This window comes from Roseateles sp. GW835-FHT13E02, from assembly GCF_058794035.1.
In genome coordinates, this window is record NZ_JBXAGJ010000016.1 from 55314 (window position 1) to 142724 (window position 87411).

An 87411-nucleotide genomic window follows, 5' to 3' on the forward strand; every position below is an offset into this window, starting at 1 on the left:
CAGCCAGCCAGACACTGGCATGCTGGCCTTGCACGAAGAAGGGCCGTTGCTCGTTCAGCCACAGCAGGCTCAGGCTGCGGCCCAGCAGCATCAAGGCCATCAGCAGATAGGGAAAGACGATGAAGGCCCGTACCCAGGGCAGCAAGGTGGCGCGTCCGCCGGTCAGCACATCGCGTGCGGCCAACAAGGTCAGTGCGCCCATGCCGGCCGAGTTCAGGGCCAGGGCAGCCGCTGCGTGCCCGCTGAAGCTGAGGGCCAGCATGGCCGCAGCGGCCAGCCCGGCGACACCGGCGATGTCCAGCCAGCGCATGCGCAGCCGCATCATGCGGCGAATGCCGAGGGTCATGAGCGCGAAGCCCAGCAGGCTCAGCAGTTTCTGAACCCAGCCCTGCAGCGCGGCCGGCCACCAGGCCTGGCAGTCGAGGCAGAGCAGGGCCGGGATGATGCACAGATAGGCCGTGGCCAGCAGCAGGGCGGCGCGCGGCGCGATGCGAAAGACCTGGGCCATGATCAGCCATACCAGGGCCGTGAAGCCGTGGAACACGGCGTTCACCTGCAGCAGGGTGTTGGCATCGAGGGACTGCGTCATCAACGGCTCGGTAGGGGCGCGACCCGCGCGAGGCGGGGCCGGCCCTCATGATCGCCGAGCCCCCGGGGCGACACAATGGCCCGCCGGCCCGAACAGGTGGCAATTTGCCCTGTTGTTCCCGCGTCAGCGGCGCTCCACCACCACCGCATTCATGGCCAGGGCGCCGCGCACCTTGTCGGCCGCTTGGCGGGCATCCTCGCGTGAGGCGTAGGGCCCGGCCTGCAGGCGGTGCAGGCCGCTGTCCTTGAACACGGCCAGCAAGGGCGCCAGCCAGTCCAGTTCGGCCAGCAATTGGCGGCGCATGGCCTCGGCGCCGTCCATGCGCGAAAAAGCGCCCAGCTGCACCCAGAAGCCGCGGCTGGCGGCGCGTGGCGCGGCCGGCAGGGGTGGCTCGGCCGCCGGGCGCGCGGCCTCGGCCAGGGCGAGCTGCTGGGTGCTTTCCAGCTCGGCCGCACCGGCGGCACCGGCCGCGGCATAGACCGGCGGGTTGCTGTCGGGCAGGGGCGGGCTGCCCGGCGCGGGCTTGTTGTCCTTGCGCTGCCAGGCGCCGGTGCGTATGTCCTCGAACGTGATGCGCTCCACCTCGACCGGCGTCACGCCCTTGAGGATGCCGAGCTTGAGCGCCGCCGTGTAGCTGAGATCGATGATGCGGCCGCGGTGGAAAGGGCCGCGGTCGTTGATGCGCACCAGCACCTCGCGGCCATTGGCCGGGTTGCGCACGCGGGCGTAGCCGGGGATGGGGATGGTGGCATGGGCGCCGGTCATGGCGTACATGTTGTAGATCTCGCCGCTGGAGGTGGGCTTGCCATGGAACTTCTTGCCATACCAGGAGGCCAGGCCGCGCTCGACCAAGGGCAGGTCCTCGGTCATGGGCTCGTAGCGCTGGCCGAAGACTTCGTAAGGCTTGTTGGGGCCGCCCTTGCGGATGGGCTCCAGCTTGGGCGTGGCGTCGGGCACCTGATCCAGCCCGGGCGGGATGACGGCCTCGGGTCCGTCGCGGTCGGAACTGGCGGGCGAGGGCCGGGGCTTGCCGGCACTGCCGGCCGGGGATGGGTTGGGGCTGCTGGCGCAGCCCACCAGGGCGGCGAGGCAGCAGGCACTCAGGGCATGGGTCCAGTGGAGCCGCGGGGGCATGGATCGTGGGGGCAGGGCAGTGCGGCACTTTGACATGGCCGCCACCCTACACAGGGCGCCCGCACTTGCCAAGTGCAGCCGCGAATCGGGCCGCGCGGTCGTATGCTTGGCAACCTCACACCGGCACTGCAGGACCGATTGGCCATGAGCTTGAACTACATCTTCCCCCCCGCCGAGCAGCCCAGCGTGGCCGTGAGCGGCAGCCAGGCGCGCTACGCCGTCAGCCGCATCTTCTGCGTCGGCCGCAACTACGCCGCCCATGCGCGTGAAATGGGCTCCGATCCCGATCGCGAGCCGCCCTTCTACTTCAGCAAGCCGGCCAGCGCCTTGGTGCCCTCGGGCTCTACCGTGCCCTATCCGCCCGGCACGCAGAACTACCACTACGAGATGGAGCTGGTGATCGCCATCGGCGCGCCGGTCTTCAAGGTCACGCCCGAGGCGGCGCGCGCGGCGGTCTGGGCCTATGCCGCCGGCCTGGACATGACGCGCCGAGACCTGCAGGCCGAGGCCAAGGCCAACGGCCGACCCTGGGACACGGCCAAGGGTTTCGAGCAATCGGCCGTCATCACCGAGCTGGTGCGTGTCAGTGACACCGGTGTGCTGCGCGCGGGCACGATCAGCCTGGCCGTCAACGGCGTACAGAAGCAGCGCGGCGATATCGCCGACATGATCTGGAGCGTGCCCGAGATCGTGGCCAATCTCTCGCAGTACTACCACCTGCAGCCGGGCGACCTGATCTACACCGGCACGCCCGACGGTGTCGGCGCCGTGCGGCCCGGCGACGAGATCAGCGGCCACATCGACGGCTTGCCGCCGCTCAGCCTGCGCATTGGCGAGCCGGACTAGACTGTCGCCCTTTCTTTGCTCCTGACCGAGACCGCCCGCCATGTTTGACCACAACGAAACCCTGGACCAAGCCCGCCAGCGCAATGTGCGCGACGCCCTGTTCGAGGATGTCGGCGTGTGCGACTGGACGGCCCAGCTGGTGCCGGCCGGCCGGCGCGTCAAAGCCCATGTGCGGGTGCGTGAGGACGCGGTGCTGTGCGGTCGCGACTGGTTCGAGGCGGTGTTTGCCGCCCTCGACCCGAGCAGCCGCATCGAGTGGCTGTACGCCGAAGGCGCGCGCATGGCCGCCGACACCCTGGTGTGCCAGATTGAGGCAGACGGCCGCCTGCTGCTGACGGCCGAGCGCCCGGCGCTGAACTTTCTGCAACTGCTCTCGGCCACTGCGACGCTGACCCGGGCCCATGTCGACGCGATTGCCGGCGCCAGCAGCAACCCGCGCGGCTGCGTGGTGCTGGACACCCGCAAGACCCTGCCCGGGCTGCGCCTGGCGCAAAAGTACGCGGTGCGCGTGGGCGGCGGCGCCAACCAGCGCCTGGCGCTGTACCACGGCATCCTGATCAAGGAAAACCACATCGCCGCAGCCGGCGGTGTGTCCGAGGCCTTGCGCGCCGCCCAGGCGCTGAACGCGGGCGTGGACATCCAGATCGAGGTCGAATCCCTGGCCGAGCTGCAGGAGGCCCTGGCCGCCGGCGCCGTCAGCGTGCTGCTGGACAACTTCAGCGAGGCCGAGATGATCGAGGCGGTGCGCCTCAACGCCGGCCGCGCCCTGCTGGAGGTCTCCGGCGGCGTGGCCCTGGATCAGCTGCGCTGGATCGCCGCCACCGGCGTGGATCGCATCTCCATCGGCCGCCTGACCAAGGACATCAAGGCGGTGGACTTCTCGATGCGGGTGGACGGCCCGGTCTGAGCCTGGACCACGCGCAGGATGGGGCGGGGCTCCGCAGTGGCTGGCCCCGGTGTTTTCCCATCCCCCCTGTTTTTGCGGATCCCAGGTTTTTGCCGCTGCGCTATTCTTTGACCACACAGCGGCTGTTTTGCCGCAGCGATGGTTTTGTGGGATCGTTCGGTCCGCAGATCGTCACACAGAGAAAGAAGGGCTCCGGCATGAAATTCTCGACTTTGGCATTGGCCGCCACCTTGGCGCTGGGCGCTGGCGCGGCACAGGCGGCCACTTACAACCTCGGCGACATCACGGCCACGGGCGCCTTGCAGAACTCAGCGCCTCTCGGCAATGGGGTCAGCTTCAGCGACACCTGGAATTTCACGCTGAGCAGCTTCAGCGATGCGTCGGTGCTGATCAGCGCCAACTTCTCGCGCCCTGAATTCGCCTTCAGCAATTTCCAGGCAACCATCAGTGGAGGCGCTTTCCCCGGCCCCGAGGCTCTGAATTTGACGACAGGCAATTCCTTCCAAATCCTGGAAGGCGCCGGTCAAGCCATTGCCGGCAACTACACCATCACGGTCAGCGGCATCTCCAACCGCAACAACAGCTTCTACACCTTCGGCATCGACGTGACGCCGGTGCCCGAGCCCAGCAGCTATGCCTTGCTGATGGCCGGTCTCGGTGTGGTGGGTTTCATGGCGCGGCGCAGCCGCAAGCGCTGAGTCGGCTCGGACACCGAAAAGAAAGCGGGCTCGGCCCGCTTTTTTCATGCCCGGCCGGGCCGCATCAGGCGAAGCGGAACACCGCCACCGCCTGCGCCAGCTTCTCGGCGTGGAACTTGAGGCTCTCCGCCGCCGCCGCGGTTTGCTCGACCAGGGCGGCGTTCTGCTGCGTGCCGGCATCGATGCTGGACACCGAGGCATTGATTTGCGAGATGTCCCGGCTCTGGGTTTCTGCTGCCCGGGTGACCTGGGCGATGCGGGCGGAAACCTGGCGCACTTCGTCGACGATGCGTTCCATCGATGCCCCGGCCTCATGGACCAGGCGGTTGCCTCGCTCGACCCGCTCGACCGAGTTCGTGATCATCGACTTGATCTCGCGCGCGGCCTGGGTGCTGCGCTGGGCCAGCTGTCGCACCTCGCTGGCCACCACGGCAAAGCCGCGCCCCTGCTCGCCGGCACGGGCGGCTTCCACCGCGGCATTGAGCGCCAGGATGTTGGTCTGAAAGGCGATGCCATCGATCACGCCGATGATCTCGGCGATCTTGTGGCTGGCACCGGCGATCTCGTTCATGGTGTGCACGACCTGCTGCACATGCTGGCCGCCCTGCTCGGCCACGCTGCGGGCCGAATCGGCCATCTCGGTGGCCGAGCGGGAATGGTCCGCGGCCTCGCGAATCGAGCCGGTCATCTGCTCCATGGCCGCCGCGGTTTGCTGCAAGGAGGAAGACTGCTGCTCGGTGCGGCCGCTGAGGCTGTGGTTGCCGGCGCTGATTTCCTGCGCCGCCAGGCTCATGCTTTGTACCGCTTGCGCAATGCCCCCAGCCAGCTGCGCCAGCGATTGGCGGGTGTGTTCCAGCTTGTCCATCACGCTGCCCGGCCGGCCCTGCAGCGGCACGCTGAAATCGCCCGTGGCCAGGGCCTGGCAGACCCGCATCAAGGCCTGTGGTTCGGCCCCCAGCTGGCGGCTGATGCGCCGGGACACCCAGAGGCTGATGCCGATGGAGGCGCTGGCCAACAGAACCAGGCCGAGGACGATACCGGTGCGTGAGCGCTCGGCGGCGTGGATGGCGGCCTCGGCCTTGGCGCGCACCTGCTGGGCCTCCTGATTGACCAGCTGGCGCTGCTGCGCGCTCACCTGGTTCAGCGCTAGCTGGGCCGGCCGCACCTTGTCGGCCACCAGGGCTTTGACCTCATCAAACCGGCCCTCATCGATCATGCCGGGCAGGGGGCTGGTGAGGGTCGCCATGGTCTGCGTGCCGGCCTTGAGGCGAGCCCATTGCGCGGCTTGCTCGGCGGTCCACGGCGTCTGGTCCAGCTCGGCGTTCAGCGCGCTCAGCGCCTCGGCCTGGGTCTTCAGCTCGGCCTGCAGCTGTGCCTGAACCTTGATGTCCTCGTTGAGGGCGAGGTCGCGCACGGTGATGGCGCGGCTCAGGTTGACGGCTTCGAGGCTGGCCACCGAGGCCAGCTTGGCCACCAGATTCTGCGTGGCCGACTGCAGCTGTGCGCTGAGGGTGTGAATCTGCCACAGGGCCAGGCCCGCCAAGGCCGAGAGGCTGAGGATGACCGCAGCAAAGGCCGTCAGCAGCGTGTGTTGGATCGTGATCTCTTTGTTGGTCATGTTGAACTCCCTGGATCCCAACCGGCTGAGGCTGTGTTGCTATTGCAGGAACTGCTTCTTGGCCTCCGTGCTTTGCAGGTAGTCCAACACTTTGCGCACCTCGGGCGAGGGCTCGCCGACGGTCACCAGGCCCAGGGGGCGAGAGAGGGTGGGTGCTTTGATTTCCTTGATCTTGCCCTTGGCCGATTCGGCAGTGCCCGAGCCGACGTAGCCGATGGCCCCTTTCTCGCGCGCCACTTCGGACAACTCGGCGGCGCTGGTGCGCAGCTCCTTGGCCGTGCTGGCAAAGGCCTGGCCAGCCAGCAGTTGCTTTTCGATCACGCCGCGCGTGCCCGAGCCGGGGGCACCGGTCACCACCAGCACCGCCAGGTCGGGCCCGCCCACCTCTTTCCAGTTCTGCAGCTTGCCGCTGAGCAGTCCGCGCAGTTGCTCGCGGCTCAGTTCCTTGACCGGGTTGTCGTTGTGCACGATGGGCACGAGCTGATCGGTCAGCAAGGTGTGCAGCTTGAGCCCGGCCGGAGTTGCGCTCGCGCCGGCCTTCTTGGCATCGTCCACGGCCTCGTCCAGCGAGGCAGACACGGCCGCCACCTTGACCTTGCCGTCAAACAGCATCTGCATGCCCTTGCCCGTGCCCACCGACAGCATCTTCAGCTCGATGCCGGTGGCCTCGCGCAGCTTGGCTTGGCTGGGTTCGACGATGGATTTGGCCACGGTCGATGACCCCGCCACTTCCACGACCTGCGCTTGGGCGGTCGAGAGCGCGAGGAAGAGCGCGGCAGGCAGGGCGGATGCCAGGCGCTTGCCCAGCTTGAGTTGGAGTGCAGACAGCATGCAAAGTCCTCAGAGTGGGGCAAACAAAGGGCGAGGGTCGGAGCATCGGGGTGTGCGCTATGGCACCCTCGTCACGACCTGCGGACCATTCTTTGGACGCTCTGTGACACAACCGTGACAGCGACCGGCGCTGGCCGGTGTTTCTGCGGGTTTGGCAACGCCGGGCGCCGCCGCGCCTCAGGCCAGGCCCTGGTACAGCTCGACAAACTCCAGCGTCAGCTTGTGGCGCGGGTCGAGGTGGATCATGGGCCGTGAGAGCTCGTGGGACTCCTTGACCTTGACGCTGGCGCTCAAGTAAGGCGCCAGCACCGGCAGGCCCTCGTCGATCAAGGCCTGCACGGTGCGCTGGGGCAGGGCGGCCCGGGCCTGAAACTGGTTGACGACGATGCCTTCGACCTGCAACTCGCGGTTGTGGTCGGCCTGGATTTCCTTGACGTTGTCCAGCAGCTCGTAGAGCGCGCGGCGTGAGAACTCGTCGCAGTCGAAGGGGATCAGGCAGCGCTGCGCGGCGATCAGGGCCGAGCGGGTGTAGAAGTTCAGCGAGGGTGGGGTGTCGATCCAGATCTCGTCGTAGTCCTCGCCGAGCTCGGCCAGGGCGTCACGTAGCTTGTAGATCTTGTAGCGGCTCTCCAGCTTGCTGTGCAGCTCGTCGAGCAGGGGGCTGGCGGGCATCAGGTGGAGCTGTTCCCAGGGCGTCTCGACGATGAAGTCGCTGGTCTTGGGCTTGCGAACGCTGAAACCCAGCGTCGTCTCGAAGAACTCGGCCGCACCGGCTGGCGCCTCATCGGCGCCCTCGCCGAGCAGGTAGCGGCTGGAGTTGCCCTGCCGGTCCAGGTCCACCAGCAAGGTGCGTCGGCCCTGGGCCGCGGCAATGGCGGCGAGGTTGGCGGTGATGGTCGATTTGCCGACCCCGCCCTTCTGATTGAACACAACACGGCGCATCCCTGACCCCTGGCTTGTTGCAGACGGGTCTATTGTGCACTGCAGCATTGCGCGCCGCATGCCCCCTGTTTCATGCCGGTTGCAACGCCCAGCCCCCCGTGTTCAGGTGGTCTGCCCACATCGGCCTGTCATACGGTCTGCAGACACTGGCGTGCGGCTTTCTCCTCCACCCTCGCAACGACTCGACAAGGCAGACCTCCATGAACGCAGCGCGCTTCTTCTCTTTCCGCTTCTCCCCTCTGGCGGCTCCTTTGGTGGCTCCTGTGGCAGCCCTGCTGGCGCTGGCAAGCACGCCGGCCCTGGCCCAGCTGAGGATCACCGAGGTCTCGGCCTGGTCCAGCGGCAACTCCGCCTATGGTGCGGACTGGTTCGAGCTGAGCAATCTGGGCACCACCGCCATCAGCCTGAGTGGCTGGACCATGGACGACAACTCCAACGGCACGGCCAAGGTGGCCCTGACCGGCATCGCCAGCATCGCCGCGGGCGAGACGGTGATCTTCACCGAGAAGGACGTCACGGCCAGCTTCCTGAGCACCTGGTTCGGCGCCCAGGCGCCGGTGGGCTTGCAGATCGGCTTGTACAAGGGGGCCGGTGTCGGCCTGAGCACCGGCGGTGATGCAGTCAATATCTTCAACGCCAGCGGCGTGCTGCAGGCCCGTGTGGAGTTCGGTGTGTCCAGCACCACAGCGCCCCTGCAGACCTTTGACAACGCAGCCGGCCTGAACAACGCCCTGATCAGCCAGCTCAGCGTGGTCGGCGTCAACGGCGCCTTCCGGTCGGCCGATGGCCAGGAAATCGGCTCGCCCGGCCTGATCGCTGCCGCACCGGTGCCGGAGCCCGAAAGCTATGCCCTGCTCCTGGCCGGCCTGGGCCTGCTGGCCGCTGTGGCGCGCAAGCGCCCGCGCTGAGCTGTCGCTGCACGCGCCCGATCTGAAACCTATTCCTTGAAGCTGAACATGAAACTCAAATCCCTTGCTCTCGCCTTGCTGACCGCCGCCAGCGGCCTGGCCCAGGCCGGTGATCGCCTCGATCTCGGCAACTACCAGGTCAAGGCCAGCTATGCCCTGGATCTGCTGGGCGGCAGCAGCGCCAACCAGGTCTCGGGCCTGGAGGCCTCGGCCGTCAGCTACGCCCGCGACCGCGGCACCTTGTTCTATGTCGGTGATGAAGGCACCGGCGTGGTCGAAATCTCGCTGACCGGCCAGACCCTGGGCAAGATGGCCTTCAACTGGAGCGGCACCGGCAGCACCAAGCACGACACGGAAGGCCTGGCCTACCTGGGCGGCGGCATGCTGGCCGTCAGCGAAGAGCGCTTGCAAGATGTCTACCGCTTCAGCTTCGTCAATGGTGGCAGCGCCGTCCTGAAGAGCAACTTCGTCTCGATCGCCAACAATTCGGTCGGCAACAACGGCATCGAAGGCCTGGCCTACGACACCCGCAACGGCGGCAGCTTCATCGCCGTCAAGCAGCAGTCGCCGCAAAACGTCTTGTCCGGCAGCCTGAGCTTTGCGGCGGCCACCGGCAACCCGCCATCCAGCTCGGGCGACGGCTCGACCCCGCCCGGCGGAGGCGTGGCGGCGATGAGTGCCTTGTTCAATCCAGCCTCGCTGGGTCTGAGCAGCTTGTCCGATGTGGCCACGCTCTCGGGCGTGGATCACCTGGCCGGCAGCTCGGCGGCCGACAACCTGCTGCTGCTGAGCCTGGGTTCGCGCAAGCTGGTCGAGGTGAACCGCCAGGGTCAGGTCTTGAGCAGCCTGGATCTCAGCCAAGTGTTGCCGAACAACGGCATCGAAGGCGTCACCATCGACGAAAAAGGCACCATCTATCTGGTGGCCGAACAAGACCAGACCGGCTCAGCCCTGCCGGGCGCGCAGTCCCAGCTGATCGTGCTGTCAGCGACGGCCCCGGTGCCGGAGCCGTCCAGCTATGCGCTGATGGCGCTCGGCCTGGCGGGTCTGCTGGCTGTCGCCAAGCGCCGTCGCAAGGTCTGAAGATGTGAGGCGCTGAGGGCGCCGAAGTGACAGCAAAAGGGGCTGCGTGAGCAGCCCCTTGTCCATTCCAGGTGGCGTTTGTGCCCCGGCTTCAGATGCGGTAGCCGATCCAGGCCAGGGCAGTGCTGCCGGCGCCGACGAACAGGGCGGCGGCGACCCACAGCGATCTCAGCACGCGGCGGGGCCGGCGTTCCGACTCGCTCCACACGGGCAAGTCAGGCAGGTCTTCGGCAAATGCCTCGCTGCGGTAGAGAAAACTGGGGGCGGCGGGACCGCTGGTGTTCATGGCTGGCTCCTGGGTTCAGCTGGGGTGAGATGACATGGTTGCCAATATCGCCGCTGGCGCACGCCATGCCATTCCTCATGCGGGTTTGATTTGTTTCAAAACTTGTCAAACTGCACGCCGAACTCGGATTTGCAAGGCCGCCCCGAGGCAAGACCTGCCCCCCGAAGGTGCGCTGCATGCACCACAACGGCCCGTGGCGCGCATTTTTCGATACCGCCGGGAGCGGCTTGCGCGTCCGCGACAATCAAGGCCTTCGCGGCCGCGTCGATGCGGCTGATCAACAACAGATTCATCCAGCCAACAAGGACACAGCCGCATGGGCGCACAGTGGAAAGCCAAACACAAAGACCTGGCGGCCAATGCCAAGGGTCGCATCTTCGGCAAGCTGTCCAAGGAGATCCAGCTGGCCGCCCGCAGCGGCGCCGACACCGACCTGAACCCACGCCTGCGAATGGTGGTGGAGCAGGCGCGCAAGGCCTCGATGCCGCGTGAAACCCTGGAGCGCGCCATCAAGAAGGGCGCCGGCCTGCTCGGTGATGCGGTGCACTACGAGCGTGTCACCTACGAAGGCTTTGCCCCGCACCGAGTGCCGGTGATCGTCGAATGCCTGACCGACAACATCAACCGCACGGTGTCCGAGATCCGCGTGCTGTTCCGTAAGGGCCAGCTGGGCGCGGCGGGTTCGGTGTCCTGGGACTTCAGCTATCTGGGCCTGATCGAGGCCACGCCGGCGCAGCCTGGGGCCGATGCCGAACTCGCCGCCATCGAAGCCGGCGCGCAGGACTTCGAGCTCGGCGAGGCGGATGAGGACGGCGAAGTGGCCCCCACCGTCTTCCTCAGCGATGCCGCCGATCTGGACCTGGTCTGCCGTGCCCTGCCACAGCATGGCTTTAATGTCGTCTCGGCCAAGCTGGGCTACCGGCCCAAGAACACCGTCAGCCTCAGCGGCGCCGAGCTGGAAGAGGTCGAAGCCTTTCTCGCCGCCATCGACGAGCATGACGATGTGCAAGAGGTCTACGTCGGCCTGGCGGGCTGACGCCGGTTGAGCCGCCCGGCTCTCAGGCGAACCAGTCTTCGTCCGGGAGCTTGGCGAACACGCGCTTCAGCCCTTCGCCCCAGCCGCGGCGCAGCTTGTTGAAGTAGGGGTCATCGGCGGTGACGCGGTGGGGTGCGGCCGGGGCAAAGCTGTTGGCGCGGTAGAGCAGCATGTCGATCGGCAGGCCGACCGAGAGGTTGCTGCGTATGGTCGAGTCGAACGAGATCAGCGTGCACTTGGCCGCTTCCTTGAGCGAGGTGCCGGTGTTGATGACGCGGTCGATGATGGGCTTGCCGTACTTGGATTCGCCAATCTGGAAGTAGGGCGTGTCCTCGCAGGCTTCGATGAAGTTGCCCTGTGCGTAGACATGGAAAAGCCGCGGCTCCTCGCCGCGGATCTGGCCGCCGACGATGAAATTGCCGCCGAAATCCACGCCCTGGCCCAGGCTTTGTGAATTGGCATCGCGGGCGACGATTTCCTTGACCGTTCGCCCGACCAGTTCGGCCACGTCGTACATGGAGCGGCGGTTGAGCAGGTGCTCGCCCTCATGCTCCAGGCGCTGACGCAGCAGGCTGATCACGCTTTGCGTGGTGGCCAGGTTGCCGGCGCTCAGCAGCACGATCAGGCGTTCACCAGGCGCCTCGAAGACATTCATCTTGCGGAAGGTGGCGATGTGGTCGACGCCCGCATTGGTGCGCGAGTCCGAGGCGAACAAGAGGCCGGCGTCGAGACGCATGGCAACGCAGTAGGTCATGGTGCAGCCCGGGGAGTGGGTCAGAGCAGGGGCGGGGCGATTATCGCCGTGGGCTCACTGCTGTTCGGCCGGCGCGGGTGTGGGTGCCACGCGCACGGCGGCGCGCAGCGCCTCCTGCCCGCCGCCCAGGCGCATGCCGCGCACCGGGCAAGCGTCAAGGTAGTCGGCGCCCATGGCGAGCTGCACATAGCGGCCGTCGGCCAGACATTGGTTGCTGACATCAAAGCCCAGCCAGCCACCGCCTTCTTCCGCCGAGCCCGGCAGCCGGGCCTCGGCCCAGGCATGGCTGGCCACATGCTCGGTGTCGGCGGCGAGGTAGCCGCTGACATAGCGCGTGGGGATGCCGAGCAGGCGCGCGCAGGTGGCAAAGACCTGGGCATGGTCCTGGCAGACGCCCAGGCGCGCGGCAAAGGCCTCGGCCGCCGGCGTGGCCGCGTCGGTGGAGCCCGGGGTGTAGGGCATGTGCAGGGCCAGGGCCTGCAGCATGGCCATCAGACCTTCGCGGGCATCGGCCGACACGGCGGCGGCATGGGCGGCGGCAAAGTCACGCAGGGCCGCATCGGCCTGGGTCAGGGGCGAGTCGCGCAGAAAGACCTCGGGCGGGAAGCGGCCGTCACGCGGGTCGGGCGTGGGCGGGCCGTCGTCGGTTTCGACCACGCCGCAGGCATGGAGGTGGATCTCGCTGTGCGGCCGGTCCAGGGTCAGCACATGCATGGTGTTGCCGTAGGCATCGAGCCCGCGGCTGGCCGTGGCCGGCAGGTTCAGCTCCCAGCGCAGCACGCGCTGGCGGCTGCCATCGGTCGGGGTCAGGCGCAGAACCTGGGTGCTGCGCTGCACCGGGTGCTGGTAGCGGTAAACCGTTTCGTGGTGGATGGCGAGGTGCATGGTGGGGGGCAGGTGAACGGGTGAACAGGTGAATGGGTGAATGGGTGAATGGGTGAATGGTGAGAGGGTGCTGTCGCAGGTGCTCGCTTGGTATTCACAAGTTCACTGGTTCACCTGTTCACTCGTTCACCCCACGACTCAGTTCGCCTCCAGATAGGCCAGGCGGATCGCGTCGCTGAGCTGGGCCGATTCCTCCAGAAAGCCGGTCAACCAGCGGTGCACGCCGGTGGCCAGGATCTCGCCCACCTCGCCATAGGCCAGGCGCAGGGCCAGGCGGCCGGCCAGCAGCTTGACCTGACGACCGGCATCGAGCGCGCCGCTGCGCGCCTCGATCAGGGGCAGGATCTCACGGATCTCGTCGCAGCAGGCGCGCAGCGAACGCGGCACATCGGGGCGCAGGATCAGCAGCTCGGTCACACGCCGGCTGTCCAGCGCGTCGCGGTAGACCGCGTGATAGGCCTCAAAGGCCGAGAGCGAGCGCAGCAGCGCGCTCCAGGCGTAGAAATCGGGCGCGCTCTCGGTGGGCATGTCCAGCGGCATCAGGCTGTCCACGGCCGGCTCGATCAGCTGCGACTTCACATCGAGCAGGCGGGCGGTGTTGTCGGCCCGCTCGATGAAGGTGCCCAGGCGGATGAAGCAGTAAGCGTCGTTGCGCTGCAAGGTGCCGTAGGTGGCGCCGCGGAACAGGTGCGAGCGCTCCTTCACCCAGTCGAAAAAGCTGGAGACGCTGGCGATGCCGCGCTTGGGGAACTCGCGCCCCTCCAGCCAGGTGCTGTTGATGGCCTCCCACATCTCGGCGGTGATCTGGCCGCGCACCGCATGGGCGTTCTCGCGCGCCTGGCGCAGGCAGCTCAGCACCGAGGCCGGGTTGCTCAGGTCCAGGGCCATGAAGTTGAACAGGCGCTCGGCCTCCAGCGGTTGCTGGCTGGCGGTGAAGGCTTCCAGCGTGCCGGTGACGGCCAGCGGTGCCGCCAACTCGGTCATGGCGCCGCGCGACTGCGGCAGCAGCGAGAGGGAATGGGTGACGTCCAGCATGCGCACGAGGTTCTCGGCGCGCTCGACATAGCGGCTCATCCAGTAGAGCTGGGCGGCGGTCCTAGACAACATGGAAGCACTCCGTGGTTGGATGGGGGCGCGGCTGGCACAAGAGTGGCCGAGCCCAGCGGAGCCCGGGGCTCCGGCTTGGCCGGGCCCACGGGCTTGCCCCCTTGCAGGGGGAGCGCGAAGCGCTACGGGGGTGGGCCTTCATGCTTCCAGGATCCAGGTGTCTTTGGTGCCGCCGCCTTGGGACGAATTGACCACCAGGGAGCCTTGCTTCAAGGCCACGCGGGTCAGGCCGCCGGCCACCATATTCACTTCACGGCCGGTCAGCACGAAGGGGCGCAGGTCGATGTGGCGCGGCGCGATGCCGGCCTCGACAAAGGTTGGGCAGCTGGACAGGCAGAGCGTGGGCTGGGCGATGTAGTTGGCGGGGTTGGCCTTGACCCGTTCCTTGAAATCGGCCACCTCGGCCGCCGTCGAGGCCGGGCCGACCAGCATGCCGTAGCCGCCCGCGCCATGCACTTCCTTCACCACCAGCTCGGCCATGTGGGTGAGCACATGGTCCAGATCGGCCGGCTTGCGGCATTGCCAGGTCGGCACGTTGTGCAGGATGGGCTCTTCGCCGAGGTAGAAGCGGATCATGTCCGGCACATAGGGGTAGATGGACTTGTCGTCCGCCACGCCGGTGCCGATGGCATTGGCCAGGATCAGGTGACCCTGCTTGTAGACGGACAAGAGGCCCGGCACGCCTAACATCGAATCGGCGCGGAAAGCGAGCGGGTCGAGGAAGGCATCGTCGATGCGGCGGTAGATCACGTCCACCCGCTTGGGGCCGACCGTGGTGCGCATATAGAGAAACTCGTCCTTGACGAACAGGTCCTGGCCTTCGACCAGCTCCACACCCATCTGCTGGGCCAGGAAGGCATGCTCGAAGTAGGCGCTGTTGAAGGGGCCCGGGGTCAGCACCACCACCGTCGGGTCGTCATCAGCCCCCGCTCCCGCGGGTACGCGCTCGGCCCCCCGAGGGGGCAGGGACTCCATTCTTGGGGACGGCCCGGCGAATGGAGTCCGATCGGCCACCGAGGCGTGGCGCAAGGTGTTGAGCAGCAGGGTGGGGTAGTGGGCCACCGGCGCCACCGGGTATTTGGCGAACAGCTCGGGGAAGAGCCGCATCATCATCTTGCGGTTTTCCAGCATGTAGCTGACACCGCTGGGCACGCGCAAATTGTCTTCCAGCACGTAGTAGCCGCCGTCGGCGTGGCGAATCAGGTCGACGCCGGTGATGTGGGCGTAGATGCCGTGCGGCAGGTCCAGGCCCTGCATGGCCGGCTGGTACTGGGCGTTGGCGAAGACTTGCTCGGCCGGCACCAGGCCGGCTTTGACGATCTCATGGTCGTGGTAGATGTCCCAAAGGAAGCGGTTCAGTGCATTGACGCGCTGGCGAAGGCCGGTTTCCAGCATGCGCCACTCCTCGGCCGGCACGATGCGGGGCACGGTGTCGAAGGGGATCAGGCGCTCGGCGCCGGCCTCGTCGCCGTAAACGGCGAAGGTGATGCCGACCTTGTGGAAGAGCAGGTCGGCCTCGGCCCGCTTCTTGGCCAGGGCTTCGGGGGTCTGGGCATGCAACCAGTGCGCGAAGGACTGGTAATGCGGGCGCAGGGCGCCGCTGGGCAGCAGCATCTCGTCGTAATGGCCCGGTGCGGGCAGGGTGAGGGCGTGCATGGCGTGGTCGTCTCCGTGGCCTTTGCGGGGGGCTGAATGCAAGCCCTGTGCCCGTTCGGGATCGCTGCTGGCCGAGGCGGCTGGCGCTGGCTTGCGCACGGTCTCGCCCGATCATGCGCCGCTTTGGTGCGCGGCGCGGGCCTGCCTGGGCGTGGTGCATGGGGCTTGCCGCAGATTGGTGCGCGCAGCGCTGCGGCTATGCTTGCAAGGCCATGTGAACGAGGGAGAAGCCGAGTTGATGCACGTGTTCCGTTTCGGGGGCTGCCGTCTGCGGCCCTGGCATGTTCTCGCGTCGCTCTTGCTCTGGTTGACGGGCGCGGTCGCCTCGGCCCAGGTGGTGGCACCGGCGCCAGCCGCATCCGCAGTGAGCGCGGCGCCCAGCGCCCCGGTGCAGATCCTGAACCGCCGCATTGCCGAGTACCGCGCGCCCTTTCTGGGCGTCAGCCCTGCCGAGCGGGCGCGCCGCACCCATCTCTACATGAACGAGGTGCTGGCCCGCTCAGGAGCTGGCGAGGTGACGGTGCGCAAGGAAGCCCAGGGCCAGATGCTGATGCTGGACGGCGAGATGGCCTTGATCCTGACGCCCGAGGATGTCGATGTGGCCAGCGGTGCCACCCTCGACAGCACCGTGGCCGAGGCCAAGCGCCAGCTGGAGCAACTGATCGCCGAGACGCGCGAGAGCCGCGACCAGCGCCGGCTGTGGCATGCGGCGCTCTACAGCCTGGCGGCCAGCCTGGTCTTTGTCGGCCTGCTCTGGGCCGTGCGGCGCGGCCAGCGGGCGCTTGATGCCGGCCTGGCGGCCCGCATGGCCTCACGCAGCGGCGCCTTGCACCTGGCCGGCACACCGCTGCTGCAGCGCGACAAGCTCTTGAGCTTCAGCCACTGGCTGGTGCTGGGCCTGGGCTGGGGCTTGATGGCCTTGATCAGCTACCAGTGGCTGAGCCTGGTGCTGAGCCAGTTCCCCTACACCCGGCCTTGGGGCGAACAGCTGAGCGCCTACCTGCTGGCGGTGCTGCTCAAGATCGGCAGCGGCGTGCTGCATGCCTTGCCCGATCTTTTCATCGCGCTGGTGATCTTTGCCATGGCGCGCGCGGCCACCGGCCTGCTCAAGCCGGTGTTCGACCGCATCGAGGCCGGCCAGGCCAGCCTGGGCTGGATGGACCGCGACACCGTGCGCCCCTCGCGCCGCATCATCAACACCGGCATCTGGTTGTTTGCCCTGGTGATGGCCTATCCCTACCTGCCGGGTTCGGGCAGCGAGGCCTTCAAGGGCATGTCGGTGCTGCTGGGCCTGATGATTTCCCTCGGCGCCTCCAGCATCGTCGGCCAGGGCGCCAGTGGCTTGATCCTGATGTTCTCGCGCACCATCCGCGTGGGTGAGTATGTGCGGGTGCAGGAGCATGAGGGCACCATCACCGAGCTGGGCATGTTCACCACCCGCATCCGCACCGGCCTGGGCGAGGAGCTGACCCTGCCCAATTCCCTGGTCATGGGCTCGGTCACCAAGAACTATTCGCGCGCCGTGCAGGGCGTAGGTTATGTCGTCGACACCACGGTGACGATCGGCTACGACACGCCCTGGCGTCAGGTCGAGGCCATGCTGCTGGAAGCGGCCCGGCGCACGCCGGGTGTGCTCGATGCGCCGCCGGCCCGGGTGTTCCAGACCGCCTTGTCGGACTTCTACCCCGAGTACCGCCTGGTCTGCCAGGCCGCGCCCAGCCAGCCGCGCCCGCGCGCCGAGGTGTTGAGCCAGCTGCACGCGAACATCCAGGATGTGTTCAACGAGTACGGCGTGCAGATCATGTCGCCGCATTACCTGGGCGACCCGGCCAGCCCGAAGTTTGTGCCGCGCAGCGCCTGGTTCAGCGCGCCGGCCCGGCCCGAAGGGGCGCAGCCAGCCCGGTGAGGGCAGGCTGCCTCAGGCTGCTGGCATGCCCCGGGGCTCGTCCTGGAGCACGCTGTAGATGGTGTCGTCGTCGCTGATGAGCAACTGGCGCGCCAGACGCTGCCGCATCAGACCCAGGGCAATGGCAATCGCCAGGGCCAGGCTGGCGGCATAGAGCCCCATGAAACCGGGGTAGTGCAGCACGATGGCCAGGGGCTTGGCCACACCCAGGAAGGCCGCAAACAGCCAGGACGCGCTGCTCACACCACCCAGCAGGGCCGGCAGGCCGGCGGCCTTGTGCGGCGCATCCTGAGGCGATGCCAGGCGTGGAAATGCCCAGCGGTGCAAGGCCCAGCCATTGAGGGTGAGGATGGATACGACGCTGAGCTTGGCCAGCAGCTTGGGCTTGTCCAGGATGACGGCCAGATCGAATCCGGTGTCGATTCCGATCAGCACCAGGCCCGAGACCCACAGCGCCAGCAGAGACAGGAAGACCAGGCGCGAGGCCTTGCGCAGCAGCACCCGATCCACCCGTTTGGGCATGAAGATGGCCACATCACCCAGAACCACACTGGCCGCCGCCGCAAAACAGGCCAATACATGGGTGTACAGGGCCAGCATGCGCAACAAGGCCGAGGTATCGAGCAGTTCCACGAGCAGGTCCCTTCCCTGGGGTGTTGAAAAACCGCGTTGCGTTGACAAGCATCCCTTGTCTTGAGGATGTGACTTTGTTCACGCTTCGGGCCGCGAGTCTAAGAGGGCTCTGTGACACCCGCATATCAGGGCTTGCCAGGGGTGTCAGATGTTGCTATGGCGCGACTGGAGGCCCTGTTGTTGCGACTTGTTGCAGATCGAGCCTGCCCGCCCTGCTTGACGAATTCGATTACATCGGTAAACATATGCTTCGTTTACGAAAGTAATCGATCAATCAGTAACTCGACATCCCGACTGAGCCCGCTTGCCATGGCCAAGAAAGACGCAGCACCGCCGCCACCGATCAGCATCTCGGACGCCGAATCCCAGGTCATGGAGGTGCTCTGGCAGCGGCATCCGCAAGGCGCCGACGAGATCGCCGAGGCCCTGGCCGAACGCCAGGACTGGCAGCTCGCCACCGTCAAGACCCTGGTCAACCGCCTGTTCACCAAAGGCGCCATCAGCGCCGAGAAAGACGGCCGGCGCTACCTCTACAGCCCCCTGTTGCGCCGCGAAGACTGGCTGAGCAGCCAGAGCCTGGGTTTGATCGACCGACTGTTCCAGGGCCGCCTCACCCCACTGGTGGCGCATTTCTCGGCCCAGCGCAAGCTCAGTGCGGCCGAGCTGAAGGCGCTCAAGCAACTGATTCAGGACTATGAGAATGACTGAGTACTTGAACGGAGCCGCCCTGGCGGCGCAGCTGCTGCCCAGCCTGGGCTTGCAAACCCTGGTGCTCAGCGGCGCTCTGCTCTTGCTGTGGCTGCTGCGGCCGGCTTTGCTGCGCCTGCTGGGCGCAGGCGCCACCTACGCGGCCTGGCTGGCCCTGCCGCTGCTCCTGCTCGGCATGGCCTGGCCGCGCTCCGACGCCTTCGTGCCCGCGGTGGTGCTGCGGCTACAAGCCCAGGCCCTGGGATCCTGGAGCCCGGACTCCTTGCTCGACTGGTCGGCCTTGCCCGAGGCGGCGGGCGCCAGCGCCGGCTTCGCTTGGCCTGTCTTGCTCGTCCTGATCTGGGCGCTTGGGGTGCTGCTGTGCCTGGGCCTGCTGGCCGCGCGTCATGCCCGCTTGATGGCGGGCTTGCGTTTCGATGTCGAGAGTGGCTGCTGGCGTTCACCGGCCGGCACCGGCCCGGCCCTGGTCGGCCTGCTGCGCCCGCGCCTGTGCCTGGCCGAGGACTTCGAGGCCAGCTTCAGCCCGGCCGAGCAGCGCTTGATCCTGGCGCACGAGGCCGTGCACCAGCAGCGCCGCGACAACCTCAGCCATTTGCTGGCCCATCTGATCTGCGCCCTGCACTGGTTCAACCCGCTGGCCTGGTGGGGGCTGCGCCGCCTGCGCGCCGACCAGGAGCTGGCCTGCGATGCCCGTGTGCTGCAAGCGCAGCCGCGCGCCGCCCTGGCCGCCTACGCCAGCGCCTTGCTCAAGGCCCAGGACCTGCAGTCCCTGACGCCCCATTTCCGTGGCAGTACCTTGGCCTGCAGCTGGCAGGCCCAACACCCTTTGCTGGAGAGAGTTCAGATGTTGAAAGCCCACCACCGCCTGCCGCAATGGCGCCGCCGCCTGGCCCTGGCCCTGACTCTGGGGCTCAGCCTCGGCAGCGCCGGCCTGGTTCATGCCCTGAAGCCCGCGCCGGCCACGGCCGCCAAAAAGCCGGCCGTGCCGCCGGTGCAGGCGGGCTATCACCTGGTGGAGACCGACATCGACATCCGCATCAATGGCGAGTTGAAGCGTGCCCTGCGCGGCACCACCTGGCAGTCCAAACCCAATTTCTTTTTCACCGACAAGCCGGGTGAATCGCGTCAGGACTCGTCGTGGTTGATCCGCATGGAACCCACAACGCTGGCCGATGACAGATTCCGTCTCGACTTGGTCATCCTGCGCGGAGACGCCAGCGTGCCCTACGCCTCGGGTGAGGATTGGCACGGCAATCTGCGCGTGGTTGCGAAGCCGGCGCTGATCGTCAAGGCCGGAGAGCCGGCCCGCATCGAAGTCAGCGACGACAAAGACGGCCAGGTGCTGCGCCTGGATCTGAACACCCACTGGGTGATCGCCGAAAGCCTGACCGTCCTCAAGCCAGTGGTGGACCGACCTCAACCCTGAGGCACTGCCGGCCCACCCATCACGAGCTGATGAAGGCCGCTCCCAGTGAAGCGCGCGGCCGGGCCGACGGTGGCTTGCCGGCCTGGATCCAGGCCTGCAGGCTGGCGCCCAGGCTGTCCAGCGGGTGGCCGCTGGGCAGGGTGGCGGGGCGGCGTGTGAGGGCTCGGTCCAGGCTGGCCTGAGCGGCTTGGGTCTCGCCCTGAAGCAGCTGGGTGTAGGCCAGGTCCAGATGGGCCGACCAGCTGAAGGCGGTGGCCGGGTCGGTGCTGGCTTCCAGCGCCGCCACGCGCTTGTCCTGCAGGCTGCGGCTGCGGGCCAGATCGCCCTGGCCGCGCGCGAGCTGGGCCTCCACCATCAGCAAGCGTGATTTGCCATGCGCTTCGCGGCGGTTGCTGGCGTCGATGGACTGCATGCAGAGCTCGGCCAGCGCGGCCTCGTCGAAGGCCAGGGCCACCTCGGCCAGGTCCAGGGCAATGCCGCTGCGCTGCCTTTGCGTGAGGCTGCTGTTCTGGCGCAGTCGATCGAGCAGCTGCATCAGCTCCTGCCGCACGCGGCCTGGCATGGCTGGCACCTCGCTGCGGGCCTGCGGCGGCTTGTTGCTGCCGCCGGCGGTCTGCAGTTGGTGGCGGGTCTGGGCGATCAAGGCCATGCTGAGCAGGCGCAGCTGCGCGCTCTCGGGCCAGGTCTTGTCGCGCGCTGCCGTGTCGATCAGGCTCTGCACCTCTCGCTGCGCCTCGCCGTATTGGCCGCGTGCGAGGAAGTATTCGGGGATGAAGCCGCGGTGCTCCAGGAAGCTCAGGTCATTGCCCGGGCCCAGCACACGGTTCATGTCATCGATCAGCTTGCGGTGGGTTTGCAGCGCGCCCTCGAACTGGTTCAGTCGCAGCAGATCGGTCAGGTGGTTCTGGCGGATCACCAGCATCTGCATGGCCAGCTTGGGATCGCGCGTGTCCCACAGGTCACGCGTGGCTTCCAGCGCGGCCAGGGCCTCGCGTGGCCGGCCCTGCTCGTTGCGCAGCACGCGCAGATTGTTGAGGTAGTCGGCCCGCTCGAGCGCGCCGCCCGGGTGCAGGCGCTGCTGCAGGGCGCCGCTTTGGGTCAGGATGCGTTCGGCGTCGTCCAGCCGCCCCAGGTGCATGGCATTGGCGGCCAGCACCTGCAGGGTCAGGCTGTGCGGTTCGGAGATCTCGCCGAAGGTCTTGACGATGGCGCCGCGCAAGGGCTCGAGCAAGGCCATGGATTCCACATGGTGGCCGCTGATCTGCCACAACCAGGCCTGGCCCAGCTGGGCTTGCAGAGCCTGCGGGCTGCCGGCGCCGTGGCGCTCCAGAGCCAGCTGAGTCCATTGCTCGGCCAGGGGGAAGGCGGCGTCGAAATGGTTGAGGGCGCCAAAGGTGTTGCTCAGCACCTCGAGCAGGCGCAGCCGGGTGTCGGGGTCGTTGGCGAACTTCTGCGGCAGCTCGTCGCGGCTTTCCATCAGCAACTGCAGCACGGTGGGCCACTGGCCGCCATGGGCCTCGGGCGTGGCGGTGGCCAGCAGGTCGGTCAGGTAGCGCGTCACCTGGTCGGACTGGCGCGCCGCGGCATCGGCCCGCTGCCACTGCCAGGTGGCCACGCCCAGGCCGGCGCCCAGGCTCAGCAGCACCAGGCTGCCCGCGCCTACCGCCAAGGCATTGCGGCGCAGCAGCAGGCGGGTGCGATGGCGCCAGTCTTCGCGGCGCACGCTCACCGGGCGGTGCTCCAGCCAGCGCTGCAGATCGTTGATCAGCTCGCGCACGCTGCCGTAGCGATCGGCCGGCTTCTTGCGCAAGGCCTTGGCAACGATGGCCTCCAGATCCCCCTGGGCCAGCTGGGCATCGGCCGGCAGGCCCGGGCTGGCCGGGTCGTAGTGCGCGCCCGTGTGCTCCGCGGCAACGGCCAGGCGCAGCGGTTCATCATGCAGCAGCGCGCGCTCGGTGGCGGTGCGCTTGCTGCCGCGCGGCGCGAAGGGCAGGCTGCCGCTGAGCAGCTCGAACAGCATCACGCCGAGGGCGAAGACATCAGCCCGGGTGTCGATCAGGTCGCCCAGCAGCTGCTCGGGGGCGGCGTAGTTGAGCGTCAGGCTCAGGCCGGCCTGGCGGGTCAGGTCGTGGTTGGCGTCTCCCGGCTCGTCTTCCAGCAGGGCGGCGATGCCGAAGTCCAGCAACTTGGGCTGGCCATCGGCCTGCACCAGCACATTGGTGGGCTTGAGGTCGCGGTGCACGATCAGCTGGGCATGGGCGTGGTCCACCGCCTCGGCCACGCGGATCAGCAGCTGCACGCGCTCGGTCAGGCGCGGGCATTGGTGCAGCACATGGTCGTTGAGCGCGCGGCCCTCGACATGCTCCAGCACCAGATAGGCCTGGCCCTGGGCGCCGATGCCGGCGTCCAGCAGGCGGGCAATGCCGGGGTGGTTGAGCCGGCCCAGCACCGCGCGTTCGCGCGCAAAGCGGGCGCCCAGCTGGCGGGCATCGAGGTCGCTGCGCAGCAGCTTGATGGCAGCACGGGCCTGATAGAGCCCATCGGCCCGCTCGGCCAGCCAGACCTCGCCCATGCCGCCCTGGCCGATGCGCGAGAGCAGAGACCAGGCGCCCAGACGCTGGGCCGGTGCTTGCGGGGCGGGCAGGGGCGTGGTGGGCGTGGCTTCGTGCGCGCCCGGCTCGCGATCGACCGATACGGCGGCAGCCGGCCTCGGTGCCGGCTCGCGCGGGCTGGTGGTAGGGGCTGCAGTCACCCGTGGCCCGACGCTGGGCAAGGTGGCTTCATTGGCCAGCAGATCGGCCACCTGCCGGGCCAGCTCTGCATCTTCCTGGTGCAGCCGGGTCAGCCAGGCCTGCCGCGCGCCGGCGCTGAGATCCAGCGCTTCATTGAGCAGGGCGGACAGGCGTTGCCATTGGGCACGATCGGCAGACATGGGTGGGTAGAGGGGCGCAAAGCCGGATCAGCAGGAACATCAGGGGAAGGGCTGGGCGACTGTACGCCAAGCTTGTGACGGCCGAACCCCCCACTTGCCCCTAGCCATGAGCCCCGCTCCGCACCGGCCCGACCGTGGCCGGTGTCAGCGCCAGAGCTGCAGCAGCAAGGCCTTCAAGGCCGCTGGCTGCAGCATCAGCTGGCCGCCCAGCTGCTCAGCCAGAAAGGCCAGCTGCAGCCACAGCAGCCAGACCACCGCCACGCTCTTGAGCGAGCTGGCCACCGAGGCCACATTGAGCTGTGGCGCAAAGCGGTTGATCAAGCCCATGGCCATGTCCATCACCCAGCTCAGCAGCAGGGCGGGCGCAGCGATCAAGAGGCTCAAGGCCATCAGGCGGCCGAAGCCGGTCTCGAACAGGCGCGCGCCGCCGGGCCAGAGGGTCAGGTCTTGCCCATGCAGGGGCAGCAGGGCATAGCTGTCCAGTAAGCTGCCCACCATCAGCATGAAGCCGCCGCTGCTCATGAACACCCAGCCCGCCAGGCGCGAGAGCAGGGCGCCGTTCAGCGAGGTCTGGTGCCCGCCCAGCGGATCGACGATCTGCGCCGTGGTGGCGCCGATCTTGGTGTCGATGATCTGCCCCGCCGCCTCGAAAGCCCAGAGCAGCAGGGCCCAGAAGAAGCCCAGCGCCGCACCGATGAAGACCTCGCGCCCCAGGCACAGCAGCAGGCCCCAGGCATCACCCCAGGGCAGTTTCGCCTGCAGCAGGGCCGGCCCTTGCAAGGCCATGGCCAGGCCGGCCAGGCTCATGAAGATGGCATTGCGCACCAGGCTGGGCACGACATCCTGGCTGAACAGGGGCAGCAGCAGGAAGGCCGTGGCGATGCGCGCGGCGCACAGGCCCCAGAGCAGCAGGGCCTGGCCCAGGTCCAGGGTGGCGAGAAAGTCCATGCGGCGCGCCCGCGCTCAGCGCCGCACCAGGCTGGCGAAGTCGCTGAACACCCGGTCGCTGAACTGGTACAGCCCGCCGCCCAGCAGCGAGGCGGTGACAAAGAGCGTCAGCACGATGGCCAGGAACTTGAGCAGAAAGGGCAGGGTCTGCTCCTGCAGCTGCGTGGCCGCCTGCACAAACGCCACCAGCAAGCCCACCACGGCCGCCACCAGGATCGGCGGTGCCGACAGCAGCAGCACAAACCACAGCGCCTGCTGCGTCAGCTGGATCACTTCGTTGTTCATGGGTCTGGGCCTCAGTGGTAGGTCAGGATCAGGCCGTGCACCAGCTTCACCCAGCCGTCGATCAGCACGAACAGCAGCAGCTTGAAGGGCAGGGACACGGTGGTGGGCGAAAGCATCTGCATGCCCATGGCCATCAGGATGTTGGCCACCACCAGATCGACCACCAGAAAGGGCAGGAAGATCAGGAAGCCGATCTCGAAGGCCACCGACAGCTCGCTCACGGTGAAGGCCGGCACCACGACGATGAAGTCGCGCTCGCTCAGGGCTTCTGCCGCATCGGGGGGCAGGGAGCGTTGCGCCGTCTTCAGAAAAAAGGCGCGCTCCAGCGGCCGGGTGTGGCGGATCAGGAACTCGCGCAGCGGTTCCTTGGCCTGGTCGGCCGCGGCCAGCATGGCCTGGGCATTGCTGCCCAGGGGCTTGTCACCGATGCGCTGCTGCATCTGCACCCCGACCGGGTACATCACATACACGCTCAGCACCAGGGCCAGGCCATTGAGCACGATATTGGGCGGGGTCTGCTGCAAGGCCAGGGCATTGCGCAGCAGGCCGAACACCACCACCAGCTTGGTGAAGGAGGTCACCATCACCGCGACGAAAGGCGCCAGCGACAGCAGCACCACCGTCAGCAGGGCCGAGGCGGGCGAGAACTGATTCAGATCCATGCACGCTCCGCCTGCAGCTGGGCGCAGCGCTCGGGCGCGCACAGCTCGGTCACCCGCAAGGCCTGACCCCGGCCCCAGCCCAGGCGCTCGCCGCGCGCCAGCTCGCAGTCGGGCTGCTGGCCGCTGCGGTCCACCCACCACAGGCTGATGGGCGTGGCGGGCAGCAAGGCCGTGGCCAGCGGCGCCCAGCCGAACAGGCGCTCGGCCGGCAGGGGCTCGGCCAGGGCCTGGCGGAACTCCAGCACGCCGCTGCCCGGCGCGCGCGCGGCCAGGCCGCTGGGGCGGTCGAACCAGCTGGCTTCGCTGCCGGCGCACAGGCTGCGCCCCCAGGTCGGGGCCATGGCGGTGCAGGCGGCGGGCAGGCGCAGCCAGGCCTGCCAATCGCTGCAGAAGCTGGCCTCGATCAGCAGCACGCTGCCCAGGGTCAGGCCGGCCAGGTCTTCGGGGGGCAGGTCTTGCCGGCCCAGCAGCAGCTCGGCCGCCAGGGCCGGCCATTGCAGGCCCAGCAGGGGCGGCGGCGCCGGGCGCTGGAACAGGGGCGCGGCCTCCAGCTCCAGGCCTTGCGGGCCGCCGAACTCGTCGGTCCGGTGGCCCCAGGCGATGGCGGCGCGCAGCCGGCCCGGTGCGGCACCGGGGCCCGCCGCCTCGGCCGGTGCCCAGTGCAGCAGCTCGCCCGGGGCCAGCCAGTCCTCCAGGGCATCGAGCCAGGTGGCTGCGCGGTGCAGCAGCAGGGCGGCCTGGGCGGGGCTGTGCAGCTCAGGGGGCAGCAGCAGCTGCACCGGGCCGCTCGGGCTGTCGGCGGCCAGGCTGAGCCGGGTCGCATGGCCCTCCGCCGCAGGCTCGTGCAGGCGTTCGCCCCGCGCTGCGGGTGCTTGCGGGGCCGGGCTCAGCATGCGCCCTCCACCTGGCGGCTGACCATCATGCGCGTCAGCTCGGCCACCGAGCGTGCGCCCATCTTGCCCATGCCGCGGGCGCGGTAGAGCTCGATGGTCTTGACCGAGAGCTGCATGCGGTCGGCGATGTTCTTGTTGTAGATGCCCTGGATCACCCAGCCCAGCACCTCGCGCTCGCGCGGCGCCAGCGTGGCCTCGCGGCGGCGGAACTCCTGCGCGCCGGGGCTGTCGCCGGCCTCGGCCTTGCTGTGCGGGCCGGCCTCGTCCTCCGGCGCGATCTGCTTGGCCTGCTGCTGCTGCTGTCGCGCCTCCATGCGGGCAAAGGCGGCTTGCAGCGCGCGCTCCAGGGCCTCCTCGTCGAGCGGTTTCTCCAGAAAGCTGACCGCGCCTTTTTGCATGGCGCGCACCGCCAGGGCCACATCGGCATGGCCGCTCATATAGACCACGGGCAGGTCCAGGCCGCGCTCGTTCATGCGGTCATGCAGATCCAGGCCCGAAATCTCGGGCATGCGCACATCCATCAGCACGCAGCCGCGCTCGGCGCTCGGGTGCCGGCCCAGGGCTTGCAGCGCCTGCTCCGGGTCGCCGAGGGCCTGCACCTGGTAGCCGGCGGCATCGAGCCAGAACTCGGCCGAGGCGCGGAAATCGGCGTTGTCGTCGATCAGGTAGATGGTGGGTGAGGGCTGGGACATCGGGCTTCACTCCAGGCGGACGGGTTGGGGAGAGGGCGCGGCCAAGCGATCCGCCGCGCTGGCGGGGGCGCCGCTGTCGAGCGGCAGGTCGATGTGGAAGCTGCAGCCGCGCTCGGGATTGCGGCTGAACCAGAGCCGGCCCTGGTGCAGCTCGATGAAGGAGCGGCAGATGGCCAGGCCCACACCCATGCCCGAGGGCTTGGTCGAGGCGAAGGGCACGAACAGGTTTTTTTCCGCCGCCTCGCTCAGGCCGCAGCCGTTGTCCTGCACCTGCAGCAGGGCCTGGCCCTGCTCGCTGCGCAGGCGCAGACCCAGGCGCGGTGTCGTCTGGGCGGGAGGCTGGCGCATGGCGTCCAGGGCGTTGCGCATCAGATTGACCAGCACCTGCTGCAGCATCACCGCGTCGCCGCGCACCAGCAGGGGTTGGCTGGGCAGGTCCAGGCTCAGCTGCACCTCGCTGCGCTGCAGGTCCCAGTCCAGCAGGCCCAGCGATTCACGCAGCAGGGCCGCCAGGTCCAGGCGCTGCAGGCGCGGCTGGCGCGAATGGGTGAACTCGCGGATGCGCGTGATCACCCGGGCCGCAAAACTCAGCTGTTCCAGCGCCCGTTCGAGCGCGCCGCTTTCCTCGCTGCTGAGCGCGGCGGCGGGCTTCTCGGCCGCGCGCCGCGCCAGACGCATGCGCAGGCCGCGCAGCAGATTGCTGGCCGCGCCGATGGGCTGGTTCAGCTCATGGGCCAGGGTGGTGGCCATCTCGCCGACCGAGATCACGCGCGAGGTGAAGAGCAGTTGCTCGCGGTCGTCCAGCTGGCGCTGCAGCACGCGGGCGCGCTCGCGCCGGTCCTTCAGGCGCAGCAGGCAGCGGCCCGGGGCCAGCGGCAGGGCGCTGGCCTCCCACTGCGCGGCGGGGCTCAGGCTCAGCGGCTGCAAGAGGCCGCTCGGCGCCAGCGCCTGCAAGGCCAAGAGCAGGCCGGGCAGGGCTGCGTCCAGCGCTGCCAGGCTGCTGCCTTCCGGCAGGCTGGGCCAGGCGGCCTGCCAGGTGCGCGAGGCCCAGACCAGGCAGCCATGCTCCAGCAGGGCGGCGGTTTCGCCCAGGCGGCTGAGCAGGCTCAGGCTGTCCGCCGAGAGGCGCTCGCTCCCGGCTTCGGCGTCGGCGTGGGTGTGGGTGTGGGTGTCACAAACAGCAGCGTTCATCGTCATCCTCGTTCAATTCCAGTCCGTCGAGCCGCACATCCAGGGTTCCGGGCTGGCCAGCAGCCACACGCTCCACTGCGGGCCCAGGGCGCTGCGAAAGGCGCGCGCCGCATCCAGGCGCAGGCCCAGGTCCTGCCAGCGCTGCCCGGCCTCGCACAGCGGGCCCAGCTGCAAGGCGATGCGGGCGCGCGCCTGGCCGGGCTCGGGGCTGGGGCGCAGCTGCCAGGCCAGGCCGGGCGAGGGGGCTTCTTTCACCGCATGGGCCATCAGGCAGGTGGCCGGGCCCGCGTCAGGGCGGCCCGCCGCTGCGGCATGGCGCCACTGCATCTGCACGCGCCAGCGCGGGCCGTTCAGGCTCAAGCCCGTGGGCCCAGCCTGCCCATGCAGCAGGGCCGCCCAGCCGGCCAGGGCACCGAGCTCAGAGCCTTGCGTGGCCAGGGACTCGGCCGGGCAGGCCAGCAGCACACGCCGGCCCTGCGCCCATTGCTCGCGCGCACGCTGCAGGATCAGCCGCGCCTCGGGCAGGCTTGATTGCTGCCAGCGCCGCAGCAGCAGGGGGCGCCAGTCGGCGGGCTCGGCCTCTTCGGCCGCGCCGGGGCGGGCCGGGCTTCTGTGTTCTTCCGCCGCGCGGTGTTCCTGCTCCTCCTCTTCCTCCTCAAGCTCGGCCTGCACCGGTGTCGGGCGCGTGCGCGCCAGCTGGGTCGGGTCGGCCAGCAGGCTGCTCAATCGCAGGGGCTGGCTGGGCGCCACGGCCTGGGCCGCGGCGGCTTCGGGCGGCAGCTGGGCCTGTTCGGCCGGCTCGGCGCTCTTGCCGTCCGCGCCGCCGACCGTGCTGGTGATCGGGCTGCTGGCGCCCAGACTCTCCTGCGCGCTGCGCCAGAGCGCGCTCATGCGCAGGCTCTGGTCGAGAGGGCTCAGGCCGCCCACCGCAGCGAGTCCTTCAATGCCACTCATGCCCGCCCCTCGCGATGGGCGCGCAGGCCGCGGGCACGGCGCGCACGTGGCGACAGGGCGAGGCTGTCCTGCCAGGCACTGCGCTCCAGTTGGGCGTAGACGGCTGTCTGGCCTTCGTACGCGTCCAGCCCCTGCTCGGCAAAGCCCAGGGCAGCCAGGCAGGCCCGGGCCGAACGGTTGTCCGGGTGGCAGGTGGCCCAGACGCGCGCCAGGCCCAGGCCCTCGAAGGCATGGCGCAGCAGCAGCTCGCCGCCTTCCAGCGCCAGGGCACCGCCCCAGGCGCTGGGCAGCAGGCGGCTGCCCAGCTCCACCGCCTCCGGCCCACGGGCGGGCAGGGGCATGAGGTTGAACCAGCCGATGAAACGCGGCGTCAGCCCCGGCTCGGCCTGCGGCGTCGAGGCATGCCAGATGCCCAGGCCCTCGTGCTGGCGGTACACGGCCTGGATGTTGTGCAGAAAGCGCCAGGCCACCAGGCCCTGGTCCAGGGCGGCATCGTCGAGCAGCCAGGCGCGCAGGCGCGGCTCCCGGTGCATGGCCACCAGGTCCATCAAGTCCTCGCCCCAGAACTCGCGCAGGGCCAGGCGTGGGCCGCGCAGCCAGGGTTCGGGCCTTTGGTTGGGCAAGGGGCTGGGCAACAGGAGCGGCGTGAGCATGGGGCGGGCGTCGGCCTCAATCGTGTCCATGCGCGTCCTCCTCGGCGCTGTTGTCTTCATCGGCCCGGCTCGGGGCGCGGCCCTGCAGGCTCAGGCCTTCCAGTTGCAGTCCTTTGCGACGCAGGCGCTCGCTGAGCGCCTGGCCTTGCTGTTGCAGCAGCAGGCGCTGCTCCTGCCCGGCCGTGTGGGCCAGCGCGGGCGCGGCCAGCTGCAGGGTCCAGGCACTGCCGCCGCCCGCGGCCAGGGCCTGGCGCTCGGCCTGCAGCAGCCAGCCGCTGTGCAGGGGCTGCGGATTCAGCTCCAGCTGCCACTGCTTCGCTTCCGCGGAGCTGGGCGCGTCGGGCAGCAGCGGCCGCGCCGGCTCGGGCAGAGGCGCGGCGCTGGGGCCAGGTCTTGCCGGCTCGGCGGGCGCCGGCGGGCGCAGCGGCGCCGGGCCCTCGCTGGCGGCGGGCGGGGCTTCTGTTGGGAGGGGGCGTTGCATGGCCGCTGGCGACCAAGCCGGCAGTGCCAGCTGGGCCAGGGCCTCGGCGGGCAGGCGGGCTGCTTCTTCCTCGCTTGCCGCGCGCTTGTGGCTGCGAGGTGCCGGGGCCGCAGACTCGCGCTGCGGCGTTCGCGGCGGCTGCTGGCGCTGGCGCTGACGCAGGCTGCGCTCAAAGCGCAGGGCCAGGCTGTCGAGCGCGGTCACGGGCTCGGTGCCAGGCGAACGCTCCGGGCTGCCGGTGTCCTTCGGCGCCTCGGACGGGGCAGGGCTCAGGCGCATGGTCGGCGTTCCTCCAGCGCCAGTTCGCGGCGCTTCTCCTGAGCGGCCAGGCGCTGCTGGCGCTGGGCCTGCAACAGACCCTGGGCCAGGTCCTCGCGCTCCTGCAGCCGGGCCAGCTCTTGCTGGCGCGCGCGCAGCGTGTCCTGCGCCCGCTCCAGCGCGTGCTCGTCGTCCAGCAAGGCGTATTCCTCACGTTCCAGCCATTCATCGAGCTGGGCCTGGCGGGCGCCGGCTTGAGCGCTCCAGCGCGGCAGCTGCGGCGCCAGGGGGCCGCCCAGGTCATCTTGCAGCTGCTGGCGTTCGCGGCGCCGCTGCTCGATCCGCCGCTGGCGCTGCTGCACGGCCTCCTGCGCCTCGGCCAGGGCCTGCGCGGCCTGGGCCCAGGCGCTTTCGGCGCGGCGCCGCCGCAGCTGGCGCAGTTGCAGCAGCTGCTGGGCAGACGCGGGCTCCAGCTGCAGATGGCGCAGCTCGCGCAACTGACCGTGCGGGGAGGCGCTCGGGTTCATGCCAGGGCCTCGCGCAAGGCGGCCTGGGTCTGGGCCCAGGGGCTGGCTTCCAGCGGCGGCTGGCGCAGCAGGGCCTGCAGCTGCGGCAGGCGGGCGATGGCCTCGTCGGCCAGTGGGTCGCCGCCGGCCCGGTACTCGCCCACGCGCAGCAGGAACTCCACCTCGGCATGGCGGGCCAGCAGGCGCCGCAGATGGGCGGCCTGCGCCTGCTGCTCGGGCGTGGTGACGCGCTGGAACACGCGGCTGACGCTGGCCAGCACATCGATGGCCGGGTAATGCTGCTGCTGCGCCAGCTTGCGCGAGAGCAGCACATGGCCGTCGAGGATGGAGCGCACCTCCTCGGCGATCGGGTCCTCGCCGTCCTCGTCCTCGGCCAGCACGGTGTAGAAGGCGGTGATAGAGCCTTGATCGTCATTGCCGGCGCGCTCGAAGAGCTGGGGCAGCTCTGCAAACACCGAGGGCGGGTAGCCGCGCCGCACCGGCGGCTCGCCGGCCGAGAGGCCCAGCTCGCGCAAGGCGCGGGCGTGGCGGGTGACCGAGTCCATCATCAGCAGCACCCGCTGGCCCTGGGCCCGGAAACCCTCGGCCAGGGCGGTGGCGGCCAGGGCGGCGCGGGCGCGCTCCAGGGCCGGGCGCTCCGAGGTGGAGACCACCAGCACCGAGCGGGCCAGGCCCTCGGGGCCCAGCGCGTCCTCGATGAACTCGCGCACCTCGCGGCCGCGCTCGCCGATCAGGGCGATCACATTGACATCGGCGCGCGCATGCCGGGCCAGCATGCCCAGCAGGGTGGACTTGCCGCCGCCGGCCATGGCGAACACGCCGACGCGCTGGCCCTCGCCCACGGTCAGCAGGGCGTCGATGGCGCGCACGCCGGTGCAGAAGGGCTGGGCCACCATGCGCCGGGTCAGCGGGTGGGGCGCCGGGCGCATCAGGGGCACGCGCGCCAGCCCGGGCGGCAGGGGGCGGCCGTCCATGGGCTCGCCCAAGCTGTCCAGCACGCGGCCCAGCAGGCCGGCACCGCAGGGCAGGCTGGCCTGCTCGGCCGTCACCTGCACCAGGGCGCCCACCGGCAGGCCTTGCAGCGAGCCAAAAGGCGCCAGCAACAGTTCACCGTCCAGGTAAGCGACCACCTCGGCGCACAGCGCTGGATGCTCGGGCCGTGCCGGGTCAAAGACGCGGCAGCTCTGGCCGATGCGGGCGCGCAGGCCGCGCACGCGCAGCAAGGTGCCCAGCGCTTGCACCACCCGGCCCTGCTCGGCCACGGCCTGGGCATGCTGAAGCTGGTGCAGCAGCTGCGCGGTGGGGCGGGCCCCGGCTGCGGGCAGGGTGGCTGTGTCCATCAGGGCTGTACCTCGATGTCCACCGCCACGCCCAGGCCCCAGCTGGCGGCGATGCGGGCCAGCTGGGTGGCCAGGGCGGCATCGGCTTCGCCCAGGGTCGAGCTCAGGCGGCAGGCCTCCTGCGGCAGGGCGGCGTCGGCCAGCAGCTGCATCTGGCCAGACGCCAGGCTGGGCGCCAGCAGCTCGCGCAAGCCCTGTTCATGCGCGGGGTGCACGCGCAGCAGCACCGGCGCCGCCTCGGGCAGCAGGCTGCGTGCGGCTTCCTGCGCCAGGCGGGCCAGTTGTTCCGCCTCGGGCAGCTGGCCGATCAGCTTGCGCGCCACCTGCAGGGCCAGCAGGGCCACGTCCTCGCGGCGGCTGTGCAGGGCCTGTTGCTGGCTGCGCTCCCAGGCTTGCAGGGCAGCGGCCCATTCCTGCTGCACGGCGGCCAGGGCGGCCTGGCGGCCCTGTTGCAGGCCTTGGGCCAGGCCCAGGGCCTGGGCATCGGCACAGGCCTGCTGGCAGCGCAGCTCTTGTTCGCGGGCCAGCTCCAGCAGGCGCTCGCGCAGGGCTTGCAGGCTTTCGAACTCGGGCAGCTCATGGGCCGCGAACAGGCGGCGTGGGCTGGCCAGCGAGGGGGCGTGCTCATGCCACAGCAGATAGCTCATCGCGTGTCTCCTGGGCCGGCCGGAATCGAGAGGGTCAGGCCTTGCGCCAGCGCCTGCGCGCGCTGCAGCAGGGCCTGGGCATGGGCGGCCGGCATCATCAGCTCGGCCAGCGGCGCCAGGGCCTGGCTGGCGGCATGGCGCAGGGCGCCGTGCGGCAGGGTGCCGATCAGCACGGCGGCGCCACAGCTGCGCAGCAGCTCGGCCACGGCGGCCGGGTCCTGGGGGCTGGGCTCGCTCAGCGGCCAGTCGGGCAGCTCGGCCGGCAAGCTGGCATCGCGCGCCCGGTCGGGCTCTTGCAGCAGGGCTTGCACAAAGCTCGGGCCCAGGGCTTGCAGCAGGGCCTGCACGCGGGTGCGGCAGATCCAGCGCCGCAGAGCCGGGGCGCAGAACACCGCGCCCACCTGCATCTGCAGCTGGCGCAGCTCGGGCTCGGGGCGGGCCAGCCATTCCGGGGCGGTCTCCAGCGCCTGCCAGCTGAGCTGGGGCGTGGCGCGCGGGGCGCTGCGCATCAGGCGCAGGGCCAGGCGGGCCAGGGCGGCCTGGTGCTCGCGCAGCCGGCGGCGGTCCTGCAGATGGGGGTGGTGATCACGCATGGGGCGTGCCTCCGGGGGCGCTGGTGGGCAGGGCCAGTTCGGCGCCGGGCTCCTGGCGGGTGGCCGCACTGCGACGCTGGCGCAGCAGCCAGGCACCACCGACCAGGCTCAGGCCGGCCAGGCCCAGGCTCAGGGGCCAGAGGGCCGAGGCCTGTGTGGCCACCGGCGCCTCGGCGGCCGGGCCCCGCTGGGCCGGGCTGGCCGGGCTCGCCGGAAAGAGGGCCACCGTCACCTTCTCGGCCGGCAGGCCTTCGACGCTGTTCACCACCAGGGCGCGGATCTTGGGCGCCAGCAGGGCCAGGTCGGCATCGGGCCGGTGCTTGATGAAGATGGAGGCGGCCGAGGGTTGGGGCTTGTCGATCAGCGGATGCTTCTCGGGCACGACCAGGTGCACGCGCGCCGCCACCACGCCGTCGATGCTGGCCACCGTGTGCGAGAGCTCTTGCGAGAGGGCATAGAGCAGGCGCGCGCGTTCCTCCAGCGGCGTGGAGACAAAGCCCTCGCGCTTGAAGACCTGGCCCAGGTTGTCGAAGCTCTCGCGCGGCAGGCCTTGGGCGCGTAGCAGGCGCACGGCGGGCGGAAAGTCCGCCGCCTGCACCTGCACGGCGTAGGCTTTTTCTTCGCGCAGCTTCTGCGCCTCGATGCCGGCCTCGCGCAGGGCGGCCACCACCTCGTTGGCCTGGCGTTCGCTCAGGTCGGCGTACAGGGTCTGCTCCTGGCAGCCGGCCAGGGGCAGCAGGGCGGGCAGGCAGATCAGCAAAGCGCTCAGAGGGCGTCGCATATCGGGCTCCTAGCCTTGTTGGCGGAACAGCTGCTGCAGCCCGTCCGAACTGCGGTTGGCAATGTTCGAGGTCAGCTGGCAATGGAACATGAACTCCTGGCAGCGCAGGGTCAGCTGCACCACCTCGCCCGGGCTCAGGTCGGCGCCGGCCTGGCGTGCGGCTTCGGCCATCTGGGCCAGGCTGCTGGCTTCGCTGTTGATGTGGTCGAAGGGCTTGAAGACCTGGGCCACGGCCGTGGACGGGGCCGTCACCGGCTCTGGGCCCAGGGCCGAGCCCTGGCTCTTGAGCTGGGCGCGCTGCAGCGCCTGCTCGAAGCCGCCCAGGTCGGCCAGCGACAAGCCATAGCCGGCGGACAGGCCCGCAGACTGGCCCGGGTTGGGTGCGCCCAGCCCCAGGGTGGGGCCGGCGCCCAGCGGCGCTGCCAGTGCCGCGGACGAGGAGGCGATGGCCAGGCTGCTCATTGCTTGCGCGCCATGGTTTCCAGCGCCGAGCCCACGGCCGCCAGGGCGGTGTGAGAGGCATTGCTGAGGTAGCCCATCTCCATGGACATGGCGGTCAGCTGGGTCACATCGGCCGGCTTGTCCTGGCCCTGGTCCATGGCGGCGGACTTGGTGCTGATGGCGTCGGCCTTGGCGTCCAGCACCTTGCCCCAGGCGTCGGCCATGGCTTCGAACCAACTGCCGTTGCCGCTGCTGCTGCCGCCGGCGATGGAAGAGGTGTTGTTGATGCTGCTGCGTTGGATGTTGTTGCTCATGATCGTGGTCCTCGTGAAGGGCTGTGGTTCTGGGGGTGGGGTGAAGGCGGTTCAGAAGTCGATGCGGCTGGTGCGGCCTTCGCGCTCCAGCAACAAGGCCTGGGGCTGCACAGCCACCAGGCGGTGGCCGCTGGGCAGGACGGCGCCGACGAAGTAACGCGCACCATCGGCGGTGATCAGATGCGGCAGGCCCTGGCTGACCAGGGCGACGATGCGCTTGCCCGGCTCAGCGCCGGCCGAGGGCAGGGTGGGCAGGCGGCTGTCGCTGGGGCCTGTGGCGCTGGCGTCGGCCCGCGTCGGGGCGGGCGGTGTGCTCAGCTCCAGGCTGCGCAGCTGGGGCAGGGCGCTGCGCAGCTGGGCCAGGGCCTGCTGCCAGGCTTCAGGTGGGGGGCCGGACAGGGCGCCGGAGGCCGCGGGCGCGGCCGGCTCCAGCCGCACCTGGCCGAGGCCGAAAACGTTTGCACGCACTTGGAAGCCTTGCATCTGCAGCAGTTCCTCCACGGCCGCGGCCAGCTGGCTGTCGACCTGCAGCGCCTGCATCGAGGGCAGGGGCGGCCGCAGGCCCAGAGCCAGCAGGCGCTGTTGCAGCTGCGCCTGCTGGCTCTGGCCGGCCACACGGCCGCTCAACACCGGCTGGCCCTGGGCATCGCGGCTCAGCTGCAGGGCCGCGAACTCGGGCTCATGCTGCAGCTGGCTGATCAGGGCTTGCAAGGCGGGCATGGGGTCGCGCACCGGCGCGGGCGCGGCGGGCCGCCCCTGCCAGGCGCAGGCCAGGCCGGCCAGGGCCAGGCCGGCGCCGGCTGCGGCCAGCCAGAGTTCGTGGCGACGCGTCGGGCCTGCGGGGGCCGCTGTGTGGCCTGCTCCGTGGCCGGTATCGCCACTCAGCTCCGGCATGGCCAGGGGCTCGTCCGTCGATGAGGCCCGGGCGTTGACCGGGTGCAGCGACCAGATGGCGGCGGTGCGCTCGCCAAACGCCAGCACCAGATCCGGCCCCAGCTGCAGGGCGCAGTGGGCCGGCCAGTCGAAGGCGTCGCCGGCCTGCAAACGCTGTTCACCGAGCAAGGCCTGGCCTTGCAGCAGCTCGGCGCGGCACAGCGGGCCTTCGAGCTGCAGGCGCAGCAGGGCAGGCTCGCGCGCCTGCAGCAGCAGATCGGCCGATTCGGCCTCGGGCCAGTGCAGGGCCGGGCCGGCCGCCAGACTCAGGGCCTGGCCGGGCCGCAGATCGGCCCGCGCGCCCGCCTGCGCGCCGCTGAGCACGCGCAGCTCCAGCGCGGGCAGGGCGGCGAAGCTGGGTTCCTGGGCGTGGGGCTGCGCGGGGCGGCTCATGGCTGGCTGCCTCCGGCGGGGGGCAGGGTGCTGTCGCTGCCGGCCGGCGCCGGGCTGGGCTCGGCGGCCCGACCCAGTGCGCTCTCTGCGGCCGCCAGGCGGCCTGCCGAGGCCAGGCGCGGCGTGATCAGGAACATGCGCTCGACCCGCGAGCCTTTCTCGCTCTGGCTGCGGAACAGCGAGCCCAGCAGGGGCAGATCGCCCAGCACCGGCACCTTGTCCTGGCCGCTGGAGCTGCTGTCGCGCACCATGCCGCCGATCAGCAGGCTCTCGCCCTCGCCGATCAGGGCCTGGGTCTGGATGGTGGCGCGCTCGACCACGGGGATCTGGTCCACCTGGTTGGGCGTGACGTTGCCGTCCTCCACCTGCACCAGCAGCTTGATGCGGGTGCGCTCCTTGTCCTGGAAGACATGGGGCATCACGCGCAGCGAGGTGCCGGCCGTGATGTTGAACAGGTCCACCTGCTCGCGCCCGGCCACCCGCACGTAAAAGGTGGAGCTGTGGTCGAACACCGCCTCGACATTGGACAGGGTCAGCACCTGCGGGCTGGACACCACCTTGGCCGCGCCACTGCCCTGCAGGGCATTGATGCGGGCCACGAACTGGTTGCGGTTGCCCAGCACGGCCGAGACAAAGCCGCCGCGGCCGCTGGGCGTGACATCACGGTCGCCGCGCAGGGCCAGATCGCTGGCCGTGCCGCGGCCGAACAGCAGCTCGCTGCCGCCGCCACCCGACCAGCGCCAGTTGATGCCCAGCTCGCGCAGGCGGTCGGTGTTGATGTCGATGACGGTGGCCTCGATCTCCAGCGCCTGCGGCTCCACATCGAGGGCCTGGATCAGGGCGGCATAACGCTCCAGCTTCTCGGGCTGGTCGCGCACGACGATGGCGTTCAGGCGCGGGTCGGCCTCGATGCGCGGGCCGGCGCCTGTGCTTTCGGCGCCGGGCTCGGCCGCCGCGCTGCGCGGTGCCAGGGCGGTCTTCAGTGCATCGGCATCGCGGCCACTGGCTGCGGTGTTGCCAGCGCCCGCGGGCGGCAGGCCCAGGGTGCCGCTGCCGGCTTGCAGGCCTTGGGCTGCCAGGCCTTGGCCGCGCAGGCCGGCTTGGTTGCTGGGGCGTTCGCGGCCGCTGTTGGCAGGCACACCGCTGGGCGCCGCGCCGACCAGGGCACGCAGGATGCTGGCCACGCCGGGCACGGTCAGGCTGCGGCCGGCCATGGCCATGTTCACATCCTGGGCCCAGGCGTAGCGCAGGTAGTAGACGCGGAAGTCCTCGCGCCCGACGCTGGGTTTGGCGGGCGCCTGGGCCGGGTCCAGGGCGCGCGCCAGCTCGGCCACCATCTCGATGAAAGCGGCATGGCCGCGCGCCTGGATGGCGCCATCGGCGCTGCGGCGCAGGCTGTTCTGGGCGTCGACCAGCTGCAGCTCCTCGGCGCTGCGCAGCAGCTTCTGCGCGGCCAGGGCGTTGAGGCTGAAGCTGCGCTGCTGGGCCTCGCGGGCGCTGGCGATGTGGGTGGTGTTGCCGTCGTGGAAGACCAGCAGCTTGTAGGCGCGCGCGATCTCGCGCAGCAGCTGCTGCGCCGGCATCTGGCTGAAGCGGCCGTTGACCTGGCCGCGCACGCCGGGGCTCAGCGCCACCGGCGCTTCCACCTGGGCGAACAGGTCTTCGAGAAAGGCGTCCAGGCCCTGCTCGCGGGCCGAGAGGGTGACCGGGCGCTCGCCCACCGGCCAGGGCACGGCCTGGGCCGGGCCGCCCAGCAGGACCAGGCTCAGCAGCAGGGCGCGACCGGCCGCAGGCAATGGGCAAAGTGGGGGCAGGGCACAGGGGAACATGGAGGGCTTCATCGCTCAGGCCGCCTCTTGCAGCAGCGGCGCCTGGGGCAGGTCCACCCGCTCGGCCACATCGAGCTGCAGGCTGGGGCTCAATTCATGGAAGGACAGCACCGGGTGGTCGAAGCACTCGGCCTCGATCAGCCGGCGCACATGCCAGCGCACATCGACGGCGGTGACGATGGCGCGCGCGCCGCTGCGCGCCAGGCTGGCCTGCAGCGCGGCGCTGATCTGCTGGGCCAGCTGCGGGTCCAGGGCCAGCTGGGCCACGCCGCCGTTGACGCGGATGGCCTGGCGCAGCAGGTCCTCCAGCGCGGGGCTCAGCATCAGGCAGGGCAGGCGGCCCTCGGGCGCCAGGCGGTGGCTGGTCTGGCGCTTGAGTGCAATGCGGGCGAACTCGGTCAGGGTCTGCACGTCTTTTTCACGCTGACCGGTTTCGGCCAGCGACTCCAGCACATCGCGCAGATTGCGGATGGACACCTCCTCGGCCACCAGCCGGCGCAGCACCTCGGCCACGCGCTGGATGGGCAGGCTGCGCAGCACCTCCTTGACCACATCGGGCAGCTCGGTGGAGGCGCGGGTCAGCAAGGCCGTGGTCTCCTGGATGCCCAGGAAGAGCTGGGCATGGCGGCGCAGCACCTGCTGCAGCTGGGCCAGAAGGGCCTGGCGGTCCATGCCTTCCTGCAGCGGGCCCTGGGCGATGGGCACCTCGTAGGCCAGCAGCTGCCAGCCGGGCTCGGCCTGGCCTGCGTTCGCTTGCATCTCGGCGCTTGCGATGCGGGGCGTGCGGCCATGCAGGGCGATGCGCGGCAGCTGCAGGCCGGCGGCCAGCTGGAACTGCTCGGTCATCTCGCCCAGCTCCTGGGCCAGGCGCTGGCCGGCCTCGCCTTGCAAGGCCGCTGGCGGCAACAGCAGCAGCAGGGGCAGGGCCGGCGGCAGCTGGGCTTGCGGGGCGGCCGCCACCGGCTTGGCCGCCTGGGCCCGGGCGGCCTGCAGCTGCGGCAGGGCGCGGCCGCTGGCGCGCTGCCAGCGGGCCGCCCATTCGGGCATCAGCAGCAGGCCGGCGGCCATCAGCACCGCGCCCAGCAGCACAAACACGGCGGCCGGAAAGCCCGGCACGGTGGCGAACAGCATGCACACCCCGGCCGCCACCACCAGCACGCGCGGCTTGGCGCTGAGCTGGCGGCGGATGGCATCGCCCAGGTGGCGCTCGTCTTCGTCGGCGGTGCGGGTGACGATCAGGCCGGCGGCCATGGCGCCCAGCAGGGCCGGGATCTGCGCCACCATGCCCTCGCCGATGGACAGGATGGAGTAGCTGTGCATGGCCTGGCTCAGGCTCATGTCCTGCTGCAGCACGCCCACCGAGAGCCCGCCCAGCAAGTTGATGGCGATGATGATGATGCCGGCGATGGCATCGCCCTTGACGAACTTCATGGCGCCGTCGAGGCTGCCGTGCAGCTTGGATTCCATCTCCAGCGTGCGGCGCTTGCGCTTGGCCTCGTCCTTGTCGATCAGGCCCGAGCGCAGGTCGGAGTCGATGGACATCTGCTTGCCGGGCATGGCGTCCAGCGAGAAACGCGCTGCCACTTCGGCGACGCGCTCGGCGCCCTTGGCGATGACGATGAACTGCACCACGGTGATGATCAGGAACACCACCAGGCCCACCACCAGATTGCCGCCGGCCACCAGCTTGCCGAAGGTGTCGATGATGTGGCCGCCGTTGGCGTGCAGCAGGATCTGGCGCGTGGTGGCGATGGACAGCGAGAGCCGGAACAAGGTGGTGATCAGCAGCACGCTGGGAAAGACCGCAAACTCCAGCGGGCTGCTGATGTAGATGGCCACCAGCAGCAGCACCACGCCCATGGCGATATTGGCGGCCACCAGCAGATCGAGCAGCCACAGCGGCAGGGGCAGCACCATCAGGGCGATGATGGCGATCACGCCCGCCACCAGCAGCAGGTCGACGTAGCGCGCCAGCCAGCCGTTCTCGCCCGGCGCCGCGGCGCCAGCGCCCTGGCGCAGGTAGGCGTGCAGGGCGCTCATGGCGCGGCCGCCCAGTCCCGCAGGCCCTGGTAGGCGCCCAGCACCTGCTGCACATAAGCCTGTGTCTCGGCATAGGGCGGCACCCTGCGGCCATGGCGCTCCACCGCGCCTTCGCCAGCGTTGTAGGCCGCCAGCACCAGGCGCAGGTCATTGCCAAAACGAGCCTGCAGGGTTTTCAGATAGGCGGCGCTGGCCTCGACATTCAGCGGTGCCTGCATCAACTCGCGCACCGGGTCTTTCAGGCCGAAACGCTTGGCCGTGGCCGGCATCACCTGCATCAGGCCGCGTGCGCCGGCCGGTGAGATCGCCTGAGGGTTGTGGCGCGATTCGACATGCGCAATGGCATGCAGCAGCAGGGGGTCGATGTCATGCCGCTCGGCGGCGGCACTCAGGGTGGCGGCCACACCGACGATGCGCTGTGTCTGGCCGGACTGGCCGTTCCTGGTGGTGATGGGCGCGCGGCGGCTGAGGTGCGTGGTCGCGGCGACGGGGGCCTCGGACTGGGGCTGGGTGTTCGTCTGCAAGGAACCCAGCTGCAAGATGCCGGAGACCGGGCCGCCCTCATACAGGTCCAGCTGGGCCGAACGGCTGGCCGCAGCGGCCGATGCGGGCGTGGGCTCGGTCTGTGCCAGTTCGGCACAGCTTTGTTCGATCAGGCGGAATTTGCTGCCGGCGTGGAAATGGCGGGGGCTGGGCGCGGCGATGGCATCGGCCGTCGAAGGCAGGCTGCAGCTCATGGCTTGGAGGGTCAGTGGGGTGACACCCAGACACACAGCGAGCAGGGCTCGCAATGGCTGCAGACCGCAGCGTCGTGCGCTGGAGACTGAAGGCATTTCCGGCATGGCCAGGCGACCATGCTCGCGGTCCACCGGGTGACCGCTGTCTTGTGGGTACTGCATTTTTTGACCACTCCCTGAATGCCTCGCACTATCCCGGCGCGATGTGCTGGCTTCAAGACCCGGAAGCGGAGTTTGTAATCAAGTGTGAGCGTCAGCGGATGGGTCGAGACTTCGCCTTCAGGTGTGTAAATAGCGGGTTAGCTGTACATCCCCCCTAGGACATAGTTGCTTACAAAAGATACGGATCTGTCATCGGCAGCCTGTCGGCCCTGCTTCAAAGTGTGCGTTTGTTCACGCGCTTCTGCGCGGGGTCGGGCCTGGCTCTGCCTCGCTTGAGCAGCGACAACAGCCCCTGGCAAGCGCACAGAAAGCATGAGATGGCCGAGAGCGGCGGCGACAAGACCGAGAAGCCCACACCCAAGCGATTGCAGGACGCGCGCAAGAAAGGCGATGTGCCCAAGAGCCGCGACCTGGGCACGACGCTGACCCTGCTGGTGTGGCTGGGTTTGTTTGCCGCTCTCTTGCACCCTGCAGCCCAGCGCCTGCAGGCGCTCAGCGAGCAGCTCTTCCATGCCCTCGCACAGGGCTGGGATGCCGATGGCTTCATCCTGGTGGCGCGCTCCCTTGGCGGGGCGGCGCTGGAGAGCCTGCTCTGGATCTGTCTGCTCCTGCTGCTGCCCGTGGTGGCGGTGGGCCTGCTCAGCGAGTTTCTGCAGGTGGGCGCGATCTGGGCCATGGACAAGGTCACGCCCAAGATGGAACACCTGAACCCGGCGGCCGGCATCAAGCGCATGTTCTCGATGGACAGCCTGATCGAGCTGCTCAAGAACATCATCAAGGCCAGCCTGCTGCTGTTTCTCGCCTGGCTGCTGCTGCGCTCACGTCTGCCGCAGTGGCTGGGCCTGGCACGCCAGGGCGGCGAAGACCCGCGGCCCCTGGCGGCCCTGCTCTGGGATGCCAGCTGGCGGCTGTGTGCCTGGACCTTGTGCGCCTTCTTGATCGTGGCCTTGCTGGACCTGCTGTGGCAGCGCCACTCCTTCACCAAGAAGATGCGCATGAGCCTGCGCGACATCAAGCAGGAGTACAAGGACAACGAGGGCGATCCCATGATCAAGGCCCAGCGGCGCCAGGCCCATGCCGAGTGGGCGCAGCAGAACTCGAACCAGGCCGCCCGCACGGCCAACGCCCTGATCGTCAACCCCACCCATGTGGCCATCGCCATCGACTACGAGCGCGAGCGCTGCCCCGTGCCCCTGATCAGCGCCAAGGGCGAGGGCGATGTGGCCGCCGGCATGCGCGCCGCCGCCGAGCAGGCGGGTGTGCCCATCGTGCGCAATGTGCCCCTGGCCCGCGATCTGCTGGCCCGCGCCGAAGTGGGCGAGGCCATCCCGCCCGATCTGTTCGACATCATCGCCGAGGTGATCCTCTGGGCCGCCGAGGTGCGAGAGGCCCTGGCGCGGGCTTCGGAGCCGGCCGCAGGCGCTCAGACCGGGCCGGGCGCCGAGGCCGACGCCACCGCGAGGCGCAGCCCGGTCCCCGGTGAAGACCTGACGCCCTATGCCGCACTGCGTGGCCGTTATCGCCCCGAGCCTGCTGCCGCTGCTTCGAATGCGGACAACCCTAGTTGGGGCCGTTCCTGACTGCCGATGGTCCTGACTTACGAAAGCGAGTTGAAAGGCGTGAAATTCATTCCGTCGGCACTGCAAGCCAAGCCCACGAGTCGCCAACCGGCGATCCGTGGACTCAAGGCAGCGGCCCTCAAGCAGCTCGCTTCCGACAGGAAGTGAACCTTTGTTTTCAAACCCGGCCTTGCCACCAGGTCTTCTTAAGCAAACGACCGGCCAAGGCCCCCTCAGGAGAATTGCAATGTCTGGAGCTTTGAACAGCGTGGTGGGTGGCGGTGGTGGTCTGCTGAGCAGCATCGGCAGCGTCATCGGTGGTGCGTTTGGCGGCCCGCTGGGCGCCATGATCGGCCAAGCCGTGGGCAACCTGGTCCAGTCGGCCATCGGCGATGCCATCAAGGACGGCATCAACCAGCTGCAACAGCAGCATGGCATGCCCAAGTTCCTGGGCGACCTGATCAAGGACCGTGCCGACAACGTCCTCGGCGGCCTGCGCAACAACGCCGTGCCGGCCGATGTGCAGAGCCTGGCTCAGCAGCAGTTCGGCGGCGCCATCGCCAAATTCAAGACCGACTTCCAGCAAGACTTCGTGCAGTCCGTGCTGGGCAACCGCAAGGCCCAGGGCAGTGGCGAAGAGTCCGACGGCGCTGGCGGCTGGCTGCAAGCCATTGCCAAGGCCATGGGCCAAGCCCTGGGCGACAAGGCCAAGCACTTGGTGGAGCTGTCGTCCAAGATGACCGATCTGCAGCAAGCCAAGTCCACGGCCACCGACCCCAAGGTCAAGCAGGAAGAAGACGGCAAGAACGCCCAAGAGTTCAACAAGACCATGACCGAGTTCCAGGCCACCGGCCAGGAGTACAGCATGTTGAACAGCGTGTTCTCGACCGCGATCAAGTCGCTGGGCGAAGCCCTGTCTTCGATGGCTCGCAAGCAGTAAGTCTGCGAGCAAGCCCGGGGCTCTTGGCCCCGGGTGTGGGCGCCCGCGAGGGGGCCCTGCGGCGGAGGGAGCTTTGGCTCTCTTCGCCGTTGGTGTTTGTGGTGCGCGTGTGGCCGCGGCTTCATGTGTGTGCTGTGGTTCAGTTTCAATCCAGAGTGAGGGAGTTTTGTCATGCAAGTCCAAGCCTTCGGTTCAGCCCCAGCGCCCAGGCCGGGCACCTCGATGCCCAACAAGCCGGGTTCGCGGCTGCTGGTCGTCGCCCTGCTCGCGGCCCTGAGCGCCTGTGGAGGCGGCGGTGGCGGCGAGGCCCCTGCTCCCGCACCCGCACCCGCACCCGCACCCGCACCCGCACCCGCACCCGCACCTGCACCTGCACCTGCACCTGCACCTGCACCTGCACCTGCACCTGCACCTGCACCTGCACCTGCACCTGCACCTGCGCCTGCGCCTGCGCCTGCGCCTGCGCCCGATCCAGCTTCGCCCAGCGCGCTGGGCCTGCTGGTGCGTGACCCGGCGGACACGCGTGTCGATGCGCAGGTGCTGGATCTGGCGACGGGGCAACAGATCGACCTGCCGCGCAGCGCGCGAGCGCAGGCGCTCGGCGTGTCAGATGCCTGGGCGGTCAGTCGGCCCACACGGGAACTGATCCGTGAAGACGGTGCCGAGACTGTGGACATCTTCAACTGGCCCGCGCTCACACTCGGTGCCAGTTTCAAGCTCGCGACGCAGACCAGCCCTGACGAAAAAGCCAAGCTCTTGCGCCTGCGCATGTCGCACGATGGCAAATACCTGGCAGCTTATGAATTCGCCACCAACTCCTCTCGCAAGACGCGGGCGCTGGTCTTCAATCGTCAGGGCCAGATTCTGTTGACGGGCTCCTATCAAGAGGCAGATGGCGGCGGTGGTTTTGACTGGCTGCCGGACGGTCGCCTCGCGTACTTCGAGAAGGGGCAGGTTCTGATCTACGACCCGGTTCAGAATCAGTCGGCCGCTGTGGCCATCCAGTTTCCGCCGGAGGCACGTGCCGGCAATGAGAACCTGGCGGTCAGCCCGGACGGCAAGACCCTGGCCATCGTCAAATGGGTGGGTCTGCGCAACAGCAAGGGTGAGACCCGTGAGGTGCCGGTGCTCTATCGTGCGCCGGTGTTGGGAGGTGCGGTGAGCGTGGTCGCGCAAGCCAGCCCGGAGCGGATGGACGACCCGGTGCGTCTGTCCATGCTCGACCTGTCCTGGTCGGCGGACGGTCAATGGCTGAGCTTTGTCGCGCAGGTGGGCGATGACCGCTACGGCGGCGGCCTGGGCGTCAGCGGATGCCCCTTGGCCTATGCCGTGTCTGCCACGGCCTCCACGCCCACCTTGATCGATGGCGTTCGTGACAGCGACAAGGCTTTGCGTGCCGCCAACATGGGGGGCGGGCGCGAGGCGGTGTACAGCTGTGGCCTGTTGAGCTGGTTCTGATCCCTGCGCTTGAATCGGCTGCGTCTCGGGAACCAGGGTTTGAGCCTGGCTGCCAAGCCCAGCCGCGCTGCGGCCGACGCGGCGTACCGCTGAGCGTCGGCACCCTGCAGACGCCCACGAACTGAACAAGCCCGCCAGCGCGAGAGGGAAACCCCATCATGTTGTCCATGCGTTTTCTGAAGCCTTTCGCCAGTCCAAGGTCTCGGCAAGTCAGGCCTCTTCGTCTCCAGCTCCGAGCCTCCGCCTTGATTTGGCGCCTGGCCCTCGCGCTGCCGGTGCTGCTGGCACCGCAGGCGCAGGCCCAGGTCTTGAATCCCTGGCCGCCCGCCGAGGCTGGTGCGGATTCGCGCACGCCCATCGCCGGCTTTTCGATCTCCTCGGGCCTGCGCCTGGCGGCCGATGGCGCCGAGCAGTGGCACAGCAATGCCGAGCAGCTGTCCAAGGTGTTCCCGGCCGCCCACCAGGACCGCATGCGCAAAGCCTACCTGCAGAGCAAGGATGTGTTCGTGCAGATCGAGCAGCGCCTGGGCTGGCCGCGCAACGATGTGGCCGGTGCGATGGCGGCCTTCATCGTGGGCAATTACATGGTGATGCGGGGCGTCGAGGTCAGCGATGCCCACACCCAGGCCCTGGCTGAGCAGCTGGCGGCCCAGCCGGACATGCTGGCCCGCCTGGGCGCCCAGACGCAGCAAGCCCTGCGCGGTCTCTACGAGCAATGCGCCATGGTCGGCACCTTCATGGCCCTGGCCCAGCTGAGCCAGAAGGCCAACCCCCAACCCGCGGCGCAGCAACAGCATCTGCGCGATGCCGCCCGCGCCAATCTGCAGCGGGTGCTGGGCCGCGAGCCCGAGCGCCTCAGCTTGGGGCCGAATGGTTTGGTGTGGCAGTGACTGTTGGGCGGTGCGGCTCGTCAACGAGCCGCTGAACTGCGACGGTAGCGAAACGCAAAGCTGCCGCCGTTGCCGCACAGCGAATCGGCCGCGGCTTGGGTGGCCGCGTCGTTGGCGATCTCCAGCGTGCCGTCAGCCTGGAGGCTGGCGGCCACCGGCTTGGTGCCGGGCATGAGCAGCTGCAGCCGGGCAGGCTGCGTGGCGCTGGCAGGCAGCAGATCGGCCTCGCCCTGCCATTCGCAAGTCCAGCGCGCGGTCTTGGGCTCGGCCGTCTGCAGGCTGACGCGGTAGCGCGTCGCAGCCGCAGGCCCGGTTGGCGTGGCCAGCACCGGGTAGAGGGCCAGGCTGCCCGTGCCGGGCAGCTCGAACACCCCCGCCCAGGGCAGCGAGCCGCCGCCTTGCAGCTGGCTCAGGCGCCCCTGGTAGGCCTCGGTGATGCAGGCCGCATCGGCCGCGCAGCGATCACGCGCCTTCAGCCAGGCCAGCTGGTCCTGTTTGAGCGCGCCATGCTGCGGATGCTCCTGCAGCGCGCTGTTCATGGCCTTCCAGGCCTTCTGCTGCTGCCGGTCCAGCCGACTCAACTCGGCGCTGGCGCAGATGGCTTTTTCGGTCGCGCTGCTGGCTTTGCGGCAGTCGAAGGCCGGGCCTGAGCTCACGCTTGACTCTGCAGCGGCCCCCACGGCCGAAGCCGAGAGGGCGGCGGCATGCGCGAGCAGCAGCAAACCCAGCGGTTTCAGGCGCCAGCTCCGGCTGAGCGGTGATCCCCAGCGACACGATCGGGCCAAGGTGGAGGCAGAAGGACGGGCGGCAGCGAGAGGCATGGGTGGGAAGCGGCGATCGCCGGGGTCAAGGACGATGCGGCGCCGCCGGGAAAGGCGACAGCATCTGCAAGGCCTGCTTGCGCTCCTGCTCGAAGCGATGGCGCACGCCGGCCTGCACATCATCCGTGGATTTGGAGAAGTACTTCAGCACCGTCTTGCCGGACTTGTCCAGCTTCTCGGCGCCACGCTCATCGTAAATGGCATTGATGATGTCGGCATCTTTGAGCTGACTGACATCACGTCCCGCCAGCGCCTTGGCGATGACCGAAGAGCCCGAACCATGCTGCACCGCCACTGACCAGACCACATCGCGCAGCGCTGCTGAGCGCTGCGACAGGTCCAGGCCCTGCTCGGCCTTGAGCCGGGCCGCCAGTGGCTCGTAGTGCCGGCTGGCAATGAAGCCGTGCTGCAGGGCTGCGAAGCGCGGGTCCGCGGCCAAGGTCACCCAGGCCTTCTTGAACTCTGCCGTGCCCGCACGAGCGGCCTCCAGGCCGCCTGCCGCTGTCAGCGCCTGATGCATCTCGGGCGCGTGCGTGGCGGCGTGGTCGAGGAACTTGGCCATGGTGCCGCGCTGGGTTTCGATCTGGTACTTGCCGTAGGACCAGCCGCCCGTGTTGTCGTAGCCAATGGCGGCGCTGCCACGGCGACCCGATTCGTAGCGAGCGCTGAGTTTGCCCAGCTCGGTATCGGCGTTGAGGCCGCCGCTGTTGTTGTTTGCCGCGGGTCGGTCGGCAGACGGCGCTGCTGCTGCGGGTGCCGAGGCAGCCGGGGCCTCCAGCCGTGCCAGCAGGGACTTGACGGCTTCGACCAAGGGGTTGGCCAGCAGCAGCTTCTTGAGATCCACACCCCAGTGCTCGGCAATGCCGGGCAAGGTTTCTCCGGGCACCACGCGGTGCTCACGCTCCAGCCCTGGCGTGGCCACCGGGATGCGCAAGACCTGGCCGACGCGCAGGCGGTCCGGGTCGCGGGGGCTGCTGCCCACGCGGCCGTCGGCCAGCTTCGGATCCATGCCGTTGGCTTGCATCAAGGCTTCGGCACTGATGCCATGGTTTTTGGCAATGCGGCTGAGGGTGTCGCCGCTGTGCACGCGGTAGCTCGGGTTCGTGAGGTTCATGTCTGGGCTCCTTGGCCTTGGCTCTTGGGGCGGTGCCCCGATGCCATGCATTGGAGAAGAAGCACGCTGCCGGCGAAAGACGGGACCGTCCGCAATCGTGCACGGAACTGTTGCCGCCGAATAGGGGCGTTACTAGCTGGGAGCGGCCCCGGCTATCGCGAGTCAGCGAGACGGGCTGCAATCGCGGCCATGCGAGCTGACTTCGGTCAGTGACACGCCAACACACACGCACACGCAAGAAGGGTCCATCACCATGAGCACCACCATCGACACCGCCCGTAGCGCTGGCAGCCTCGGAAGCGCCGCGTCGGCAACCGGCTCCGCCGGTGAACTGCTGAGCCTGGCCCGCGACCCTGCCAGCGGCCAGCTGGACACGCGGCGCCTGGCCGGCTGGGTGGCGCAGGCCAGCCAGCAGGACTTTGGCCAGGCCTCGGCCGCCCATGCCGCGATCGAGACCGAACTGGCCGGCCGCGATGCGGGCGAACTCGCGCGCTTCAACCAGGACGTGGTGGCCGCGGTGGCGGGCTTGGCTGAGGCCACGCCGAACGGTCTGGCGGCCGCAGGCCATGCCTGGGCCAGCGAGGGCCGACGCTTGTTGGTCGACAACCCCATCCTCGTCAAGCAGTGGGTGTCCACCACCAGTGCCTGGACGGGCAAGAGCGGCTTCACCGATGGCCTGCGGGCGATGCTCGAGGGTCATGGCATCACCGTGGAACGCCTGGCCAACCCGGTGCCGCCGGGCTCGCTGGGCAAGAGCTCCGGGGTCCCAGCCGCCCTTGCCAACAACCGCAACGGGGATCTGGCACGCGATGCGATTGCGGACCGCTGGCGTGCCCAGGGCTTGCAGGTGGGGATCGAGCAGCCGCGCCAGGGCGGTGCACGGGTGGTCGATGTGGTGGTGGATCGCCCGGCAGCGGATCCGCGCCAGAGCCAGCGTCTGGAGATCGAATCCAAGGTCGGCCGCAACAGCATGGACACCGACCTGGCCCGCCAGGCCGCGCTGGACGGCCAAGCCCTGCGCGAGAACCGCTTGCTGCGCGGAGCTGGGCGCTTGCTTGAGGGCGTTGGCAAGGTGGCGCGACCGCTTGGCCTGGTGATGGACGCCGTCGAAGTCGGCAGCGCCTTCCGCAAGGACGGCGACCGCGTCGGGCTCCACACCGGCCGCGCCGCTTCCGGCTTGGCCGGCGGGGCCGCTGGCGGCTGGGGCGGAGCCGTCGGCGGCGCAGCCCTGGGCACCGCCATCTTCCCCGGCGTGGGCACGGTGATCGGCGGCCTTGTCGGCGGCATCGCCGGCGCCGTGGTCGGCGACCAAGCCGGCCGCGGGCTGTTCGACACGCTCAAGTCCTGGTTCTGATGCCGCGACGCGCTTGCATCGGAGCCGGCTCCAGCGCCGTGCACCCCATGGCATGATGCCTTCCATGTGGTCCTGGCTCACACGAAAAACCGAGCGTTCCGAAGGCCAGGCGCTGCTGCAGCGCCTGCGTGAGTGCTACCCCGTCTATGCGGCACCCCATGCTTACCGTCGAGATGGGCAATTGCTGAGCCTGGCTCAGGCTCAGGAGAACCTTGAATATCTGCAGACTCAGCGCCCGACGCGGCTGCGCATCGCCAGCGACTTCCTGCACACCGAGGCCGGGGTCGATGTGGCGGTGGCTCTGGCCGGTGCTGAGCCGGCGGCGCTGCTGGATGGCCTGCACCGCTGGAGCTTGCGTGTGTTTCCCGCGCTCCAGAAAGCCGCGCCCCAGCTGGCGCGCGACGAGGTCTGGCTGGCCAGCGATCGGCGCGGCCCGGAGATCGTGTATTCCCTGCTGATGGACCTGGCGCTGCTGCTGGGCGAGTTGATCCTGATCCGCCGCCCGGCGTTTCAATGGGCGCTGGATCTGGACGAGGGCAATCTGCTGGACGGCATGGACAGCGCGCGCCGGCCGGTGCTGCAGTTCCTGCCGACCCCAGTCGATGCCGGTGATGCCTCGTTGCCCCCGGTGCAACTGGATGTCGAGGCCCTCGTCGTCCAACGCTACCGCGAGCCCGACAGCCCCAGCCTGCAGTGGATGAATGGCTGGGCCCAACTCGTCCATGAGGCGCGCAGCGGGGCCTACGAGCGCGTGTTCTAAATGAACGGGCTGCCCGCCGCCAACTCTTGCGGGAGCGCCCCTCCAAACGCCACAGCCCGCTCCCCATCGCGGTGAGCGGGCTGCGAGCCCCGTGAATACCGCCGCTGAAGGCCGCCGACGAAGGCTGGCGGCCACGGGGCCGGTGTGGAGGCTCAGGCCTGCCAGCGGGTCAGCGTCAGGTTCAAGCTCAGCTGGGCGCTCAGGGCCCAGCCCTGCGGGTTGGCGGCTTCGTTGAAGTTGACCGTGCCGCCGGTCCAGGCGCGGCCGCCGCCGGCCACGCCGGTGTTGGTGCGCGAGCCTTCGCTGTCCTGGCCCAGCAGATTGCGCAGCAGGGCGCCGCTGAGGCTGATGCTGAGGATGCTGCTCATGGCCTGGAAGGCGCCCTGGAAGATCTGGGCCAGCTGCTGCAATTGCTGCTGTTGCTGGGCCGCAGCTGCTGCGGCGGCGCCGCCTTTTTGCAGGTCGGTGCCATTGATGTAGCTCTGGTTCACCTGCACCAATTTGCCATTGCCGTCCACGGCGACAAAGCCCTTGCCGTTGGCGTTCTCGAGCAGCACATTACCGTCGTCGGTGACGCCGTCCAGGGTCTGGCCCCAGCCCTTGGCTTCGTCGATCTTGAGGTCGCCGCGCTGGTTTGTGTCGATGCCGCTGATGCGCACGCCGTAGTCGCCATTGGTGATGGTCAGCTTGCTGGGCAGGGTCATGTCGTTGCCGGCCGGCACGGTTTCGAAGGTCAGCTTGGTGCCGTCATCGAGCTTGAAGGTGGTGGTGCCCCAGAAGTCAAAGGCATGCTGGCCATCGACATTGACATGCGGGTCACCCCACACCACATAGTTCTCACCGGTCTTCTTGTTGGTGATCTCCACGCGGTTGGCATCGGCCGCGGTGATGCGGTAGTTGTCGTTCTCGAACACGGCCTGGCCGCCTTGCATCGAGGTGCTGGCGTGGCTGGGGTTGCTGCGGTCGACGGGGCCGCAGCCGCCGATGGCGATACCGGCGCTGGCCGACGAAACAGAGTTGGTGAACATGGTCAGGCTCTCCTTGCAATAAGTTCAGTGGATGAATGAATGAGTGCTTGAAAAGACTCATGGGTGTTGGAACCTCGCCCGTTTTGCATCCGTCGGGATGCAAGGTTTGGGCGTCGCAGTGGCATCAGTAGCCACCCGCGATCAACTGCCTGGTCATTGAAACGATTTGCAAGCCGACGCGTAAGTTGGGGGCGTTCGCAATGCGGATGACCGCAACTAGGGCTGTCCGCAATCGATCGAATGCAGTGCCGCAACGGCGGGCGATTAGGAACAGCCGCAATTTCCAAAGCAGCTCTGCCGGCTTAGGCTTCGGGCCTCGAACGATGCACCCAGCCCCTCTTCATTCATGAACACGCTTGCCAGCTCTGCGTTTGCCTTCAGCCTCCCTCACGGGGCGCTGCCTGTGGCTGCGCCCGCGGCAGGGTTGGCCTCCCTGGGTTCGCCTTCGACTCCGTCCATGGGTGGGGCTGCGGCACTCTTGCGCGCCGAGGTCGAGCCGCAGGCGCGCGGACTCTCGGTGCAAGCCCATGCCGAGCGCGTGCTGGCGGCCATGCGGACTCAGGGTTGAGCGTCCATGGCCGACGTGCGCCGCGAGCCCGACTGGACGGCCGCAGCCCAAGCCCTGCTGTCCGGATGTGTGGATCTGCCTGACGAGGAGTTGCGTCTGGCTTTGCTGGACCAGGTCTGCCGCAGCTTAGGCGATGCCCTGTATCCCGATTTCTTGAACCTGCTGGCCGTGGTCGGGGAGCGCGGCGATGCCCAGGCCTGCGCGGTGCTGGCCCAGACCTTGTTGGCCGGGCTGCAGACCGGCCGCCTGCCCAGCGGCCGCCGCCAGGCCTGGGGCGCCCCGAGCCACTCCAGCTTGGCCGCCGCGCTGGCTGCTCAACAGTTTGGTGCCTGGCGTTCCTTGGGGCCCTTGGAGTATTGGGTCTGCCTGAGCCAGGATGAGCCTCGGGGGGCGGGCTTGGCTGAGCCTGAGTTCCTGCGCCAGGGGCAGGCTTTGCTGCGCCTGATCAACAGCAGCGAGGCGGCTCGGCAGCTCTACATCCAACGCCTGCAGGCCTTGGCGGCCGATCCGGTGGAAGGCGGCCTGTCCCGTCATGCCCGCCAAGTGCTGACGCGGTTCGCCGAAGCCTGGGCCCAGGGCCAGTCGCCCGATGCCTTGTGCCAGCAGGTGCTTGGCGCCATGCCGGCGCGAGCTCATGGGCTCAGCGCACTGGCCGGCTGGGGCTCGCGCTGAACATTGGGTTCTGGGTGTGGGGGAGATCGGGGCCGCGCCGCAGCTTGCGGCGGGTCTTCAGCAAGCGCCGCAATATCGGGGCTTGCTGACAGGGAGGTATCCGGTGGTGCGACCGGCAAGAATCGAACTTGCGCCTAAGCCTTCGGAGGGCCCAATGATATCCACTTCACCACGGTCGCCGGGAGCGCGTATTCTAACCTCAGCGGCCGCGCCCACCGTGACGAGCGTCAATCCTTGCAGTCAGCCCCAGGTGCTGACAGATATAATCTGCCGGTTTTGCGTCCGGTGAACTGCCGGGCATTGCATCTTCCCTTGCCGACGCCAACGAGGATTTCATGAGCGGAAACCAGAATCACGCACACGAGCACGATCATGCTGACGAAGCCCATGAAGGCCCGATCAAGACCCCCAAGCAGCTGGCCTGGGCCGTGTTCTTTGCCTTTGTCGTTCCTGTCATCGTCATCATTCTGCTGGCCAACTATGTGACCAGCGACTCCAAGCCGTCTGCCGGTACCGAGGCCCTGGAAGCACAGGCTGTGGCCGCCCGCATCCAGCCCATCGGCGCGATCGAGCTGAAGGACATGAACAATGTCGCCGCCCTGAAGACCGGCGAGCAGGTGTTCCAGGCCCAGTGCGCGGCCTGCCACTCGACCGGCGCTGCCGGCGCCCCCAAGCTGGGCGACGAAGCCGCCTGGGGCCCGCGCGTGAAGACTGGTTATGACGCACTGCTGACCTCGGCCCTCAAGGGCAAGGGCGCCATGGGCGCACAGGGCGGTGGCGATTTCAGCGATTTCGAAATCTCCCGCGCCGTGGTCTACATGGCCAACCAGGGCGGTGCCAAGTTCGACGAGCCCAAGGCCCCGGCCGCCGCAGCTTCGGCCGCCAACTGAAGCGCAATGTGGCGAGCTTGGGCATGTCCCGAGCATGCGCCGCACCGACAGCCGACCCTCGGGTCGGCTTTTTTTCGCCGCGTGTTTTTGCCTTTGTGCGCGCCTGCCGTTCGGGCAGCGGGGCCAGGTCTTGCGCGCGACGCCTTGTGCCGGGGCGGCTGGCCTGCCGGTGGTAGCCTGCAGTAAGCTCAAGGCCATGAACCGGCTTGCTCCGCTCATGCTGACCCTGGCCTTGTGTGCGGCTGGGCCGGCCGCCGTTCGGGCGGCCGAATCAGCGGGCCTGCCCACGCGCTGGCGGGTGTGTGTCACCGACCTTCAAGCGCCTCCGTTCCTGAACAACCAGGCGGAGCATCCCGGCACGGTAGAGCGCATGCTGCAGGACAGTGCGCGCCAGCAGGGCTTGGAGCTGGAGTTGCTGCGGCTGCCACCGCGTCGTTGCCGCCTGATGCTGGATCAGGGGCAGATCGAGGCAGCGCTCGCCGGCCCCACGCCGGTCAATCTGCAGGAACTGCAGTTCCCTCTGCGGGCCGGGCAGCTGGATGCGTCACGCAGCCTGATGCAACTCCATCTGGTCTGGCTCAAGCGCGCGGATTCCACGCTCGACTGGGATGGCCAGGCTCTGCGGGGACTCGGCGCTGGCGGGAAGGTGTCCGTGATCGGCGTGCGGGCTGGGGTGCGCATCACCGCGGAGCCCCTGCTCGGTCTCGGCCTGCGCGTCGAGGATTCCGCGCACAGCATGGCGCAGTTGCTGGCCAAGTTGCGCGCCGGTCGCGTCGATCTGGCGGTGGTTGCAGCGCCAGAGCTCAATCTGTCACCCGATGCGCAAAGCCTGCACGGCCTGGCCGTCCTGAGCAAGCCCTTGCTGCAGATGGACATTTACCTCGTGCAGCGCAAGGATGCCGGTGCCGAGCGGGCGGCACTGATGGAGCGTTGGTGGGCGGCGATTGCCCAGCTGCGCGAGGCCGAGGCGCATCGCACAGCGCCCTGAGTCGGTGCAACAGGATCAGCTGCCGTAACCGAGGTCCTTGACGGACACCAAACGGCCGTCCTCGAACACCAGCTGCTGCATGAACTGCTGAGGTCCGAAGTTGTAGACCCATTCTTCGATCAGCACCTGGCGTTCGCGCTCCAGCTCCACCGTGCTGCCGGGTGGCAGGCCGCTGTTGGGCGCGGCGGGCACGCGCAGACGGATGACGCGGCGGTCGAGGCGTTGCTCCTGCAGGCTGGGCGTGCCGCATTTGCGCAGCACCTCGGGCTTGGCCATGCCGGCGTCAATGACAAAAGAGTTACAGCGAAAGGCCCAGGCCGAGGGGGTCAGCAGCAGCGCACTGAAGGCCAGCGCGGCCAGGCAGGGTTTGCGGGCGAGCATGGGCGAGCGAAACAGCGGTGGCATGGCAATCCCCGGGAAAGCGGCAGTCCTGTGCAACGCGCGCCAGGCTGCGGGCGTTGACCGAGGCCGGCCTTGGGCCTCCTCAGCCCAGGCTGAAGCGCTGCCGCAGCGCCTGGCTTTGCCGGCGCGACACGGTCAACCACGGGCCGCTGTGCAGTTGCAGCTGCAGGCTGCTGTCGTCGCCGGGCTGTAGGCGGGCGATGGCATCCAGGCGCACCAGGGCCTGGCGGTTGATCTGCTGGTAGCGCTGCGGGTCCAGTCGGGGCAGCAGGCGCGCGAGGCTGCCCGGCAGCAGGAACACGCCTTGCGGCGTGTGCAGCTCCAGATAGTTGTCGCGGCTTTCGATCAGGGCGATGTCGCCCAGGCGGATCAGGGCCATCTGCTCGCCGCGGCGCAGCAGCACGCGGTGCTCATCGCTCAGATAGGGGCTGCTGCGCGGCTCCAGCTCGGCTCGCAGGCGCTGCAGCGCCTGGGCCAGGCGTTCGGCCGCCACCGGCTTGACCAGATAGTCCAGGGCATTGAGGTCGAAGGCCTCGATCGCAAAGCTGGCATGGGCGGTGCAGAAGATGATGCGCGCCTCGGCGTTGAGGGCACGGGCCACAGCCAGGCCGTCCTGCTCGGGCATCTGCACATCGAGCAGCAGGGCATCGGGCCGCAGCTGGGCGTGCAGGGCCAGGGCCTCGTCGCCGCTGTTGGCCTCGGCCAGCACCTCGACATCATCGTGCGCCGCCAGCAAGCGGCGCAGTTCCAGCCGAGCCAGGCGTTCGTCGTCCACCAGCAGCAGGCGCAGGGGTGGGGGCTTCATCAGGGTCATGGGACGGAGGCCTCCTGCCAGGGCAGGCGCAGTTCGACCCGGTGGTGTTGGCCTGTGGCATCGAGGCCGGCGTGCAGCTCGGCGGCCGCGCCCAATTGCAGGCGCAGGCTTTCGCGCAGCTGGGCCAGGCCGCTGCCCAGGCCGGGGGGGCTTGCGAGGCGCGGCGCGCTGGGGTTCTCGACGCGCAAGCACCACACCGGGCTGCTGCCCTCGCGCGCCGCGTGGATGCGCAGGCAGCCGCCCTCACGGCGAGCGCCAATGCCATGCTTGATCGCGTTCTCGCACAGGCCCAGCAGGGCAAAGCGCGGCAGGCGCTGGGCCATCAGCGCGGGCGGCAGGCTGATGTCCAGCTGCAATCGATCTTCGAGCCGGCTCGCTTCCAGGGCCAGGTAGCGCTGGCAGAGCTGCCACTCCTCGTCGAGGCGGCAAAGGCTGCCACTTTGTTCGAGGCTGGCGCGCAAGAGGGTGGACAGCTCTGTCAGCAAATGGGCGGCGCGCTCGGGGTTCTCGAAGATCAGGCCGCGCACGGTGTTCATGGCATTGAACAGAAAGTGCGGCTTGAGCTGGTTCTGCAAGGCCTGCAGCTGGGCCGCGCGCGCCTGCTGCTCCAGCGCGGTGCGCTGCCGGCGGTCCAGGTGGCTTTGCCAGGCCAGGCTGAACAGCAGGTACTGGGCCAGCGCCACCACCCAGCTGCCGCCCTGGCTGATCCAGCGCAGCTGCACGGGGCTCAGGTTCAGGGCCTGGGGGTCCAGGGGCACGCCGCTGCCCAGCCACTGGGTCAGGGCGTGGATGCACAGCGCGTCGATGGCGGCCAGGGCGGCCAGCAAAGGCAGGCGGTGCGCCCAGGGCTGCCCTGGCCGTGCCTGGCTGACCAGCAGGCCCAGCAGGCCCCAGCGCAGCAAGGCCATCAGGCCGACGCGCTGCACCGTGCCCGGGCGCAGCCCCGGGTCGCCGAACAGGGCGAACTGGATCAGCAGGATCAGCAGCGCCTGCAGACCGCACAAGGACAGCAGCAAACCAGCCTGGCGCCACAGGGGCCAGGCCGTGGAGGCGGTGTCGCGAGCGAGGGCCTCAGTACGCGACACGCGTCACCTTGAAACCCTGGGCCTGCAGCAGGGCCGGCAGGCCCTCGCTGCCCAGATGGGCGGGCGCCACGGCCACGAACAGGCGCTGGCCTTCTCGCAGGCGCTGGGCGATCTTGAGGCTCCAGGCCTGGTCACGTTCGCGCTGGATGCGCTCGCGCGTGGCCGGTGTGAAGGCCGAGCACTCGAAGCTGGCTTGCAAGGCCGCCATATCGCCGCGGCGCCAGGCGGCATAGCTCTGCACGCTGTCCTGGCCCTGGCTGATCAGCAGGCGGCGCAGCAGGGCCTGCTGGTCGGCCTCGGGGATGGACTGCAGCAGCTGGAAGCCGGCCTGCAGCCCTTCCAGCTCCAGCAAGGGCTTGTCCTTCATGGCCCGGTGCACCAGGTTCATGCTGCTGTGCTGTTCCTGGCTTTGCAGGCCGGCTTTCTGGGCCATCAGCTTGTGCAGGGCGGCCACCACGAAGAAGGGTGGCAGGCTGTCCAGGGCGCTGCAGGGCAGGCCTTGTTGCTTGCACAGCTGATCAAAGTCGCCGAGCAGATCGGCCGGCAGGGTGGCGCGGAAGGAAGCACCGGGTTGGCGCAGTGCAGCCAGCAAGGGGGCGGCCTCGCTGGGTGCGACCGGCATGCGCAACTCACTGGCCAGCTGATCGCTCTCGGTCAGGGCCTGCTGGACCGTGCCGGGCAGCGCCGTCACGCCGGCTTCGCTCCAGGGCAGGGCGCCGAACAGCCAGGAGCGCCGGCCCTGATGCTCCACCGACCACAGGGCGGGTCGGTAATCGGCCTGCGCGGCAGGCGGGGTGTCGGGGGCGGCCGGGCCGGCCAGGCTCGGCGCCGTGAAGGCGGTGAGCAGGGGCAGCAGGCAAGCGATGGCGAGGCGGGACGGTTTCATGGGCGGTGAATCGTGCGGTCAATCAGGCAGTGAAAGAGGGTCGAACATGGCGCTGTGGGGGTGTCAGCCGGCTGCACTGTGCCGGTCACCTTCGCGCCTGTCGCCTGCTTTCAGGGCCAGCGGCAGCAAAGCCGGGCCGAACGGTCAGCCGGCCGCTGCGGCCCCTGCGGCCACATTCACCTCGGGCACGAGGCACACGCCAAAGCGCTGCAGCAAATCGGCATGGCGGCAGAACTCGGGCGCCCACAGGCCCTGCTCCACGGCCTGGGCGGCCCAGTCCATGTCCAGGCTGTGCACCAGGCCCAGGCCCAGCGGCGTGCTCAGGAACAGACGGTCCTGCTCATCCAGCCAGCTGGCGCTGACGGTGGTGCTCAAGCCCGTGTGGCTCTGCACCGTGCCGTCCGGCTGCAGGGCTGCGGCATCGACGCGCCAGACCCAGGGCGCGGCCTCCAGCTGCAGGTACACGCGCTGCGGGCCGTTCTGAAAGAACCAGGCGCCGCGCGCGTCGGCCGCGTAATTGCGGGCGATGAACTCGCGCAGCTTCTCGTGCGTGACGCGGCTGCCCTTGACCTGCGGAAACGGGCCCGCCGCCTGGCAGCGCTCGTCGCGCATATACCAATCGCCCCGGGCATCCAGGGCCAGCCAGCCGTAGCAGTGCGGCACATTGGGCCATTTTTTCAGGGCCGCTTCGACGATTGCATCCATGCCGCCAGTGTAGGTTCGGCGGACTGGCCCGCGCCTCGTTCAGATGTGACCCAGCACGCCCAGATGGCGCGCCTGTCGCAGGCAGGCCCGAAAGATCGCCAGACCCGCGGCCAGGAACACGGCGCTGTTCAGCGCCACCCAGGCCCAGACCTCGACCGGAAAGGTCTGGCCGCCCGCGGCCGCGCGTGCTGCGGCGGCGGCCAGGGCATAGGGCAGGGCCGACAAGCCCGAGAGCGGCAGCGCCGGTAGTGACACCAGGCCGATCACCAAAGGATAGGCCGCCATCATCAGCAGCTCGCCGCGCTTGACCAGCAGGCTCAGGCCCGCCAGCGCATAGCCCAGGCCGGCCATGGACGGTGCACCCAGCACGGCCAGGCCCAGGGCGGGCAGGCTCAGCTGCACGCGCCCGTCGGTCAGCCAGGCGATCACACCGAGCGTGAGCACCAGCAAGATCAGGCCCACCACGCTTTGCAGCATCAGTCGTACGGTCAACAGCTGGCCCAGGCTCATTGGTGCCAGCTGCAGCTGCTCCAGCGTGCGCTGCTGCGTCTCTTCGACGATCTCTTGGGCGCTGCCATGGGCCAGGCCGCTGGCAAACATCCACAGGGCGAAGCCGATGATCAGACCGTCGGCCTGGCCCGAATCCAGGGACTGGCCGCTGGCCTTGAGCACGGCGAAGACCAGGCCGCCGAACAGGCTGAAGATGAAGCCGATGCCCAGCACGGCCTCGACCCAGTAGCGCCGCGCCAGGGCCAGGCTGCGGCGGGCCTCGTTGAGGCCATGGCGAATCCAGGGGCGGCGGCTGCTCATGGGGTGGGTGCTCCCTCGATGGAGGCTTCAGTGGCGGACAGGCCGAGGTGTTCCAGGTAATGCTCGCGCAGCTCGATTGCGCGCAGCTGCAGCGCGCTGCAGCGGCCCAGCCAGGCGGCCCATTCGGCCATCAGCCGGGCCGCCTCGGGCGGGTCGCGCAAGGGCAGGCTCCAGCCGCCGGCCTCGCCCGGCGCTGCTTGCCAGTCCCGCGGGCCCAGCCATTCGGGCGGCGGCGGGCAGGGCTGCTCGCTGCGCACCACCAGGCGGTAGCGGTAGTCCTGGTGCACAAAGGCCTCACGGGCGCCGTCAAAGCGCTTGCGCCCGCGGTGGATGCAGACGATGCGCGGGCACAGGCGCTCGATGAAATGCAGATCGTGCGAGCCGATCAGAAAGGTCTGGCCTTCGGCCGCGCCCTGGTGCACCAGCGCGTGCAGGCGCTCCACGCCTTCCAGGTCCAGGCCCAGCGTCGGCTCGTCCAGCAGCACCAGGGTCGGCCGGTGGATCAGGGCCCCGATCAGGGCGGCACGCAGCTTGTTGCCGGTGGAAAGCTGGCGGATCGGTGTGTCGAGATCACTCAGGCCCAGCAGATCGGCCATCTGCCGGCAGCGATCGAGGCTGAAGCGCTGCTCGCGCAGCTCGCAGAAGTAACGCGCGTTCTCCAGGGTGGTCAGGCGCTCGTAGGCGGCGCCGCGGCCCTCCAGCAACACGCCGATCTCGCGCAAATGGGGGCCGGGCTGACCAGCCGCCCGAGCGGGGTCTTTGCGCCAGCGCAGCTCGCCCTGGTCGGCGTCGCAGAGCCCGGTCAGGATCTTGACCAAGGTGGTCTTGCCCGAGCCATTCGGCCCGAGCAGGCCGATCACTTCGCCGGCTTTCAGCTCCAAGTCAAATTGGTCCAGCGCTTGGACCGAGCCGCCGCCCCGTGTGTAGTGCTTGCTGGCCTGCTGGAGCTGCAGCAAGGGTCCGGCTGTTGTGTCGCTCGTCGACCGTTCTGGGTCCATGCCCTGTTCCTCCTGCCCTTGATCGGGTCGGAGGCAGCATAAGGGCGCAACTTGACGGTGTCAGCCTGGGCCGGACGAGCAGGCTGCTACGCCGTTGAATGGCAGGAAGTCCGCAATGAATGGCTGCCGTGGCGACTCAACCCAGCGCCCGGCTCAGCCAATCGCAGACCTGCTCGGGCATGGTGAAGACCTCGCCCGGCGGCTTGCCGTGGGTGAATCCGACATGGCCGCCGTGGGCCGGCTGCCAGAGCGTGACGAAGGCGCCGACATCGCGCGCCTGCGGCAGGCTGTTCGCCGGCACAAAGGGGTCGTTGCGGGCATTAAGCACCAGGGCCGGGATGCCGATGCGGCGTAGATGCGGCTTGGCCGAGGCGCGCGCCCAGTAGTCCTCGGTGTCGCGGAAACCGTGCAGCGGGGCGGTGAAGATGTTGTCGAACTCGTAGAGATCGCGGGCGCGGCGCAGGCGTTCGCCATCGAACAGGCCCGGGTGCTGCTCCAGCTTGCGCAAGGCCTTGGGCACCATGGTCTTGAGGAACATGCGGGTGTAGACCAGGCGGCTGAAGCCGCGACCGATGGCTCGGCCCGAGGCGGCCAGGTCGATGGGCGAGCAGACGGCGGCCACGGCGCGGGCGGTCAGGGCGGCGCTCTGGCCATGCTCCTCGGCCCAGCGCAGCAAGGCATTGCCGCCCAGCGAGATGCCCACGGCCAGCACCGGGCCGCCGTGCTGCTGCTTGCAACGGGCCAGGATCCAGGCGATCTCTTCAAAATCACCCGAGTGGTAGGCGCGCGGCGCATGGTTCAGCTCGCCCGAGCAGCCGCGGAAATGCGGCAGGGCGCAGGCCCAGCCGCGCGAGCGCGCGACGGTGGCAAAGGCTTGGGCGTACTGGCTTTGCGAGCTGCCCTCCAGGCCATGGAAGAGCACCAGCAGCGGCGGCCGTGGCGTGCCCTCGGGCGGGATGGCGGGCAGGGGCCAGAAGGCATCGTCGCCGGCTTCGGGCGGGGCGTAGTTGAGCCAGTCGACGTCGATGAAATCGCCGTCCGGCGTGTCCCAGCGCTGGCGCTGGAAGCGCAGGGCCGGGCCGCCGTGGTGGCGGGCCCAGAGGGCAGACCAGATGGTCTGGGCGTGGCCGCCGGGCAGCCAGCGCGGCGCGGAGTACTGCATCTCGGAACGGTTCGGGGTGTCGGCCTTCAGTGCAGTACCGAAGGTTCTTCGATCACTTCCTGGATGTCATGCGCACTGCCCGGGCTGGCGTGGTGCAGCACCATGCGCCAGCCAAAGGCGGTCTTGAGGTAGACATTGGTGGCGATCACCCAGGCGCTTTGCTGGCCGTCCGGGCCGTCCACCTGCACGCGCTCCAGCACCTGGTGGATGGCGGTGTCGCCGGTGTGCAGGCGTCGCACGCGCTCGGGGTGGGCCGGGATGGCGCCTTGCAGAAAGACGGTCTCGAAGGCGGCGCGGATCGCGCCCAGGCCCACGACGCGCGGGCCGCCGGGGTGGACGCAGGAGATTTCCTCCTCGTCGGCCCAGACCTCCATCAGCCGGTCCAGATCGGCCTGCTGCAGGGCTTCGTAGAACTGCTGTTCGGTGTCCTCGGGCGAGGCCAGCAGGGCGGCGGCCTGAGCTTTGCTGCGCGACTGCATGCGGCTCAGTGGTGGCTATGCAGGGTTTCGCCGGCTTTCAGCTTGTAGACGGTGCCGCAGTAGGGGCACTTGCCCTGGCCTTCATGGCTCAGGTCGATGAAGACCTTGGGGTGGCTGCTCCACTGCGTCATCTTGGGGTTGGGGCAGGCCACAACGCCCGGGCCCTGCACATCCTGAGCCGTGACTTCGACGATGGATTTGGCTTCGCTCATGGGAGGTTTCTTTCGTGTCAACAACAGGGGCGGGAGGTGAGGGCCGGGCCAGCGCACCCGGGCGCCGGCGGCAAAGACCCTGATTTTACGAGGCTTGTTGCGCTTTCGGAGCGTCCTCCGGGCGCAGCAAGCTCCAGCTGCGCACCGTGCCGCCTTCCATGTGCAGCTCGACCCGCACGCCGCCGGCGTCGGTCCAGCCATAGACCTCGGGCTGCTCGCTGATCTTCTGGCCCAGGCTGCGCGTCAGTGGCAGCACATCGACCAGCTTCATGCCGGCGCGCAGCTTGGCATTGAGCATGACGGCGCTCTCGACCCGACCGACCGGCGCCTCCGAGGCGGCGCGCATCACCCGCATCAGGCGCGAGAACTGCAGCAGCAGCCAGAACACCACGACCGTCAGGGCCAGGATCACCCCTTGCCAGCCGTACAACAAGCCACCGCCTACCAGGGCCACCAGGGCCAGGGCGCTTCCAATCCATGTATTCATGGGCCGGCATGGTAGTGCAAGGCGCCCGGACGGCCGTGATTTCGCACAAGCTGCTTGGGCAAGTCATGGCTTTGGCGTATCCTCAGTCCCCCTAAGGGAAATCCCGAATCCAGGCGCCGGCAGGAAAAGAGCGACCACGGGAACGACGGCATGAGGGAGTCCGCACGGTGAGGTGGCGCTTACGGGGTTCAGGGTCGAGGCAGCGGCGCCGGCTGTGGGCCGGCGGCTTGTTTGCGGCCCTCGGTTTCGGCCTGATCGGGCAGGCCGTGCAGGCCCAAGCACCGACCCCGGGGCCGGATTGTTCGCGCCCATTCAGCCTGGCCTTGCATGAGCATGGCTTGCTCTACTCGGCGGCCACCGGCAGCGGCATCGACAAGGACATCGCCGACGAAATGGCCCGGCGCAGCGGCTGCAAGTTCTTCGTCTCGCTGATGCCACGTGCGCGCATCTGGCAGCTGATCGAAAGCGGGGCGCTCGATTTCAGCCTCTCCGGCATCAGCAATCCGCAGCGCGAGAAGTTCGCCAGCTTTGCCTGGTGCTTTCGCAACCGTTACCAGCTGCTGCTGCGGCGTGACGCTCAGGTGCGCACGCTCGAAGACTTTGAACGCCAGCGCAAGCTGCAGCTGGGCGTGATCCGCAGCTTCCGTTACAGCGAGAGCGCCAACCGTCTGGTCGACCGCCTGGCCGAGCAGCAGCGTCTGGTCCACGCCAACGGCTTGACGGCACTGTTCGATGCCCTGGTGGCCGGCCAGATCCAGGCCATGATCATTGAGCCTTTTGACCTGCCGAGCCTGGAGTCAGCCCGGATACGCGAGCAGACCCAGGTGCTGGAGTTCGGCGATGCGCCGGTGCCGCATGGCTTGATCATGTCGCGCGCCAGTTTGAGCGACGCCGAGCAAGCACGCTGGCGCGCCTTGATCCAGGACATGCAGGCCGACGGCAGTTTGCTGCGCATCTTTGAAAAGTACTTCAAGCCCGAGCTGGCGCGGGCCATGGTGGCGCGACCATGAAGCTACGCTGGACCCTGCCGGGCCTGAATTCGCAAGCGCGCTGGCTGCGTTGGCGCGGCCTGCCGCTGGCCGTGTTCCTGATCAGTCTGGGCCTGACCTTGAGCTTCTGGCATTCCGAGCAAAGGCGTGAGCAGGCCGTGCAGCGCCAGGCCTTTGACGCCAGCCTGCGCGACGTCAGCGAACGCATCGAGCAGCGCATGGCCGCCCATGCTCACCTGTTGCAAGGTGCACAGGGCTTTCTCGCGGCCAGCCCTCAAGTCGATGCCCAGGCTTTTCGGCGTTATGTCGAGGCCCTGCCCCTGGGGGCGGATTTCGCCGGGGTGCAAGGTCTGGCCTGGGTGCAGGCCCAGCCCGGGCCGCGCGGACCCGCCTACCGGGTGATGCAGATGGAGCCCGGCGTGGCGCGCAACCATGCCCTCTTGCAGCTGGATCTGGCCGCCCAGCCGGCGCTGCGCGAGCTGCTGCAGCAGGCGCAGGAGTCCGGCCACCTGGCCTTGTCGGCCCGTCTCAATCTGGCCGATCTGGGGCTGCCCGCCCAGCCCGGCTTTGTGCTGGCGCTGCCGGTCTACCGCGGTGTGGCCTTGCCCGACACGCCCGCTGCCCGCCGCGAGGCGCTCAAGGCCTGGGTGCTGGCACCGGTGGCGGCAGGCGAGCTGATGGCCAGCCTCTACGGTGAGCTGCCGGCCGCGCTCTCGCTGGCGCTGTACGACGGCCAGGATTTGTTGGAACGCCATCTGCTTTACCGGCGTGCCGACGCCAGTTGGCAGCGCAGTGCCCAAGCCGGCGTGCAGGCGCCGCCGGCAAGTGATCGCCAGGCGCGTGAGTATCTGGTCCTGGGCGGTCGCACCTGGACCCTGCAACTGTCCGCCGGCCCGGCTTTCGCTGCCCGCCATGGCGCCGACTACGCGCCCAATGTCTTGCGCATGGGCGTGCTGCTGAGCGTGCTGCTGAGCCTGCTGGCCTGGATGCTGGGTCATGCCCGCGAGCGCGCCCAGGCCCTGGCCGAGCAGATGACCCGCGCCCTGCGCGAGAGCGAGCAGCGCTGGGCTTTTGCGGTAGAAGGTGCGGGCGATGGTGTCTGGGATTGGGACCTGCCGCACGGCCGGCTCAGCAGTTCGGTGCGCTGGAAGCAGCTGATGGGTTTGCCACCGCTGCCGGCCGATTTGCCCATGGAGCAGTTCTGGAGCCTGATCCACCCCGAGGATTTGCCGCGCGTGCGCAGCGAGGCCCAGGCCTGCCTGGACGGCAGCCAGGCGCAGTTCTCCACCGAGTACCGGGTGGCTGGCGGTGTGGGCCGCTGGAACTGGGTGCTGGCTCGCGGCACCGTGGTCGAGCGTAATCGCCAGCAGCAGCCCCTGCGCATGATCGGCACGCTGTCGGACATCAATGCCCGCCGCCAGTCCGAGGAGCGAGTGCGCTTCATGGCCTTGCACGACCCGCTGACCGAGCTGGCCAACCGCGCGCATTTCGACGAGCGCCTGCGCTTCGCCTTGGCCCATGCCCGGCGCTACCACGAGCCGGTGGGCCTGATCCTGCTGGACCTGGATCGTTTCAAGCCCATCAACGACCAGTTCGGCCATGCTGTGGGCGACCAGCTCTTGCAGACGGTGGCGCGCCGCATCAAGGCTGCGGTGCGCGAGACCGACACCGTGGGCCGCATCGGCGGCGATGAGTTCGTGGTCTTGCTCAGCGGGGCCCTCAGCCGCGAATCGGCTCAGGGCGTGGCGGACAAGATCTACACCCAGGTGGCCCAGCCCATGGAGCTGGGCGGCGTGCGTCTGGAGATCACCTGCTCACTGGGCCTGGCCCTGTTCCCCGAGGACGGCCAGGACGAGCTGAGCCTGGCCAAGAGCGCCGACGACGCCATGTATCGCAACAAGCGCGCCGGCCGGCCCTGGCTGGGCGATGGGCGCTACGCCGCGGCCCCACCTTCTCCGGAGCCCGAACCCGACGGCCGCACGGACCCCAAGGGAAGCAAGGGCCCGGGCGGAGACGGGGTCACAGCCCCCTGACGCAGTCCATCGCTTCCTCGATGCGCTCGACCGCATGCACGGTCAGGCCTTCGATGGGCTTCTTGGGCGCATTGGCCTTGGGCACGACGGCGACGCTGAAGCCCAGCTTGGCGGCTTCTTTCAAGCGCTCCTGGCCCCGCGGTGCGGGGCGCACCTCACCGGCCAGACCGACCTCGCCAAAGGCGATGAAGCCCTTGGGAAGGGGACGGCCGCGCAGCGAGCTCTGGATGGCCAGCAGCACGGCCAGGTCGGCCGCCGGCTCGTTGATGCGCACGCCGCCGACGGCGTTGATGAAGACATCCTGATCCTGGGTGGCCACGCCGGCATGGCGGTGCAGCACGGCCAGCAGCATGGCCAGGCGGTCGCGGTCCAGGCCGACCGAGAGCCGGCGCGGGCTGGGCCCGCCGCCATCGACCAGGGCTTGCAGCTCGACCAGCAGGGGCCGTGTGCCCTCCAGCGTCACCAGCACACAGCTGCCGGGCACCGGCTCGCCGTGGGTGCTCAGGAAGATGGCGCTGGGGTTGGCCACGCCCTTGAGGCCTTTCTCGGTCATGGCGAAGACGCCGATCTCGTTGACGGCACCAAAGCGGTTCTTGATCGCCCGCACCAGGCGGAAGCTGCTGTGGGTGTCTCCCTCGAAGTACAGCACCGTGTCGACGATGTGCTCCAGCACGCGCGGCCCGGCCAGTGAGCCTTCCTTAGTGACATGGCCGACCAGCACCATGGCGCAGCCGCTGGCCTTGGCCGTGCGGGTCAGCTGGGCCGCGCATTCACGCACTTGCGCCACCGAGCCGGGGGCCGAGCTGAGATGCTCGGAGTACAGGGTCTGGATCGAGTCGATGACGCAAAAGGCCGGCGTTTCGGCCTCCAGCGTGGCCAGGATTTTTTCCAGGCTGATCTCGGCCAGCACGCGCACCTTGTGGCCCGAGAGGCCCAGGCGGCGCGAGCGCATGGCGATCTGCGCGCCCGACTCTTCGCCGGTGACGTAGAGCACGGGCAGCTTCTGCGACAGGTCTTCCACCGCCTGCAGCAGCAGGGTGGATTTGCCGATGCCCGGGTCGCCGCCGATCAGCACCACGCCGCCAGCGACGATGCCGCCGCCGAGCACGCGGTCCAGCTCATCCTGCCCGGTGGGGGTGCGCTCGAAATCGGTGGCCTCGATTTCGCTCAGCGTCGCCACCGGCTGGCTCTTGGCCAGGGCCTGGTAGCGGTTGTTCTTGCCGCCCGCGCCGGGCGCCTCGGCCACGCCCTCGATCAAGGTGTTCCAGGCGCCGCAGCTGGGGCATTTGCCCAGCCATTTGGGGCTGATGCCGCCGCAGTCCGAGCAGGTGTAGATGGATTTTTCTTTGGCCATGGGGCGATTGTCCTCGTTCACCGTCGCCACCTCGGCGGCGCCTGCGCGGGCGATGCTCGCCCCAAGCAGGCGCTGGCCCGTGGTGCCAGAATGTCGGCCTGGCCGACGTCGTGTGCAGGCCCGAAGGAGCAGTCAATGGAGTTTTCGACCTGGTTGGCATTTTTTGCCGCCTCCTGGGCCATCAGCCTGTCGCCGGGTGCCGGCGCGATCGCGGCCATGAGCTCGGGCCTCAACCACGGTTTTCGGCGCGGCTACTTCACCACCTTCGGTCTGATCCTGGGCATCCTGACCCAGATCCTGCTGGTGGGCGCGGGCCTGGGCGCCCTGATCGCCACCTCCAGCATCGGCTTTGCCATCGTCAAATGGCTGGGCGTGGCCTACCTCGTCTACCTCGGCATCCAGCAATGGCGCGCGCCAGCCACGCCCATGGTGGCGGCCGACAATGACGCGGCCCAGGTGACGCGACGCCAGCTGGTGCTGCGCGGCTGGGCCATCAACGCGGTCAACCCCAAGGGCACGGTCTTCCTGCTGGCGGTGGTGCCGCAGTTCCTGGATCTCAAGGCCAGCCTTGTGCAGCAGTACCTGGTGATTGCGGCCACCCTGGGCTTCACCGATCTGGTGGTGATGGCCGGCTACACGGTGCTGGCCGCAAGGGTGCTCTCGGCCCTGCGTTCACCGGCGCATATCAAGGCCATGAACCGCACCTTCGGCGGCCTCTTTGTCGCCGCCGGGGCCTTGCTGGCCAGCTTCAAGCGCAGTGTCTGAGGCGCCGCGTCTGCCCTGAGCCCCTCTGCTCCGATTCATCTTCCGCAGGCCGCCTGTTCCGGGCGGCCTTTGCTTTTTTGGCGAGCTGTCATGTCGACTTCTGCGATTTCCACCCGCTGGCTGTTCTGGGGCCCCACGCTGATCTGGGCCAGCACCTGGCATGTGATCCTCTACCAGCTGGACAGCGGCGTGCCGGTGCTCAATTCGGTGGGCTGGCGTTTTGCCATCGCGGCGGCCTTGCTGTTCGCGCTGGCGCGTTGGCGGCGCGAGTCCCTGGCCATGCCAGGCTCGGCCCATCTGCTGATGCTGGCCACCGGCATCGTGCAGTACAGCGGCAATTACTACTCGGTCTACGAGGCTGAGCGTCACATCCCCAGCGGCCTGGTGGCGGTGCTGTTCTGCCTGATGGTGTTCGGCAATGCGTTGAGCGGCCGCATCTTCTTCGGTCAGACGGTGACCCGCCGCTTCTTGCTCTGCGCCAGCGGTGGCGTGGTCGGCGTGGTGTTGATTTTCTGGCCCGAGATCGCCGAGACCGGCGCGCGCCCCACGGCCGCCCTTGGCTTGGGCTTGGGGCTGCTGGCCGTGCTGGCCGCCTGCATCGGCAATGTGCTGACGCTGACGCTGACGCGGCGCGGCCTGCCCCTGGTGCCCATCCTCGCCTGGAGCATGGGCTATGGCGCCGCCTTTCTGTTGCTGATGTCGCTGCTCAGCGGCCAGGGCCTGCATTTCGACTGGCATGCACCCTATGTGCTGAGCCTGCTCTACCTGGCAGTGTTCGGCTCGGTCACCGCCTTTGTTCTGTATTTCAAGCTGGCGCAGTTACAAGGGCCGGCGCGCGCCGCGCTGACCGGGGTGGTGATCCCGGTGATCGCCCTCATGATCTCGGCGGCGCTGGAGGGCTGGGCGCCCAGCCTGCTCTCGCTGGCCGGCATGGCTTTGTGCCTGGGCAGCATCTATCTGGCCACGCGACCCGTGCGCTGAAAGGCTCGTGCCACTCTGGCACACAGGGTTGGCCCGAGCCTCTTGACCGGGACAGTTCCCCCTAGCTCGCAGTCTTGTGAGCGCCTGTCACGCTGCTGACACTGAAGCCACGAAGCGCCGCTTGCCTGTGACGCCTCGGATCGCGAACACCACGCAATGACTTCAAGGGAACTGTCCATGTCGCTCACCTCCAAATTCCTGATCAAGCCTCTGGCTCTGGCCGCACTGGTCGCCGCCGCCGGCGCTGCGCAAGCTTCCGTGACCGTCTACACCTCGCAAGCCGCCTTTCTGGCGGCGGTGACTGCGCCCGGCGTCGACACCTTCACCGGCTTCTCCATCACCGGCTCGACGCCCAGCCCCATCACCCGCAGTGCGGGCGCCTACGGCTACACCGCCTCGGTCACCACCACCTCCTTCTTCGGCGCCGGCACCACGGCCAATCCCTGGCTGTCCACCAACACCGCCACCGACACCATCACCTTCAACAACTTCACCGGCGGCGTCAGCGCCTTTGGTGGCAACTTCTTTGGCTCCAACATCGCGGGTCTGTTCGCGGCCGGCGATGTGGTGCTGACCGCCACCGATGCCAGTGGCACCTACACCCAGTCCATCACCGGCGCCACCACCAGCAGCTTCCTCGGCTTTGTGTCCGATGGCCCGCTGCTGTCGGCCACTCTGGCGGCGGTGCAACCGGCCTCCGGCTTCCTCTGGCCCACGGCCGACAACCTGACCCTGGCCGCTGTCGCCGCGGTGCCGGAGCCGGGCACCTATGCCCTGTTGCTGTCGGGTCTGGGCGTGCTCGGCTTCATGGCGCGCCGCCGCCGCGAAGGCTGATCGCCGACACCCCCGGGCAAGCCCTCTCCGGCTTTGCCCGCTTGACGCTGCCCATGCCCCGGCCTACCTTGGGACCGGGGTTTTTTGTTGTTGAGTGCTCACGGGCCGTGAGGCCGTCTGAAACAAAGGAAAAGTCATGAGATTGTTCAAGCAAGCCGCAGCTCTGCTGCTGAGTGGTGCCGCGTTGCTGGCCTCGAGCCTGGCCCACGCGGACACGGTCTGGGCCTGGTCCTACAGCGGCTCGGGCGTGACCGCGTCCGGCACCCTGACCACCGGTGGTGCCGCCCTGGTGCCCGAGGACATCCTCAGCATCAGCGGCACGCGCAATGGCCAGACCATCCTTGGCCTGGTGCCGCTGGGGGAAGACAGCAACTTCCTCTACGACAACAAGTTCGTCAACGATGGCGCCTACTTCAGCGAAGCGGGTCTGCTGTTCGACGTGGGCGGCGGCGATGCCGGCCACTTCAATGTGTACTTTTTCGAAGGCCAGCACTTCGACTTGCAAGTGATCGACGGTCAGGCGATCGAGATTCCGATCAGTTTCTCCGTCACGGCCGTGCCTGAAGCTGCCACTTATGTCTACATGGCCCTGGGCCTGGCAGGTCTGGGTGCACTGAGCCGTCGTCGCCGTGGCGTCGCCACCTCGGCCTGATCGAGAAACCTGCATTCAAGCCTGCCGATCGCAGGCCACAAGGCGAGCGCCCGCACCGGGCGGCTCGCCTTTTTTCGTTTCAGCTCAGCGCCCCACCATGTCTTCGACCCGCACCCATTGGTCGAACTGTTCGCCGCTGAGCTCGCCCAGCTGCAGGGCCGCCTCGCGCAGGCTCAGGCCATGCGCGTGCGCGTGCTTGGCGATGGCGCTGGCCCGGTCGTAGCCGATGTGCGGCGCCAGCGCCGTCACCAGCATCAAGGATTCGTTCAGCAGCTGCTCGATGCGGGCACGCCGCGGCGCGATGCCGGCCACGCAGTGGCGGGCGAAGCTGCGCGCGCCGTCGCTGAGCAGGCGGGCGCTTTGCAGGAAGTTGTGGGCCATCATGGGCCGGAAGACGTTGAGCTCGAAATTGCCGCTGGCACCGCCGATATTGAGCGCCACGTCATTGCCGAAGACCTGGCAGCAGATCATGGTCAGCGCTTCGCTCTGGGTCGGGTTGACCTTGCCCGGCATGATGGAGGAGCCCGGTTCGTTCTCCGGGATCTGCAGCTCGCCGATGCCGCAGCGCGGGCCGCTGGCCAGCCAGCGGATGTCGTTGGCAATTTTCATCAGGCTGGCGGCCACCGTCTTGAGCACGCCGTGGCCGTGCACCAGCGCATCGGCCGCCGCCATCACCTCAAACTTGTTGGGCGCGCTGACAAAGGGCAGGCCGGTCGCCTCGGCGATGCCGGCCGCAGCCCGCGCGGCAAAGGCCGGGTGGGCGTTCAGGCCGGTGCCAACTGCCGTGCCGCCCAGGGCCAGCTGGTAAAGGTGGGGCAGGGCGGCCTGCAGGTGCAAGCGGCCCTGCTCCAGCTGGGCAACATAGCCCGAGAACTCCTGGCCCAGGGTCAGCGGCGTGGCGTCTTGCAGATGGGTGCGGCCGATCTTGATGATGTCGGCAAAGGCCTGGGCCTTGAGGTCGAGTTGGCCGCGCAACTCGTCCAGGGCCGGCATCAGCTGCTGCTCGATGGCCAGCGCGGCAGCGATGTGCATGGCCGTGGGAAAAACATCGTTGGAGGACTGGCCGAGGTTGACCTCGTCGTTCGGGTGCACCCGCCGCGCCGGCCCGCGCACGCCGCCGAGCAGCTCGCTGGCGCGGTTGGCCAGCACCTCGTTGACGTTCATATTCGTCTGCGTGCCCGAGCCGGTCTGCCAGACCGAGAGCGGAAACTCCTCGGCCCAGCGCCCGGCCAGCACTTCATCGGCGGCCGCGACGATGGTGGCGGCCTTGTCGGCGCTCAGCAGACCTAACTCCCCATTGACGCGGGCGCTGATTTTCTTCACCAGCACCAGGGCATGGATCAGCTCGGGGGCCTGGCGTTCGGTGGAGATGGCGAAGAACTGCAGCGAGCGCTGTGTCTGCGCGCCCCAGAGGTGATCGGCCGGCACGGCGATGTCGCCAAAGCTGTCGTGCTCAAGCCGCTGGGCTGCGGTGTGGGTGTCGGGCATGGTGGGCGCTCCAGAAATGGGCGCCACGGGCTTTGCGGCAGCGAAAGCGGGGGCGGCGCACCCCCGAGCTTGGCACAGGGGCGCCAGGGTCCCGGAGGTCATGGCCGCGCTTGTTTGTGTGCGGCCACAGACGCAGCGCGCGGCCGCTTTCGCCGTTGACGCCGGGCCGGGCGCGTCTTTAGCCTGGGTTCAGGCCGGCGGTTCCGAAGAGCCGCGGCCCTGGCTTGAAGACGCGTTTGCTTTGATCTAAAGGATGGCTCTCATGACTCCGCAGCATGCTCCGCAGTTCGGTTCCTCTTCTACGTCCTCTTCCACCTTGACGGTGTTCGACGCGGGGCTGAAGCCTCAGCCCGGTCTGGCCCGCTACACCGGCTTGGGGTTTGCGGCCCTGGTGCACGTGGCCCTGGTGGTGGGTCTGATCCAGGGCTTTGCCCGGCCCGGCCTGCCCAAGCCACCGGCCCAGACCGATGTGCAGGTGCTGATCGACACGCCCAAGCCGCCCGACCCCGTGCGGCAGCCGGTGCCGGTGGATCTGCCTCAGCAGCTGCGCGACATCCCTTTGCCGCCCCAGGTGCCGGTGCCTGAATTCGTGATCCAGCGCGATCCCAGCCCCAATGACATCGTCACCCGTTACGACGGTCCGCCGGTCGTGGACTTCACGCCGCGGCCGGCCGTGGTCGAGCCGGTCCTGAACCCGCCGGTGGCCGAGCCGGCGATTCGCCAGGCCGGCATGGTCTGCACCCAGATGGCCCGGCCCGAGCTGCCGGCCGTCAGTTGGACGGGTGAGGCGGTGTTCAAGATCCTGGCCACCGTGCGCGAGGGCCGGGTGGTGGCCACCGAAGTCCTGCTCGCGCGCGGCGCGATGGATGCCAAGACCCGCCGCCTGCTGATGGCGGCGGTGGATGGCACCTTGCGTGAGCATTACGTCTGCCCGGGCAACCATCGTTTCGAGCAGGAGTTCGCCTTCCGCGTCGATTGAGTTGGGGCTCAGAGCGAGGGCGCCTTGCGAGTGCTCTCGTCGTTGTGCCAGCCCAGGCCCGGGACGGGCTTGGGTGCTTCGGGCACCAGCAGCCAGAGCACCAGGTAGGTGATCAGGCCGGCGCCGTGGCAGAACAGCAAGGCCAGGAAGAGCAGGCGCCAGATCCAGGCGGCCGTGCCGCTGACGGCCATCAGGCCACCGCAGACGCCGCCCAGCCAGCGCTCTTCGCGGCTGCGTTGCAGGCGGTTGATGGCTGAGCCCAGGCCGGCGTCGGCCGCGGACGAGCTGCGGTTCAGTGCACCAGCTTCGGGGCTGGCCGCTTGACCCTGCAACAGCCGCTCCTTGGCGCGCTGAAACTCTTCGTCGGACAGTTGGCCGCGTTGATGGAGTTCGGCCAGGCGTTCGAGTTCGTTGCTGAGGGACATGATGGTGGGCTCCGGTCTTGCTTGCATGGCGAGCTGCCATGGAAGCCAGTGTGCGCAAGCAGCCCGCCCCGGGCCAGAGGGCTGCGACGAACTGCAAACTGCGCCGACCCAGCTGCACGCACCGAGGGTGAACCCTAGGTATCAGTCGCCCTGGACCCGCCCCCGCCCCGCCTTGACGCCGCTGCGCAAGGCCTTGCCCGCCAGGCGGCGCTGCTGTGAGCCCCAGGTGGGTTTGGTGGCCCTGCGGGCTTTGGGCGTGTGGGCCACGCTCTGCACCAGCTCCTGCAGCCGGGCCACGGCCTCGGCGCGATTGGCCTCCTGGCTGCGCGAGTCCTGGGCCTTGATGACCACCACGCCCTCGCCGTTGATGCGCTGGTCCGACAGAGCCAGCAAGCGCTGCTTGATCAGCGGTGGCAGGCTGGAGCGCTGAATGTCAAAACGCAGATGCACGGCGCTCGACACCTTGTTGACGTTCTGCCCACCCGGGCCGCTGGCGCGGATGAAGCTGAAGTCCAGCTCCCAGTCGGCGGGTGCCCAGGCGAGGTTCATCGCGGCCCCGCCGCCTGCTGGGCTTCAGTCACCGTGCACCACGGTGACGGGCACGCGCTTGGTCAGGGCGCACATCAGCTCATAGCCGATGGTGCCGGCGGCCTTGGCCACCTCGTCGATGCCCAGCACGGCGCCACGGCTGCTCTGGCCCCAAAGCGTCACTTCGCTGCCGAATCCGGCCTGGGGCAGATCGCTGAGGTCCACCGCCAGCATGTCCATGGAGACCCGGCCGACCGTGCGGCTGCGCTGGCCATCGACCAGCACCGGGGTTCCGGTGCCGGCATGGCGGGGGTAGCCGTCGGCATAGCCGCAGGCCACGGTGCCGATGCGCATGGCTTTGTCGGCGGTGAAGCTGCTGCCGTAGCCGACCGTGTCGCCGGGCTGCAATTGCTGGACGCCGATGATCTTGGCGCGCAAGCTCATGCCGGGCTTCAGGTCCCAGTGTGCGGCGTCATGTTCGGGGTAATCGGGCACGCCGCCGTAGCTCATGATGCCGGCGCGCACCCAGTCAGCCCGCACATGGCCCAGCTGGTTGTAACGCAGGGTGGCGGCGCTGTTGGAGAGTGAGCGCTCACCGGGAAGGTCGGCGGTGGCCGCCTGGAAGGCGACCACCTGGTGGGCTATGCCGTCCTGGCCGAAGCGCTGGGCATCAGCGTCGGAGAAGTGGGTCATCAGAGAAATCTCGTCCACCTGGGGCAGGGCGTTGAGCCGGGTCCAGGCGGCGCGGAAAGCTTGCGGGCTGAAGCCCAGGCGGTTCATGCCGCTGTTCATCTTCAGGAACACGCGGTGCGGCTCGTGCGTCTTGTGCATGGCCAGCCAGTCGATCTGCTGCTCGCAGTGCACGGCATGCCAGAGCTTGAGGCGGGAGCACAGCTCCAGATCGCGCGCTTCGAAGCAGCCTTCCAGCAGCAGGATGGGCCCGCGCCAGCCGAGGGCGCGCACGCGCTGGGCTTCGTCCAGGTCCAGCAGGGCAATGCCGTCGGCGGCCCGGAAGGCCTCGAAGACGTTTTCGATGCCGTGGCCGTAGGCATTGGCTTTGACAACGGCCCAGACCTGGGCGTCCGGCGCGCAGGCGCGGGCGCGGGCCAGGTTGTGGGCCAGGTGGGGGAGGTGGATGAGGGCTTCGATCGGACGTGGCATGCCCGATATTGTGGCACCCGCGCCTGTGCTTCGCGGGATGGCAAAAGTTCGGTGAAAGTGCTGCGTGCTATAAACCGGGCGCGGCCACGGGCGTGGCCGCAGCCTGGGGAAAACCCGGAATCAACCGTCCCAGCTTGACCGTCGGCGCGCATCCGTCGTCTCGCTCATTGCTCGACATTTCCCCGCAGTACCGATTGGGTTCATGAAAAAAGGCTTCTTTTCCATCATGTCGGCGCAGTTCTTCAGCTCGCTGGCGGACCAGGCCTTGCTGGTCGGCGCCATCGAGTTGTTGAAGAGCACGGCAGCACCGGCCTGGCAGATTCCGGCTCTGGGCCCGATGTTTGCGCTGTTCTATGTGGTGCTGGCGCCGTTTGTGGGCGCCTTTGCCGATGCAGTGCCCAAGGGCAAGGTCATGTTCTATTCGAACCTGATCAAGATCTTTGGCTGCTTGATGATGTTGTTCGGCGCCCACCCGCTGCTGGCCTATGCCGTGGTGGGCCTGGGCGCTGCGGCCTACTCGCCGGCCAAGTACGGCATCCTGACCGAGCTTCTGCCGCCTTCGCAGCTGGTCAAGGCCAATGGCTGGATCGAGGGCCTGACCATCGCATCCATCATCCTGGGCATTTTGCTCGGCGGACAGCTGGTGGGGCCGCATCTCTCGCCGATCTTGCTGAGCCTGGATCTGCCATTTATCAACACCGGCATTGACACCGCGCCCGAGGCGGCCATCAGCAGCCTGGTGATCCTGTACCTGATCGCGGCCTTCTTCAATCTGAGCATTCCCCGCACCCAGGCCCCGCTGCAGCCGCTGGCGCACAGCCCGGTGGAGCTGGTGCGTGATTTCGCCTCCTGCAACTCCCGCCTCTGGCAGGACAAGCTGGGCCAGATCTCCCTGGCCACCACGACCTTGTTCTGGGGCGTGTCGGCCAATCTGCGCATCATCGTGTTTTCGTGGGCGGCGCTGGCCCTGGGTTACAGCACCACGCAGGCTTCCAATTTGGGCGGCGTGGTGGCGGTGGGCACGGCGGTGGGTGCTGTGGTGGCCTCCATCTACATGCGCCTGGACCGTGCGACCAAGGTCATTCCGCTGGGCATTTTGATGGGCGTGCTCATCATCGTGCTGAACGGCATCACGAATCTGTGGGCGGCGATTCCCTTCCTGATCGTGCTGGGCATGATCGGCGGCTACCTGGTCGTGCCCATGAATGCGCTGCTGCAGCACCGCGGCCACAACCTGATGGGCGCCGGCCGCTCCATCGCGGTGCAGAACTTCAACGAACAGGCCTGCATCCTGGGCCTGGGCGCGCTCTACACCGGCATGACCCGCATCGGCTTGTCGGCCTATATCGCCATCTCCATCCTCGGCTTGATCGTGGCCGTGACCATGTGGCTGGTGAAGCGCTGGCATGAGCGCAACTGCGTCGAGCACCGCGAAGAGGTCGAGCGCCTGCTGGTGCTGGCGCGCTGTGACGAGTGCCACTGAGTCGCCGGAAGGCTGAAAAGAACAATCCCGCCGCAGGCTGTACGCCCCGGCGGGATTTTCTTGTGCGGCGCCCTGGCGGGCGAGTTTGCTCAGGGCCGCTTGCGCACGGGTTCGACGGTCTTGACGCCGCTGAGCACGGCCTCGATGTGCTCCGACCAGGCACGGGCGATCTTGAAGCAGCCGCTGTGATTGAGGTGGATCTCGTTGTGCCAGTCGCCGCTGCTGCCGCTGGTGCCGGGGGTTGCCGGGGCCAGGGGCACGGTGGTCGAGTCGAACACATGCAGGCCCGGGAACTGTTCCTTGTCCGCGGCCATGCTCTTGAGCAGCTGGGCCAGGTGGAAGACCATCAGGCGGCTGACCGCTGCCCAGTCGGCGCTGGGCAGGGCATAGGCCTTGAGGGCCGGGTAGAGCCAGGGGCCGGAAGCGCCCAGGCCGCTGTCGTCGGCGCCGGCCGGGCGCGGCATGGGCACGGCATAGCAGTGCATGAAGACCGGCTTGCCGGCCGAAGGGCCCTGGTCGCGCAGGGTCAGCAGGTGGCGGACATTGGTGCGCAGGTAGTCGCTGTAGGTCTGCCAGCCGGGCTCCGAAAAATAACGGGCCACCCCGGCGGATGGGGCACCCCACTCGGTCTGGTGGCGGATCAGGCGCAGGTGCAGAGGCACATCGCTGCCGTCGGCCGCATGGGCAGGGGTCTGGGCGGCGGCGATCAGGTCATTGCCGCCGACCGAAAGCAGCACGCCGTCCCAGACCGGCGCGGCATCGTCGCTGAGCAGGCTGACGAAATCGGCGGCCGATTCCAGGTCCACCATATGGCTGAGCGCCTCGCCCGAGCCGGCGCAGTTGACGGCACAGGCCGGGTCCTTGAACACCATTTCCTGGAGCAGATTGGCATGGGCGTTCAGCTTGGCGGCTGAGGTGGAGAACCAGGAGTCGCCCTGGGCCAGCAGGCGCCAGCGGTAGCTTGTCAGGTCGGGCGCCGAGGTGGACGACAGGTCCCCCGGCTTGAAGCAGGCCAGATGATCCAAGGAAGACTCTCCCTTTGTAGCGAACAACGACAACAAGAAAACTCGAGCTTGCGGACGGGCAGACGGTGGCTTCCAACGCGTGAAACACCCCCTGCGGATTGCTTGCGATTGAAAGCCAGGCGGCCTTGTTTCGCCATGCTATAAACCCTGGGCATTGTTGGCTGGCGAGCGGTCTTCTCGCCAGTTGTTTTCGGCGCTTTCCAGCCCTTTTTTCCCGGCCTGTTGCGGCCGCCCAACCGAGCCTGTGTTCGCCTGGCCCTCCTGCCGCGCTGCGTCGCCGGCTTGTCATGAAAGCTGCGCACGCGGCCGCCTCCCTCTCCCTCATTTCGACCCCTCTCGGCCGCCCTGACCGCGGCCCGCTCTCCTTGCCATGCCCGTTCTTGCCCTGATGTTCAACGCCCTGGTCTGGGGCCTGTCCTGGTGGCCCTTCCGCCAGTTCCAGGCGGCCGGCCTGCACCCCTTGTGGACCACGGTCTGCCTCTACCTGCTGTCCTTGCTGGCCGTGTCTTTCAGCCAGCGCCAGGCCTGGCGTGAGTTCCTGGGCACGCCCTCGCTCTGGCTGGTGATGCTGGCGGCCGGCCTGACCAACACCGCCTTCAACTGGGGCGTGGCCCTGGGCGATGTGCTGCGCGTGGTGCTGCTCTTCTATTTGATGCCGCTGTGGGCGGTGTTGCTGGCGCGCCTGATCCTGGGTGAGCGCCTGACCCTGCTGGCCGGCCTGCGCATGGCCCTGGCCCTGGGTGGCGCGGCCTTTGTGCTGGCGCCCGAGGGCGGCGGCCTGCCCTGGCCGCGCAGCCTGGCCGACGGCCTGGGCCTGTTCGGTGGCTTCTGCTTTGCCCTCAACAATGTGATGCTGCGCCGCGAGGCGGCCCGCGGCGCCCATGCCCGGGCCCTGGCCATGTTCAGCGGCGGGGTGTTTGTGGCCGGCGGCGCGGCCGCGGCCATGGCGGGCGCGGGTCTGGTGGCCTGGCCGGCTTTGCCGCATGTCGGTTGGTTGTTGCCGCTGGCGGGCATGGCCGTGCTGTTCTGTCTGTCCAACCTCTCGCTGCAGTACGGCGCCGGGCGTCTGCCCGCCAATGTCACCGCCATCGTCATGCTGATCGAGGTGCCGGTGGCGGCCTTGTCGGCGCTGTGGCTGGGCGGCGGGCAGCTGGATTTCAAGACCGCGGTGGGTGGCGTCTGCATCCTGGCGGCCGCCCTGCTCTCGGCCCTGGAGCGCTCGCAAAAGCCGGCTCAGCAAGCGCCGGCCAGCCCGGCTACCATGCAGGCTTGAGGCGAATTCCCGCCTCCCAAGAATCACAAGGAACCTCGCCATGGCCGCCAGCGTCTACGACTTTCAGGCCCTCTCCATCGACGGCAAGCCTGCCGACCTGGCCAGCCAGCGCGGCAAGGTGCTGCTGATCGTCAACACCGCCAGCGCCTGCGGCTTCACGCCCCAGTTCGGCGGCCTGGAGGCCTTGTGGCAGCGCTACCGCGACCAGGGCCTGGTGGTGGTGGGCTTCCCGAGCAATGAATTCGGCGGCCAGGATCCGGGCGAGAACAGCGAGATCGCCTCCTTCTGCCAGCTGAACTACGGCGTCAGCTTTCCCATGATGGCCAAGGTCAAGGTCAACGGCGCCGAAGCCCACCCCCTGTGGCAGTGGCTCAAGTCCGAGAAGCCCGGCCTGCTGGGCACCGAGGGCATCAAATGGAACTTCACCAAGTTCCTGGTCGGCCGCGATGGCCAGGTCATCAAGCGCTATGCGCCCAATGACGCACCCGAGAAGATCAGCGCCGACATCGAGGCTGCGCTCAAGGCTTGAGACCCTCGGCCTGCTCGCGCAGGCGCCGTCGGATGCGCGACAGGGCCACATCGGTGATGCCCAGATGGCTGGCCAGCTGGCGCTGCTTGAGGCGCCGGGCCAGTGCGGGCTGCTCGGCCAGAAAGCGCAGGTAGCGCTGGCTCGCGTCCAGCATCAGCCATTGCTGTTCCCGCCGCAGCTGGCCTTGCAGCTGGGCGTTCAAACCCTGCCAGAGCAGCTCGGCCAGGGCCGGTTCCTCGGCCTGCCAGCGCTGCAGCTCGGCATAGGGCAGGACGCAGACCCGGCTGGGCTCCAGCGCTTCCAAGGTGACTGCGCTGGCTTGCGGCTCGCCCGGCAGCCCCAGCCATTGCTGCTCCGGGTAAAACGCCAGATTGCGCTCGCGGCCGTTGGCGTCCAGCAGGCTGGCGCGCAGCAGGCCCTGCTCCACCCACCAGAGTGCCGTCGGCGTGTCGCCGGCACGCAGCAAGACCTGACCCCGCTTCAGCGGCAGCCGCGGCAGCGCCGCCCAGCGAGCCAGGCGCGCGGGCGATTGCTGCAGCTGGGCCAGCAAGGCCTCGCCGCAAATCGGGCAGGGGGCGGGGCTTTCGGCGATCTCGGGGCGTGGCATGAACCGAGGTTAATGCATGTGGCGCCGGGCGGCCCCAGCATGCACTCCCATGAACACCGATCTGGAAACAGGCACCAGCGTGCCGCGCCGCTTGCACACCATGAACTGGCCGCATCTGCTCTTGCTGGCCGCCCTGCCGCCGGCGGCCTGGGCCTTGCGCGACTGGCCGCCCGAACAGGTGCTGGCCCTGCTGGGTCTGGCCTCCCTGGCTTTTTTGATGCTGGCCGAGCGGCTCTGGCCCCTGCGCAAGGACTGGCAGGCCCGCGGCCCGGAGCTGGCGCGTGATGGCGGCTTTCTTGGCCTCAATGCCCTGGTGGACAGCCTCACCGGCCTGCTGCTGAGCAGCCTGGCCTTGCGCTCAGGCCTGGGAGGGCATGGGCTGGCCCTGGATCTCCACCCCGGCCTGGCCCTGCCGCTGGCCATAGCTCTGGGGGAGTTGGGCCCCTTTGCCCTGCATCGCTGGGCACATCAAAGCCCCTGGCTGTGGCGCTTTCATGCCTTGCACCACCAGCCGACCAAGCTCAACGCCGCCAATGCCGTGCTGGCCCATCCGCTCAATGCCGCCTGGAACCAGGCGGCGCGTCTGCTGCCCTGGCTGCTGCTGGGCTTCAGCGCCGAGGTGATGCTGTGGGCGGCGCTGTTTCTGCAGGTTCAGGGCCTGGCCGTGCATGCCAATCTGCGCGGCAGCCTGGGGCAGCTGAACTGGCTGATCGGCAGCGCCGAGCTGCACCGCTGGCACCACAGCGTGGTCGAGGCCGAGGCCCACAACTACGGCACGGCCATCCCTTTGTGGGATCAGCTTTTCGGCAGCTTTGTGCACCGGCCGGGCCAGGCGCCGGCGGGCCTGGGTCTGTTTGCTGGCACGGCGCCGCCGACCTGGCTGCCGGCCTGCTGTCGCGGCTAGATCATGACGCGCAGATGCAGCAGGCCATAGCTGCAGCGCAGCCGGCCTTCGGCCTGCGCCTGTTGCAGCAGCTGGTTGACGGTCTGACGCGAGAGGTTGGCCACGGCGGCCAGCTCGGCCTGGGTGGCGCGCAAGGTCTGCCAGCCCTGGGCATCGGGCGGGCCGGCGGCGCGGTCGCGGCGCAGCTGGGCCAGGGCCAGGGCAAAGCGCTCGGGCGCGCTGCGGTGGCGCGAGGCCTCGAGCAGGCGCAGGGTGCCGTCGTAGCGGCGCGCAAATTCGGCCATCAGGGCGCGGGCAAAGCCGGGCCAGCGGTCCATCAGCAAGGCGTAAGTCGCCGGGCCGATCACCAGCACCTGGCTGCTTTGCGTGGCCAGGGTTTCATAGCTGGCCGCCTGGCCGGCCGCAAAGGCGGCCAGTCCGAACAAGCGCGGCGCCTGCACATGCTCCAGCACCGAGACCGTGCCGTCCAGGCCGGTGAAGCGCGCCTCGATCTCGCCCGTCACCAGGCCGTAGAAGGCCAAGGCCGGCTGCCCTTGAGCGAACAAGGTGCGGCCGCGGGCCAGACGGCGCAGGCTGACGCTGCCTTGCAGCACGGCCTCGGCCGGCATTTGCGCGCCGTCCAGCTCGGGGAAGTTGGCGCACATCAGGCCGCGCAAGGCGGCGTGGGCGCTGGTGGCTGGGGGCGTGCGGTCCATGGTGAAGGCAAAAGACGCGTGCTTTCGCGATTGTCGGGTGCCCGACATTGTGCCGGGCCTCGGCCTCGTAAGCTGGGCGCATGGATGACGACCTAACCCCTTCCACCGATCTGCAGCGCTGGGCCCGGCAGTACCGCCAGTTCGCGGTGCAGGAATGCCCGAACGACCCGCTCTACGTGGCCCTGTGCCAGATCGTGGCCGATTCGCCCGAGCTGCTGGCCTTGATGGCCCATGTGCGGCATGCCCCGCAGGCCCGGCCCAATCTGCTGCTGGCAGCTCTGCACGAGCGGGTGCTGGCCGGCGTGCCGCATGACTTGGCGGCTTACTACCCCAGCGTGGGCGGCGAACGCGCGCCCGATGCGGCACTGGCGGACAGCCTGCACCGCTTTGTGCGCGCCGAGCGGCCGCGCCTGCTCGAGCATCTGCGCCTGCGCAGCACCCAGACCAACGAGATCGGGCGCTGCGCCGTGCTCTGGCCGGCGCTCAGCGCCATCGCCGCCCAGACCGGCCGGCAAGACCTGGCCCTGTTCGATTTCGGCTGCAGCGCCGGCCTCAATCTGGGCGTTGATGCCTACCGCTATGACTACGGCCGGTTCCAGCTGGGCGCCCCGGCGGCGCCAGAGCGGCCCACCGTGGCCTGCCAGTGGCGCGGCGCTGCCGAGCCGCCGCGCACGCCCTGGCGCTTGCGGGCCCGCTTGGGCGTCGATCTGGCGCCGGTCGATGTGCAGGACGAAGATGCGGTGCGCTGGCTGCGCGCCTGCCTCTGGCCGCACGACCGCGCCCGGGCGCGCCGTCTGGACCAGGCCCTGGCCCAGGCGCGAGCCGACCGCCACCCGGTGCAGCGGGTCGAGCAGGGGCTGCAGACCCTGGCCGTTTGGCTGGAGACGCTGCCGGCCGGCGTGCAGCCGGTGCTGTTCAACAGCTGGGTGCTGGCCTATTTCGATACACCCAGCCTGGCCGCCCACCGGGCTGAGGTCGAGGGCTTGATGCGCCGGCACAGCCTGCTCTGGCTCAGCGCCGAAACCGCCTCGCTGCGCCCGCCCGGTCTGGCTCTGCCGCCCGCGCCCGAGGGCGAGTCGGCCGAGAGTGCCTCACTCTGGACTGTTCAAGCCTTGGCGCCCGATGGCCAGCTCAGCGCTTGGGCTTTGGCCTGGTCCCATGCCCACGGCCATTGGCTGCACTGGCTGGGCTGAAAACGGGGGGAAATCGCCACAGCCGTGGCGCCGCGCTTGCGGCATGATCCAGCCTCCTCCACTTGAAGCAGGTGATGGCGGATGGGGCGATGGACGGGCGGGTGGCAGCGGGCGAAAGCGTGGGCGCATGTCGATGCGACCCTGGCCCGTGGCTTGCTGTGGCGGCTCAGCCTGGCCCTGATCGTGAGCATGCTGGGCCTGACCTGGCTGGTTCAGCATGTCAGCCAGCGCGATGTCGAGGCCCAGGCCATGGAGGAGTTGCGCAGCACCGTGATGGAGCGGGCGCGCGCCAGTGGCGAAGACTTTGCCCTCGCCGAACGCAATGTCGAGCTGCTGCGCGCCGAGTATCTGCGCCGCCTGGCGGCTGCCCGGCCGCCGGGCTGGCAGGGCGAGTTCCGGCGCTGGTTTGCCCGTTCGCCCGACCAGCTGCTGCGCCTGCGCCCCGAGCTCGATGACCACCGCCGTCTGCCCAGCGTCTACCTGCGCGCGCAGGCCGAGCTCAACGACAGCCTGATGTGGCAAACCCAGGTGGCCTTCGATCTGCTGCGCGAATGGGGCCCGCCGCTGACGGCGCGCTACTACTCCGCCTACTTCGACCTGCCGGGCCAGGGCCTGATCATGTTCTCGCCCTCGGTCAACTGGGGCGCCGAGGCCACGCCGGAGACCAACAACTTCGACTACCCGCCGGTGGCTGGCGCTTCGCCTGAACGCAACCCCAGCCGCAGCAATCGCTGGACCCCGGTCTACTACGACGACAAGGCGCGCATCTACATGGTGTCGACCGTGCTGCCGATTGATTTCGAGGGGCGCTGGATCGCTTGCGTCTCGCAGGATGTGTCGGTCGCCAGTCTGCTCAAACGCACCGTCAGCGACAGCCTGCCCGGCACCTACAGCCTGATCCTCAGCCGCGATGGCCACCTGATTGCCCACCCCGGTTTTGCCGAGCGCATCGAGGCGGCCCAGGGCAAGCTCAAACTCGACCAAATCCGCGACCCCCTGCTCGATGAAATCGCCGCCCTGGCGCCGCCGGCCGAAGGCCAGGCTGCTGTCAGCCTCAGCGCCGATGGCCGCCATCTGCTGGGCGTGGCCCGCATTGCCGGGCCCGACTGGCTGTTCGTCAGCGTCTATCCCCGCGCGCACCTCGATGCGGGCGTGGCGCGTAGCAGCGAGAACATCCTGATGGTCGGGGCCGTGGCCTTGCTGGTGCTGATGAGCCTGCTGGGCTGGATCGTGCGGCGCCAGATCAGCCGGCCGATAGCCGAGCTGCGCAGCGCCGTGCAGGGGGTCAGCGAGGGGCGGTTTGAGATCGCGCACGGCGAGGCGGAGCTGCGCGAGGACGAGCTCGGTGATCTCGGCCGCAGCTTTGCGCAGATGGGCGCGGAGCTGGCGCAGCGCGAGGCGCGGCTCAAGCGCGACGCCCAGGCCTTGCAGGAGGCGCGTGATCAGCTGGAAAACCGGGTGCAGGAGCGCACCGCCGAGCTGCACGCCAGCAATGCCGAGCTGGTGCTGGCGCTGGACGATTTGGGCAAGACCCAGAGCAGCCTGTTGCGTGCCGAGCGCCTGGCCAGCCTGGGCCGCATGGTCGCCGGCGTGGCCCACGAGCTGGGCACGCCCATCGGCAATGCCCGCCTGGCCGCCAGCACCCTGGCCGCCGATGCCGAGCAGATGGCCCGCGATGTCGAGCAGGGCTTGCGCCGTTCGCAGCTGAGCAAGTTCTTGCAGCGCCTGGGCAGCGGCAGCCAGATCCTGCAAGGCAATCTGGAGCGGGCCAGCGAGCTGCTGCAGAACTTCAAGCAGGTGGCGGTCGATGGCAGCAGTGCTCAGCGTCGCGTGTTTGCGCTCGATCAGCTGGTGCGCGACATCCTGATGACGCTGCAACCTACGCTCAAGCGCCTGCCGCTGGACATCCAGGTCGACATCCCGGCGGGCCTGGAGATGGACAGTTATCCCGGTGCGCTGGGCCAGGTGCTGAGCAATCTGATCCAGAACGCGGCCATCCATGGCTTCGAGGGGCGCGAGCAGGGGCGGCTGGAGATCCAGGCCGACTGCCCCGATGCCGGGCATGTGCGCCTGCGCATCCGTGACGACGGTTGCGGCATCGCGGCCGAGATCCAGCCGCGCGTTTTCGACCCCTTCTTCACCACCCGCATGGGCCGCGGCGGCAGCGGCCTGGGCCTGAACATCAGCCACAACCTGGTCAGCAATGTGCTGTGTGGTGAGATCCATCTGCACAGCGAGGCCGGCGCAGGCAGCTGCTTTGAGCTGCTGCTGCCGCGCGTGGCACCCAACCACGCCGAGGCCGAGACCTTGCCGCTGCCGCTGAGCCAGTTTGCCGGCCTGACGGAGGCCGCGGAGTCGGACGCTCAGTCGGCCGGCACACGCAAGGCTTGAGCCGGCCTCAGCTGCCCGAGACCTCCCACCGCGCGCAGCACCAGGCCCTCGACGCCGGCGGCCGGCAGGCGCAGCTCGGCGCTGCCGTCGGCCTGGCTGCCCATCAGTCGGCTGCGCCAGCCTTCGCGGGCATGGCGGATCTGCACCCAGTAGCGCCAGCTGCCGGCATGCCTGTTGCCGGGCTGCAGGCGCAAGATCAGCTGCGCCTCACCGTTGTTCTGGACGTCGCGATGGCAGCGCCAATCCAGGGCGGGAACGTCGGGCGCTGCGGCCCCGGCCAGCCAGGGCGTGGCCGGCACCAGGGCGGGCTGGCTGTAGGCCTGCTGGCGCAGCGCATCGGCCAGGCCGCGCCGGTTCTGCGCCAGGGCCACCATGCTGAAGTGGGCGTGGCCGCTGCCGGGCCGGCGCTCGCGCAGCAGGGCGATCTGCTGCAGCAACTCGTCCACCGGCCAGCTGTCGGCCTTGTCGGTCACCTTGCTGCTGAACAGGCCCGGCCAGATGTGGCGGCCCAGCGGGTTCTGGCCATGCCAGTAGTCCAGCAAGGGGCCGAAGGCCTGGGCCTTTTGTGCGATCGGCCAGTAGAGCTGGGGCACCAGATAGTCCACCCAGCCCTCGGCCAGCCAGCGTTCCACATCGGCATACAGCTTGTCGTACTGGCTGAAACCGGCGATGCCCTCAGGGCGCAGCGCCGGCTTGCCGATGCCGAAAGGGCTGATGCCGAAGCGCGCCTCGGGGCGAACCCGACGCACCGCCTGCTGCAGGCGCTGCACCAGCTGGTCCACGTGCTGGCGCCGCCAGTCGGCCCGGTTCAGCGTGCCGCCGGCCTCGCGGTAGCGGGTCCAGCTGGGTTCGTCCGGGAAATCGAGCTCGCGCCCGGCCGTGTCGTTGACCGGGTAGGGGTAGAAGTAATCGTCCAGGTGCAGGCCGTCGATCTCGTAGCGGCGCAGCAGGTCCTCGACCACGGCCAGGGTGTGGTCGGCGGCGGCGGGCTCACCGGGGTCGATCCAGAGCTGGTCGCCATAGCGCCGCACCCATTGCGGCTGGCTGCGGCTCAGGTGTTGGGCGGCGGCGGCGCTGCTGGCCTGGCTCTGGCGGGCGCGGAAGGGGTTGAGCCAGGCATGCAGCTCCAGGCCGCGCTGGTGGGCTTGATCGATCCAGAAAGCCAGCGGGTCGTAGAAGGGCTCGGGCGCCTGGCCTTGGCTGCCGCTGAGGTACTCGCTCCAGGGCTCCAGCGGCGAATCGAACAAGGCATCGGCGCTGGGCCGCACCTGCAGGATGACGGCATTGAGCTGCAGCTGCACGGCCAGGTCCAGCAGGGTGATGGCTTCCGCCTGCTGCTGGGCGCTGCTCAGGCCCTTGCGGCTGGGCCAGTCGATATTGGCCACCGTGGCCACCCAGACGGCGCGGAACTCTCGCAGCGGCAGCGGCGCCTGGGCCAGCAGCTCGGGCGCGGGCTCCAGGCGCAGCTCACCTGGCAGGGGCGGCAGGCGCAACGGGGCCTCGGCGCAGCCAGCCAAGCCCAGGCCGCTGCCGATCACGGGAGACAGCCCGCAGGCCAGAAGCTGGCGGCGCTTCACGGGGCCTCCGCCTTGCGGCCGAAATCGGCCGGAATCTTGAGCAGGGCGGCCATGGCGAAAGAGGGCAGGGTGGCGACCAGCACCCAGACAAAGAAGGCGGTGTAGCCGAGCTGATCCTGCAGCCAGCCGCTCCACATGCCGGGCAGCATCATGCCCAGGGCCATGAAGCCGGTGCAGATGGCGTAGTGCGCGGTCTTGTGCTCGCCCTCGGCCACCAGAATCATGTACATCAGGTAGGCGGTGAAACCCAGGCCATAACCAAACTGTTCCACGGCCAGGGCACCGCTGATCAGCCACAGATTGGCGGGCAGCCACAGCGCCATGGCCAGGAAGGCGATATTGGGCACGTGCATGGCCAGCACCAGCGGCCAGAGCGCTCGCTTCAGGCCCACGCGCGAGATCACCCAGCCACCGACCAGGCCGCCCAGGGTCAGGGCCGTCAGGCCCACGGTGCCGTAGGCGATGCCGACCTGCTTGGTGCTCAGGCCCAGGCCGCCGGCCGTGGGTGGGTCCAGCAGAAAGGGCGTGGCCAGCTTGAGCAGCTGGGCCTCGGGGAAGCGGTAGAGCAGTAGGAAGCCCAGGATGACGGCGATGCCGGGCTTCTGGAAGAACAGCGCAAACACGCGCACAAACTCGGGCAGCAGCTGGGCGGGCTGCACACCCGAGGGCCGGTCGCTGGCCGGTCGGGGCAGGCTGAACAGGCTGTGCCACAGGGCCAACAGGCCGAACAAGGCGGTGATCACCCCGAACACCCAGGACCAGGCCATGACCATGCTGCCGGTGCGCTCCTGCAGCTCACCGGCCAGATAGACCAGGCCGCCCTGGCCGCCGATATTGGCCAGGCGGTAAAACGTGGAACGCACGCCGACAAAGGCCGCCTGGCTGCGCTGCGGCAGGGCCAGCATGTAAAAGCCATCGGCGGCGATGTCGTGTGAGGCAGACGCAAAAGCCATCAACCAGAACAGGGCCAGCGTCATCTGTAGCGCCAGTTCGCCGGGAATCGTCAACGCCACGCCGGCCAGGGCCGCGCCGATCAGGAACTGCATGGCGCCGATCCAGCGCCGTTTGGTGCCCAGCAGCTCCACCAGTGGCGACCACAGCGGCTTGATCACCCAGGGCAGGTAGAGCCAGCTGGTGTAGAGCGCAATGTCGGTGTTGCTGAAGCCCAGGTTCTTGTACATGACCACCGAGAGCGTCATCACCACCACATAGGGCAGGCCCTGGGCGAAATACAGCGAGGGGATCCACAGCCAGGGCTGGTTGGAGCGGGGCAGATCGTGCGGACGAGGGGCGGTCATGCGGGAGGCAGGCAATCCAGGGGCAGCGGAGCTGGGACGTGCGCACTGCGCTCGGGCCCGAGCCAACGAGTTCAATGCGCGCCGCACATTATCTTGGCCGCCGGCCACCGCCGCTGGATGCGGTGGGCGCAGACAAACCCTTGCGGGCGGGAGGTGGATTCGGTTTTCGGCACATTGCGGGCCTTCGTTGCGTCGATCGCTCACGCTGCGGTGGCTCGGCCCGCCGCCGGGCTCATGGTTCGCGGGTCGGCTCTTGAGCCGACTCCCCTCGGTGCTCACTGCGCGGCTCAGCGGCGCCAAACTCCCTTCGCTCGCTGCGCTCACTGTGGTCAAACAGTGGCGCCGAGTCAGTTCTTGAAGCGCGCGGGTACGCGCGCCTGAGCCGCTCCGCTGCGCCCTCGGCCGCGCACAAATCGCCCATCGGCGGGCCGAGCCACCTTCGGAGTTGACGTGTTCCACCGTGGATGAGGCACATCGACCGCGATGCAAGCGCCCTGCAGCCCGTGCCGCTGCCGGGCGATTTGTG

General features: G+C 68.9%; 89 protein-coding genes and 1 tRNA gene (1 of these 90 cut by a window edge). 32 read left to right on the forward strand and 58 right to left on the reverse strand.

The window, feature by feature from the left end; genetic code table 11:
- Both AC1Q6P_RS16150 and AC1Q6P_RS16155 read right to left on the reverse strand, forming a co-directional pair.
- On the reverse strand, positions 1-589 hold the 5' portion of the coding sequence (locus AC1Q6P_RS16150; RefSeq protein WP_171826666.1) for a GGDEF domain-containing protein. 608 nt of this gene lie to the left of the window's left edge; only the first 589 of its 1197 coding nucleotides appear in the window; its start codon is at positions 587-589; the stop codon falls past the left edge of the window.
- 123 nt (positions 590-712) lie between these two features.
- Positions 713-1723: a septal ring lytic transglycosylase RlpA family protein gene (locus tag AC1Q6P_RS16155; RefSeq protein WP_492665083.1), complete on the reverse strand. Its 1011-nt coding sequence runs from the start codon at positions 1721-1723 to the stop codon at positions 713-715.
- Positions 1724-1867: 144 nt separating this feature from the next.
- Here AC1Q6P_RS16155 and AC1Q6P_RS16160 point away from each other — a divergent pair, with 144 nt between their 5' ends.
- The 3 genes from AC1Q6P_RS16160 (at position 1868) to AC1Q6P_RS16170 (ending at position 4174) form a co-directional block, all read left to right on the forward strand.
- Entirely contained in the window at positions 1868-2569 is a 702-nt protein-coding gene (locus AC1Q6P_RS16160) for a fumarylacetoacetate hydrolase family protein (RefSeq protein WP_492665084.1), read from the forward strand.
- A gap of 40 nt (positions 2570-2609) precedes the next feature.
- Positions 2610-3476: a carboxylating nicotinate-nucleotide diphosphorylase gene (gene nadC / locus AC1Q6P_RS16165; RefSeq protein WP_171826669.1), complete on the forward strand. Its 867-nt coding sequence runs from the start codon at positions 2610-2612 to the stop codon at positions 3474-3476.
- Positions 3477-3673: 197 nt separating this feature from the next.
- A complete protein-coding gene (locus AC1Q6P_RS16170; RefSeq protein WP_492665085.1) occupies positions 3674-4174 on the forward strand; it encodes an FxDxF family PEP-CTERM protein in 501 nt (166 codons plus the stop codon).
- Positions 4175-4238: 64 nt separating this feature from the next.
- Here AC1Q6P_RS16170 and AC1Q6P_RS16175 read toward each other — a convergent pair whose 3' ends face one another.
- The 3 genes from AC1Q6P_RS16175 to AC1Q6P_RS16185 all read right to left on the reverse strand — a co-directional run bounded on the left by AC1Q6P_RS16175 (position 4239) and on the right by AC1Q6P_RS16185 (position 7565).
- The gene (locus tag AC1Q6P_RS16175) at positions 4239-5792 is read right to left on the reverse strand and encodes a methyl-accepting chemotaxis protein (RefSeq protein WP_492665086.1); all 1554 of its coding nucleotides are present in this window, start codon (positions 5790-5792) and stop codon (positions 4239-4241) included.
- A 39-nt stretch (positions 5793-5831) separates the two neighbouring features.
- On the reverse strand, positions 5832-6623 hold the full coding sequence (locus tag AC1Q6P_RS16180; protein ID WP_271007494.1) for a substrate-binding domain-containing protein: 792 nt from the start codon (positions 6621-6623) through the stop codon (positions 5832-5834).
- Between the two features lie 177 nt (positions 6624-6800).
- Positions 6801-7565 (reverse strand): ParA family protein, encoded by a 765-nt coding sequence (locus AC1Q6P_RS16185; protein ID WP_102769057.1) that lies wholly within the window; start codon positions 7563-7565, stop codon positions 6801-6803.
- A 200-nt stretch (positions 7566-7765) separates the two neighbouring features.
- On the opposite strand from AC1Q6P_RS16185, the gene AC1Q6P_RS16190 reads away from it, so the two are divergent.
- Positions 7766-8473, forward strand: coding sequence for a lamin tail domain-containing protein (locus AC1Q6P_RS16190; RefSeq protein ID WP_492665087.1), 708 nt, complete (start codon positions 7766-7768; stop codon positions 8471-8473).
- Positions 8474-8521: 48 nt separating this feature from the next.
- Complete coding sequence (locus AC1Q6P_RS16195; RefSeq protein WP_492665088.1) at positions 8522-9556, forward strand: SdiA-regulated domain-containing protein; 1035 nt, start codon at positions 8522-8524, stop codon at positions 9554-9556.
- Positions 9557-9647: 91 nt separating this feature from the next.
- Here AC1Q6P_RS16195 and AC1Q6P_RS16200 read toward each other — a convergent pair whose 3' ends face one another.
- Both AC1Q6P_RS16200 and AC1Q6P_RS16205 read right to left on the reverse strand, forming a co-directional pair.
- Positions 9648-9842: a hypothetical protein gene (locus tag AC1Q6P_RS16200; RefSeq protein ID WP_102769059.1), complete on the reverse strand. Its 195-nt coding sequence runs from the start codon at positions 9840-9842 to the stop codon at positions 9648-9650.
- 95 nt (positions 9843-9937) lie between these two features.
- Entirely contained in the window at positions 9938-10135 is a 198-nt protein-coding gene (locus AC1Q6P_RS16205; protein ID WP_492665089.1) for a hypothetical protein, read from the reverse strand.
- Between the two features lie 23 nt (positions 10136-10158).
- On the opposite strand from AC1Q6P_RS16205, the gene AC1Q6P_RS16210 reads away from it, so the two are divergent.
- A complete protein-coding gene (locus tag AC1Q6P_RS16210; protein ID WP_102769061.1) occupies positions 10159-10878 on the forward strand; it encodes a YebC/PmpR family DNA-binding transcriptional regulator in 720 nt (239 codons plus the stop codon).
- Positions 10879-10900: 22 nt separating this feature from the next.
- On the opposite strand, the gene AC1Q6P_RS16215 is transcribed toward AC1Q6P_RS16210, so the two are convergent.
- The 4 genes from AC1Q6P_RS16215 to AC1Q6P_RS16230 all read right to left on the reverse strand — a co-directional run bounded on the left by AC1Q6P_RS16215 (position 10901) and on the right by AC1Q6P_RS16230 (position 15280).
- Positions 10901-11614 (reverse strand): proteasome-type protease, encoded by a 714-nt coding sequence (locus AC1Q6P_RS16215; protein ID WP_492665090.1) that lies wholly within the window; start codon positions 11612-11614, stop codon positions 10901-10903.
- A 72-nt stretch (positions 11615-11686) separates the two neighbouring features.
- Complete coding sequence (locus AC1Q6P_RS16220) at positions 11687-12517, reverse strand: transglutaminase family protein (RefSeq protein WP_492665091.1); 831 nt, start codon at positions 12515-12517, stop codon at positions 11687-11689.
- A 138-nt stretch (positions 12518-12655) separates the two neighbouring features.
- Positions 12656-13624: an alpha-E domain-containing protein gene (locus AC1Q6P_RS16225; RefSeq protein WP_102769064.1), complete on the reverse strand. Its 969-nt coding sequence runs from the start codon at positions 13622-13624 to the stop codon at positions 12656-12658.
- Positions 13625-13762: 138 nt separating this feature from the next.
- Positions 13763-15280 (reverse strand): circularly permuted type 2 ATP-grasp protein, encoded by a 1518-nt coding sequence (locus AC1Q6P_RS16230; RefSeq protein WP_492665092.1) that lies wholly within the window; start codon positions 15278-15280, stop codon positions 13763-13765.
- Between the two features lie 238 nt (positions 15281-15518).
- Between AC1Q6P_RS16230 and AC1Q6P_RS16235 the strand changes: the two genes are divergently transcribed.
- Positions 15519-17186: a mechanosensitive ion channel family protein gene (locus AC1Q6P_RS16235; protein ID WP_492665093.1), complete on the forward strand. Its 1668-nt coding sequence runs from the start codon at positions 15519-15521 to the stop codon at positions 17184-17186.
- A 12-nt stretch (positions 17187-17198) separates the two neighbouring features.
- On the opposite strand, the gene AC1Q6P_RS16240 is transcribed toward AC1Q6P_RS16235, so the two are convergent.
- Positions 17199-17819: a hypothetical protein gene (locus tag AC1Q6P_RS16240; protein ID WP_492665094.1), complete on the reverse strand. Its 621-nt coding sequence runs from the start codon at positions 17817-17819 to the stop codon at positions 17199-17201.
- 309 nt (positions 17820-18128) lie between these two features.
- Here AC1Q6P_RS16240 and AC1Q6P_RS16245 point away from each other — a divergent pair, with 309 nt between their 5' ends.
- Both AC1Q6P_RS16245 and AC1Q6P_RS16250 read left to right on the forward strand, forming a co-directional pair.
- Positions 18129-18527: a BlaI/MecI/CopY family transcriptional regulator gene (locus AC1Q6P_RS16245; protein ID WP_492665095.1), complete on the forward strand. Its 399-nt coding sequence runs from the start codon at positions 18129-18131 to the stop codon at positions 18525-18527.
- Positions 18520-19953 carry a M56 family metallopeptidase gene (locus tag AC1Q6P_RS16250; protein ID WP_492665096.1) on the forward strand — a complete coding sequence of 478 codons (1434 nt, stop codon included), beginning with the start codon at positions 18520-18522 and terminating at the stop codon, positions 19951-19953. Before AC1Q6P_RS16245 ends, AC1Q6P_RS16250 begins: the two co-directional genes overlap by 8 nt.
- A gap of 19 nt (positions 19954-19972) precedes the next feature.
- Here AC1Q6P_RS16250 and AC1Q6P_RS16255 read toward each other — a convergent pair whose 3' ends face one another.
- The 21 genes from AC1Q6P_RS16255 to AC1Q6P_RS16355 all read right to left on the reverse strand — a co-directional run bounded on the left by AC1Q6P_RS16255 (position 19973) and on the right by AC1Q6P_RS16355 (position 40639).
- Positions 19973-22885, reverse strand: coding sequence for a serine/threonine-protein kinase (locus AC1Q6P_RS16255; protein ID WP_492665097.1), 2913 nt, complete (start codon positions 22883-22885; stop codon positions 19973-19975).
- Positions 22886-23029: 144 nt separating this feature from the next.
- Complete coding sequence (sctT, locus tag AC1Q6P_RS16260) at positions 23030-23833, reverse strand: type III secretion system export apparatus subunit SctT (RefSeq protein ID WP_492665098.1); 804 nt, start codon at positions 23831-23833, stop codon at positions 23030-23032.
- A 15-nt stretch (positions 23834-23848) separates the two neighbouring features.
- The gene (gene sctS / locus AC1Q6P_RS16265; RefSeq protein ID WP_102769071.1) at positions 23849-24118 is read right to left on the reverse strand and encodes a type III secretion system export apparatus subunit SctS; all 270 of its coding nucleotides are present in this window, start codon (positions 24116-24118) and stop codon (positions 23849-23851) included.
- A gap of 11 nt (positions 24119-24129) precedes the next feature.
- Positions 24130-24774, reverse strand: coding sequence for a type III secretion system export apparatus subunit SctR (gene sctR, locus AC1Q6P_RS16270; RefSeq protein ID WP_271010004.1), 645 nt, complete (start codon positions 24772-24774; stop codon positions 24130-24132).
- On the reverse strand, positions 24771-25673 hold the full coding sequence (locus AC1Q6P_RS16275; protein ID WP_492665099.1) for a hypothetical protein: 903 nt from the start codon (positions 25671-25673) through the stop codon (positions 24771-24773). Before AC1Q6P_RS16275 ends, sctR begins: the two co-directional genes overlap by 4 nt.
- A complete protein-coding gene (locus tag AC1Q6P_RS16280; RefSeq protein ID WP_492665100.1) occupies positions 25667-26365 on the reverse strand; it encodes a response regulator transcription factor in 699 nt (232 codons plus the stop codon). Before AC1Q6P_RS16280 ends, AC1Q6P_RS16275 begins: the two co-directional genes overlap by 7 nt.
- Before the next feature lie 6 nt (positions 26366-26371).
- A complete protein-coding gene (locus tag AC1Q6P_RS16285; protein ID WP_492665101.1) occupies positions 26372-27556 on the reverse strand; it encodes a sensor histidine kinase in 1185 nt (394 codons plus the stop codon).
- Between the two features lie 12 nt (positions 27557-27568).
- A complete protein-coding gene (locus AC1Q6P_RS16290; protein ID WP_492665102.1) occupies positions 27569-28510 on the reverse strand; it encodes a hypothetical protein in 942 nt (313 codons plus the stop codon).
- Positions 28507-29193: a GNAT family N-acetyltransferase gene (locus AC1Q6P_RS16295; RefSeq protein WP_492665103.1), complete on the reverse strand. Its 687-nt coding sequence runs from the start codon at positions 29191-29193 to the stop codon at positions 28507-28509. The genes AC1Q6P_RS16290 and AC1Q6P_RS16295 overlap by 4 nt, the downstream gene beginning before the upstream one ends.
- Positions 29180-29923: a hypothetical protein gene (locus AC1Q6P_RS16300; RefSeq protein WP_492665104.1), complete on the reverse strand. Its 744-nt coding sequence runs from the start codon at positions 29921-29923 to the stop codon at positions 29180-29182. Before AC1Q6P_RS16300 ends, AC1Q6P_RS16295 begins: the two co-directional genes overlap by 14 nt.
- Positions 29914-30429, reverse strand: a complete 516-nt coding sequence (locus AC1Q6P_RS16305; RefSeq protein ID WP_492665105.1) for a hypothetical protein — start codon at positions 30427-30429, stop codon at positions 29914-29916. The genes AC1Q6P_RS16300 and AC1Q6P_RS16305 overlap by 10 nt, the downstream gene beginning before the upstream one ends.
- On the reverse strand, positions 30426-31769 hold the full coding sequence (locus AC1Q6P_RS16310) for a FliI/YscN family ATPase (RefSeq protein ID WP_492665106.1): 1344 nt from the start codon (positions 31767-31769) through the stop codon (positions 30426-30428). The genes AC1Q6P_RS16305 and AC1Q6P_RS16310 overlap by 4 nt, the downstream gene beginning before the upstream one ends.
- A complete protein-coding gene (locus AC1Q6P_RS16315) occupies positions 31769-32416 on the reverse strand; it encodes a FliH/SctL family protein (protein WP_492665107.1) in 648 nt (215 codons plus the stop codon). Before AC1Q6P_RS16315 ends, AC1Q6P_RS16310 begins: the two co-directional genes overlap by 1 nt.
- Positions 32413-33009, reverse strand: a complete 597-nt coding sequence (locus AC1Q6P_RS16320; RefSeq protein WP_492665108.1) for a hypothetical protein — start codon at positions 33007-33009, stop codon at positions 32413-32415. The genes AC1Q6P_RS16315 and AC1Q6P_RS16320 overlap by 4 nt, the downstream gene beginning before the upstream one ends.
- Entirely contained in the window at positions 33002-33790 is a 789-nt protein-coding gene (gene sctJ, locus AC1Q6P_RS16325) for a type III secretion system inner membrane ring lipoprotein SctJ (RefSeq protein ID WP_492665109.1), read from the reverse strand. Before sctJ ends, AC1Q6P_RS16320 begins: the two co-directional genes overlap by 8 nt.
- A 9-nt stretch (positions 33791-33799) precedes the next feature.
- Positions 33800-34252, reverse strand: coding sequence for an EscF/YscF/HrpA family type III secretion system needle major subunit (locus AC1Q6P_RS16330; RefSeq protein ID WP_492665110.1), 453 nt, complete (start codon positions 34250-34252; stop codon positions 33800-33802).
- Positions 34249-34545 carry a hypothetical protein gene (locus tag AC1Q6P_RS16335; protein WP_207795981.1) on the reverse strand — a complete coding sequence of 99 codons (297 nt, stop codon included), beginning with the start codon at positions 34543-34545 and terminating at the stop codon, positions 34249-34251. Before AC1Q6P_RS16335 ends, AC1Q6P_RS16330 begins: the two co-directional genes overlap by 4 nt.
- A gap of 51 nt (positions 34546-34596) precedes the next feature.
- Positions 34597-35871: a SctD/MshK family protein gene (locus AC1Q6P_RS16340; RefSeq protein ID WP_492665111.1), complete on the reverse strand. Its 1275-nt coding sequence runs from the start codon at positions 35869-35871 to the stop codon at positions 34597-34599.
- Entirely contained in the window at positions 35868-37700 is a 1833-nt protein-coding gene (gene sctC / locus AC1Q6P_RS16345; protein WP_492665112.1) for a type III secretion system outer membrane ring subunit SctC, read from the reverse strand. Before sctC ends, AC1Q6P_RS16340 begins: the two co-directional genes overlap by 4 nt.
- Before the next feature lie 15 nt (positions 37701-37715).
- The gene (locus AC1Q6P_RS16350; RefSeq protein ID WP_492665113.1) at positions 37716-39740 is read right to left on the reverse strand and encodes an FHIPEP family type III secretion protein; all 2025 of its coding nucleotides are present in this window, start codon (positions 39738-39740) and stop codon (positions 37716-37718) included.
- A complete protein-coding gene (locus tag AC1Q6P_RS16355; protein ID WP_171826701.1) occupies positions 39737-40639 on the reverse strand; it encodes a lytic transglycosylase domain-containing protein in 903 nt (300 codons plus the stop codon). The genes AC1Q6P_RS16350 and AC1Q6P_RS16355 overlap by 4 nt, the downstream gene beginning before the upstream one ends.
- Before the next feature lie 272 nt (positions 40640-40911).
- On the opposite strand from AC1Q6P_RS16355, the gene sctU reads away from it, so the two are divergent.
- The 4 genes from sctU (at position 40912) to AC1Q6P_RS16375 (ending at position 45486) form a co-directional block, all read left to right on the forward strand.
- Entirely contained in the window at positions 40912-42219 is a 1308-nt protein-coding gene (gene sctU, locus AC1Q6P_RS16360) for a type III secretion system export apparatus subunit SctU (RefSeq protein ID WP_492665114.1), read from the forward strand.
- Between the two features lie 226 nt (positions 42220-42445).
- Positions 42446-43138, forward strand: coding sequence for a hypothetical protein (locus AC1Q6P_RS16365; RefSeq protein ID WP_492665115.1), 693 nt, complete (start codon positions 42446-42448; stop codon positions 43136-43138).
- A 171-nt stretch (positions 43139-43309) separates the two neighbouring features.
- A complete protein-coding gene (locus tag AC1Q6P_RS16370; RefSeq protein ID WP_492703257.1) occupies positions 43310-44596 on the forward strand; it encodes a hypothetical protein in 1287 nt (428 codons plus the stop codon).
- 245 nt (positions 44597-44841) lie between these two features.
- Positions 44842-45486, forward strand: coding sequence for a DUF6683 family protein (locus tag AC1Q6P_RS16375; RefSeq protein ID WP_492665117.1), 645 nt, complete (start codon positions 44842-44844; stop codon positions 45484-45486).
- 20 nt (positions 45487-45506) lie between these two features.
- Here the strand turns inward: AC1Q6P_RS16375 and AC1Q6P_RS16380 are convergent, their stop codons facing one another.
- Both AC1Q6P_RS16380 and AC1Q6P_RS16385 read right to left on the reverse strand, forming a co-directional pair.
- On the reverse strand, positions 45507-46142 hold the full coding sequence (locus tag AC1Q6P_RS16380) for a lysozyme inhibitor LprI family protein (RefSeq protein WP_492665118.1): 636 nt from the start codon (positions 46140-46142) through the stop codon (positions 45507-45509).
- Between the two features lie 190 nt (positions 46143-46332).
- A complete protein-coding gene (locus tag AC1Q6P_RS16385) occupies positions 46333-47421 on the reverse strand; it encodes a LysM peptidoglycan-binding domain-containing protein (protein ID WP_492665119.1) in 1089 nt (362 codons plus the stop codon).
- Between the two features lie 253 nt (positions 47422-47674).
- Here AC1Q6P_RS16385 and AC1Q6P_RS16390 point away from each other — a divergent pair, with 253 nt between their 5' ends.
- Complete coding sequence (locus tag AC1Q6P_RS16390) at positions 47675-48775, forward strand: glycine zipper domain-containing protein (RefSeq protein WP_492665120.1); 1101 nt, start codon at positions 47675-47677, stop codon at positions 48773-48775.
- A 64-nt stretch (positions 48776-48839) separates the two neighbouring features.
- Positions 48840-49535, forward strand: coding sequence for a hypothetical protein (locus tag AC1Q6P_RS16395; RefSeq protein WP_492665121.1), 696 nt, complete (start codon positions 48840-48842; stop codon positions 49533-49535).
- A gap of 152 nt (positions 49536-49687) precedes the next feature.
- Here the strand turns inward: AC1Q6P_RS16395 and AC1Q6P_RS16400 are convergent, their stop codons facing one another.
- Positions 49688-50563: a DUF1521 domain-containing protein gene (locus tag AC1Q6P_RS16400; RefSeq protein ID WP_492665122.1), complete on the reverse strand. Its 876-nt coding sequence runs from the start codon at positions 50561-50563 to the stop codon at positions 49688-49690.
- Between the two features lie 346 nt (positions 50564-50909).
- Here AC1Q6P_RS16400 and AC1Q6P_RS16405 point away from each other — a divergent pair, with 346 nt between their 5' ends.
- Positions 50910-51131, forward strand: coding sequence for a hypothetical protein (locus AC1Q6P_RS16405; protein WP_102769095.1), 222 nt, complete (start codon positions 50910-50912; stop codon positions 51129-51131).
- A gap of 6 nt (positions 51132-51137) precedes the next feature.
- Positions 51138-51803 carry a hypothetical protein gene (locus AC1Q6P_RS16410; protein WP_492665123.1) on the forward strand — a complete coding sequence of 222 codons (666 nt, stop codon included), beginning with the start codon at positions 51138-51140 and terminating at the stop codon, positions 51801-51803.
- 104 nt (positions 51804-51907) lie between these two features.
- Here the strand turns inward: AC1Q6P_RS16410 and AC1Q6P_RS16415 are convergent.
- Positions 51908-51982 (reverse strand) — tRNA-Arg (locus AC1Q6P_RS16415).
- Positions 51983-52138: 156 nt separating this feature from the next.
- Here AC1Q6P_RS16415 and AC1Q6P_RS16420 point away from each other — a divergent pair.
- Both AC1Q6P_RS16420 and AC1Q6P_RS16425 read left to right on the forward strand, forming a co-directional pair.
- On the forward strand, positions 52139-52693 hold the full coding sequence (locus AC1Q6P_RS16420) for a c-type cytochrome (RefSeq protein WP_102769097.1): 555 nt from the start codon (positions 52139-52141) through the stop codon (positions 52691-52693).
- Between the two features lie 196 nt (positions 52694-52889).
- A complete protein-coding gene (locus tag AC1Q6P_RS16425; protein ID WP_492665124.1) occupies positions 52890-53681 on the forward strand; it encodes a hypothetical protein in 792 nt (263 codons plus the stop codon).
- Between the two features lie 15 nt (positions 53682-53696).
- Here the strand turns inward: AC1Q6P_RS16425 and AC1Q6P_RS16430 are convergent, their stop codons facing one another.
- From AC1Q6P_RS16430 to AC1Q6P_RS16480, 11 genes are all read right to left on the reverse strand, one after another.
- Positions 53697-54086, reverse strand: coding sequence for a DUF2845 domain-containing protein (locus AC1Q6P_RS16430; RefSeq protein ID WP_492665125.1), 390 nt, complete (start codon positions 54084-54086; stop codon positions 53697-53699).
- 79 nt (positions 54087-54165) lie between these two features.
- The gene (locus AC1Q6P_RS16435; RefSeq protein ID WP_492665126.1) at positions 54166-54897 is read right to left on the reverse strand and encodes a LytR/AlgR family response regulator transcription factor; all 732 of its coding nucleotides are present in this window, start codon (positions 54895-54897) and stop codon (positions 54166-54168) included.
- The gene (locus AC1Q6P_RS16440) at positions 54894-55982 is read right to left on the reverse strand and encodes a sensor histidine kinase (protein ID WP_492665127.1); all 1089 of its coding nucleotides are present in this window, start codon (positions 55980-55982) and stop codon (positions 54894-54896) included. The genes AC1Q6P_RS16435 and AC1Q6P_RS16440 overlap by 4 nt, the downstream gene beginning before the upstream one ends.
- A complete protein-coding gene (locus AC1Q6P_RS16445) occupies positions 55969-56868 on the reverse strand; it encodes a TraB/GumN family protein (protein WP_492665128.1) in 900 nt (299 codons plus the stop codon). Before AC1Q6P_RS16445 ends, AC1Q6P_RS16440 begins: the two co-directional genes overlap by 14 nt.
- A 144-nt stretch (positions 56869-57012) precedes the next feature.
- Positions 57013-57573 carry a DUF2946 family protein gene (locus tag AC1Q6P_RS16450; RefSeq protein ID WP_492665129.1) on the reverse strand — a complete coding sequence of 187 codons (561 nt, stop codon included), beginning with the start codon at positions 57571-57573 and terminating at the stop codon, positions 57013-57015.
- Between the two features lie 39 nt (positions 57574-57612).
- Positions 57613-58383: an ABC transporter permease gene (locus AC1Q6P_RS16455; protein WP_492665130.1), complete on the reverse strand. Its 771-nt coding sequence runs from the start codon at positions 58381-58383 to the stop codon at positions 57613-57615.
- Positions 58380-59381, reverse strand: coding sequence for an ABC transporter ATP-binding protein (locus tag AC1Q6P_RS16460; protein ID WP_492665131.1), 1002 nt, complete (start codon positions 59379-59381; stop codon positions 58380-58382). Before AC1Q6P_RS16460 ends, AC1Q6P_RS16455 begins: the two co-directional genes overlap by 4 nt.
- 136 nt (positions 59382-59517) lie before the next feature.
- Complete coding sequence (locus tag AC1Q6P_RS16465) at positions 59518-60543, reverse strand: YheT family hydrolase (RefSeq protein WP_492665132.1); 1026 nt, start codon at positions 60541-60543, stop codon at positions 59518-59520.
- A gap of 26 nt (positions 60544-60569) precedes the next feature.
- Positions 60570-61022: a YybH family protein gene (locus AC1Q6P_RS16470; protein WP_102769107.1), complete on the reverse strand. Its 453-nt coding sequence runs from the start codon at positions 61020-61022 to the stop codon at positions 60570-60572.
- Positions 61023-61027: 5 nt separating this feature from the next.
- On the reverse strand, positions 61028-61234 hold the full coding sequence (locus AC1Q6P_RS16475) for a zinc-finger domain-containing protein (protein ID WP_102769108.1): 207 nt from the start codon (positions 61232-61234) through the stop codon (positions 61028-61030).
- An 85-nt stretch (positions 61235-61319) separates the two neighbouring features.
- Complete coding sequence (locus tag AC1Q6P_RS16480) at positions 61320-61721, reverse strand: hypothetical protein (RefSeq protein ID WP_492665133.1); 402 nt, start codon at positions 61719-61721, stop codon at positions 61320-61322.
- A 227-nt stretch (positions 61722-61948) separates the two neighbouring features.
- Between AC1Q6P_RS16480 and AC1Q6P_RS16485 the strand changes: the two genes are divergently transcribed.
- Positions 61949-62731 carry a substrate-binding periplasmic protein gene (locus tag AC1Q6P_RS16485; RefSeq protein ID WP_171826723.1) on the forward strand — a complete coding sequence of 261 codons (783 nt, stop codon included), beginning with the start codon at positions 61949-61951 and terminating at the stop codon, positions 62729-62731.
- Entirely contained in the window at positions 62728-64743 is a 2016-nt protein-coding gene (locus AC1Q6P_RS16490; protein WP_492665134.1) for a sensor domain-containing diguanylate cyclase, read from the forward strand. The genes AC1Q6P_RS16485 and AC1Q6P_RS16490 overlap by 4 nt, the downstream gene beginning before the upstream one ends.
- On the opposite strand, the gene radA is transcribed toward AC1Q6P_RS16490, so the two are convergent.
- On the reverse strand, positions 64730-66097 hold the full coding sequence (radA, locus tag AC1Q6P_RS16495) for a DNA repair protein RadA (protein WP_102769724.1): 1368 nt from the start codon (positions 66095-66097) through the stop codon (positions 64730-64732). The two genes, AC1Q6P_RS16490 and radA, sit on opposite strands and share 14 nt — an antisense overlap.
- 135 nt (positions 66098-66232) lie before the next feature.
- Between radA and AC1Q6P_RS16500 the strand changes: the two genes are divergently transcribed.
- From AC1Q6P_RS16500 to AC1Q6P_RS16515, 4 genes are all read left to right on the forward strand, one after another.
- On the forward strand, positions 66233-66862 hold the full coding sequence (locus AC1Q6P_RS16500; RefSeq protein WP_102769113.1) for a LysE family transporter: 630 nt from the start codon (positions 66233-66235) through the stop codon (positions 66860-66862).
- A gap of 90 nt (positions 66863-66952) precedes the next feature.
- Positions 66953-67843: a DMT family transporter gene (locus tag AC1Q6P_RS16505; RefSeq protein WP_492665135.1), complete on the forward strand. Its 891-nt coding sequence runs from the start codon at positions 66953-66955 to the stop codon at positions 67841-67843.
- A 177-nt stretch (positions 67844-68020) separates the two neighbouring features.
- Positions 68021-68677: a PEP-CTERM sorting domain-containing protein gene (locus AC1Q6P_RS16510; protein WP_102769115.1), complete on the forward strand. Its 657-nt coding sequence runs from the start codon at positions 68021-68023 to the stop codon at positions 68675-68677.
- Between the two features lie 136 nt (positions 68678-68813).
- Positions 68814-69329 (forward strand): MYXO-CTERM sorting domain-containing protein, encoded by a 516-nt coding sequence (locus AC1Q6P_RS16515; RefSeq protein ID WP_133155279.1) that lies wholly within the window; start codon positions 68814-68816, stop codon positions 69327-69329.
- An 84-nt stretch (positions 69330-69413) separates the two neighbouring features.
- Here the strand turns inward: AC1Q6P_RS16515 and fumC are convergent, their stop codons facing one another.
- On the reverse strand, positions 69414-70817 hold the full coding sequence (fumC, locus tag AC1Q6P_RS16520) for a class II fumarate hydratase (protein ID WP_271007448.1): 1404 nt from the start codon (positions 70815-70817) through the stop codon (positions 69414-69416).
- Between the two features lie 262 nt (positions 70818-71079).
- Between fumC and AC1Q6P_RS16525 the strand changes: the two genes are divergently transcribed.
- On the forward strand, positions 71080-71796 hold the full coding sequence (locus AC1Q6P_RS16525; RefSeq protein ID WP_271007447.1) for a hypothetical protein: 717 nt from the start codon (positions 71080-71082) through the stop codon (positions 71794-71796).
- Positions 71797-71804: 8 nt separating this feature from the next.
- Here AC1Q6P_RS16525 and AC1Q6P_RS16530 read toward each other — a convergent pair whose 3' ends face one another.
- From AC1Q6P_RS16530 to alr, 3 genes are all read right to left on the reverse strand, one after another.
- Positions 71805-72221, reverse strand: a complete 417-nt coding sequence (locus AC1Q6P_RS16530) for a PspC domain-containing protein (RefSeq protein WP_492665136.1) — start codon at positions 72219-72221, stop codon at positions 71805-71807.
- A gap of 141 nt (positions 72222-72362) precedes the next feature.
- Positions 72363-72770 (reverse strand): alternative ribosome rescue aminoacyl-tRNA hydrolase ArfB, encoded by a 408-nt coding sequence (gene arfB, locus AC1Q6P_RS16535; protein ID WP_492665137.1) that lies wholly within the window; start codon positions 72768-72770, stop codon positions 72363-72365.
- A 24-nt stretch (positions 72771-72794) separates the two neighbouring features.
- Positions 72795-73910 carry an alanine racemase gene (gene alr / locus AC1Q6P_RS16540; protein WP_492665138.1) on the reverse strand — a complete coding sequence of 372 codons (1116 nt, stop codon included), beginning with the start codon at positions 73908-73910 and terminating at the stop codon, positions 72795-72797.
- Between the two features lie 202 nt (positions 73911-74112).
- Between alr and lplT the strand changes: the two genes are divergently transcribed.
- Positions 74113-75393, forward strand: coding sequence for a lysophospholipid transporter LplT (lplT, locus tag AC1Q6P_RS16545; RefSeq protein WP_492665139.1), 1281 nt, complete (start codon positions 74113-74115; stop codon positions 75391-75393).
- 89 nt (positions 75394-75482) lie between these two features.
- On the opposite strand, the gene AC1Q6P_RS16550 is transcribed toward lplT, so the two are convergent.
- Positions 75483-76418 (reverse strand): hypothetical protein, encoded by a 936-nt coding sequence (locus tag AC1Q6P_RS16550; RefSeq protein ID WP_492665140.1) that lies wholly within the window; start codon positions 76416-76418, stop codon positions 75483-75485.
- A 370-nt stretch (positions 76419-76788) separates the two neighbouring features.
- On the opposite strand from AC1Q6P_RS16550, the gene AC1Q6P_RS16555 reads away from it, so the two are divergent.
- Together AC1Q6P_RS16555 and AC1Q6P_RS16560 are read left to right on the forward strand one after the other, a co-directional pair.
- The gene (locus AC1Q6P_RS16555) at positions 76789-77691 is read left to right on the forward strand and encodes a DMT family transporter (RefSeq protein ID WP_492665141.1); all 903 of its coding nucleotides are present in this window, start codon (positions 76789-76791) and stop codon (positions 77689-77691) included.
- A gap of 40 nt (positions 77692-77731) precedes the next feature.
- On the forward strand, positions 77732-78220 hold the full coding sequence (locus AC1Q6P_RS16560; RefSeq protein WP_102769125.1) for a glutathione peroxidase: 489 nt from the start codon (positions 77732-77734) through the stop codon (positions 78218-78220).
- Here the strand turns inward: AC1Q6P_RS16560 and AC1Q6P_RS16565 are convergent.
- Positions 78210-78827 carry a Crp/Fnr family transcriptional regulator gene (locus tag AC1Q6P_RS16565; protein WP_492665142.1) on the reverse strand — a complete coding sequence of 206 codons (618 nt, stop codon included), beginning with the start codon at positions 78825-78827 and terminating at the stop codon, positions 78210-78212. The two genes, AC1Q6P_RS16560 and AC1Q6P_RS16565, sit on opposite strands and share 11 nt — an antisense overlap.
- A 49-nt stretch (positions 78828-78876) precedes the next feature.
- Here AC1Q6P_RS16565 and AC1Q6P_RS16570 point away from each other — a divergent pair, with 49 nt between their 5' ends.
- On the forward strand, positions 78877-79731 hold the full coding sequence (locus AC1Q6P_RS16570) for a sterol desaturase family protein (RefSeq protein WP_492665143.1): 855 nt from the start codon (positions 78877-78879) through the stop codon (positions 79729-79731).
- On the opposite strand, the gene AC1Q6P_RS16575 is transcribed toward AC1Q6P_RS16570, so the two are convergent.
- Positions 79728-80426 carry a Crp/Fnr family transcriptional regulator gene (locus AC1Q6P_RS16575; RefSeq protein WP_492665144.1) on the reverse strand — a complete coding sequence of 233 codons (699 nt, stop codon included), beginning with the start codon at positions 80424-80426 and terminating at the stop codon, positions 79728-79730. The genes AC1Q6P_RS16570 and AC1Q6P_RS16575 overlap by 4 nt on opposite strands.
- Before the next feature lie 80 nt (positions 80427-80506).
- Here AC1Q6P_RS16575 and AC1Q6P_RS16580 point away from each other — a divergent pair, with 80 nt between their 5' ends.
- Together AC1Q6P_RS16580 and AC1Q6P_RS16585 are read left to right on the forward strand one after the other, a co-directional pair.
- Positions 80507-81619: a DUF2332 domain-containing protein gene (locus AC1Q6P_RS16580; RefSeq protein WP_492665145.1), complete on the forward strand. Its 1113-nt coding sequence runs from the start codon at positions 80507-80509 to the stop codon at positions 81617-81619.
- 81 nt (positions 81620-81700) lie between these two features.
- Complete coding sequence (locus AC1Q6P_RS16585; protein ID WP_492665146.1) at positions 81701-84010, forward strand: sensor histidine kinase; 2310 nt, start codon at positions 81701-81703, stop codon at positions 84008-84010.
- Here AC1Q6P_RS16585 and AC1Q6P_RS16590 read toward each other — a convergent pair.
- A complete protein-coding gene (locus tag AC1Q6P_RS16590; protein WP_492665147.1) occupies positions 83983-85587 on the reverse strand; it encodes a glycoside hydrolase family 10-like protein in 1605 nt (534 codons plus the stop codon). The two genes, AC1Q6P_RS16585 and AC1Q6P_RS16590, sit on opposite strands and share 28 nt — an antisense overlap.
- Positions 85584-86885, reverse strand: coding sequence for an MFS transporter (locus tag AC1Q6P_RS16595; protein WP_492665148.1), 1302 nt, complete (start codon positions 86883-86885; stop codon positions 85584-85586). Before AC1Q6P_RS16595 ends, AC1Q6P_RS16590 begins: the two co-directional genes overlap by 4 nt.
- Positions 86886-87411 lie beyond the last annotated feature (526 nt).

Coding starts and splice junctions, on each gene's coding strand:
- AC1Q6P_RS16565 (WP_492665142.1), bottom strand. CDS start 78,827: ATGCCACGCCCCGAGATCGCCGAAAGCCCCGCCCCCTGCCCGATTTGC.
- alr (WP_492665138.1), bottom strand. CDS start 73,910: ATGCCACGTCCGATCGAAGCCCTCATCCACCTCCCCCACCTGGCCCAC.
- AC1Q6P_RS16355 (WP_171826701.1), bottom strand. CDS start 40,639: ATGCAGTACCCACAAGACAGCGGTCACCCGGTGGACCGCGAGCATGGT.
- fumC (WP_271007448.1), bottom strand. CDS start 70,817: ATGCCCGACACCCACACCGCAGCCCAGCGGCTTGAGCACGACAGCTTT.
- AC1Q6P_RS16205 (WP_492665089.1), bottom strand. CDS start 10,135: ATGAATCTGTTGTTGATCAGCCGCATCGACGCGGCCGCGAAGGCCTTG.
- AC1Q6P_RS16200 (WP_102769059.1), bottom strand. CDS start 9,842: ATGAACACCAGCGGTCCCGCCGCCCCCAGTTTTCTCTACCGCAGCGAG.
- AC1Q6P_RS16525 (WP_271007447.1), top strand. CDS start 71,080: ATGACTCCGCAGCATGCTCCGCAGTTCGGTTCCTCTTCTACGTCCTCT.
- AC1Q6P_RS16405 (WP_102769095.1), top strand. CDS start 50,910: ATGAACACGCTTGCCAGCTCTGCGTTTGCCTTCAGCCTCCCTCACGGG.
- AC1Q6P_RS16290 (WP_492665102.1), bottom strand. CDS start 28,510: ATGAGTGGCATTGAAGGACTCGCTGCGGTGGGCGGCCTGAGCCCTCTC.
- AC1Q6P_RS16585 (WP_492665146.1), top strand. CDS start 81,701: ATGGGGCGATGGACGGGCGGGTGGCAGCGGGCGAAAGCGTGGGCGCAT.
- AC1Q6P_RS16210 (WP_102769061.1), top strand. CDS start 10,159: ATGGGCGCACAGTGGAAAGCCAAACACAAAGACCTGGCGGCCAATGCC.
- AC1Q6P_RS16480 (WP_492665133.1), bottom strand. CDS start 61,721: ATGAATACATGGATTGGAAGCGCCCTGGCCCTGGTGGCCCTGGTAGGC.
- AC1Q6P_RS16410 (WP_492665123.1), top strand. CDS start 51,138: ATGGCCGACGTGCGCCGCGAGCCCGACTGGACGGCCGCAGCCCAAGCC.
- AC1Q6P_RS16170 (WP_492665085.1), top strand. CDS start 3,674: ATGAAATTCTCGACTTTGGCATTGGCCGCCACCTTGGCGCTGGGCGCT.
- AC1Q6P_RS16400 (WP_492665122.1), bottom strand. CDS start 50,563: ATGTTCACCAACTCTGTTTCGTCGGCCAGCGCCGGTATCGCCATCGGC.
- AC1Q6P_RS16350 (WP_492665113.1), bottom strand. CDS start 39,740: ATGAGCGCCCTGCACGCCTACCTGCGCCAGGGCGCTGGCGCCGCGGCG.
- AC1Q6P_RS16225 (WP_102769064.1), bottom strand. CDS start 13,624: ATGTTGTCTAGGACCGCCGCCCAGCTCTACTGGATGAGCCGCTATGTC.
- AC1Q6P_RS16450 (WP_492665129.1), bottom strand. CDS start 57,573: ATGGATGCAATCGTCGAAGCGGCCCTGAAAAAATGGCCCAATGTGCCG.
- AC1Q6P_RS16435 (WP_492665126.1), bottom strand. CDS start 54,897: ATGACCCTGATGAAGCCCCCACCCCTGCGCCTGCTGCTGGTGGACGAC.
- AC1Q6P_RS16245 (WP_492665095.1), top strand. CDS start 18,129: ATGGCCAAGAAAGACGCAGCACCGCCGCCACCGATCAGCATCTCGGAC.
- sctS (WP_102769071.1), bottom strand. CDS start 24,118: ATGAACAACGAAGTGATCCAGCTGACGCAGCAGGCGCTGTGGTTTGTG.
- AC1Q6P_RS16385 (WP_492665119.1), bottom strand. CDS start 47,421: ATGAACCTCACGAACCCGAGCTACCGCGTGCACAGCGGCGACACCCTC.
- AC1Q6P_RS16425 (WP_492665124.1), top strand. CDS start 52,890: ATGAACCGGCTTGCTCCGCTCATGCTGACCCTGGCCTTGTGTGCGGCT.
- AC1Q6P_RS16500 (WP_102769113.1), top strand. CDS start 66,233: ATGGAGTTTTCGACCTGGTTGGCATTTTTTGCCGCCTCCTGGGCCATC.
- AC1Q6P_RS16460 (WP_492665131.1), bottom strand. CDS start 59,381: ATGGACCCAGAACGGTCGACGAGCGACACAACAGCCGGACCCTTGCTG.
- AC1Q6P_RS16515 (WP_133155279.1), top strand. CDS start 68,814: ATGAGATTGTTCAAGCAAGCCGCAGCTCTGCTGCTGAGTGGTGCCGCG.
- AC1Q6P_RS16335 (WP_207795981.1), bottom strand. CDS start 34,545: ATGAGCAACAACATCCAACGCAGCAGCATCAACAACACCTCTTCCATC.
- AC1Q6P_RS16300 (WP_492665104.1), bottom strand. CDS start 29,923: ATGCGCCTGAGCCCTGCCCCGTCCGAGGCGCCGAAGGACACCGGCAGC.
- AC1Q6P_RS16340 (WP_492665111.1), bottom strand. CDS start 35,871: ATGAGCCGCCCCGCGCAGCCCCACGCCCAGGAACCCAGCTTCGCCGCC.
- sctT (WP_492665098.1), bottom strand. CDS start 23,833: ATGGACTTTCTCGCCACCCTGGACCTGGGCCAGGCCCTGCTGCTCTGG.
- AC1Q6P_RS16190 (WP_492665087.1), top strand. CDS start 7,766: ATGAACGCAGCGCGCTTCTTCTCTTTCCGCTTCTCCCCTCTGGCGGCT.
- AC1Q6P_RS16365 (WP_492665115.1), top strand. CDS start 42,446: ATGTCTGGAGCTTTGAACAGCGTGGTGGGTGGCGGTGGTGGTCTGCTG.
- AC1Q6P_RS16465 (WP_492665132.1), bottom strand. CDS start 60,543: ATGCAGTACTCCGCGCCGCGCTGGCTGCCCGGCGGCCACGCCCAGACC.
- AC1Q6P_RS16250 (WP_492665096.1), top strand. CDS start 18,520: ATGACTGAGTACTTGAACGGAGCCGCCCTGGCGGCGCAGCTGCTGCCC.
- AC1Q6P_RS16220 (WP_492665091.1), bottom strand. CDS start 12,517: ATGCACCTCGCCATCCACCACGAAACGGTTTACCGCTACCAGCACCCG.
- AC1Q6P_RS16445 (WP_492665128.1), bottom strand. CDS start 56,868: ATGAAACCGTCCCGCCTCGCCATCGCTTGCCTGCTGCCCCTGCTCACC.
- AC1Q6P_RS16280 (WP_492665100.1), bottom strand. CDS start 26,365: ATGTCCCAGCCCTCACCCACCATCTACCTGATCGACGACAACGCCGAT.
- AC1Q6P_RS16595 (WP_492665148.1), bottom strand. CDS start 86,885: ATGACCGCCCCTCGTCCGCACGATCTGCCCCGCTCCAACCAGCCCTGG.
- AC1Q6P_RS16370 (WP_492703257.1), top strand. CDS start 43,310: ATGCAAGTCCAAGCCTTCGGTTCAGCCCCAGCGCCCAGGCCGGGCACC.
- sctJ (WP_492665109.1), bottom strand. CDS start 33,790: ATGCGACGCCCTCTGAGCGCTTTGCTGATCTGCCTGCCCGCCCTGCTG.
- AC1Q6P_RS16160 (WP_492665084.1), top strand. CDS start 1,868: ATGAGCTTGAACTACATCTTCCCCCCCGCCGAGCAGCCCAGCGTGGCC.
- radA (WP_102769724.1), bottom strand. CDS start 66,097: ATGGCCAAAGAAAAATCCATCTACACCTGCTCGGACTGCGGCGGCATC.
- arfB (WP_492665137.1), bottom strand. CDS start 72,770: ATGAACCTCGCCTGGGCACCCGCCGACTGGGAGCTGGACTTCAGCTTC.
- AC1Q6P_RS16580 (WP_492665145.1), top strand. CDS start 80,507: ATGGATGACGACCTAACCCCTTCCACCGATCTGCAGCGCTGGGCCCGG.
- AC1Q6P_RS16180 (WP_271007494.1), bottom strand. CDS start 6,623: ATGCTGTCTGCACTCCAACTCAAGCTGGGCAAGCGCCTGGCATCCGCC.
- AC1Q6P_RS16295 (WP_492665103.1), bottom strand. CDS start 29,193: ATGGACACGATTGAGGCCGACGCCCGCCCCATGCTCACGCCGCTCCTG.
- AC1Q6P_RS16575 (WP_492665144.1), bottom strand. CDS start 80,426: ATGGACCGCACGCCCCCAGCCACCAGCGCCCACGCCGCCTTGCGCGGC.
- AC1Q6P_RS16320 (WP_492665108.1), bottom strand. CDS start 33,009: ATGCGTGATCACCACCCCCATCTGCAGGACCGCCGCCGGCTGCGCGAG.
- AC1Q6P_RS16395 (WP_492665121.1), top strand. CDS start 48,840: ATGTGGTCCTGGCTCACACGAAAAACCGAGCGTTCCGAAGGCCAGGCG.
- AC1Q6P_RS16215 (WP_492665090.1), bottom strand. CDS start 11,614: ATGCGTCTCGACGCCGGCCTCTTGTTCGCCTCGGACTCGCGCACCAAT.
- AC1Q6P_RS16315 (WP_492665107.1), bottom strand. CDS start 32,416: ATGAGCTATCTGCTGTGGCATGAGCACGCCCCCTCGCTGGCCAGCCCA.
- AC1Q6P_RS16175 (WP_492665086.1), bottom strand. CDS start 5,792: ATGACCAACAAAGAGATCACGATCCAACACACGCTGCTGACGGCCTTT.
- AC1Q6P_RS16155 (WP_492665083.1), bottom strand. CDS start 1,723: ATGCCCCCGCGGCTCCACTGGACCCATGCCCTGAGTGCCTGCTGCCTC.
- AC1Q6P_RS16510 (WP_102769115.1), top strand. CDS start 68,021: ATGTCGCTCACCTCCAAATTCCTGATCAAGCCTCTGGCTCTGGCCGCA.
- AC1Q6P_RS16185 (WP_102769057.1), bottom strand. CDS start 7,565: ATGCGCCGTGTTGTGTTCAATCAGAAGGGCGGGGTCGGCAAATCGACC.
- AC1Q6P_RS16330 (WP_492665110.1), bottom strand. CDS start 34,252: ATGAGCAGCCTGGCCATCGCCTCCTCGTCCGCGGCACTGGCAGCGCCG.
- AC1Q6P_RS16420 (WP_102769097.1), top strand. CDS start 52,139: ATGAGCGGAAACCAGAATCACGCACACGAGCACGATCATGCTGACGAA.
- AC1Q6P_RS16560 (WP_102769125.1), top strand. CDS start 77,732: ATGGCCGCCAGCGTCTACGACTTTCAGGCCCTCTCCATCGACGGCAAG.
- AC1Q6P_RS16555 (WP_492665141.1), top strand. CDS start 76,789: ATGCCCGTTCTTGCCCTGATGTTCAACGCCCTGGTCTGGGGCCTGTCC.
- AC1Q6P_RS16570 (WP_492665143.1), top strand. CDS start 78,877: ATGAACACCGATCTGGAAACAGGCACCAGCGTGCCGCGCCGCTTGCAC.
- lplT (WP_492665139.1), top strand. CDS start 74,113: ATGAAAAAAGGCTTCTTTTCCATCATGTCGGCGCAGTTCTTCAGCTCG.
- AC1Q6P_RS16305 (WP_492665105.1), bottom strand. CDS start 30,429: ATGAACCCGAGCGCCTCCCCGCACGGTCAGTTGCGCGAGCTGCGCCAT.
- AC1Q6P_RS16470 (WP_102769107.1), bottom strand. CDS start 61,022: ATGCAGTCGCGCAGCAAAGCTCAGGCCGCCGCCCTGCTGGCCTCGCCC.
- AC1Q6P_RS16195 (WP_492665088.1), top strand. CDS start 8,522: ATGAAACTCAAATCCCTTGCTCTCGCCTTGCTGACCGCCGCCAGCGGC.
- AC1Q6P_RS16255 (WP_492665097.1), bottom strand. CDS start 22,885: ATGTCTGCCGATCGTGCCCAATGGCAACGCCTGTCCGCCCTGCTCAAT.
- AC1Q6P_RS16430 (WP_492665125.1), bottom strand. CDS start 54,086: ATGCCACCGCTGTTTCGCTCGCCCATGCTCGCCCGCAAACCCTGCCTG.
- AC1Q6P_RS16475 (WP_102769108.1), bottom strand. CDS start 61,234: ATGAGCGAAGCCAAATCCATCGTCGAAGTCACGGCTCAGGATGTGCAG.
- AC1Q6P_RS16530 (WP_492665136.1), bottom strand. CDS start 72,221: ATGTCCCTCAGCAACGAACTCGAACGCCTGGCCGAACTCCATCAACGC.
- AC1Q6P_RS16285 (WP_492665101.1), bottom strand. CDS start 27,556: ATGAACGCTGCTGTTTGTGACACCCACACCCACACCCACGCCGACGCC.
- sctC (WP_492665112.1), bottom strand. CDS start 37,700: ATGTTCCCCTGTGCCCTGCCCCCACTTTGCCCATTGCCTGCGGCCGGT.
- AC1Q6P_RS16455 (WP_492665130.1), bottom strand. CDS start 58,383: ATGAGCAGCCGCCGCCCCTGGATTCGCCATGGCCTCAACGAGGCCCGC.
- AC1Q6P_RS16390 (WP_492665120.1), top strand. CDS start 47,675: ATGAGCACCACCATCGACACCGCCCGTAGCGCTGGCAGCCTCGGAAGC.
- AC1Q6P_RS16230 (WP_492665092.1), bottom strand. CDS start 15,280: ATGCACGCCCTCACCCTGCCCGCACCGGGCCATTACGACGAGATGCTG.
- AC1Q6P_RS16235 (WP_492665093.1), top strand. CDS start 15,519: ATGCACGTGTTCCGTTTCGGGGGCTGCCGTCTGCGGCCCTGGCATGTT.
- AC1Q6P_RS16310 (WP_492665106.1), bottom strand. CDS start 31,769: ATGGACACAGCCACCCTGCCCGCAGCCGGGGCCCGCCCCACCGCGCAG.
- AC1Q6P_RS16505 (WP_492665135.1), top strand. CDS start 66,953: ATGTCGACTTCTGCGATTTCCACCCGCTGGCTGTTCTGGGGCCCCACG.
- AC1Q6P_RS16275 (WP_492665099.1), bottom strand. CDS start 25,673: ATGCTGAGCCCGGCCCCGCAAGCACCCGCAGCGCGGGGCGAACGCCTG.
- AC1Q6P_RS16490 (WP_492665134.1), top strand. CDS start 62,728: ATGAAGCTACGCTGGACCCTGCCGGGCCTGAATTCGCAAGCGCGCTGG.
- nadC (WP_171826669.1), top strand. CDS start 2,610: ATGTTTGACCACAACGAAACCCTGGACCAAGCCCGCCAGCGCAATGTG.